At 62.8% G+C, this 115,343-nt stretch carries 101 protein-coding genes (2 of these 101 cut by a window edge); 42 read left to right on the top strand and 59 right to left on the bottom strand.

Features of this window, described 5'->3' with window-relative positions; translation table 11 throughout:
- On the bottom strand, positions 1-1,443 hold the 5' portion of the coding sequence (locus tag IVB07_RS29035; RefSeq protein WP_018454968.1) for an isocitrate lyase. It extends 189 nt beyond the left edge of the window; the window shows 1,443 of its 1,632 coding nt (coding positions 1-1,443); the start codon lies at positions 1,441-1,443; the stop codon falls past the left edge of the window.
- Positions 1,444-1,665: 222 nt separating this feature from the next.
- Between IVB07_RS29035 and IVB07_RS29040 the strand changes: the two genes are divergently transcribed.
- A complete protein-coding gene (locus IVB07_RS29040) occupies positions 1,666-3,111 on the top strand; it encodes a short-chain fatty acyl-CoA regulator family protein (protein WP_018454969.1) in 1,446 nt (481 codons plus the stop codon).
- A gap of 138 nt (positions 3,112-3,249) precedes the next feature.
- Here the strand turns inward: IVB07_RS29040 and IVB07_RS29045 are convergent, their stop codons facing one another.
- The gene (locus tag IVB07_RS29045) at positions 3,250-3,543 is read right to left on the bottom strand and encodes an antibiotic biosynthesis monooxygenase (protein WP_007607017.1); all 294 of its coding nucleotides are present in this window, start codon (positions 3,541-3,543) and stop codon (positions 3,250-3,252) included.
- A gap of 229 nt (positions 3,544-3,772) precedes the next feature.
- On the opposite strand from IVB07_RS29045, the gene IVB07_RS29050 reads away from it, so the two are divergent.
- Positions 3,773-4,579 carry a hypothetical protein gene (locus tag IVB07_RS29050; RefSeq protein WP_018454970.1) on the top strand — a complete coding sequence of 269 codons (807 nt, stop codon included), beginning with the start codon at positions 3,773-3,775 and terminating at the stop codon, positions 4,577-4,579.
- A 164-nt stretch (positions 4,580-4,743) separates the two neighbouring features.
- The gene (locus IVB07_RS29055; protein ID WP_018454971.1) at positions 4,744-5,085 is read left to right on the top strand and encodes a hypothetical protein; all 342 of its coding nucleotides are present in this window, start codon (positions 4,744-4,746) and stop codon (positions 5,083-5,085) included.
- A 194-nt stretch (positions 5,086-5,279) separates the two neighbouring features.
- Here the strand turns inward: IVB07_RS29055 and IVB07_RS29060 are convergent, their stop codons facing one another.
- Together IVB07_RS29060 and htpX are read right to left on the bottom strand one after the other, a co-directional pair.
- Positions 5,280-5,921 (bottom strand): tetratricopeptide repeat protein, encoded by a 642-nt coding sequence (locus IVB07_RS29060; RefSeq protein WP_026232851.1) that lies wholly within the window; start codon positions 5,919-5,921, stop codon positions 5,280-5,282.
- A gap of 134 nt (positions 5,922-6,055) precedes the next feature.
- Positions 6,056-6,988 carry a zinc metalloprotease HtpX gene (gene htpX, locus IVB07_RS29065; protein WP_026232852.1) on the bottom strand — a complete coding sequence of 311 codons (933 nt, stop codon included), beginning with the start codon at positions 6,986-6,988 and terminating at the stop codon, positions 6,056-6,058.
- Between the two features lie 186 nt (positions 6,989-7,174).
- Here htpX and IVB07_RS29070 point away from each other — a divergent pair, with 186 nt between their 5' ends.
- The 3 genes from IVB07_RS29070 (at position 7,175) to IVB07_RS29080 (ending at position 10,520) form a co-directional block, all read left to right on the top strand.
- Positions 7,175-8,476: a lytic murein transglycosylase gene (locus IVB07_RS29070; RefSeq protein WP_247363617.1), complete on the top strand. Its 1,302-nt coding sequence runs from the start codon at positions 7,175-7,177 to the stop codon at positions 8,474-8,476.
- A 256-nt stretch (positions 8,477-8,732) separates the two neighbouring features.
- Entirely contained in the window at positions 8,733-9,236 is a 504-nt protein-coding gene (locus tag IVB07_RS29075) for a DUF1993 domain-containing protein (RefSeq protein ID WP_018454975.1), read from the top strand.
- A gap of 183 nt (positions 9,237-9,419) precedes the next feature.
- Positions 9,420-10,520 (top strand): alkene reductase, encoded by a 1,101-nt coding sequence (locus IVB07_RS29080; protein WP_247766787.1) that lies wholly within the window; start codon positions 9,420-9,422, stop codon positions 10,518-10,520.
- Positions 10,521-10,708: 188 nt separating this feature from the next.
- Here IVB07_RS29080 and IVB07_RS29085 read toward each other — a convergent pair whose 3' ends face one another.
- From IVB07_RS29085 to glpD, 7 genes are all read right to left on the bottom strand, one after another.
- Positions 10,709-12,451, bottom strand: a complete 1,743-nt coding sequence (locus IVB07_RS29085) for an ABC transporter substrate-binding protein (RefSeq protein WP_039799251.1) — start codon at positions 12,449-12,451, stop codon at positions 10,709-10,711.
- Positions 12,452-12,578: 127 nt separating this feature from the next.
- Positions 12,579-12,908 carry a DUF2160 domain-containing protein gene (locus IVB07_RS29090; protein ID WP_018454978.1) on the bottom strand — a complete coding sequence of 110 codons (330 nt, stop codon included), beginning with the start codon at positions 12,906-12,908 and terminating at the stop codon, positions 12,579-12,581.
- An 11-nt stretch (positions 12,909-12,919) separates the two neighbouring features.
- On the bottom strand, positions 12,920-13,726 hold the full coding sequence (locus IVB07_RS29095; RefSeq protein WP_018454979.1) for a carbohydrate ABC transporter permease: 807 nt from the start codon (positions 13,724-13,726) through the stop codon (positions 12,920-12,922).
- Entirely contained in the window at positions 13,726-14,628 is a 903-nt protein-coding gene (locus IVB07_RS29100) for a sugar ABC transporter permease (protein WP_018454980.1), read from the bottom strand. The genes IVB07_RS29095 and IVB07_RS29100 overlap by 1 nt, the downstream gene beginning before the upstream one ends.
- Positions 14,628-15,713 (bottom strand): ABC transporter ATP-binding protein, encoded by a 1,086-nt coding sequence (locus IVB07_RS29105; RefSeq protein WP_247363618.1) that lies wholly within the window; start codon positions 15,711-15,713, stop codon positions 14,628-14,630. The genes IVB07_RS29100 and IVB07_RS29105 overlap by 1 nt, the downstream gene beginning before the upstream one ends.
- A gap of 12 nt (positions 15,714-15,725) precedes the next feature.
- Positions 15,726-16,865: an ABC transporter ATP-binding protein gene (locus IVB07_RS29110; protein WP_018454982.1), complete on the bottom strand. Its 1,140-nt coding sequence runs from the start codon at positions 16,863-16,865 to the stop codon at positions 15,726-15,728.
- The gene (glpD, locus tag IVB07_RS29115) at positions 16,862-18,412 is read right to left on the bottom strand and encodes a glycerol-3-phosphate dehydrogenase (protein ID WP_085361305.1); all 1,551 of its coding nucleotides are present in this window, start codon (positions 18,410-18,412) and stop codon (positions 16,862-16,864) included. The genes IVB07_RS29110 and glpD overlap by 4 nt, the downstream gene beginning before the upstream one ends.
- 229 nt (positions 18,413-18,641) lie before the next feature.
- Here glpD and IVB07_RS29120 point away from each other — a divergent pair, with 229 nt between their 5' ends.
- Positions 18,642-18,920 carry a type II toxin-antitoxin system Phd/YefM family antitoxin gene (locus IVB07_RS29120; RefSeq protein ID WP_018454984.1) on the top strand — a complete coding sequence of 93 codons (279 nt, stop codon included), beginning with the start codon at positions 18,642-18,644 and terminating at the stop codon, positions 18,918-18,920.
- The gene (locus IVB07_RS29125) at positions 18,917-19,342 is read left to right on the top strand and encodes a type II toxin-antitoxin system VapC family toxin (RefSeq protein ID WP_018454985.1); all 426 of its coding nucleotides are present in this window, start codon (positions 18,917-18,919) and stop codon (positions 19,340-19,342) included. The genes IVB07_RS29120 and IVB07_RS29125 overlap by 4 nt, the downstream gene beginning before the upstream one ends.
- A 2-nt stretch (positions 19,343-19,344) precedes the next feature.
- Here the strand turns inward: IVB07_RS29125 and IVB07_RS29130 are convergent, their stop codons facing one another.
- Positions 19,345-20,187 carry a DeoR/GlpR family DNA-binding transcription regulator gene (locus IVB07_RS29130; RefSeq protein WP_018454986.1) on the bottom strand — a complete coding sequence of 281 codons (843 nt, stop codon included), beginning with the start codon at positions 20,185-20,187 and terminating at the stop codon, positions 19,345-19,347.
- Positions 20,188-20,278: 91 nt separating this feature from the next.
- Positions 20,279-20,953, bottom strand: a complete 675-nt coding sequence (locus tag IVB07_RS29135; RefSeq protein WP_018454987.1) for an HAD-IA family hydrolase — start codon at positions 20,951-20,953, stop codon at positions 20,279-20,281.
- A gap of 154 nt (positions 20,954-21,107) precedes the next feature.
- Between IVB07_RS29135 and IVB07_RS29140 the strand changes: the two genes are divergently transcribed.
- Positions 21,108-21,584, top strand: coding sequence for a nuclear transport factor 2 family protein (locus tag IVB07_RS29140; protein WP_026232853.1), 477 nt, complete (start codon positions 21,108-21,110; stop codon positions 21,582-21,584).
- A 230-nt stretch (positions 21,585-21,814) separates the two neighbouring features.
- On the opposite strand, the gene IVB07_RS29145 is transcribed toward IVB07_RS29140, so the two are convergent.
- From IVB07_RS29145 to IVB07_RS29205, 13 genes are all read right to left on the bottom strand, one after another.
- On the bottom strand, positions 21,815-22,006 hold the full coding sequence (locus IVB07_RS29145; RefSeq protein ID WP_018454989.1) for a hypothetical protein: 192 nt from the start codon (positions 22,004-22,006) through the stop codon (positions 21,815-21,817).
- 222 nt (positions 22,007-22,228) lie between these two features.
- Positions 22,229-22,639: an acyl-CoA thioesterase gene (locus IVB07_RS29150; RefSeq protein ID WP_018454990.1), complete on the bottom strand. Its 411-nt coding sequence runs from the start codon at positions 22,637-22,639 to the stop codon at positions 22,229-22,231.
- A 36-nt stretch (positions 22,640-22,675) separates the two neighbouring features.
- Positions 22,676-24,772, bottom strand: coding sequence for a 3-hydroxyacyl-CoA dehydrogenase NAD-binding domain-containing protein (locus IVB07_RS29155; RefSeq protein ID WP_247299594.1), 2,097 nt, complete (start codon positions 24,770-24,772; stop codon positions 22,676-22,678).
- 2 nt (positions 24,773-24,774) lie between these two features.
- On the bottom strand, positions 24,775-26,058 hold the full coding sequence (locus IVB07_RS29160) for an acetyl-CoA C-acetyltransferase (protein ID WP_018454992.1): 1,284 nt from the start codon (positions 26,056-26,058) through the stop codon (positions 24,775-24,777).
- On the bottom strand, positions 26,058-28,325 hold the full coding sequence (locus tag IVB07_RS29165; protein WP_247766788.1) for an acyl-CoA dehydrogenase: 2,268 nt from the start codon (positions 28,323-28,325) through the stop codon (positions 26,058-26,060). The genes IVB07_RS29160 and IVB07_RS29165 overlap by 1 nt, the downstream gene beginning before the upstream one ends.
- 176 nt (positions 28,326-28,501) lie before the next feature.
- The gene (locus IVB07_RS29170; RefSeq protein ID WP_026232855.1) at positions 28,502-29,125 is read right to left on the bottom strand and encodes a flavin reductase family protein; all 624 of its coding nucleotides are present in this window, start codon (positions 29,123-29,125) and stop codon (positions 28,502-28,504) included.
- A gap of 178 nt (positions 29,126-29,303) precedes the next feature.
- On the bottom strand, positions 29,304-29,903 hold the full coding sequence (locus IVB07_RS29175) for a TetR/AcrR family transcriptional regulator (RefSeq protein ID WP_247363620.1): 600 nt from the start codon (positions 29,901-29,903) through the stop codon (positions 29,304-29,306).
- Between the two features lie 34 nt (positions 29,904-29,937).
- Complete coding sequence (locus tag IVB07_RS29180; RefSeq protein WP_018454996.1) at positions 29,938-33,075, bottom strand: efflux RND transporter permease subunit; 3,138 nt, start codon at positions 33,073-33,075, stop codon at positions 29,938-29,940.
- Between the two features lie 179 nt (positions 33,076-33,254).
- The gene (locus IVB07_RS29185) at positions 33,255-34,361 is read right to left on the bottom strand and encodes an efflux RND transporter periplasmic adaptor subunit (RefSeq protein WP_085361298.1); all 1,107 of its coding nucleotides are present in this window, start codon (positions 34,359-34,361) and stop codon (positions 33,255-33,257) included.
- Positions 34,362-34,577: 216 nt separating this feature from the next.
- The gene (locus tag IVB07_RS29190; protein ID WP_018454998.1) at positions 34,578-35,909 is read right to left on the bottom strand and encodes an MFS transporter; all 1,332 of its coding nucleotides are present in this window, start codon (positions 35,907-35,909) and stop codon (positions 34,578-34,580) included.
- Positions 35,910-36,054: 145 nt separating this feature from the next.
- The gene (locus IVB07_RS29195; protein WP_018454999.1) at positions 36,055-37,218 is read right to left on the bottom strand and encodes a crosslink repair DNA glycosylase YcaQ family protein; all 1,164 of its coding nucleotides are present in this window, start codon (positions 37,216-37,218) and stop codon (positions 36,055-36,057) included.
- Positions 37,219-37,326: 108 nt separating this feature from the next.
- The gene (locus IVB07_RS29200; RefSeq protein WP_007595197.1) at positions 37,327-37,575 is read right to left on the bottom strand and encodes a hypothetical protein; all 249 of its coding nucleotides are present in this window, start codon (positions 37,573-37,575) and stop codon (positions 37,327-37,329) included.
- 119 nt (positions 37,576-37,694) lie between these two features.
- Positions 37,695-37,940 (bottom strand): hypothetical protein, encoded by a 246-nt coding sequence (locus IVB07_RS29205; protein WP_018455000.1) that lies wholly within the window; start codon positions 37,938-37,940, stop codon positions 37,695-37,697.
- 513 nt (positions 37,941-38,453) lie between these two features.
- Here IVB07_RS29205 and IVB07_RS29210 point away from each other — a divergent pair.
- Positions 38,454-39,095, top strand: coding sequence for an OmpA family protein (locus tag IVB07_RS29210; RefSeq protein WP_018455001.1), 642 nt, complete (start codon positions 38,454-38,456; stop codon positions 39,093-39,095).
- 57 nt (positions 39,096-39,152) lie between these two features.
- Here IVB07_RS29210 and IVB07_RS29215 read toward each other — a convergent pair whose 3' ends face one another.
- A complete protein-coding gene (locus IVB07_RS29215) occupies positions 39,153-40,583 on the bottom strand; it encodes a phospholipid carrier-dependent glycosyltransferase (protein WP_085352672.1) in 1,431 nt (476 codons plus the stop codon).
- 51 nt (positions 40,584-40,634) lie between these two features.
- On the opposite strand from IVB07_RS29215, the gene IVB07_RS29220 reads away from it, so the two are divergent.
- Both IVB07_RS29220 and IVB07_RS29225 read left to right on the top strand, forming a co-directional pair.
- Positions 40,635-41,336, top strand: coding sequence for a FecR family protein (locus IVB07_RS29220; RefSeq protein WP_018455003.1), 702 nt, complete (start codon positions 40,635-40,637; stop codon positions 41,334-41,336).
- A 2-nt stretch (positions 41,337-41,338) separates the two neighbouring features.
- Positions 41,339-42,508, top strand: coding sequence for a hypothetical protein (locus tag IVB07_RS29225; RefSeq protein ID WP_085384930.1), 1,170 nt, complete (start codon positions 41,339-41,341; stop codon positions 42,506-42,508).
- Positions 42,509-42,663: 155 nt separating this feature from the next.
- Here IVB07_RS29225 and IVB07_RS29230 read toward each other — a convergent pair whose 3' ends face one another.
- The 3 genes from IVB07_RS29230 to IVB07_RS29240 all read right to left on the bottom strand — a co-directional run bounded on the left by IVB07_RS29230 (position 42,664) and on the right by IVB07_RS29240 (position 44,267).
- Complete coding sequence (locus tag IVB07_RS29230; protein ID WP_018455005.1) at positions 42,664-43,152, bottom strand: VOC family protein; 489 nt, start codon at positions 43,150-43,152, stop codon at positions 42,664-42,666.
- Between the two features lie 42 nt (positions 43,153-43,194).
- Complete coding sequence (locus tag IVB07_RS29235; RefSeq protein ID WP_026232857.1) at positions 43,195-43,623, bottom strand: VOC family protein; 429 nt, start codon at positions 43,621-43,623, stop codon at positions 43,195-43,197.
- A gap of 131 nt (positions 43,624-43,754) precedes the next feature.
- On the bottom strand, positions 43,755-44,267 hold the full coding sequence (locus IVB07_RS29240) for a cupin domain-containing protein (protein WP_018455007.1): 513 nt from the start codon (positions 44,265-44,267) through the stop codon (positions 43,755-43,757).
- Between the two features lie 128 nt (positions 44,268-44,395).
- Here IVB07_RS29240 and IVB07_RS29245 point away from each other — a divergent pair, with 128 nt between their 5' ends.
- Positions 44,396-44,614 (top strand): CsbD family protein, encoded by a 219-nt coding sequence (locus tag IVB07_RS29245; RefSeq protein ID WP_007606928.1) that lies wholly within the window; start codon positions 44,396-44,398, stop codon positions 44,612-44,614.
- A 58-nt stretch (positions 44,615-44,672) separates the two neighbouring features.
- Here the strand turns inward: IVB07_RS29245 and IVB07_RS29250 are convergent, their stop codons facing one another.
- The 5 genes from IVB07_RS29250 to ggt all read right to left on the bottom strand — a co-directional run bounded on the left by IVB07_RS29250 (position 44,673) and on the right by ggt (position 50,883).
- On the bottom strand, positions 44,673-45,137 hold the full coding sequence (locus IVB07_RS29250; protein ID WP_026232858.1) for an FKBP-type peptidyl-prolyl cis-trans isomerase: 465 nt from the start codon (positions 45,135-45,137) through the stop codon (positions 44,673-44,675).
- Between the two features lie 60 nt (positions 45,138-45,197).
- Entirely contained in the window at positions 45,198-47,489 is a 2,292-nt protein-coding gene (locus IVB07_RS29255) for a xanthine dehydrogenase family protein molybdopterin-binding subunit (protein ID WP_018455010.1), read from the bottom strand.
- Between the two features lie 2 nt (positions 47,490-47,491).
- On the bottom strand, positions 47,492-48,508 hold the full coding sequence (locus IVB07_RS29260; protein ID WP_026232859.1) for a xanthine dehydrogenase family protein subunit M: 1,017 nt from the start codon (positions 48,506-48,508) through the stop codon (positions 47,492-47,494).
- A 4-nt stretch (positions 48,509-48,512) separates the two neighbouring features.
- A complete protein-coding gene (locus IVB07_RS29265) occupies positions 48,513-49,127 on the bottom strand; it encodes a 2Fe-2S iron-sulfur cluster-binding protein (protein WP_026232860.1) in 615 nt (204 codons plus the stop codon).
- Between the two features lie 169 nt (positions 49,128-49,296).
- Positions 49,297-50,883 (bottom strand): gamma-glutamyltransferase, encoded by a 1,587-nt coding sequence (gene ggt, locus IVB07_RS29270; RefSeq protein ID WP_247363622.1) that lies wholly within the window; start codon positions 50,881-50,883, stop codon positions 49,297-49,299.
- 184 nt (positions 50,884-51,067) lie between these two features.
- Between ggt and IVB07_RS29275 the strand changes: the two genes are divergently transcribed.
- Both IVB07_RS29275 and IVB07_RS29280 read left to right on the top strand, forming a co-directional pair.
- Positions 51,068-51,850 carry a rhodanese-related sulfurtransferase gene (locus tag IVB07_RS29275; protein WP_018455015.1) on the top strand — a complete coding sequence of 261 codons (783 nt, stop codon included), beginning with the start codon at positions 51,068-51,070 and terminating at the stop codon, positions 51,848-51,850.
- Positions 51,840-52,058, top strand: a complete 219-nt coding sequence (locus IVB07_RS29280; RefSeq protein WP_007606917.1) for a SlyX family protein — start codon at positions 51,840-51,842, stop codon at positions 52,056-52,058. Before IVB07_RS29275 ends, IVB07_RS29280 begins: the two co-directional genes overlap by 11 nt.
- 6 nt (positions 52,059-52,064) lie before the next feature.
- On the opposite strand, the gene IVB07_RS29285 is transcribed toward IVB07_RS29280, so the two are convergent.
- Positions 52,065-53,969: a diguanylate cyclase gene (locus tag IVB07_RS29285; protein WP_247766789.1), complete on the bottom strand. Its 1,905-nt coding sequence runs from the start codon at positions 53,967-53,969 to the stop codon at positions 52,065-52,067.
- Positions 53,970-54,140: 171 nt separating this feature from the next.
- The gene (locus tag IVB07_RS29290) at positions 54,141-54,356 is read right to left on the bottom strand and encodes a hypothetical protein (protein ID WP_007595236.1); all 216 of its coding nucleotides are present in this window, start codon (positions 54,354-54,356) and stop codon (positions 54,141-54,143) included.
- 110 nt (positions 54,357-54,466) lie between these two features.
- Between IVB07_RS29290 and hemE the strand changes: the two genes are divergently transcribed.
- Complete coding sequence (gene hemE / locus IVB07_RS29295; RefSeq protein WP_247363626.1) at positions 54,467-55,501, top strand: uroporphyrinogen decarboxylase; 1,035 nt, start codon at positions 54,467-54,469, stop codon at positions 55,499-55,501.
- Between the two features lie 203 nt (positions 55,502-55,704).
- Here hemE and hemC read toward each other — a convergent pair whose 3' ends face one another.
- The 3 genes from hemC to IVB07_RS29310 are packed head-to-tail and all read right to left on the bottom strand — an operon-like array spanning position 55,705 to position 58,978.
- Entirely contained in the window at positions 55,705-56,685 is a 981-nt protein-coding gene (gene hemC / locus IVB07_RS29300) for a hydroxymethylbilane synthase (RefSeq protein WP_018455018.1), read from the bottom strand.
- A 25-nt stretch (positions 56,686-56,710) separates the two neighbouring features.
- Positions 56,711-58,336, bottom strand: a complete 1,626-nt coding sequence (locus tag IVB07_RS29305) for a choline dehydrogenase (RefSeq protein ID WP_018455019.1) — start codon at positions 58,334-58,336, stop codon at positions 56,711-56,713.
- Positions 58,337-58,387: 51 nt separating this feature from the next.
- Positions 58,388-58,978, bottom strand: a complete 591-nt coding sequence (locus IVB07_RS29310) for a TetR/AcrR family transcriptional regulator (RefSeq protein ID WP_018455020.1) — start codon at positions 58,976-58,978, stop codon at positions 58,388-58,390.
- Between the two features lie 100 nt (positions 58,979-59,078).
- On the opposite strand from IVB07_RS29310, the gene IVB07_RS29315 reads away from it, so the two are divergent.
- The gene (locus IVB07_RS29315; protein ID WP_018455021.1) at positions 59,079-59,444 is read left to right on the top strand and encodes a nuclear transport factor 2 family protein; all 366 of its coding nucleotides are present in this window, start codon (positions 59,079-59,081) and stop codon (positions 59,442-59,444) included.
- A gap of 344 nt (positions 59,445-59,788) precedes the next feature.
- A complete protein-coding gene (locus tag IVB07_RS29320; protein WP_018455022.1) occupies positions 59,789-61,750 on the top strand; it encodes an EAL domain-containing protein in 1,962 nt (653 codons plus the stop codon).
- Between the two features lie 145 nt (positions 61,751-61,895).
- Here IVB07_RS29320 and IVB07_RS29325 read toward each other — a convergent pair whose 3' ends face one another.
- The 4 genes from IVB07_RS29325 to pgm form a co-directional block, all read right to left on the bottom strand.
- Positions 61,896-62,876: a PDR/VanB family oxidoreductase gene (locus IVB07_RS29325; protein ID WP_085349959.1), complete on the bottom strand. Its 981-nt coding sequence runs from the start codon at positions 62,874-62,876 to the stop codon at positions 61,896-61,898.
- An 11-nt stretch (positions 62,877-62,887) separates the two neighbouring features.
- On the bottom strand, positions 62,888-63,640 hold the full coding sequence (locus tag IVB07_RS29330) for a GntR family transcriptional regulator (RefSeq protein ID WP_007595257.1): 753 nt from the start codon (positions 63,638-63,640) through the stop codon (positions 62,888-62,890).
- 6 nt (positions 63,641-63,646) lie between these two features.
- Positions 63,647-64,696 carry an aromatic ring-hydroxylating dioxygenase subunit alpha gene (locus IVB07_RS29335; RefSeq protein WP_026232861.1) on the bottom strand — a complete coding sequence of 350 codons (1,050 nt, stop codon included), beginning with the start codon at positions 64,694-64,696 and terminating at the stop codon, positions 63,647-63,649.
- Positions 64,697-64,978: 282 nt separating this feature from the next.
- Entirely contained in the window at positions 64,979-66,625 is a 1,647-nt protein-coding gene (pgm, locus tag IVB07_RS29340) for a phosphoglucomutase (alpha-D-glucose-1,6-bisphosphate-dependent) (protein WP_018455025.1), read from the bottom strand.
- Positions 66,626-66,766: 141 nt separating this feature from the next.
- On the opposite strand from pgm, the gene IVB07_RS29345 reads away from it, so the two are divergent.
- On the top strand, positions 66,767-67,909 hold the full coding sequence (locus IVB07_RS29345) for an alpha/beta hydrolase (protein WP_085357448.1): 1,143 nt from the start codon (positions 66,767-66,769) through the stop codon (positions 67,907-67,909).
- 85 nt (positions 67,910-67,994) lie between these two features.
- Complete coding sequence (locus IVB07_RS29350) at positions 67,995-68,813, top strand: transglycosylase SLT domain-containing protein (RefSeq protein WP_039799270.1); 819 nt, start codon at positions 67,995-67,997, stop codon at positions 68,811-68,813.
- 233 nt (positions 68,814-69,046) lie between these two features.
- Here the strand turns inward: IVB07_RS29350 and IVB07_RS29355 are convergent, their stop codons facing one another.
- Positions 69,047-69,859 (bottom strand): response regulator transcription factor, encoded by an 813-nt coding sequence (locus IVB07_RS29355; RefSeq protein ID WP_018455028.1) that lies wholly within the window; start codon positions 69,857-69,859, stop codon positions 69,047-69,049.
- Between the two features lie 246 nt (positions 69,860-70,105).
- Between IVB07_RS29355 and IVB07_RS29360 the strand changes: the two genes are divergently transcribed.
- Positions 70,106-70,954: an MBL fold metallo-hydrolase gene (locus tag IVB07_RS29360; protein WP_018455029.1), complete on the top strand. Its 849-nt coding sequence runs from the start codon at positions 70,106-70,108 to the stop codon at positions 70,952-70,954.
- A gap of 30 nt (positions 70,955-70,984) precedes the next feature.
- On the opposite strand, the gene IVB07_RS29365 is transcribed toward IVB07_RS29360, so the two are convergent.
- From IVB07_RS29365 to IVB07_RS29375, 3 genes are all read right to left on the bottom strand, one after another.
- Positions 70,985-71,875 carry an aldose 1-epimerase family protein gene (locus tag IVB07_RS29365; RefSeq protein WP_085349964.1) on the bottom strand — a complete coding sequence of 297 codons (891 nt, stop codon included), beginning with the start codon at positions 71,873-71,875 and terminating at the stop codon, positions 70,985-70,987.
- 74 nt (positions 71,876-71,949) lie between these two features.
- A complete protein-coding gene (locus tag IVB07_RS29370) occupies positions 71,950-73,362 on the bottom strand; it encodes a mannose-1-phosphate guanylyltransferase/mannose-6-phosphate isomerase (RefSeq protein WP_247363630.1) in 1,413 nt (470 codons plus the stop codon).
- Positions 73,363-73,386: 24 nt separating this feature from the next.
- A complete protein-coding gene (locus IVB07_RS29375) occupies positions 73,387-74,394 on the bottom strand; it encodes an NAD-dependent epimerase (protein ID WP_026233673.1) in 1,008 nt (335 codons plus the stop codon).
- A 383-nt stretch (positions 74,395-74,777) separates the two neighbouring features.
- On the opposite strand from IVB07_RS29375, the gene IVB07_RS29380 reads away from it, so the two are divergent.
- The 7 genes from IVB07_RS29380 (at position 74,778) to IVB07_RS29410 (ending at position 87,042) form a co-directional block, all read left to right on the top strand.
- The gene (locus IVB07_RS29380) at positions 74,778-75,863 is read left to right on the top strand and encodes a glycosyltransferase family 1 protein (RefSeq protein WP_085349966.1); all 1,086 of its coding nucleotides are present in this window, start codon (positions 74,778-74,780) and stop codon (positions 75,861-75,863) included.
- Positions 75,864-76,025: 162 nt separating this feature from the next.
- On the top strand, positions 76,026-77,207 hold the full coding sequence (locus IVB07_RS29385) for a glycosyltransferase (protein WP_210350951.1): 1,182 nt from the start codon (positions 76,026-76,028) through the stop codon (positions 77,205-77,207).
- A 34-nt stretch (positions 77,208-77,241) separates the two neighbouring features.
- The gene (locus tag IVB07_RS29390; RefSeq protein WP_247366993.1) at positions 77,242-78,588 is read left to right on the top strand and encodes a glycoside hydrolase family 5 protein; all 1,347 of its coding nucleotides are present in this window, start codon (positions 77,242-77,244) and stop codon (positions 78,586-78,588) included.
- 27 nt (positions 78,589-78,615) lie between these two features.
- Positions 78,616-79,890 (top strand): glycosyltransferase family 4 protein, encoded by a 1,275-nt coding sequence (locus IVB07_RS29395; RefSeq protein ID WP_018458846.1) that lies wholly within the window; start codon positions 78,616-78,618, stop codon positions 79,888-79,890.
- A 242-nt stretch (positions 79,891-80,132) separates the two neighbouring features.
- Complete coding sequence (locus IVB07_RS29400; RefSeq protein ID WP_338014085.1) at positions 80,133-81,278, top strand: hypothetical protein; 1,146 nt, start codon at positions 80,133-80,135, stop codon at positions 81,276-81,278.
- A gap of 479 nt (positions 81,279-81,757) precedes the next feature.
- Positions 81,758-85,669 carry a hypothetical protein gene (locus IVB07_RS29405; protein WP_018458848.1) on the top strand — a complete coding sequence of 1,304 codons (3,912 nt, stop codon included), beginning with the start codon at positions 81,758-81,760 and terminating at the stop codon, positions 85,667-85,669.
- A gap of 215 nt (positions 85,670-85,884) precedes the next feature.
- Complete coding sequence (locus IVB07_RS29410; protein ID WP_018458849.1) at positions 85,885-87,042, top strand: acyltransferase; 1,158 nt, start codon at positions 85,885-85,887, stop codon at positions 87,040-87,042.
- 16 nt (positions 87,043-87,058) lie between these two features.
- Here IVB07_RS29410 and IVB07_RS29415 read toward each other — a convergent pair whose 3' ends face one another.
- Both IVB07_RS29415 and IVB07_RS29420 read right to left on the bottom strand, forming a co-directional pair.
- Positions 87,059-88,420, bottom strand: coding sequence for a polysaccharide pyruvyl transferase family protein (locus tag IVB07_RS29415; RefSeq protein ID WP_240543968.1), 1,362 nt, complete (start codon positions 88,418-88,420; stop codon positions 87,059-87,061).
- A 19-nt stretch (positions 88,421-88,439) separates the two neighbouring features.
- Complete coding sequence (locus IVB07_RS29420) at positions 88,440-89,897, bottom strand: lipopolysaccharide biosynthesis protein (protein WP_018458851.1); 1,458 nt, start codon at positions 89,895-89,897, stop codon at positions 88,440-88,442.
- 247 nt (positions 89,898-90,144) lie between these two features.
- On the opposite strand from IVB07_RS29420, the gene IVB07_RS29425 reads away from it, so the two are divergent.
- The gene (locus IVB07_RS29425; protein ID WP_247371314.1) at positions 90,145-91,290 is read left to right on the top strand and encodes a glycosyltransferase family 4 protein; all 1,146 of its coding nucleotides are present in this window, start codon (positions 90,145-90,147) and stop codon (positions 91,288-91,290) included.
- 22 nt (positions 91,291-91,312) lie between these two features.
- Here IVB07_RS29425 and IVB07_RS29430 read toward each other — a convergent pair whose 3' ends face one another.
- The 4 genes from IVB07_RS29430 to IVB07_RS29445 are packed head-to-tail and all read right to left on the bottom strand — an operon-like array spanning position 91,313 to position 96,081.
- Positions 91,313-92,407, bottom strand: coding sequence for an acyltransferase (locus IVB07_RS29430; protein ID WP_018458854.1), 1,095 nt, complete (start codon positions 92,405-92,407; stop codon positions 91,313-91,315).
- The gene (locus IVB07_RS29435) at positions 92,404-93,510 is read right to left on the bottom strand and encodes an acyltransferase (RefSeq protein ID WP_018458855.1); all 1,107 of its coding nucleotides are present in this window, start codon (positions 93,508-93,510) and stop codon (positions 92,404-92,406) included. Before IVB07_RS29435 ends, IVB07_RS29430 begins: the two co-directional genes overlap by 4 nt.
- 8 nt (positions 93,511-93,518) lie before the next feature.
- Entirely contained in the window at positions 93,519-94,862 is a 1,344-nt protein-coding gene (locus tag IVB07_RS29440; protein ID WP_018458856.1) for a hypothetical protein, read from the bottom strand.
- Positions 94,863-94,869: 7 nt separating this feature from the next.
- Positions 94,870-96,081: an acyltransferase gene (locus IVB07_RS29445; protein WP_240543140.1), complete on the bottom strand. Its 1,212-nt coding sequence runs from the start codon at positions 96,079-96,081 to the stop codon at positions 94,870-94,872.
- A gap of 281 nt (positions 96,082-96,362) precedes the next feature.
- On the opposite strand from IVB07_RS29445, the gene IVB07_RS29450 reads away from it, so the two are divergent.
- The 4 genes from IVB07_RS29450 to IVB07_RS29465 all read left to right on the top strand — a co-directional run bounded on the left by IVB07_RS29450 (position 96,363) and on the right by IVB07_RS29465 (position 100,306).
- Positions 96,363-96,572 (top strand): hypothetical protein, encoded by a 210-nt coding sequence (locus IVB07_RS29450; RefSeq protein WP_157643072.1) that lies wholly within the window; start codon positions 96,363-96,365, stop codon positions 96,570-96,572.
- Between the two features lie 87 nt (positions 96,573-96,659).
- Positions 96,660-97,220 (top strand): hypothetical protein, encoded by a 561-nt coding sequence (locus tag IVB07_RS29455; protein WP_240550517.1) that lies wholly within the window; start codon positions 96,660-96,662, stop codon positions 97,218-97,220.
- 28 nt (positions 97,221-97,248) lie between these two features.
- Complete coding sequence (locus tag IVB07_RS29460; protein WP_018458860.1) at positions 97,249-99,480, top strand: AAA family ATPase; 2,232 nt, start codon at positions 97,249-97,251, stop codon at positions 99,478-99,480.
- Positions 99,481-100,012: 532 nt separating this feature from the next.
- Positions 100,013-100,306, top strand: a complete 294-nt coding sequence (locus IVB07_RS29465; protein ID WP_018458861.1) for a hypothetical protein — start codon at positions 100,013-100,015, stop codon at positions 100,304-100,306.
- A 37-nt stretch (positions 100,307-100,343) separates the two neighbouring features.
- Here IVB07_RS29465 and IVB07_RS29470 read toward each other — a convergent pair whose 3' ends face one another.
- Entirely contained in the window at positions 100,344-101,774 is a 1,431-nt protein-coding gene (locus IVB07_RS29470; protein WP_018458862.1) for an undecaprenyl-phosphate glucose phosphotransferase, read from the bottom strand.
- 592 nt (positions 101,775-102,366) lie between these two features.
- Between IVB07_RS29470 and IVB07_RS29475 the strand changes: the two genes are divergently transcribed.
- Positions 102,367-103,104: a metallophosphoesterase family protein gene (locus IVB07_RS29475; protein ID WP_026233678.1), complete on the top strand. Its 738-nt coding sequence runs from the start codon at positions 102,367-102,369 to the stop codon at positions 103,102-103,104.
- Between the two features lie 102 nt (positions 103,105-103,206).
- Here the strand turns inward: IVB07_RS29475 and IVB07_RS29480 are convergent, their stop codons facing one another.
- On the bottom strand, positions 103,207-103,470 hold the full coding sequence (locus IVB07_RS29480) for a hypothetical protein (protein WP_018458864.1): 264 nt from the start codon (positions 103,468-103,470) through the stop codon (positions 103,207-103,209).
- Between the two features lie 941 nt (positions 103,471-104,411).
- Here IVB07_RS29480 and IVB07_RS29485 point away from each other — a divergent pair.
- Complete coding sequence (locus IVB07_RS29485) at positions 104,412-104,795, top strand: hypothetical protein (RefSeq protein ID WP_143273163.1); 384 nt, start codon at positions 104,412-104,414, stop codon at positions 104,793-104,795.
- 179 nt (positions 104,796-104,974) lie between these two features.
- Here the strand turns inward: IVB07_RS29485 and IVB07_RS29490 are convergent, their stop codons facing one another.
- Positions 104,975-105,190, bottom strand: coding sequence for a hypothetical protein (locus IVB07_RS29490; protein WP_018458866.1), 216 nt, complete (start codon positions 105,188-105,190; stop codon positions 104,975-104,977).
- Between the two features lie 973 nt (positions 105,191-106,163).
- Between IVB07_RS29490 and IVB07_RS29495 the strand changes: the two genes are divergently transcribed.
- Both IVB07_RS29495 and IVB07_RS29500 read left to right on the top strand, forming a co-directional pair.
- Entirely contained in the window at positions 106,164-107,513 is a 1,350-nt protein-coding gene (locus IVB07_RS29495; RefSeq protein WP_247766790.1) for an IS701 family transposase, read from the top strand.
- A 531-nt stretch (positions 107,514-108,044) separates the two neighbouring features.
- A complete protein-coding gene (locus IVB07_RS29500; RefSeq protein ID WP_204514099.1) occupies positions 108,045-108,878 on the top strand; it encodes a Crp/Fnr family transcriptional regulator in 834 nt (277 codons plus the stop codon).
- A 114-nt stretch (positions 108,879-108,992) separates the two neighbouring features.
- Here IVB07_RS29500 and IVB07_RS29505 read toward each other — a convergent pair whose 3' ends face one another.
- Together IVB07_RS29505 and IVB07_RS29510 are read right to left on the bottom strand one after the other, a co-directional pair.
- On the bottom strand, positions 108,993-109,424 hold the full coding sequence (locus tag IVB07_RS29505; protein ID WP_018460247.1) for a hypothetical protein: 432 nt from the start codon (positions 109,422-109,424) through the stop codon (positions 108,993-108,995).
- Between the two features lie 233 nt (positions 109,425-109,657).
- Positions 109,658-109,927: a cyclase gene (locus IVB07_RS29510; RefSeq protein WP_026233982.1), complete on the bottom strand. Its 270-nt coding sequence runs from the start codon at positions 109,925-109,927 to the stop codon at positions 109,658-109,660.
- 606 nt (positions 109,928-110,533) lie between these two features.
- Between IVB07_RS29510 and IVB07_RS29515 the strand changes: the two genes are divergently transcribed.
- The 5 genes from IVB07_RS29515 to IVB07_RS29535 form a co-directional block, all read left to right on the top strand.
- Positions 110,534-110,941, top strand: coding sequence for a hypothetical protein (locus IVB07_RS29515; RefSeq protein WP_085349974.1), 408 nt, complete (start codon positions 110,534-110,536; stop codon positions 110,939-110,941).
- A 455-nt stretch (positions 110,942-111,396) separates the two neighbouring features.
- Positions 111,397-112,272, top strand: coding sequence for a tyrosine-type recombinase/integrase (locus IVB07_RS29520; protein WP_247390111.1), 876 nt, complete (start codon positions 111,397-111,399; stop codon positions 112,270-112,272).
- A 12-nt stretch (positions 112,273-112,284) separates the two neighbouring features.
- Positions 112,285-113,484: an IS91 family transposase gene (locus IVB07_RS29525; RefSeq protein WP_085357181.1), complete on the top strand. Its 1,200-nt coding sequence runs from the start codon at positions 112,285-112,287 to the stop codon at positions 113,482-113,484.
- A gap of 829 nt (positions 113,485-114,313) precedes the next feature.
- Positions 114,314-114,751: a hypothetical protein gene (locus IVB07_RS29530; RefSeq protein WP_247363643.1), complete on the top strand. Its 438-nt coding sequence runs from the start codon at positions 114,314-114,316 to the stop codon at positions 114,749-114,751.
- Positions 114,752-114,847: 96 nt separating this feature from the next.
- On the top strand, positions 114,848-115,343 hold the start of the coding sequence (locus IVB07_RS29535) for an OpgC domain-containing protein (RefSeq protein ID WP_247363645.1). It continues 1,052 nt past the right edge of the window; 496 of the gene's 1,548 nt are visible here — the first part of the coding sequence; its start codon is at positions 114,848-114,850; the stop codon falls past the right edge of the window.

The following is a 115,343-nucleotide window of genomic DNA, read 5'->3' on the forward strand; positions in this document are numbered from 1 at the left end:
ATATTCCTTCGCCAGATTGTCCGTCGATAGCGCCGCCGTGTGATAGGTCGGCAACGTGATCAGGTGGTGGAAGATGCCGGCACGCTTGGCCGAATCCGCCTGGAAGGTACGGATGCGCTCGTCGGCTTCCTTCCCCAGCGGCGTATCGTCGTATTCCGGCTTCATCAGCTCGGCACGATTGTACTTGCTGACGTCCTTCCCGGCTTCCTTCATGGCGTCGTAGACCTGCCAACGGAAGTTGAGGGTCCAGTTGAACGAGGGCGAGTTGTTGTAGGCCAGCTTCGCGTTCGGAACCACCTTGCGGATCCGGTCGACCATCTTGGCGATCTGCTCGATATGCGGCTTCTCGGTTTCGATCCAGAGCAGGTCGGCGCCGTTCTGCAGCGAGGTGATGCAATCCAGCACGCAGCGGTCTTCGCCGGTGCCCGGGCGGAACTGATAGAGATTGGAGGGCAGGCGCTTCGGACGCATCATCTTGCCGTTACGGTTGATGATGACGTCGCCGTTGCGGGCGTTCTCCGCGGTCACTTCCTCGCAATCCAGGAAGCTGTTGTACTGGTCGCCGAGGTCGCCGGGCTTGTGGCTGACCGCGATCTGCTGGGTCAGGCCGGCACCGAGCGAGTCGGTGCGGGTCACGACGATGCCGTCTTCAACGCCGAGTTCGAGGAAGGCGTGACGGCAGGCCCGGATCTTGGCCAGGAACACCTCGTGCGGCACGGTGACCTTGCCGTCCTGGTGGCCGCACTGCTTTTCGTCCGAGACCTGGTTCTCGATCTGGAGCGCGCAGGCACCCGCCTCGATCATCTTCTTGGCGAGCAGATAGGTGGCCTCCGCATTGCCGAAGCCGGCGTCGATGTCGGCGATGACGGGCACGACATGGGTCTGGAAGTTATCGATCTTCTCGATCAGCTCCTTCTCTCTGGTCTTGTCGCCTTCCTTGCGGGCCTTATCGAGGTTGCGGAAGATATCGTTCAGCTCGCGCGAATCGGCCTGACGCAGGAAGGTGTAGAGCTCTTCGATCAGCGCCGGCACCGAGGTCTTCTCGTGCATCGACTGGTCCGGCAGCGGGCCGAACTCGGAGCGCAGCGCCGCGATCATCCAGCCGGACAGGTACAGATAGGTGCGATCGGTCTTGCCAAAGTGCTTCTTGACCGAGATCAGCTTCTGCTGGGCGATGAAGCCGTGCCAGCAGCCCAACGACTGCGTGTACTTGGTGGGGTCGCCGTCGTAGGCGGCCATGTCGGCCCGCATCAGCGCCGCGGTGTAGCGAGCGACGTCGAGGCCGGTCTTGAAGCGATTCTGCAGGCGCATGCGGGCGACGGCCTCGGCCGACACCCCGTTCCAGGTCGGCTGGGTCTCAAGGAGCGACCGGGCCGCCTCGACCTCACTCTGATACGAGGCAGGGGCCTGGAAGGTGCTGATGCCGCGGGGCTGGTAATTCATGTGCCTGATCCTTTCACGACGATGGCACCGCCATCGACATTCTTGACAATGCATTGCGAGATGCGTGTCAGAAGCTAAACGCGAGAAAGCCTAGCTCGTATAGTAGTCTTGTATTTGAATGGTGATGTCATGTAACATAGGTGATTGTAATAAATGTCACTTTGTAAAACTTGTAAAGAATATAGGTCAGTAAGACTGCCTTACGACTTTGGAGACCTGAGAATGCCCGCCGGATCCGGTAAGAAGCTCTTCGTCGGCCCGCGCTTCCGGCGGATCCGGCAGCAATTGGGGCTGTCGCAGACTCAGATCGCCGAGGGGCTCGGGATCTCGCCGAGCTATGTCAACTTGATCGAGCGCAACCAGCGTCCGGTGACTGCGCAGATCCTGCTACGGCTGGCCGAAACCTACGACCTCGACCTGCGCGACCTCGCGACCGCCGACGAGGACCGCTTCTTCGCCGAACTCAACGAGATCTTCTCCGACCCGCTGTTCCGCCAGATCGACGTTCCCAAGCAGGAACTGCGCGATCTGGCCGAGCTTTGCCCCGGCGTCACCCATGCGCTGCAACGGCTCTATGCCGCCTATACCGAGGCCCGCCAGGGCGAGACGCTGGCCGCGGCGCAAATGGCCGACCGCGACGTCGGCACCCGCTATGAGGCCAATCCGGTCGAGCGCGTCCGCGAGCTGATCGAGGCCAACCGCAACTACTTTCCGGAACTCGAGCAGGCCGCGGAGACTCTGCGCGACGGACTGAACGTGCCGGCCGAAGAGCTTTATGCGGCACTGGCGGCACGGCTGCGCGAAAAGCATTCGATCCAGACCCGCATCATGCCGGTGGACGTGATGCGCGAGACGCTGAGGCGCTTCGACCGCCATCGGCGCCAGCTCCTGATCTCCGAACTGGTCGACCCGCCCGGCCGCGCGTTCCAGCTCGCCTTTCAGCTCGGCCTCGTTGAATGCGCGCAGCATCTGGAGACCATCATCGGCCGCGCCGGCGCGCTCGACGACACACCGCGCCGCCTATTCCGGATCACGCTCGGCAACTACTTTGCGGCCGCGGTGATGATGCCCTACCCGGCCTTCCTGGCCGCGGCAGAAGCGTTGAACTACGACATCCATCTGCTGGCGCAGCGCTTCAATTCCGGCTTCGAGCAGGTCTGCCATCGGCTCACCACCCTGCAGCGGCCGAACGCGCGCGGCATCCCGTTCTTTCTCTTGCGCGTCGACAATGCAGGCAATGTCTCGAAGCGATTTTCGTCGGGCACGTTCCCGTTCTCGAAATTCGGCGGCACGTGTCCGTTGTGGAACGTGCACTCGACCTTCGACACGCCTGACCGCCTGCTGAAGCAGGTGATCGAGCTGCCGGACGGCACGCGCTATTTCTCGATCGCGCAGATGGTGCGCCGCCCCGTCGCGCCGCACCCGCTGCCACAGCCGCGCTTCGCCATTGGCCTCGGCTGCGAGATCCGTCACGCCGCGCGCCTCGTCTACGCTGCCGGCATCGATCTGGAGAAAACGGAGGGCACGCCGATCGGCGTCAACTGCCGTCTCTGCGAGCGCGAAAACTGCGCCCAGCGCGCCGAGCCGCCGATCACGCGCACCCTGATCCTGGACGAGACGACGCGGCGGGTGTCGAGCTTTGCATTCTCGAATGCGAGGGAGCTGTAAAGCACACCGCTGTCATGCCCCGCGAAGGCGGGGCATCCAGTACGCCGCGGCCTATCGGTTCAATCCCTGCCGTCTCGGAGTACTGGACGCCCGGTCAAGCCGGGCGATGACAGTTGAATGTGCGGCTGCACCCAATCCCTACGCCAGCGTATGCACGATCACCGGCCCGGCGGCGGCGCGGGCGTCGCCTGCAAGCAGCGCGCCCAGATCCTTCTCGATCCAGGCGATCGCACGCCTGTTCGCCTCCTCCGCCTGCTCGAATTTGTCGAAGATCGAAATCGCCGTGACCGTGTCGTCACCGGCATAGACGACGTAATAGGCGCGGAAGCCGTCGACGTCGCTGATGATCGGAACGGCGCCTTCCTTGATACGGCGCGCCAGCTCTTCGGCGCTCCCGCTTTTTGCCTTGGCCTGACGGATGGCGGCATACATGGCATCCTCGCTTCCGGCTATCTGGTTTGAGGGCTTGGTGCCCGGACCGCATGCTACGCCGAAGCGCGCGGGCAATCCACGCTTGGTTAACTCGGCGCTAATTCAGTTCCGCGATCCGCAACGATCGATTAAGCACGCCTCAACATCGCTGCCTTAGTCTCGCCCCACTCACTTTTCGCAAACAACGGCGGCTTATTCTGCCGCGTGAAGTGACATCAGGGGGTTCATCATGCGCATTGCGTTGCTGCTGACCGCGACCATTGTCGGCGCGCTCTTTGCCAATCCATCCCATGCCGGACCGCTGGATCCGTCCTCCGGCGCAGCGCAGGCGTTACCGCCGGGCTTCCAGAGCTACCGCGGCTACATGTTCGACCTGTCGGAGAATTCCGACCGCAAGGATGTCGACAAGCTCACCGACAATGTGAAGAGCCAGATCGACGTGGTCGAGGCTGCCGGCCTCTCGCCGCGCGTGCTGCGCTTCTTCCGCACCGTCCCGATCATCGCCAGCGAGCTGGCCTGCCTCGACGAAGGCGCCGCGACCGCGTGCTACGGCCGGGTCACGCCTGACATCCAGCGCACCGCTCCCCGCACGCTGACGGTCTGGGACCCCAACAAGCAGCGCTGGAGCAATCCGAACGCCGTCGACCTCGCGGTCGATTCCGGCCTCGGCGTGATCATGCTGCGGCCGGATATGATGCGTTACGAAAAGGAAGCGGTGCTGCTGCACGAGCTCCTGCACGCCTACCATGCGCGGCTGTTGCCGGACGGCTACGCCAACAAAGGCGTGATCGGCTATTACGCCTACGCCAAGTCCAAGGATCTCCTGCCCAAGGAGTCCTATGCGCTGAAGAATCACATGGAATTCTTTGCGGTGACCGCCAGCATCTTCCTGGCCGGGAAGAGCGAATTCCACGACCCGAAGTCGCGCGAGGCGCTCAAGGAGAAGTTGCCGGACTATTACAAGTATCTGGTGGGGGTGTTCGGCTTCGACCCCGATCCGGCAGCTGCGAGCGGCCCGGTCGCCTCGCTGAAGTAAGACAGACAGCGCAAAACCAAGGCAGAGAGCCGCGCGCACAGCGCGGCTTTTTTGTTTTGGTCACCGGAAGCTGCGGATGACGCGCGGCCGGGAATTGCCAAGGTGGGGCCCGATCTGCATAGTCCCGCCCGCATCGATACCGTTTTCGAAGAGGATAGAACAACATGGCGGACGCCGACCTGGATGTCGTGATCCGGCAACTGGCCAGACAGCTGCATACGGGCCTGATGACCCGCGCCAAGGAGCGCCGGGATCGATTCAACGGCCTTGCGGCCAAGGCCAAGGGCAAGGAGACCGGCGACCGCTTCAAGATGATGGCCAAGGCCACCATGGAGCAGGCCGTTGCCGCCGCCAAGCGCCTGCAGATGTCCGCCGACAACGTCGCCGACAGCTACGCGCGGTCGATGCGGATCGCCGCCAGCACACCGGTCGCGGTGAAGGTGGAGAAGAAGGCGCCCAAGGAAAAGCCGGTGAAGAAGGCGAAGAAGGCCAAAACCAAGAAGTAGGAGCGCACTTTCTTCCTTCTCCCCTTGTGGGAGAAGGTGGCGTGAAGCGCCGGACGAGGGGTGGTTTCCGCGAATTCAACTGCAGCAGACTCACGCGCGGAGAGATACCCCTCACCCGTCTCGCCGCTTCGCGGCGAGCCACCCTCTCCCACAAGGGGAGAGGGTTGCAGCGGCGCACGCAGCTCTAGATATCTCTACCGCCCTGGCGCGGCGAGCCGGGTCGGCTCGGCGCTCGCGAGTTCAGCGAGTTTTGCGCGTGCCGCGTCGCGGGTGCGGGCATCCTTGCCGGCGGGCAGCGCCAGCGCGGCTTCGAAATCGGCGCGCGCTTCATTCGCCTGGCCACGCGCCAGGAAGGCGAGGCCGCGATCGAGCCGAGGCTGCGCATCGGAGGGGTCGAGGCGGACCGCGGTGTTGTAGCTCAGGATCGCGCGATCGAGATCGCCGGCGGCCGCGAGCGCGAGACCGCGCTGGTGATAGGGCGCGGCGTGCCTGGGATCATGCGCGATCGCCTCGTCGTAATCCTCGATGGCAAGTTCGAGGTCGCCGTTCTGCCGGCGCGCCAGCGCCCGATCGCGATAGAGCGAGGCACGGTTGGGATTGAGATGGATGGCCTCGTCGAAATCCGCGATCGCCCGCCGCCAGTCGCCGTGGCGCAACGCGATCCGTCCGCGCCCCTCATAGGCGAACGCGATCAGCGAGCCGCGCAGCGGCGAGAAGCCGATCACCGCCGAACAGATGTCGGGCTCGTCCTCGTCTCCGCAATTGACGACGGTGTGCGTGGACAGGCCAATCAGCACGCCCACGACGATCAACAATGGTACTGCAGCTTTGGTCATCTTCGACGGTGGCAGGCAGAGGGCCGGCCACGCATCCCCTTTCGCAGGAACTGTCACGGCAGGGTGTTAACACCGGCCGGGACCGTCCTGTGTGCGACAGGTCACAAAGCGTGCAAATTAGAGCCGCTGCTGCGTCAGCCCCAAGGCCCGCGCGAGGAGGAGCGGCCCCACGGGCTCCGCGGCGGATAGTTCTCATTGGCGCCGACCGACGGCGACGCCTGCGCACCAAGCTCGGCTGCGAGCTGCTGAAGCGCCGCGATGCGATTTTGCGTCGAGGGATGGGTGGCAAACAGATTGTCCACGCCGTGGCCCGACAGCGGATTGATGATGAACATGTGCGCGGTGGCTGGATTTCGTTCCGCCTCGAAATTCGGGACCTGATGCGCCGCGCTTTCGATCTTCACCAGCGCCGATGCCAGCCACATCGGCTGACCGGCGATGCGTGCGCCGAGATTGTCCGCGGCGTATTCGCGGGTGCGGCTGATCGCCATCTGCACCAGCATGGCGCCGATCGGGGCGAGGATCATCATCAGGATCGAGCCGACGATGCCCGGGCCGTTGTTGTCGCGGTTGCCGCCGAAGAACATGCCGAACTGCGCCAGCATCGAGATCGCACCGGCAATGGTCGCGGTCACAGTCATCAGCAGCGTGTCGTGGTGCTTGATATGAGCGAGCTCGTGCGCGATCACGCCCGCAAGCTCCTCGCGGCTGAGCTGGTGCATCAACCCGGTGGTGACCGCAACCGCGGCATTCTCGGGATTGCGCCCGGTGGCAAACGCGTTGGGCTGCGGCTCGTCCATCAGGAACACGCGCGGCATCGGCAAGCCGGCGCGGGCCGCTAGCTCGGCCACGAGCCCGACCAGCTCCGGTGCGCTGCTGCGGTCGACCTCATGGGCGCCATACATGGACAGCACCATCCGGTCGGAGTTCCAGTAGGTGAAGAGATTGGTCGCCGCGGCAATGACGAGCGCAATCATGGCGCCGCCGGCACCGCCGATCAGATAGCCGACGCCCATGAACAGGGCGGTGAGGCCTGCGAGCAGCATTGCGGTACGAAGATAATTCATGGCCGTCTCCCGAGGCCGGCCGTAGCCGCTGGAGGCGTTGCGGGCCGGCGAGCATGAGGTAGGGATGACCCCGGCCCGCCCGCAAGGTTTCAAGGTGCGTCGCGGAGCCGCGGCACTGGTTTGAGGTCAATCGTTCCATTAAGCTTGGCCGAGAATCCAAGCGTCTCCTCCCCTTGCGGAAACCTCATGCTCCAGACCCGATTTGCGATCGCGGCCGCCGCCCTGCTCACGCTCGCCCTTCCCGCCTCTGCCCAGTTCGCGCCGCCGCCGGCAAAGCCCGCGGCTCCCAGGGCCACTGGGCCCTCGCCGCGCGCGGCGTCGTGCCATAACGGGGCGAACTTCGATCGCTTCCTGGTCGACGTGAAACAGCAGGCCGTTGCCGCCGGCGTGTCGCAGCGGACGATCGCGGCGGCCTCGCCTTACCTCGTCTACGACCAGGGCATCGTCAATCGCGACCGCGGCCAGCGCGTGTTCGGCCAGCTCTTCACCGAATTTGCCGGCCGCATGGCCGCGCCCTATCGCATGCAGAACGGCCAGCAACATATCAAGCAACATGCGGCCGCGTTCGCACGCGCGGAAAAGGAATACGGTGTGCCGCCGGCAGTGATCGCCGCGTTCTGGGGACTGGAGAGCGATTTCGGCGTCAACATGGGTAATCTGCCGACACTGAAATCGCTGGTGTCGCTGGCCTATGATTGCCGCCGCTCGGAGATGTTCGTGAACGAGACCATCGCCGCGCTGAAGATCATCGACCGGGGCGACCTGCAACCGGGCGAGATGGTCGGCTCCTGGGCCGGCGAGCTCGGTCAGACCCAGTTCCTGCCCGTGCATTACGTCAACTACGCCGTCGACTATGACGGCGACGGCCGACGCGATCTCCTCCGCAGCGAGGACGACGTGATCGGCTCGACCGCGAACTACATCGCCAACGGCTTGAAGTGGCGGCGCGGCGAGCCGTGGCTGGAGGAGATCAAGGTGCCGCAGAACCTGCCGTGGGATCAGACCGACCTCACGGTGCAGCTGCCGCGCTCAAAATGGGCGCAGCTCGGGGTTACCTATCCCGACGGCCGGCCGCTGCCGAACGACAATCTCGCGGCCTCCGTGCTGCTGCCGATGGGACGCTTCGGTCCGGCCTTCATGGCATACCCGAATTTCGCGGCCTACACCGAGTGGAATAACTCGCTGATCTATTCGACCACCGCGGGCTATCTCGCCACCCGCATCGCGGGCGCGGCTCCGATGCGAAAGCCGTCCACACCGGTCGCGCAGCTGCCATTCAACGAGCTCAAGCAATTGCAGCAGCTTCTGGTCCAGGCTGGCTTCAATGTCGGCAAGGTCGACGGCGTGCTGGGCCAGCAAAGCCGCGCCGCGGTGAAGGCGATGCAGATCAAATACGGTCTGCCGGCCGATTCCTGGCCTTCGGCCGAACTGCTCGCTCGCATGCGTGGGGGCACGGCACAGGCGCAGCCAGTGGGGACGATCCGGTAAGCACCAGGATCGCTGTCATGCCCCGCGAAAGCGGGGCATCCAGTACGCTGCGGCCTTCAATCACAGCTGCTCGGAGTACTGGATCGCCCGGTCAACCGGGCGATGACACGAGGGTATGACGCCGATAGCACCACAGCCCGCTCGGTAGAATTTTCGCACTGCACAAGCCCCTCCGGCGATTGTATTTTTCCATGACGTTCCCATGTGAGTAGCTCAGGTTTCTCCTGAGATTTCCCACTTTTGAAGCGAGCATCACATGTCCTTCCACGACGCCGTCGTTCCTGCCTATTTGCAAATGTTGAACAGCCTGATCGGCCTGCTCACGAAAGCCGAAGCGCATTGTGCGGCCAAGAAGGTCGACCCCAGCGTCCTGCTGGGCTCCCGCCTGTTTCCGGACATGCTGCCGCTCTCGAAGCAGATCCAGCTGGTCAGCGATTTCGCAGCCAAAGGTTGCGCCCGGCTGACCCATAGCGACGTGCCCTCCACACCGGACACCGAGACCAGCTTTGCGGAGTTGAAGCAGCGCCTGGCGAAGACCATCGACTACGTGAAATCGTTCAAGCCCGAGCAGTTCGAGGGCGCCGACACCAAGGACGTCACCTTCCCGGCCGGCCCCGACAAGTCCATCACCATGAAGGGCCAGCAATTCCTGAGCGCGTTCTCGCTGCCGAACTTCTATTTCCACGCCGCAACCGCCCACGGCCTTCTGCGCCACGCCGGCGTCGAGATCGGCAAGCGCGATTTCCTCGGCGCGAACTGAAAGGCGATTATTCAGACGGCCGCGGCGGGAGATCCAATCTGCTGCTGCGGCTGAAATTGCACATGCTTTATGCTGCGCGGCTCGGCTGCGCATCTCGCCTGCAGTTTCTGTATGGCTCCTCCCTTGCGCTGATTGCCGCAATGCACAAGTGTTCCGGATCTCTCACCGCCTGGAAGCATTCTCATGAGCCGTTCGACCAAATTGTTTGAGACCTACAAGCTCGGCCCGATCACGCTGGCGAACCGTTTCGTGATGGCGCCGCTGACGCGCAACCGCGCCGTTCCCGGCACCTTCGTACCGGGCGCGCTCGCCGCTGACTATTACGCCCAGCGTGCCTCGGCGGGGCTTCTGATTACCGAAGCGAGCCAGGTCTCACAGCAGGGCCAAGGCTACCAGGACACCCCCGGCATCTACTCAAAGGACCAGGTCGCCGGCTGGCGCACGGTCACCGATCAGGTGCATCAGCGCGGCGGCAAGGTCTTCATCCAGCTCTGGCATGTCGGCCGCATCTCGCATGTCGACCTTCAGGCCAATGGCGCAGCCCCGGTGGCGCCGAGCGCGATCCGCGCCAAGGGCAAGACTTTCGTCAACGGCACTTTCGCCGACGTCTCCGAGCCCCGTGCGCTCGAGCTCTCCGAAATTCCAGGCATCATCGACGATTTCAGGCGCGCCACGAAGAATGCGCTCGAATCCGGCTTCGATGGCGTCGAGATCCACGGCGCCAACGGCTATCTGCTCGAGCAATTCGCCAAGGACGGCACCAACAAGCGTACCGACGCCTATGGCGGCTCGATCGAGAACCGCGCGCGGCTGATGCTCGAGGTCTCCAGGGCCGTCGTCGCCGAGGCCGGCGCTGATCGCACCGGCATCCGCATCTCGCCGGTGACGCCGGCCAACGACATCTCGGATTCGAACCCGCAAGCCTTGTACGACCATATCGTCGACGGCCTCGCCGCGCTCAAGCTCGTCTATTTCCATGTCGTCGAAGGCGCCACCGGCGGTTCGCGCGACATCGCGCCGTTCGACTATGCGGGCCTGCGCAAGCGCTTCCCCGGCGCCTACATCGCCAACAACGGCTATGATTTCGACCTCGCTGCCAAGGTGCTCGAGGCGAACGCGGCCGATCTCATCGCCTTCGGCAAGCCGTTCATCTCCAATCCCGATCTGGTCGAGCGGCTGAAGCAGGGCGCGGCGCTGAACGACTGGGACAAGAACACGTTCTACGGCGGCGGCGCGAAGGGATACACGGACTATCCGACGCTGGCGGCTGAGCCGGCGGAATAAGGCGTCGTTGTCGCTCCATCCTCCGTCATTGCGAGGAGCGAAGCGACGAAGCAATCCAGACTACCTCCGTGGAAAGACTCTGGATTGCTTCGCTTCGCTCGCAATGACGTGTGGAAGCAAAATCCACGACAATAAAAAGAAAAAAGGCCGGGATTGCTCCCGGCCTTTCGTCGTTATGCTGATGTGCCTTACTGCAGCGAAGCGCGCTTCGGGGGCTGTGCCGGCCACGACTTGATCAGAGTGTCGTAGTCGACCGTCTCACCCTTCGGCTTCTCGTTGGCGAGCTTGCGCTGCGGGGCAATCGTGCCGTCCTTCTGGGCCTTGGCGAACCAGAACTCGGCCGACTCCTTCTTGTGCAGCTTCGGACCGCAGGCGCCCTGCACGCCCGACTTCTCCAGACGCTCCATGACGGAGTCCTGGGCCGCGGCAAGCGAGTCCATCGCGGCCTGCGGCGTCTTGGCACCGGACGACGCATCGCCGATGTTCTGCCACCACAGCTGCGCCAGCTTCGGATAGTCGGGCACGTTGTTGCCGGTCGGGGTCCACTGCACGCGCGCGGGCGAGCGGTAGAACTCGATCAGGCCGCCGAGCTTCGGCGCACGCTCGGTGAACGACTTGTCCCAGATGTCGGATTCACGGATGAACGTGAGACCGACATGGCTCTTCTTCAGCGACACCGTCTTGGAGACGATGAACTGGAGATAGAGCCAGGCCGCCTTGCGGCGATCCGGGGGAGTCGATTTGAGCAGCGTCGCCGAACCCGCATCCTGGTAGCCGAGCTTCATGCCTTCCTTCCAGTACGAACCGTGCGGCGACGGAGCCATACGCCACTTCGGCGTACCGTCCGCGTTCATCACGGCGATGCCCGGCTTCACCATGTCGGCGGTGAAGGCGGTGTACCAGAACATCTGCTGGGCGATGTTGCCCTGCGCCGGCACCGGACCCGACTCGGAGAAGGTCATGCCCTGGGCCTGCGGCGGAGCATACTTCTTCATCCACTCGAGGTACTTGGTGATCGAGTAGACCGCGGCCGGACCGTTGGTGTCGCCGCCACGCTCGACCGAGGAGCCGACCGGACGGCAGCCTTCCATGCGGATGCCCCATTCGTCGACCGGCAGACCGTTCGGGATGCCCTTGTCGCCGTTACCGGCCATCGACAGCCAGGCGTCGGTGAAACGCCAGCCGAGCGACGGGTCCTTCTTGCCATAGTCCATATGGCCATAGACCTTGACGCCGTTGATCTCCTTGATGTCGTTGGTGAAGAACTCGGCGATGTCTTCGTAGGCTGACCAGTTCACGGGCACGCCGAGCTCGTAGCCATACTTGGCCTTGAACTTGGCCTTGTAGTCGGCGTTGGTGAACCAGTCGTAGCGGAACCAGTAAAGGTTCGCGAACTGCTGGTCGGGCAGCTGATAGAGCTTGCCGTCCGGCGCCGTGCCGAACGACTTGCCGATGAAGTCGTTGACGTCGAGCATGGGGTCGGTGACGTCCTTGCCCTCGCCGGTCATATAGTCCGACAGCGCGATGGTCTGGCCGTAGCGGAAGTGGGTGCCGATCAGATCGGAATCGTTGATCCAGCCGTCGTACACGTTCTTGCCGGACTGCATCTGGGTCTGCAGCTTCTCGACGACGTCACCTTCCTGGATGATGTCGTGCTTGAGCTTGATGCCGGTGAGCTCGGAGAACGCCTTGGCCAGCGTCTGCGACTCATATTCGTGGGTCGTGATGGTTTCGGAGACCACGTTGATCTCCATTCCCTTGAAGGGCTCGGCGGCCTTGGCGAACCACTCCAGCTCCTTCTTCTGGTCTTCCTTCGACAGCGTCGAGGGCTGGAATTCCGCGATCCACTTCTGGATCGCGGCGTCGTCGGCGGCGCGCACCGGCGCCGAGACGGCCAGCGACACCGCGACGATGGCGGCGACGCTGGACATCGTCAGAAAGCTATTCTTGGTCAATGGACGTTCCCTTCTCCTAAACTGCCGCATGTTATTCCTCCGTTGCAGCGACAAACTTTTTACAGGCCCGGGTTGGTCCCGGATCTGGCCGTTCCTTCGCGGGCTAGACCGTGCGGAAAATGAGTACGGCCGTGGCCAGCGAAATTCCTGATGCGATCCAAAGGCGCGAAATTTCAACTCCGTCCTCGCCGATCGGCAGCGTGGCGAGGGGGTCGGTGCCGGCGAAGGCGATCCACAGCAAGTGGATGACCGCCGCCGTGATCAGGGAGATGAACAGGCGGTCGCCGCGCGTGGTCGGGATGCGCAGCACGCCGACGCGCTCGGCTTCGGGATAAGCCACCCCGAGCCAGGTCATCACAGCCAGCGTGCAGGCGAGCGCGACAAAAAAGATCGCCGTCGGCGGCGTCCAGGCCATCCATGCAATCCATTCCATTTGATGCCTCCCTAGACCCGACCGAGCGCGAAACCGCTCGCGATATAATTGCGGACGAACCAGATCACGAGTGCGCCCGGGATGATCGTCAGCACGCCGGCTGCCGCCAGCAGGCCCCAGTCCATGCCCGCAGCCGACACCGTGCGCGTCATGATCGCCGCGATCGGCTTGGCCGAGACCGAGGTCAGCGTGCGCGCGAGCAGCAGCTCGACCCAGGAGAACATGAAGCAGAAGAAGGCGGCGACGCCGATGCCGCTCGCAATCAGCGGCACCAGGATCTTGATGAAGAAGCGCGGGAAGGAATAGCCGTCGAGGAAGGCGGTCTCGTCGATCTCGCGCGGCACGCCGGAGACGAAGCCTTCCAGGATCCACACCGCCAGCGGGACGTTGAAGATGCAGTGCGCGAGCGCGACCGCCCAGGGCGTATCGAACAGCCCGATCGCCGAATAGAGATTGAAGAACGGCAGGGCATAGACCGCGGCCGGCGCCATGCGGTTCGAGAGCAGCCAGAAGAACAGATGCTTGTCGCCGAGGAAACGGTAGCGCGAGAACGCGTAGGCCGCCGGCAGCGCCACCGAGATCGAGATGATGGTGTTGAGGACGACATATTCCAACGAGTTGATATAGCCGGAATACCAGCTCTCATCGGTGAAGATGCGCTTGTAGTGCTGGAGCGTCGGCGCGTGCGGCCACAGCGTCATCGTCGAGACGATCTCGGCGTTGGTCTTGAAGCTCATGTTGACGAGCCAGTAGATCGGCAACAGCAGGAAGATCAAAAACAGCGCCATGATGAGGCGACGGCCGGGGATCGAGTGCATCACACGGCTCCTTCCTGCGGCTTCCGATCGCTGCCGGCGTTGGTCATGACGGTGTAGAAGATCCAGCAGACGATCAGGATGATGAGGTTGTAGACCAGCGACAGCGCGGCGGCCTTGCCGAGGTCGAACTGGCCGAGCGCGATCTTGACCAGCTCGATCGACACGAAAGTCGTCGAATTGCCGGGCCCCCCACCAGTCACCACGAACGGTTCGGTGTAGATCATGAAACTGTCCATGAAGCGCAGCAGCACCGCGATCAGCAGCACGCGGTTCATCTTCGGCAGCTGGATCGCCTTGAACACGGCCCAACGCGAGGCGCCATCGATCTGCGCCGCCTGGTAATAAGCCTCCGGGATCGACTTAAGTCCGGCATAGCACAGCAGCGCGACCAGGCTGGTCCAGTGCCAGACGTCCATCACGATGACCGTGACCCAGGCGTCGATGTCGTTGGAGACGTAATTATAATCGATGCCGGTCGCATTGAGGACATAGCCGAGCAGGCCGATGTCGGGACGGCCAAAGATCTGCCAGATCGTGCCGACCACGTTCCACGGGATCAGCAGCGGCAACGCGAGGATGACGAGGCAGGCCGCAACCGTCCAGCCCTGGCGCGGCATCGAGAGCGCGACGACGATGCCGAGCGGCACCTCGATCGCGAGGATCACCAGCGAGAAGAACAGATTGCGGCCGAGCGAAGCCAGGAAGCGGCCGCCGAGGTCGGTCGAAGGATCGAGCAATTCCTTGAACCAGCCGACACCGTTCCAGAAGAACTGGTTGTTGCCGAAGGTGTCCTGCATCGAATAGTTCACCACCGTCATCAACGGCAGCACTGCCGAGAAGGCGACGACCAGGAACACCGGCAGCACCAGGAACCAGGCTTTTTGGTTGATAGTCTTGTCCATCAGGCGGCTCCCTCCACCAGAAGGCTGTCGGCATAGACGTGGACGTGCGACGGATCGAATTTCAGGCCGGCCGTGCCGTCCGGGCTGGTGAAGCCGGCCGGCGCGCGCGCCGCGAGCTTGGCGTCACCGAGCCGCGCGCGCGCGAAGCGGATGCGGCCGAGGTCGTCGACGCGTTCGATCTTCGCACTGAGCAGGCCGGGCGCCGGCGCGACGGCCTCAACGAATTCCGGACGGACGCCGATCTCGATCTTCGCGCCAGCAGGCAGCTTGTCGTAGCTGCGGTTGAGCGCGATCACATGACCGCCGATCTTGGCCTCACGGCCCCTCACCTCGGCCGACAGGATGTTCATGCCGGGCGAGCCGATGAAATAGCCGACGAACGTGTGCGCCGGCTTGTCGAACAACTCGGCCGGCGTGCCGCTCTGCACCACGCGGCCGTCATGCATGACCACCACGGTGTCGGCGAAGGTCAGCGCCTCGGTCTGGTCGTGGGTGACGTAGATCATCGTCAGGTCGAGCTCGCGATGCAGCGCCTTCAACTTGGAGCGGAGCTGCCATTTCAGCTCGGGGTCGATCACGGTGAGCGGCTCGTCGAACAGCACGGCGGCAACGTCGGAGCGTACCAGGCCGCGGCCGAGCGAGATCTTCTGCTTGGCATCGGCCGTGAGCCGCGTCGCCTTGCGGTTCAGATAGGGCTCGAGGTCGAGCAAGCGGCCGATCTCGGCGACCCGCTTGTCGATCTCAGCCTTCGGCACGCCGCGGTTCTTCAGAGGGAACGCCAAATTTTGCCCCACCGTCATGGTGTCGTAGATCACCGGAAACTGGAACACCTGGGCGATGTTGCGCTTCTGGGTTGACAGCGGTGTGATGTCCTCGCCGTCGAACAGGATTTTCCCCCGCGACGGCGTGATGATGCCGGAGATGACGTTGAGCAGCGTGGTCTTGCCGCAGCCGGACGGCCCGAGCAGCGCATAGGCGCCGCCCTGCCGCCAGGTCATGGTGACAGGCTTGAGAGCAAAGCTGTCCTGCGGGGCATCATTGCCGCCGTAGGAGTGGGCGAGATCGACGAGGTCAATGCGGGCCATGTCGCATCCCCCTCAGGCTTTTTTCTTTGACGCGTTTTCTTCACGCGAACCGCTCGGCACTTCGCTTGAAAACGCTATGGGACCGGGTGCCGCGACCAGCCGGTCGGCAGCATCGAAAACGAACACGTCGTTGGGATCGAGCACGGCATCGAGCGTCTGGCCGGGCTCGAATTCGTGCACGCCGTGCAGCACCGCCACCCAGTTCGATCCGTCGCGGGTCAGATGCACGAAACTCTCCGAACCGGTGATCTCGGTCACCGTTACCGTCGCATGGAAGGCGTGGCGGTCAGTCTCGCCATTGGCAAGTGCGAGCTGATGGGCGCGAAATCCGACGCGATAGGCGCCGTCCGCGAGCGAGGAATAGAGACCGGACGCCGGCGCGGCAATGCCGCCCGCATATTGCACGGAACCGTTCTTCTTCTCGATGCCTACGAGATTCAGCGGCGGATCGGAGAACACCTGCGCGACCCGCAAGGTCTGCGGATGACGGTAGACCTTTGGAGTCTCGCCGATCTGGAGCGCCTCTCCCTGCCACATGCACACCGTGTTGCCGCCGAGCAGCAGCGCCTCGGTCGGCTCGGTGGTGGCATAGACGAAGATCGCGCCGGAGGCCTCGAAGATGCGCGGCAGCTCGGTGCGCAGTTCCTCGCGCAGCTTGTAGTCGAGATTGGCGAGCGGCTCGTCGAGCAGCACGAGGTCGGCGCCCTTCACCAGCGCGCGCGCCATCGCAGTTCGCTGCTGCTGGCCGCCGGAAAGCTGGAGCGGCGTGCGCTTCAGGAACGGCTCGAGCCGGAGCAGCCGGGCGGCTTCCGCAACGCGCGCCTCGATTTCGGCGCGCGGCTTGCCCTGCACGCGCAAAGGCGAAGCGATGTTCTCGTAGACCGACAGCGAGGGGTAGTTGATGAACTGCTGATAGACCATGGCGACCGAGCGCTGGCGCACGTCGACCCCGGTGACGTCCTTGCCGTTGACCAGCAGCTTGCCCGATGTCGGTTTGTCCAGGCCAGCGAGCAGCCGCATGATCGAGGTCTTGCCCGACAGCGTCGGCCCGAGCAGCACGTTGAGCGTGCCGCTCTCGAGCGTCAGCGAGACGTCGCGGATGTGTGGGACCCCGTCGACAGTCCGGGTCACGTGATCGAGTGTCACCGTCATGAGCGTCCTCCGGCTTCCAGCAGGGGACTTTGCTGCACGGCGTGGGTCCTGATCCAGTCGTCCAGCGCCGCGATCTCGTCGGCACTTAGTCGCAGGCCGAGCTTGGAACGGCGCCAGACGATATCTTCGGCGGTGACGGCCCATTCGTTGGCGATGAGATAGCGGACTTCGCGCTCGGTCAGCGTCGCACCGAAGGCCTGGCCGAGATCGACCGCCGATTTCGCATCCCCAAGCAGCTTGATCGCCCTCGTGCCATAGGCGCGCGCCAGGCGCCGCGCATGCTCGTGGCTGAGGAAAGGATAGCCGCGCTGAAGCTCGGCGATCAGGCCGTCGACATCGGACACGCCCATGTCGCCGCCGGGCAGCGGCCATTTGCCGGTCCAGCCTTCGCGTGCTTTCGCACTGCGAAGATAGGGCGCGAGCCGCTCCAGCGCCTCCTCGGCGAGACGGCGATAGGTCGTGATCTTGCCGCCATAGATCGACAGCAGCGGCACGCCGCCGGGCGTGTCGAGTTCGAACACATAGTCGCGCGTCGCGGCCTTGGCTTCGCTGGCCCCGTCGTCATAGAGCGGACGTACGCCGGAGTAGGTCCAAACCACGTCATCGGGCGTGACAGGCTTGGCCAGATATTCGCTCGCCGCCGTGCAGAGATACTGGATCTCTTCGGCCGTCGCCTTCACCTTGGCGGGATCGCCGTCATAGTCGCGGTCGGTGGTGCCGATCAGCGTAAAATCGTCCTGATAGGGAATGACGAAGATGATGCGGCCATCTGCATTCTGGAACATGTAGGCGCGGTCGTGGTCGTAGAGTTTTTTCACGACGATGTGCGAGCCCTGCACCAGGCGCACCTTGGCTTTCGCGTTGACGCCGGCGCCGCGGCCGAGCACATCCTCGACCCAGGGCCCGCCGGCATTGACAACCGCACGGGCCTGGATCGACGAGCGCGCGCCTGTCAGCGTGTCGATCATGCTGACGGTCCAGATGCCGTCTGACTGTTTGATATCCGTCGCGCGAGTGCGGGTGCGGATCTCGGCGCCCTTGTCGGCGGCATCGCGTGCGTTGAGCACGACGAGACGGGCGTCGTCGACGAAGCAGTCGGAATATTCGAACGCGCGGCCGTAGCGGTTCGGGATCAGCGGGCGGCCGACCTCGTCGCGTCGGAGGTCAACCGAGCGCGTCGCCGGCAACAGATGACGGCCACCGATGTGGTCATAGAGAAAGAGGCCGAGGCGCAGCAGCCAGGCTGGCCGCAGGCCCGCATGGTGCGGCAAAACGAAACGCAGGGGGCGAATGATGTGCGGCGCGATGCCCCAGAGAATCTCGCGCTCGATCAGCGCCTCGCGAACCAGCCGGAACTCGTAATATTCGAGATAGCGCAGGCCGCCATGCACCAGCTTGGTCGACCAGGACGACGTCCCGCTCGCCAGATCGTTCATTTCGCACAGGAAAACCGTGTTGCCGCGGCCCACCGCGTCGCGCGCGATGCCGCAGCCGTTAACACCGCCTCCGATAATGGCGAGGTCGAAAATACGATCCAACAGACGCATCCCCCGGCGACCGCCCGTTCAATCGAGCGGTTACTTTCGCTTTTGATTAGATCACACCAGAAAACGAAAGCAAGATGAAAGAGGAGAGAAACGAAGTGAAAGCGGAACTTTTAAGCGGGCACACGGGGGCGAAATAGGCAGTTCAGGAGGGATTTGAGCGGCATTATTGCTCTTGAAAAGTCGTCGATGACCCTTATTAGTAAGAATAGTCATATTGGTCGTTGTTTGCATGACGGAACACACTGCACCAGATTCACCAGCGACGGACTCGTGGACGCTTGCCAACGCCAAGGCCCGGCTCTCCGAGGTGATCGATCGTGCCCAAGCCGGCCCGCAAATCATCACCCGACACGGCAAGCCCAACGCGGTGATCGTTTCCGTCGAGGAATGGGCGCGCAAGACGGCGCGCAAAGGTACCTTGGCCGAATTCCTGCTGGCTTCGCCGCTGCGCAGCGGCGACCTCGAGCTTGAACGCGTTCACGACGCGCCGCACGACGAGCTGCCGTGAATCTACTGCTCGACACCAACGTGTTGTCGGAGGTCCAGAGGCCCGCCCCTTCGCCGAAAGTCTTGTCATGGCTTGATACGATCGACGAGGATCGTGCGTTCATCAGCGCGGCATCGATCGCCGAGCTTCGTCGCGGCATCGCGTTGCTGGAGGACGGCCGTCGCCGTGCAGCACTGGCCGCCTGGCTTGCCCGCGATCTGCCGGAGCGTTTTGCCGGGCGCACACTGCCGATCGACCACGCGGTCGCGGAACGCTGGGGTGACCTGATGGCTCAGAGTCGCAGAAGCGGTCTCGCATTGTCTGTCATGGACGGCTTCTTTGCCGCGACCGCGCTGGCAAACAACCTCATGCTCGTCACGCGCAATGTGAAGGATTTTGCGGTATTCGGCGTGCCGCTGCTGAACCCGTGGGACAACCCATAGTCCTACCTCAGCCGCACCACCGGCGCGGCCTCGGGCGCTTCTTGTGCCTCGGCCTGAGCCTCATCGACGTCCGCCCCCTTCGGCATCGCGGCCATCACCTCGATGCCCTTGCCGTGGCAGATGGTGGCGAGGCGCTCTGGCAATTCCTGGTCGGTGACGAAGGTCTGGATCTGGCTGATATGCGCGATGCGGACCGGCGCGCTGCGCCGGAGCTTGGTGGAATCAGCGACCAGCATGACGCTGCGGGCGTTGGCGATGATGGCCTGCGCCACCTGCACCTCGCGATAGTCGAAGTCGAGCAGCGCGCCCTCCTCGTCGATCGCGGACGCTCCGATGATGGCATAGTCGACCTTGAACTGGCCGATCAGCTGCGTCGCGGTCGAGCCGACCACCGCGCCGTCGGCGCGCCGCACCGTGCCGCCGGCGACCACCACCTCGATGCGGGGATGACGATAGAGCAGCATGGCGACGTTCAGATTGTTGGTGATAACGAGGAGGTCCTCGTGCGAGGTCAGCGCGCTCGCGACCTCCTCGGTCGTGGTGCCGATGTTGATGAAGAGCGAGCAGCCGTTCGGGATCAGCGAGGCGGCCGCGGCTCCAATCGCCTTCTTCTCGTCGGCGGCGACGAAGCGCCGCGCCTCGTAGGCGAGGTTTTCGACGCCGGATGCGATGATGGCGCCGCCATGAATGCGGGTCAGCGAGCGCCGCTCACAGAGGTCGTTGAGATCCTTGCGGATGGTCTGCGCCGAGACCTCGAACCGGCGCGCCAGCTCCTCGACCATGACGCGGCCCGAGGCTCGCGCGATGTTGAGGATTTCGGCTTGGCGATGGGTCAGTCCGGTCACGGCGATGGCCTCAAGTCAGGAAGCTGCATGGTGCGGCGGTTCGCGCGCTCGGTCAATGCGCGCGCCGATCACGGTTAACGGACCAAGGTCCTCACCACGCCATTGCGGCGGCGAGACGCGCCAGCAGCTCCGGATCGTCGAAGGCGCTGGCGGAGGCGATGGCCCCGGCGGCGACGAGATCAGCATGGCTGAGGCTGGTCCGGATACCGATGGTCGGAATGCCGGCCGCTGCGGCCGATTGCACGCCGGTGCGGGAGTCCTCGAACGCGATCGAGGCCATGGCGCTGGCGCCGGCAAAGCGCAACCCTTCCTGATAAGGCAGCGGATGCGGCTTGCCGTGCAACAGCTCGGCACCGATCACGAGCGCCTTGAAGCGGTGCGTGATGCCGAGGCCGGACAGCAGCAGCTCCGCATTGAGCCGCGGGGCATTGGTCACGGCAACCATGGGAATACCGGCCGCATCCGCCCTGTCGAGCAGCGCCATCAGGCCCGGCAGCGGCTCGATCTGCCCGGCAACAAGCGTGCGGAAGACTTCCTCCTTCTCATCGAGGATCAAGGCACGCCGTTCGGGCGCCTCGTCGGGCAGAAAACGCTCGCCGATCGATACATTCGCGAAGCCTTGCAGCTCTCTGGAGAAGCGCGCGTGATCGAAGACGTGGCCGCGAGGGCCGAGCACCAGATTGAACGCCTTCAAGTGCAGCGGATCGGTGTTGGCGAGCGTACCGTCGATGTCGAACAGCAACGCCCTGCCGATAGCCTCGATCATGTCCGTACTTTCCCGAATATATGACGCATCAATACGAAAGCCGTATCAATACAGCGTCAATCGCGCAATGACGCACGTGCATGACCAATACGCGACCCTCGACAAAGTCGCGTGCGACTGCAACACTCCATGCAAGACCAAAAAGGAGGAAACGATGACGATCAACCGACGCGATCTCGCTCTCTCGACTCTTGCCGTCCCAGCTCTTGCCGTCTCCACTCTTGCAGTTTCAGCGCTCACGACACCGGTGCTGGCGGCCTCGGCCGACGAGGAAGCCGTGGCGAAGAAGGTCGAGGCGTTCCGTCTCGCCCAGATCGCGGCCGATCCCAAGGCGCTCGGCGCACTCTGCGCCGAAGAGGTGAGCTACAGCCATTCCAGCGGCAAGGTCGAGGACAAGGCGACCTTCATCGCCAACGCCACCGACGGCAAATCCAAATTCCTGTCGATCGAGTACAAGGACCCGACCATCAAGGTCGTCGGCCCCGCCGCGATCGTGCGCTTCCACTGGGTGGCGGAACAAGAGATGGCGGCTGATGGGAAAAAAGTGCCGACCAACCTTCACATCCTGATGAACTGGCAGAAGCAGGGCGACGACTGGAAGCTGCTCTCACGGGCGGCGACGAAGTTGTGAACAACGGCTCTTCCCCTCTCCGTTGCGGGAGAGGGTGGCTTCGCGAAGCGAAGTCGGGTGAGGGGTTTCTGTCCGACAACGAATCCTCTCGCATTGGAATTCGCGGAGACGACCCCTCATCCGGCGCTACGCGCCACCTTCTCCAACAAGGCGAGAAGGGAAGGCAGAGTTCGCGGCAAAAGATTCCCACCTCTCGGGCCACACGCGGCCCGGAATGACCCGCGGGAGGACTAAGCCGCTTCCTTCACATCACCGTTAACCAGCTTGCGCGCGGCGCGCTCGGCTTCGCGGGCGTTGCGGAAGAGCTGGCCTTCGAGACGGTTGAAGCGGCTGGACGAGGCGAAAAAGCAGTAGCCTCCCTGGGAACGAACGACGATACCTGCGGTCTGCGAATCGACTTCGATGATGTAGCTGTCCGGCATGGTCCGTGGATTCCTCAGTGCGGGCAAACAACGGCAGTTCTGCCCAAAGGTTCCTGGGCATTTTGACGCCGTTTCCACCCCGGATCGACACGCGACGGAGTACGCCGGGACCTCATCCGTTTTATGACTGGTTCTTGGCAAAGCCGCGGCGGCGGGACTCAGTCGCGCCGCGTTTGGTGTTGCCGCACGCATCAGACAGATGAGGCGCAACGCCGCGTGCGATTACGTCGCGATCGCGGTGTCGGTCGGGCGAACCGGCTGCGGGCGGCCGTGCTCGTCGATCGAGACGTAGGTGAAGTTGCCGTCGGTGACGAGGAACGGTTGCTGCTCGCCGCGGCGCAGCGCCCATGCTTCCAGATGCACGGTGATGGAGGTGCGCCCGACGCGAACGAGGTGGGCGTGGACCGAAACGAGATCGCCGACATAGACGGCCTTGCGGAAATTCATCGCCTCGATGGCGACGGTCACGGTGCGCGACTTCGCGACCTTTGACGCAAACACGCCGCCGCCGACGTCCATCTGGCTGAGCAGCCAGCCGCCGAAGATGTCACCGTTGGCGTTGGTGTCGGCAGGCATCGCCAGCGTGCGAATGCAGAGATCGCCGCCCGGCCCGGCATCGGCTTGCTCGTTCATGCCGCTCTCACTTGAAGATTGCTCACTTGAAATTGCTCACTTGAAATTGTCCCAGCCCGGATCCGGCGCAAAGCGCTCGCCGAATCTTCCGGCCAGCGCGCGCAAGGTGGATACGACATGATCGACGCCACGCGTGCGCGCATAATTCAACGGGCCGCCACGGAACGGTGCATAACCGGTGCCGAAGATCATGGCGCCGTCGACCATGTCGGCATCATCCACGATACCCTCGCGAAGCGCCGCGACGCAGACGTTGGACATCGGCAGCACCAGGCGGTCGATCATCTGGTCGGTGACGCGCGGACCGGTCTCGGGCAACGGCGCCTTCTCGGCCTTGCCGTCACGCCAGACGTAAAAGCCCTTGCCGGTCTTGCGGCCGAGTTCGCCCTTGGCGACCTTCTCGCGCAGCCAGGCCGGCGTCGGCGGCAGCAGATCGCCGAACTTGGTGCGCAGCATGTCGCCGACATCGAGACAAATGTCGAGCCCGACCTGGTCGGCCAGTTCGATCGGCCCCATCGGCATGCCGAACTGCTCCGCGGCGGCGTCGATCAGGCGCTGGTCGATCTTCTCGTCCAGCATCACCATCGCTTCCAGCATGTAAGGCGTCAGCGCGCGGTTGACGAGGAAGCCCGGCGAGCTCTTCACCGGCAACGGCAGCCGATCGATCGCGCCGACGAAGGCGAGTGCCTCCTTCAGCACCTGCGTATCGTTACCGTCATGGCTGACGACTTCGACCAGTTGCAACCGCGACACCGGGTTGAAGAAGTGGAGACCGACCAGCCGCTCCGGCCGCGCCAGCGTGGTGCGCAAATCCTGCAGCGGAATGCTCGACGTGTTGGTCGCGAGGATCGCGCCCGGCTTCATTCGCGGCTCGAGGCCGGCATAGACCTTCTGCTTGAGCTCGAGCTTCTCCGGGACCGCCTCGATGATGAGATCGGCGTTGCGGACGCCCTCCCCATCCATGTCAGGCATGAGGCGATCGAGCGCGTCGCGCACCTCGGTCGGCTTGCGGATGATCTTGCCGTAGAGCTCGGCGGCGCGCTTGACTGCGCCCGCGATCGGCTCCGCCTTCATGTCGGCGAGCGAGACGCGCACCCCCTGCCCCGCGCACCAGGCCGCGATGTCGCCGCCCATGGCGCCCGCGCCGATGACGTGGGCATGCCTGATCGTGTTGCCGGAGCCTGCCGCTTTCTTCATCTGCTCGCGCAGGAAGAACACGCGGATCAAATTCTGCGCGGTCGGCGTCACCATCAGCTTGGCGAACGAGGCCTGCTCTGCCCCGAGCATCGCGGCCTTGCTGCCGCCATGGGTCTCCCAGAGATCGATCAAGGCATAGGGCGCCGGATAATGCTCGCGGGACGCGGCCTTCGCCGCCTCCGATCGCATCCGTTTGGCCAGCAGCCCGCGCACCGGGCCGAAATTCGCCGCACGCGTCAGAAAACCCGGCCGCGCCCTCTTGAGGCGGCCGAACAGCGCATCCTTGACGGCATTGCGAACGTGGCGCTCCTGCGTCACGGTGTCGACGAGGCCGAGCGATCTGGCGCGGCGGGCATCGATGGTGCGGCCGGTCAGCATCAGGGCCATCGATTGTGTCGGATTGACCAGCGCAGTGAAACGCGCGGTGCCGCCGAGACCGGGATGTAGCCCCAGCATCACCTCAGGGAAACCGAAGCGCGCGCCGTCGATCGCGATGCGCGATTGGCAGGCGAGCGCGACTTCGAGCCCGCCGCCGAGGCAGAAGCCGTGGATCACCGCGACCGTCGGCAGCTTCAGCGCTTCAAGATGATCGACCACCGCATGGGCGGCGCGGATCCGCGTCTCCACCATCCCGGCGTCACTGGCGCCGCGAAATTCGTTGACGTCGGCGCCCGCGATGAAGCCGGACGGCTTTGCGGAGCGGATCACGAGGCCGGCAGGGCGCTCGGTCTCGATCGCCGCCAGCACGGCGTCGAACTCCTCCATCACCTCCGAGGACAGCGTGTTGGCGCTGGCGTCAGTGCGGTCAAACAGCAGCCAGGCGACACCGTCGGCGTCGCGCGTCAGCTTGAAGTGCTTGTAGGGACGATCGGCGGCGGGCTTGGGCCCGAGCTCCAGCACGCGGTCGCCGAGCGCGGTCATGATCCTGGAATCCATGGTCATACCGCCTCGATCAGCATGGCGCCGCCGAGCCCGCCGCCGATGCATTCGGTGGCAACGCCGCGCCGCGTGCCGAGCCGCTTCATGGTGTTGACGAGATGCAGCACGATGCGATTGCCGGACGTGCCGACGGGATGCCCGAGCGAGATAGCGCCGCCATCGACGTTGAGTTTGTCGCGGTCGACCTCGCCGGCAGCGCCGTCCAGTCCCAAAATCTCGCGGCAGAACTTGTCGTCATTCCAGGCGGCGAGGCAGCCGAGCACTTGGGTGGCGAACGCCTCGTTGAGCTCCCAGGTCTCGACGTCCTGGATGGTGAGATCATTGCGCTTCAGTAACGGCGTCGCCGACATCACAGGACCGAGACCCATGATGCTTGGATCGAGTGCGGCCCAGTTGCTGTCGACGATGACGGCCTTCGGCGTCAGCTTGTGCCTGGCGACCGCTTCGTCGGACGCCAGGATCACCCAGGACGCGCCATCGGTGATCTGCGAGGAATTGCCGGCGGTGACCTGGCCCCAGGGACGCTCGAACACGGGCCGGAGTTTTGCGAGCCTCTCGGCCGTCGAGTCCGGACGCACGCCATCATCATGGTCGAAGAATTTTCCGTCGCGGGAGAACGCGGTTTCGACTTCGCCCTTGAGAAAACCTTCCGCCTGCGCATGCGCGAGCCGGCGATGGCTCTCGGCGGCATAGGCATCGGACTGCGCACGGGTGATGCCGAAGAGATGGCCGACGACTTCGGCCGTCTGGCCCATGTTGAGATCGGTAATAGGATCGGTCAGCCCGCGCTCGAGGCCGATGATCGGTTTGAGATAGCGCGGCCGCAGCTTGAAGGCCGCGGCAAGCTTCGCGGCGACGCCCTTGGCGGTGGCGAGGCCGGCGAACCAGCGCACGCCGGAATTGGGCCAGACCAGCGGCGCGTGGCTCAAGGCCTCGGTGCCGCCGGCCAGGATCATGTCGGCATGGCCCTCGCGGATGTAGCGGTACGCGGTGTCGATCGACTGCATGCCGGATCCGCAATTGATCTGAACGGTGAAGGCGACCATGTCCTCGCCCATGCCGAGCCGGAGCGCGGCGACGCGAGCCGGGTTCATTTCGTCCGCGATCACGTTGACGCAGCCGAGGATGACCTGGTCGAAGGTATCAGGCGAAAACGGCTGACGCGCCAGCAGTGGCCGGCCGCATTGCACGGCGAGATCGACCGGCGTGAACGGCCCCGGCCCCGAACGCGCCTTCAAAAACGGCGTCCGACTGCCGTCGACGATGAAAACCGGTCGTGCCATCAGCTCGCCGCCCTTTGTTCACCGAGTTCCTGGAAGAACTGATGCACGTCGCCGGTTTTCTTGTAAATCGGCGACAGCGCCTCCGGCGCAAAATCGTCGACCTCGATCACCTTTGTAACGGCTTCGCGGGCCGCGGCCAGCTGCTCGCCCTCCGCCTGCGTGATCACACCCTTGGCCACCGCATCCTTCCAGTCGCTCAGATGAGCCGCGCGCATGCGCCTGGCGATGGCGTCCGCACCTGCGATCAGGTTGAACGCGCGCTCCAGCCGGGCGAAGCCGCCATCGTCGTCGACATAAGCGAGATCGGGCGTGAGGCGGTCGCGCGCGGCCGACGGCTCCAGCACGAGGCTCGCGCATTGATGCACGACCCGGTCGGAGGGACCCAGCACGCGGGCGCCGAAGGGCTGGACCACGAATTTGAGGATGCCTGCGACGAAGCGGTTCGGCAGATTGGCGAGAATCTCGGCAAGCCGGTTCTCGATGGTCCGAAAGCCCGTCGCCATGCACCATTCGAGCGCGGCAAAATCCTCCTTCTGCCGGCCCTCGTCCTGCCAGCGCTTCAGCGCGGCAGAGAGCAGATACAGCTCGGACAGGATGTCGCCGAAGCGCGCCGACAGCATCTCTTTGCGCTTGAGCGCGCCGCCGAGCGTCAACAGCGCCATATCGGCGCAGAGGGCAAAAGCCGCCGAGTAGCGCGAGAGCTGACGATAGAATGGCCTGGCGTCACCCGCATCGGGTGCAAGCGCGAAGACACCAAAGCTCCAGCTCCGGCCGAACGCGCGCAAGAGTGTCTCGAAGCTGTGGCCGACATGTTTCCAGAACACCTTGTCGAAGGCGGTGAGCCCGCGCTCGCGATCGGCATCGGCAAGCGCATTCATCTCGTCGAGCAGATAGGGATGGGCGCGGATGGCGCCCTGTCCGAACACGATGAGATTGCGGGTGAGGATATTGGCGCCCTCGACGGTGATGCCGACCGGAACGGCGCGGTGGAGATTGCCGAGATAGTTTTGCGGACCGTCGATCACGGCCTTGCCGCCATGGATGTCCATAGCGTCGTCGACCGCGGTGCGCATCCGCTCGGTCGCGTGCAGCTTCATGATGCCCGAGATGACGGCGGGATGGATCCCGGCATTCAGTGCCGCGCAGGTCAGCCGTCGCGCCGCGTCGAGCTGATAGGCAGTGGCGACAATGCGGGCGAGCGGCTCCTCGACGCCCTCGAATTTGGAGATGGAGATGCCGAACTGCTCGCGGATGCGGGCATAGGCGCCGGTGGTGCGGGCGGCATAGGCGGCGCCGGCGGCGGAGAGCGACGGCAACGAGATGCCGCGGCCGGCGGCGAGCGCCGTCATCAGCATCTTCCAGCCCTGCCCCAGCCGCGCCTGGCCGCCGATGACGTAGTCGAGCGGAATGAAAACGTCGCGGCCCCAGTTCGGACCGTTCTGGAAGACCTGCATCGAGGGCAAATGGCGTTTGCCGATTTCGACGCCGGGAAGATTGGTCGGGATCAGCGCCACGCTGATGCCGAGCTCTTCCTGGTCGCCGACGAGATAATCGGGATCATAGGCCTTGAAGGCGAGGCCAAGCAGCGTCGCGACGGGGCCGAGCGTGATGTAGCGCTTGTGCCAGTTGAGCTTCAGGCCCAGCACCTCCTGGCCCTCGAAGGTGCCTTTGCAGATGATGCCGGTGTCGACCATCGAGGCGGCATCAGAGCCGGCCTCGGGGCTGGTGAGGCCGAAGCAGGGAATGTCGCGGCCATCGGCAAGACGCGGCAGCCAGCGCTGCTGCTGCTCCTTCGTGCCGAAGTGCATCAGGAGCTCGCCGGGGCCCAACGAGTTCGGCACCATCACCGTCACCGCGGCGGCGATCGAGCGGGTCGATATCTTGCGCACCACTTCCGAATGCGCATAGGGCGAGAAGCCGAGGCCGCCGAACTCCTTCGGAATGATCATGCCGAAGAATTTTTCGCGCTTGACGAAGTGCCAGACATCGGGCGGCAGGTCGCGCCATTCCGAAAAGATCTTCCACTCGTCGAGCATGGCGCAAAGCTCGTCGACCGGGCCGTTGAGGAAGGCCCGCTCCTCTTCGGTCAGCGTTGCCTGCGGGACCTTCAGCAGCTTCGACCAATCGGGGTTGCCGGTGAAGAGATCGGCGTCCCACCAGACGTCGCCGGCCTCCAGCGCCTCGCGCTCGGTGTCCGACATCGCCGGCAGCACGCCGCGCGCCCAGGAGAAAATCGGCTTGGTCAGGGTGTCGCGGCGGAAGCTCATGGCGGACCTCATGCATCGGCGCGGTGATCGGGCATTTTAGCGGAAAGTGGCCGGCGGCGGTGAAGACTTCGCCTGCGGAAAGACGCGAATTGACGCGGCCGGGCAGCCGCCCAGGGGCCATAACGGCCGAGGCGTGGTGGCAGTTCCGGGAGGGGATAGCTTCGCGGTCGGCCGGTCTAATCCGGCCGCACCATCTCGAACATGTTTTCCGGCTTGATTTCGAAATAATCCCCGCTGCGGCCGGCGCGTACGATCGGGCGGGCGGCGGCGGTCTGGTAGACGCCGTCCTTGATCATGGCCTTGTCGATGTGGACGGCAACGACCTCGCCGAGCGTCAGCCAGGCATTGGCTTCCTTGCCGTCGGCGCCCTTGAGGCGGACGATATCGGACACCTTGCATTCGAAGGCGACGGGACTCTCGCCGACGCGCGGCACGTTGACGAGCCTGCCGGGCACGGCGGTGAGGCCCGCAACTTTGAACTCGTCGACCTCAGGGCCAACATGCGCCGCAGTCGCGTTCATGTGCCTGGCCAGGTCCATGGTGGCGAGGTTCCAGACGAACTCGCCGGTCTGCTGGATGTTTTCGACCGTGTCCTTCCAGTTGGTGGAGGAGAAGCCGATGATCGGGGGGACGTAGCAGAAAGCGTTGAAGAAGCTGTAGGGCGCGAGGTTGACGTGGCCGTTGGTGTCGCGCGACGAAATCCAGCCGATCGGCCGCGGCGCGACGATGGCGTTGAAGGGATCGTGCTTGAGGCCGTGGCCCTTGGCGGGCTCGTAGAAGTGCAGGTCTTTGTCGGTCACGCGCTGTTTCCTTCTCGTCATTGCGAGCGCAGCGAAGCAATCCAAAATCCCTCCGCAGAGACAGTCTGGATTGCTTCGCAAAGCTCGCAATGACGGAGTTTGTTGATCCGTCCTTGCCCGCCATCAGCCGTCATTCCGTGGCGGTCGGCCTGCTTATAGGAGGAAATCCGCCGCCGCGTCAGTGGCGCGGGGACAATCCCGCGATGACGAAATCGATCATCTGGTCGATGGTCGGGCCCGGCTTGGTAGCGCACTGGGCGATCATCTGGGGGTGGAAAAAGCGCATCATCGCGGTGCAGGCGCACAGCGCAGCCAGTTGCAGGTCCGGCGCCTCGAACTCGCCGGAAGCCACGCCTTGCGTGATCATCTGGCCGATGACCCCGGCAATGCACTCCATGTGGTTGACGCAGACGTCCCAGTCCTCCTGCATCGCGATCTCGACCATCTCGTGCAGCTTATTGTCGCCGACATAGCGCTCGGTGTTCATGCGATTGATGGTGGTGAGCAGCTCACGGAATCGCGGCAGTACCGGACCGGGCCTGGCCACGATCCGCTGCGCTTCCAGCTCGACCTCGCCCATTAGCGAACGGGCCACCGCCTGATGGATCGCCTTCTTCGATTCGAAGAAGCGATAGACGTTGGCGGGGCTCATCTTGAGCTCCTTGGCGATGTCGCCGACCGTGGTCTTGAGATAGCCGATCTGGCGGAACAGCCTCTCGGCCACGTCGAGAATGCGTTCCCGGGTGTCGCCTTCGATATGTTCCGAAACCAGTGTCATCTGTCAGACTCGTCAATCAGCAGTTCATCTTCACTTATTCAGCCGCCTCAGCAAGCGGAATTGCGTTCTGGTCATCGCTCCCATGCTGCGGCGCGGCAGGCTGCTCGGGCGTGCCCGCCTCATCCAGGCTCTTGCGGAACCAGAGGGCGTAGAGGCCCGGCAGGTACAGCAGCGTCAGGAAGGTCGCGACGAACAAGCCACCCATGATGGTGATCGCCATCGGCCCCCAGAATGCCGAGCGCGACAGCGGGATCATGGCGAGGATGGCGGCAAGCGCCGTCAGCACCACCGGACGGGCGCGGCGGACGGTGGCCTCCACGATCGCCTCGCGGCGGGTCAGGCCGTGCGAGACGTCGGTCTCGATCTGATCCACCAGGATCACGGCGTTACGCATGATCATGCCGGCGAGCGCGATCAGGCCGAGCAGCGCCACGAAGCCGAACGGGGCGTTGGCGATGTTGAGCCCGAACGAGGCGCCGACGATGCCGAGCGGCGCAGTCAGAAACACCAGGATCAGGCGCGAGAAGCTCTGCAGCTGGAACATCAGCAGCGTCAGCATCACCATGACCATCAGCGGGAAGAGAATGAAGATCGAGGCGTTGCCCTTGGCGGATTCCTCGAACGCGCCGCCCGCCTCGATGCGGTAGGCCGGCTCCAGGTTGTCCTTGATTGCCTTCAGCTTCGGCGCGATCTGGCCGGTGACGTCGGGCGCCTGCACGCCGTCGACGACGTCGGAGCGCACGGTGATCGCCATGTCGCGGTTACGCCGCCACATGATCGGTTCCTCGTGCGCATACTCGATCTTGGCGATCTGCTGCAGCGGCACGGCCACGCCGTTGCGCGAGGTGATGGTGAGATCGCCGACGGCGCCGAGGTCGAGCCGCTCGGACGAGACGGCGCGCGCGACCACGCCGACCTTTTCGATGCCGTCGCGCACGGTCGTCACCTGCGAGCCCGAGATCAGCATCGACAGCGCCTGCGACACGTCCTGCGGGGTCAGGCCCATGGCGCGTGCGCGATCCTGGTCGACGACGAGCTTGAGGTAAGGCGACTGCTCGTTCCAATCGAGCTGGACGTCCTTGACGCTCTTGTTCTGCCGCATGACGTCGCGGACTTGGTAGGCGATCTCGCGCACCTTGTTGGCGTCGGGTCCGATGACGCGAAACTGCACGGGAAAACCAACCGGGGGACCGAAATTGAAGCGGTCGACGCGCACGCGGGCCTCGTTGAGCGCGCCGTCGGCAACGGCGTGTTCAAGCTTGGCCTTGATGCGCTCGCGCGCCTCGACCCCCTTTGCGACGATGACGATTTCGGCAAAAGCCTCGTTCGGAAGCTGCGGATTGAGGCCGAGCCAGAAGCGCGGCGAGCCCTGTCCGACATAGGCCGTGTAGGTCTCGATGTCCTTGTCGTCCTTGAGCATGGTCTCGGCCTTCTTCACCGCCTTTTCGGTGACGTTGAAGGCGGTGCCCTCGGGCAGGCGAAGCTGGAGGAACAGCTCGGGACGCTCGGACAGCGGGAAGAACTGCTGCTGGACGTGGCCGAAACCGACGATCGAGGCGATGAAGACGCCGACGGTCGCGACCACCACGGTGATGCGGTGGTCGACGCACCACTGCACGATGGCGCGCAGGCCCCGATACATGCGGGTCTCGTAGACCGCGTGCGGATCGTGATTGTGGTGCACCTTGATGTTGGGCAGCAGCATGACGCCGATATAGGGCGTGAAGATCACCGCCACGAACCAGGACGCGACCAGCGCGATCGCCACGATCCAGAAGATGCTGCCGGCATATTCGCCGACCGCGGAATTGGCAAAGCCGATGGGGAGGAAGCCAGCGGCCGTGACCAGCGTTCCCGTGAGCATCGGAAACGCAGTGGATTCCCAGGCAAAGGACGCCGCACGCATGCGGTCCCAGCCCTGCTCCATCTTCACCACCATCATCTCGACGGCGATGATGGCGTCATCCACCAGCAGGCCGAGCGCGATGATCAGCGCACCGAGCGTGATGCGGTGCAGGTCGAGCGACATCGTGTTCATGACGACGAAGACGATGCCGAGCACCAGGGGCACCGACAATGCGACCACGATGCCGGTGCGCCAGCCAAGCGCCAGGAACGACACGAACAGCACGATGACGAGGGCTTCCATGAAAGAGTGTACGAACTCGCCGACCGCGTGCTCGACCACCTTGGGCTGGTCGGCGATCAGTTTGACGTCGACGCCCTGCGGCACCGCCTTCATGAATTCAGCCGTCGCCTTCTCGACCTCCTTGCCGAGATCGAGGATGTTGGCGCCCTTGGCGGTGACGACGCCGATGCCGATCGCGGCCTTGCCTTCCTGGCGCACGACGAAACTCGGCGGGTCGACATAGCCATGGGTGACGGTGGCGATGTCGCCGAGGCGGAACACGCGACCGTTGCTCTCGACCGGGGTTTCGGCGACGGCCTTGGCGCCGTCGAGCGCACCGGTGACGCGCAGCGGCACGCGCTGCGACGAGGTCTCGACCGTGCCGGCCGGCGTCACGTTGTTCTGCTTGGCGAGCGAATCGAACAGCGCCTGCGGCGTGATGCCGAGCGTGGCGAGCTTGGCATGGCTGAACTCGACGAAGATGCGCTCATCCTGGTTGCCGTAAACGTCGACCTTGGTCACGCCCGGCACCTTCAGAAGGCGCTGACGGAAACCTTCCGAGACCTTCTTGAGCTGGGCGTAGTCGGCGCCGTCGCCCGTCATCATGTAGAGGATGGAATCGACGTCGGAGAACTCGTCGTTGACGACGGGCCCGAGAATCCCTGCGGGCAGCTGGCCCTGCACGTCGACCAGCTTCTTGCGCAGCAGATAAAAGAGATACGGCACGTCCTTCGGCGGCGTAGAATCGCGGAAGGTCACCTGGAGCGCAGTGAATCCGGGCTTGGAATAGGTCTGCACCTTCTCGAAGTAGGGCAGCTCCTGGATCTTCTTCTCGATGGGATCGGCGACCTGCGCCTGCATTTCCTGCGCTGTCGCGCCCGGCCACAGCACGGAGACGTTGACCACCTTCACCGTGAAGAACGGATCCTCGGCGCGACCGAGCTTCTGATAGGAGAAGAATCCGGCGACGCCGAGTATGAGCATCAGGAACAGGATCAGCGTCGGATGGCTGACGGCCCAGGCCGAAAGATTGAAGCGCTTCATCGCACTCTCCAAAGATGATCCGGTTGCAAAAAACCACAGCCACTCTGTTGAACGCGTCGTCGCGAGGCAGCGAAGCAATCCAGGGGGCTGGGCAGGTTCTGGATCGCTTCGCCGCTTCAGCCCCAGCATTTGCGCTTGGGCCGAAACTCACCTCACACGACGTAACTCGTAAAAGAGACTTAAAAGGACAGTGACGACACGACCCGTACCTTCTGGCCGGGATCGAGCTTCTGAACGCCGAGGGCGACGATCTTGGCGCCCTCTTCGACACCACCGGTGATGACGACGTCGTTGCTCTCGTAGGACTTCACCACGACCGGCTTCAGCGTGACCGCGCCGTTGTCGTCGACGACGTAGAAGGACGGCTTGCCGCCTTCGTTGAACAGCGCCGACAGCGGCAGCCGCGCGACGCGTTCGGTGGCGGCGTCCGACAGCGTCAGCGTCGCGGTCATGCCGAGCGAGACCTTGTCGTCGGCCTCGGGCAGCGAAAACTTGGCAAGATAGGTGCGCGTGGCGGGATCCGCGGTGGGCGCGATCTCGCGCAGCTTGGCCGTGTACTTTTTGCCCGGCTCCGACCAAAGAGTGACGCTGGCGGCGCCCGATTTGGCACGTCCGACCAGCGTCTCAGGGATCGCGACGACCGCTTCCTTTTCGGCAAAGCGGGCGACACGGATCGAGGTCTGGCCTGCGGCAACCACCTGGCCAGGCTCGATCAGCGTTGCGGTGACGACGCCACGGGCGTCGGCGTTGAGCGTCGCGTAGGAAAGGGAATTGTTGGTCAGTTCGACCGAGCGCTCGGCCCGGTTCAGGCGGGCGCGGGCCTCGTCGGCAGCGGCGCGGCTCGAATCCAGCTGCGCGTCGGTGGTCCAGCCCTTGGCCTTCAAATCCTTGGCGCGCTGCTCGGCCGCGGCGGCCTGGGCCAGCACGCCGGTCGCAGCGGTCTGTTCGGCGACGGCTTGCTCGGCCTGGAGCTTCAGATCGACCTCATCGAGGACCGCGAGCGGCTGACCGATCTCGACGGTCTGGCCAACTTCGACCAGACGCTTGGCGACCTTGCCCGCGACCCGAAAGCCCAGATCGCTCTCGATCCGCGGCCTGATCGTGCCGACGAAGCTGCGCTCGGGCTTTTCGGCATCGTAGTGGGCGGTGGCGACCAAGACCGGCCGCGGCGGGTCGGCCTTTTCAGCGACGGTGTCATTGCACCCAGCGAGGGCGGCAGCCATCAGCGCCAGCGAAACACCGGCCAAAAGCCTCGAATAGCTGGACAAAACGGATCGGACGAACATCGGAGGACACTCCCTCGGCTGCAATGAGAGGAATGTCGACTAATCACTGATGAAAGTCAATAATCGTCAGTCATCAGGAAAGCGTGATCGTTAAGAGGTGGTAACCTCCCCGCTGCCCTTGGCGGAAAGCCCGGACTGTTGGAAGAGAGCGTCGCGCCGCGGCCCAGAGGGACCGCACGGAATGGGCCTGGCTTTCGCCAGGGCGACATTTCGAGGCTACCGCCCCTGTTCGGCGAACTCGTGCTTGCTGTCGTGGCCACCGATGAAGACCAGGATGCCGGCGATCAGCGGCAGCACCGCGAGCACGAGCAGTCCGGTCGAGGTCTGCCCGGTGGCTTCCTTGACCCAGCCGATCAGATACGGTCCGCCGAACCCGGCGAGATTGCCGATCGAGTTGATCAGAGCGATGGCGCCGGCCGCCGCCGTGCCGGAGAGCCAGGCCGTCGGCAGGGTCCAGAACACGCCGAAGCAGCAGAACACGCCGATCGCGGCAACCGTCAGCACGATCATCGTCAGGGTGGGGTCGGTGAGATAGCTGGAGACGCCGAGAGCGACGGCGGTGAGCAGCAACGGCGCGCCGACATGCATCACGCGCTCGCGCGTGGCATCGGAATGCCGCGCCCACAGGATCATTGCGATGGTGCCGAACAGATACGGAATCGCGGTGACGAAGCCGGTCTGGGCGTTGGTGAGGCCGAACGCCTTGACGATCTGCGGCAGCCAGAACTGCATGCCATAGAGCGCGCCGACGAAGCCGAAATAGACGAGGCTCAGCATGATCACCTTAGGTGAGGTCAGCGCCTCGCCGAGCGACATATGCTTCACCGCCTGCTTGGCCGCGATCTCGGCATCGAGCTTGGTCTTGAGCCAGGCCTTCTGCTCGGCCGAGAGCCAATCCGCCTTCTCTGGCCTGTCGGTGAGATAGAACCAGGTGACGATGCCGAGCAGCACGGAGGGAATGCCCTCAATGATGAACAGCCACTGCCAGCCCTTCAGGCCCATGGCCCCGTCGAGGCCGAGCAGCAGGCCAGAGACCGGCGCGCCGATCACGGTGGAGACCGGAACGGCGATGGCGAAGGCCGCGAGGAAGCGGGCGCGATATTCGGCCGGATACCAATAAGTGAGATAGAGGATGATGCCGGGGAAGAAGCCGGCTTCGGCGACGCCGAGCAGGAAGCGCAGCACGTAGAAGCTCGTGACCCCGCTCGTGAGCGCCATCAGCGCCGAGATGATGCCCCAGGTCACCATGATGCGGGCGATCCAGCGGCTGGCGCCGAACTTCTCCAGCGCCAGATTGCTCGGCACCTCGAAGATGAAATAGCCGATGAAGAAGATGCCGGCGCCCCAGGAGAAGATCAGCGGCGTGAATTTCAGCTCGGCATTCATGGTCAGCGCGGCGAAGCCGAGATTGACGCGGTCGAGATAGGAGAAGAAATAGGCCAGCACCAGGAACGGGATCAGACGCCAGGAGATGGCGCGGATCGTCGAGGTCTCGATTTCCGACTTGGCTGCGCCGGTCGAACCGGCATAGGTCGTGGTCTGGCTCATGGCTTCCCCCGGGTTGTTGCTTTTATGGGCTGATCCGGGGTTTTGAGCATCGCCGCGAAAGAGTCAATGGAGCAAGCAATGCAAGGGGCGCAGCCGGCCACCACGTTGCGCTACGACAGAGCTCGGTGATCCCCGCCGCGCACAACTACTCTGCCAATTGAAACTTCGCAAAGCGATCGAGCTCCTCCTCGATCTTCCGTTTGAGCTCCTTGCGCCCCGCGGTCTTCTTCCCCTCGCCGACCCAGGTCCATTTCTGCATCAGCAGCTTCTTCGCCTGCCGGTCGGTCTTCAGATCGAGCGCGGCGACGATCTCGTCGCCGACCAGCACGGGCAGCGCGAAATAGCCGAGCTTGCGTTTGGCCTTCGGCACATAGGCCTCGAACAAATGGTTGTAACCGAAAATGAGATTGGTGCGCTTGCGCTGGATGATCAGCGGATCGAACGGCGACAGGATATGGACCAGATCCGGCGGCGCGCACTCGCCCGGCTCGAGCGCAGCCGGCACTGCCCAGTGCTCCTGCTTGCCGGCACCGTCGATGGCGACAGGCACGAGCTCGCCACGGCGGACGCGCGAGCCGATCAGGGCAGCCACCGCCGGCTTGCGCGGCGCGTTGAGATGGCAGACCGAATCGAGGCTCACGACACCTTGCGATCGCAGCGCGCGATCGAGCAGATAGACCGTGATGTCCTTTGCCGACGCCGGCTTCGGCAGCTTGTCCCAGCCGAAATGGCGCGTCATCAGCTCATAAGTCTTGAGCATGCCCTGGCGCTCGCTGACGGTCACGGCACCCATGTAGAAGGCGAGCTGCAATGCCCGCTTCGAGGGTTTTCGGCTTTGCCAGAGATGCTCCTTCTCGGTGAGCACGTCGTCCTCGATGTCGCGGATCGTCAGCGGGCCGGCGCGCACCAGCCGCATCACCTTGCGCATGTCGGCAGGTTTCACCGAGGCGAACCATTTGTGCCCCTCGCGGCGGTGCTCGCACATCGCCGGCAGGAAGAAGCGGAAGTCGCCGGCCGGCACGTAAGACAGCGCATGCGTCCAATATTCAAAGACGCTCTTGTCGACGCTCTGGGCATGGCGCAGGTCGGCGCGCCGGTAGGACGGAATCCGGCTGAACAGGATGTGATGATGGCAGCGCTCGATCACGTTGATGGTGTCGATCTGCACATAGCCGAGATGGGCGACCGCGTCGGAGACGGCTTGCGCGCCGTCACCGAACGGCGCGCGCTCGTCCAGCCGCTGGGCATGAAGCCAGATTTGCCGGGCCTGTGTCGTGGTGAGTGGAATCGGTTTGGGCGCGCGGGACATTGCGGAATGCAGTGTAGCGGGATTCGCATCCAGCCAAGAAGCCGATCCAGGAGCGGACAAGGAAAAACCGCGCCGCCATCTGCTGACAGCGCGGTCGGAAGGCGCTTGCTACTTCATCGACATGGCCTTCTGCGCCTTCATGTAATGCATGCAGGCGCTTTTCATCTTGCCGTTGCTCATGTCGGTGTTGGCCATGGCCATTTCCTTGTTCATGGCCGTCTTGGCCGGCGTATCCGCCGTGCCGCCCATCATGGCGGCGGACTTCATCATATTGTCGCTGGTGCACGCCATCATCGCGGCAGATGCAGGGGAAACGGCGAACGCGACCAAAGCTGCAGCTGTGAGCAAGATTTTCATCGAAAAGTCTCCTCCGCAAAACGAAACCGGCGTCATGTCGGCCTTCGCAATACGTATTCTCCCGCGAAGACGTTTCGTGGAGAAGACAATTTCTTGCTGCGGTGCGAAGACGGCAGGACTCAGCGGCCGGCTTTCGGGGCTTTGGACCGGTCGCCGACGCTGCCTGTTGCGACATCGGGTTCGCACGAGGCCTTGCCGCGCTCCTCCGCCTGGCAGCGATAGACGTTGCCGGTGAGACGATCGACCAGCCACATGTTCTCGTCGGTCGGCGCTTGAAGCCCGACATAGCGGGAGGTCAGCCCCGTGATTAGTGTCGACAGCAAGATCGCCACCGCGATCATCGCCGCCCCGATATAGATGGGCATGGAGCTCAGGGACACGGTCCGATCCGGCGGGCCATTGCGATAAAACTGGTAATCACTTGGCCTCGGCACTGGGTGGAACTCAGCTCCCTTCGTTTGCGCTTGTTGGAGGCTGTGCCCTGCTAGGCGTCCATCTGGCCGAAAAATTGTTCACAGACAGGCCAACACGCGACGGCTTTGCGACAATCGGTGAGCATGGGTTTCCTTGAGTGAACCGGCCCCCGCCGCCCGAGCGGCACCTCGGCGCGGCGGTCCTCAGTGATGCGGATCACGACAGGACTGCGACGGCTCGAACCATCGCCGGAGAGGTGTGCGACCACTTCTCTTCCCGCGCTGGCGCCCCTCCTCGGAGCGGACCGCGGGTCGGCTCTCTATGAACCGAAACCGCTTGAAATACGCTGCCGTGGTCCAGGACGGCCCCGTTTCCACCGTGACCAAGATCACACCAGGGCTTTTGAACCTGCCCTATGCTCGCAGCATCAAATAGCCATCAGGCGTCACAACGAGGATACGACAATGACCCGTTTCAATAACTCTTTTGCACTCAAGGCGGTGACCCTCTCGGCAATTCTGTCGATGACAGCCGGCTTGGCTATGGCCGGCGACGGCAATGTCTCTACCAACCAGATCCTGGATGCACTGAAGCCGAAGCCCGTGACCCGGGGTCTGTCCGCAGGTCCGCAGGTTGATCCGGCGGTCCAGGCCAAGGAATCGACGTTCCTGAACACCGTGCGCAACCGCTCGACGCGGTCGCTGTCGACGGGCGAGCGCGAGCAGATTGCCGAGCTCGCCGCGACCAAGCCGAAGATCGATCTGGAGATCCAGTTCGACTACAACTCGGCCGACATCGCCAAGACGTCGGTGCCGTCGGTACAGGCGCTCGGCAAGGCGCTGTCCGATCCCTCGTTGAAGGGCTCGACCTTCGTGGTCGCCGGCCACACCGATGCGGTCGGCACCGAGGCCTACAATCAGGGGCTCTCCGAGCGGCGGGCCGACACCATCAAGAAATACCTGGTGCTGAACTACGGTCTCACCGGCACCGATCTCGTCACCGTCGGCTACGGCAAGACCAAGCTGAAGGACGCCGCCAACGGCGCCGACCCGATCAACCGCCGCGTCCAGGTCGTGAACATGGACACCAAGACCGCGTCGAAGTGATTCCGAAATTGTCGCCCATCAAGACGCCGCCTGCCGTTCTCCCGGCGGGCGGCGATTTCATATCCAGCTTTGGAAGAGCATCAGCCGATTGAAGGTCTGCATCGATGTGCCGACGAAGGCCGCCGAGATCGGCAGCATGGCGGCAAAGCCGATCGCGACGACCCCGACATAGGCCCACAACAGCCAGCCCGGTAGACCGTCCCGCCGCAGCACGTAGACCAGCGCGAGCGACGCCACGGTCGCAGCCGGCAGATAGTAATAGATGAAGGCGAGCGTACGCGGCAGCAACGCCCAGGCGAGCCAGGACCCGAAATAGAAGACCGCGATCAGGAACGCATCCCGGCGACGCGCGACGACGAAATCGCGCAGCACGACGGCGAGCGCGAGCAGCGTCGGCCACAGCACCAGGGGGTTACCGAGAAAGACGATCGCGGAGACATTGTCGTCCACGGTCTTGTCGAACAGGAACCACACCGGGCGCGCGAGCAGCGGCCATGACGGCCAGGCGCTCATATAAGTGTGGCCGGCGATGGCAGTGGTGGTGTTGTCCGCGAAGATCCGGCGCTGCGCCTCGACCAGATCCGGCAGCGACACGCCGTAGAGTGGGACGAAGGCCGCAAGATATGTCATCGCGGGCAGGACAGTGAAGCAGAGCACGACGTGATGTAATCTGAAGTCGGGCCAGAGATCAGGCCGGTACCAATCCCCCGGCTTCGCGTCGGCAAACAGGGTGTGCCAGCCCTGCATCAGGCGGATCACCGCGACGATGACGATGCAGATTCCGAGCGGAAACAGGCCGCTCCATTTGCAGGCGGCCGCACAGCCGAACAGGCTGCCGGCAGCCGCGAATAATGCATGGGGACGATCCTTTCGAAAGCCATGCATGAAGGCGGCAATCGCGAGCAGGCCGAAGCCGAGTGCAAAAATGTCGAGCATCGCGACGCGCGCCTGCACGTACAGCATCTGGTTGCAGGCGGCGATCAGCGCGGCGGCGATCGCAGGCCCTTGCGCGGCGAACAGCGCGAGGCCGCACAGATAGATCGCGACGATCGCGAGCGCGCCGAACAATGTCGCGGGATAGCGCCAGCCCAGCGCGCTGTCGCCAAAGGCCGCGATCGATAGCGCGATCAGCTCTTTCGCCAAAGGTGGATGCATCGGATTGAGCATCGATTGCGACACCGCTGGTGCCAGCATCTGCCGCGCCGCCGGCACGTAGTGCACTTCGTCGAAGACGAACTTCTCCGGCGTCGTCAGGCCAATCAGCAGGGCAAGATGCGCGACCAGGAAAATCGCGACAGCAATCACTGCGCTCCGCGACACCTTCGGAACCGCAGGCAAGTCAAGTCGCGTTTGTGGGGATGTCTTGCGTGGCAATTTTGCGTCACCGCGGAGAATAATAGAGATCGCGGTTTTCATTGAACGCATTCTGCCGCAACTGTCACTAAGCATAACGCAGGTCTCGCGCTGCTTGTGATAATTCCGCCACATCGCAAGCGCGCGTGATCCGGTACGATCAGGGACACATCGATCGGTTGCGAAATGAATTTGCGTTTCTGGCTTTTCTCCACGCTGTTGTCGACCCTCTTGTGCGCGGCCCCTTGCGCCCAAGCCCAGACGCGCGTCGGTGAAGCCGTCTTGATCCAGAATGAAGTCGTTCGCGTGGCCTCGACCACGACGCCGATCAGCGTCGGCGACAGCATGCTGCGGGACGAGACCGTGCGCACCGGCGCCGGCAGCGCGGCTCGCTTCGTGATGGCCGACAGCACCAATCTGTCGCTCGGTCCGAGCGCCACGCTCAAGCTCGACCGCACCGTCTTCAACGACGAGCACAGCTATCGCGACGTCGCGATCCGCATGACGACCGGCGCATTCCGTTTCGTCACGGGACATTCCGAGAAGACCGCCTACAAGATCACGACCCCGCTCGCGACCATCGGCGTGCGCGGTACCACTCTCGATATCCTGTCCCAGCGCGGCCGCTCGGTCGTCGTGCTGCAGGACGGTGCCGCCAGCGTCTGCACGACGAGCCAGCAATGCGTGCAGCTCACCCAGCCCGGCGACACCGCAATCATCACCTCGACCGGCGGCAAGATCTCCATCAGTAAGACCAATACGCCGCCCTGGACCTTTGCCGCGACCTGCGCCGCGAGCGCGGGACTGTGCGCGGTCAGCCAATATGCGGAGGCCTCGCCGACCGTCACGCCCGCCATCCATGACGACGGCATGCTGTGCGGACGCTGAAGATGGCGAATCTCACCAGCCTCAGGCGCTTCATCCTGGCGAGCGTGCTGACCGCCGTGGCTGCGTTTGCGTTTGTCGCGTTCCATGCCCGTCCGGCGGCAGCCGCCGCGATTTGCGAGTCCGAGTGCGGAGGGTCGACGCCCACCCCGGCGCCGAGCTATTCCCCCTCGCCCACGCCGACCTACAGCCCCTCGCCCTCGCCCAGCCCCACCCCGTCATCGTCGCCGAGCCCTTATCCGTCATCCTCGCCGAGCCCGACGCCGACACCGACACCAACCGGCGCGGATTCAAGCGGCAGCTCGATCGGCGGCCTTGCCAATCAGCGCTTCAACCAGATGATCACCAACCGGGTGCTTGGCACGGTGCTGCTCGGGGTCAACGAGCAGATCAATTGCAGCAACTGCGTCAGCGCGTTCGGCTCCGCAGGCTCGTTCTCGGCCGGAATCCACGGCCGCAAGGAGCTGACCAACAATCTGTCGCTGCTCGCCGGCATCGCCTACACGCAGTACAGCGAGGGCGGCTACAACATCACAAGCGCTCCCATCGCCGCGTTCGCGCTGCGCTATGATTTCACCGACTGGGGCTCGTCGCGCCCGTTCTTCGACGTCGGCACGATCCTGACGCCGTGGGAGAAGGCGCGCTACACCCGCAGCTACAACACCAGCCTCGGCCCGGTGAACGTCACGAGTTCGACCAACGCCGCGAACTACGCCGTTTATGGCCGCGCCGGCTGGATGAGCCGCGTGTCGCCCCGCGACGAGGTCGCCGCCTCGATCGAGGTCTGGCAGCTCTGGCAGCGTGTCTCGGGCTATACCGACAGCGCAGTGGCGTTCAATCCGTTCGACGCCAGCATCGCGACCGGCACCGACCGCACCAGCCTGGTCAAGATCGGCGGCCAGTGGACGCATCTCTACGGCAGCAGTATCGAGGCCAACATCAATGGTGGCTGGGTGCAGTCATTCGCCAGCCATAGCGGCATCGTCGCCACCGTGACCGGTGACGGCATGGTGGTGCCGACCATGGGTAACCAGGGCTGGTTCGAATATGGCGGCCGGCTCGGCTTCCGCGTGCAGAAGGGCTGGATCGTCGACCTGTTCGCCAACGGCACGCTCGGCCCGCAGCCGGTGGGTAACACCATCCATGGCGGCGTGGGGCTGCGGATCAATTATTAGCGGCAGGCCTTCGCTCATATTCCGCTGTCATGCCCCGGCTCGACCGGGGCATCCAGTACGCCGCGGCCTATCGATTGACCAACGACCGTCTCGGCGTACTGGATGGCCCGGTCAAGCCGGGCGATGACAGTGAGGATGTGGCAAGGGGACGCCCTTCACGCCGCCGACTTGCCATCGAACGCCCGCCGCAGCGCCTCCACGTCCAGTTTCACCATCTTCATCATGGCCTGCATCGCGCGTGCGGCAGCCGCCTTGTCGGGGCTGGAGAGGAATTCGAACATCACCTTCGGCACCACCTGCCAGGCCACGCCCCAGCGATCCCTGAGCCAGCCGCACTGCTCTTCCTTGCCGCCATGGGCCAGGAACGCATTCCAGACGCTGTCGACCTGGGCCTGATCGTCGCAATGGATCATCAGCGAGATCGCGTGGGTGTATTCCATTTTCATGCCGCCGTTGAGCGCGACCAAAGGCTGTCCCGCCACCGAGAATTCGACGACGAGCACGGAGCCTTCCTTGCCGGACGGGCCATCTGAAACGTTGCGCTGAACATGCGTGATCGCCGAATTCGGCACGAGCGAGACGTAGAACTTCGCGGCTTCCTCGGCATCGCCGTTGAACCACATGCAGGGAACGACCTTGGACATCTTGAATGCTCCTCTTCGGTTTCTTGCTGTTGTGGGGTTAGATCAGGCGTTCGCCATGTCGGACTGCGCCGCGAAGGCTGCCATGTCCATCCAGTTCACGCCCCACATGTGGCCGTCCGGATCCTCGAAGCTGCGGCCGTACATGAAGCTGTATTCGTCCTTCGGGCTGGGATCGGCCACCCCGCCTGCAGCCGCGGCCTTGCTGACGATATCGTCGACCTCGGTCCGGCTATCGGCGGACAGGCAGAATAGCGCCTGGTTTGAGGTCTTTGCATCCGAGATCGGCTTCGGCGTGAACTGCCGGAATTTCTCGTGGGTCGTCAGCATCGCGTAGATGGTCTCGGAAAAGACCATGCAGCTCGCTGTTTCGTCGCTGAATTGCGGGTTCCTGGTCGCACCGACCGCCTCGTAAAAGGCAGTGGCGCGCTTGAGGTCGGTCACGGGCAGATTGAGGAAAATCATCCTGGGCATCGGAGCTCCTTGGGCGGGGTTCTGCCCAAGGACGGACAGCCAAGCGGCGATCCGACACGGCTTCCGGATCTTTTTTGGAGCCCTGCCCGCGAGGTTCTGTCACACAGAACCCGCTGGCTTTCAGGCGATCCTCACTTCTTCTCGTTCGGATCGCGGTGAATGGGATCGACCCACAGGACGGTCGCTGGCTTCTCGACCGGCTCGATATCGAGGTTGATCGCCACCGCCTCGCCGTCGCTGCGCACCAGCACGCATTCCAGCACCTCGTCCGCGCTGGCGTTGATCTCCTGATGGGGCACGTAGGGCGGCACGAAAATGAAGTCACCGGGGCCGGCCTCTGCGGTGAATTGCAGGCTCTCGCCCCAGCGCATCCGCGCCTTGCCCTTCACCACATAGATCACGCTTTCGAGATGGCCGTGGTGATGCGCGCCGGTCTTGGCGTCGGGCTTGATGCTGACCGTGCCCGCCCACAATTTCTGCGCACCGACGCGCGCGAAATTGATCGCGGCCGCGCGGTCCATGCCCGCCGTCGACGGAACGTTGGTATCGAGCTGGTTGCCGGGAATGACGCGCACGCCGTCATGTTTCCAGCGATCGTGGTGATCGTGGTCATGGTGGGAATGCGAATGGTCATGGCCGGTCATGGGACTTGCTTTCTATTGGTTCCGTGTGCGGCAAACTAACCCAAAGCCGCGACATCGAGCCATAACAAAATCGGAACCCTCATAACCGTCGAACGTTGTCTTGGCGAGCAAACCGCAGGAGAGTTTTCATGGGTAGCACGACCGACAAGATCAAGGGCACCGCAAACGAGGCAATGGGCAAGGCCAAGCAGGGCGTCGGTGAAGCCACTGGATCCGAGCGCCTGAAGGGTGAAGGTGCAGTCCAGGAAGTGAAGGGCAAGGGCCAGCAGGCCATGGGCGACGCCAAGGACGCCGCGAAGGACGCGGTTGATCGCGCAGCCGCTGCGGCCAAGCGCGCGACGGAGTAACGGCGTCGCACTGAATGCGAAAAGACCGGCCGAGAGGCCGGTCTTTTTGTTTGCGGGCTTACTTCACCCCGAGCAATTCCACGTCGAACATCAGCGTCGCGTTCGGCGGGATCACGCCGCCTGCGCCCCGGGCGCCATAGCCGAGCTGCGGCGGAATGATCAGCGTGCGCTTGCCGCCGACCTTCATGGAGGCAACACCCTCGTCCCAGCCGGCGATGACGCGGCCCTTGCCGATCGGGAATTCGAAAGGCTCGTTGCGATCCACTGACGAGTCGAATTTCTTGCCCTTCTGGCCGTTCTCGTAGAGCCAGCCGGTGTAGTGCATCACGCAGATCTGGCCCGGCTTGGGCGAAGCTCCGGTGCCGGCGACGCTATCGGTAATCTGCAAACCTGAAGCTGTTGTCATGGTCTTCCCTGCGGTCTGGGCCGAGGCCGTGGTGGAAACGAAATCGGACACGCCGGCGATCACGGTGATCGCGAGTGCCGACATGATGGCGAGGAGCATGCGCTGTAAACGCTGCATAAGAGACCTTCCGTTTGAGGCGCAAGGTGTCTAGCGCAACGCTGACGCCGTTTCCACCCCTCACACCTCGATATTTTCGAGCCGCACGGGCAGCTTGCGGATGCGCTGGCCCGTGGCGTGATAGATCGCATTGCAGATCGCCGCATTGGTGCCGACATTGGCGAGCTCGCCAAGGCCTTTCACGCCGGCCGGGTTGATACGGTCGTCCTGCTCGGAGAGCAGGATCACTTCGACACCGGGCACGTCGGCATTCACGGGGACGAGATAGTCGGCGAGATTATCGTTGACGTAGCGTGCATTGCGCTCGTCGATCTCGGTGGCCTCCAGCAGCGCCGAGGACATGCCCCAGATCAGGCCGCCCATGAGCTGGCTGCGCGCCGTGCGCGGATTCATGATGCGGCCCGCCGCAAACGCTCCCACCAGCCGGGGGCAGCGGATTTCATGGGTAAAGCGGTTGACGCGGACCTCGACGAACTCAGCACCGAAGGCATAGGCGATCTTGTCTTTCATCTGATGGCCACCGACGAGCCGCGCGTGCCCGCTGTGCATGGCCGTGAAGGAATCCAGCGGCGCGCCTTCGGGCTTCCACTCGCCGTATTCCTCGACGATGCCGACGCCGAGCGCGTCGAAGGCCTTCTCGAGATCGAGTGGACGATCGCTCTGCGCCGCCTGCGTGCTCGGCGCCTGGCTGATGCCGACAGTCTCCTTGGCCTTGTCGGCGAGGCTGTCGCTCGGCATCACGGCCTTGAACAGCCTTTGGCGAATGCGGTCGCAAACCATCATCACCGCCGAGCAGGTGCTGGCAGTCGAGTTCGAACCGCCGGCAACGGGCGCCGGCGGCAGATCGCTGTCACCCAGGAAGACCGCGACCTTCTCCAGGGGCACGCCGAGCCGCTCGGCCGCGGTCTGGGCGATGACGGTATACGCACCGGTGCCGATCTCGTGACCGGCGATCTCGACCCGGGTACGGCCGTCGCGCTGGAGGCGGACGCGCGCGGCAGACGGCGCCATCTGCGTCGGATAGCAGGTGGCAGCACAGCCATAGCCGACCAGCCAGTCGCCGTCCGACATCGATTTCGGCTGCGGCGAGCGCTGCGACCAGCCGAACGCCTTCGCGGCCTCGTCGAAGCACGCCATCAAGGACCGCGATGTATAGGGCTTGCCGCCGATCGGCTCGACGGTGGTGTCGTTGATGCGGCGGAGCTCGACGGGGTCCATGTTCAGCTTCACAGCGAGCTCGTCCATCGCGCTCTCCAGCGCGAAGAGATACGGCACCTCCGGCGGCGAGCGCATGAAGCCGGGCGTATTGCGGTCGGCGCGCACGATCGACACCAGACTTGCGACGTTCGGGCAGGCATAGAGCCGCGTCGTCGTCTTGGTGCCGCCGACGCAATAGGCATCCGGACGCGACGAAACCTCCGCGCCGTCGTGCCTCAAAGCCACCAGCTTGCCGTCCCGACCCGCACCAAGCCTGATCTCATGGCGCGTCTCGGCGCGGTAGGTGGCGATGGTGAAACCCTGGTCGCGGGTTGGCACCAGCTTGATCGGCCGGTTCAGGCGTTTGGCAATGCCGGCGATGATGGCAGTGCGGGACGTCATCGAACCGCGCGAACCAAAGCCGCCGCCGACATAGGGATTGACGACACGGACCTTGTCGGCGTCGATACCGAGCTGCTCGGCGACGCCGTTCTTCAGGCCGTAGACGTACTGGCTGCCCTCGTAGACGACGAGCTCGTCGCCCATCCAGGCGCAGCTCGTCGTAAACAGCTCCATCGGATTGTGGTGCTGGGTCGGCGTTTCATAAGAGGCGGTGAGCTTGACCTCGGCCGCGTCGAACGCCTTGGCGAAATCGCCGACCTCCGGGTCTTCCTTGAACTGTGCGTTCTGCCCCTTTGCCGCTGCCGTGGTGGTCCCCGGCGAGTCGAAGCTCGCACTCGGCGCCGCGGCCGTGTAGCTGACCTTGACGCGATTGGCGGCCTCGCGCGCCGCCTCGTAACTCTCGGCGATGACGACGGCGATGATCTGGCCGTCATGGGCGATGTCGGCCGATTTCAGCGGCTGGATCGTGGTGCCGGCATAGCCGCCATTGCTGAACAGTTTCGATTCCTTCAGCTTCGGAGCGTTCTCGTGCGTGACGATGTCGATCACGCCGCGGACCCGCCTGGCATCGTCGAGATCGAAACTGTCGATGCGGCCCTTGGCGATGGCGCTGGTGACCAGGAATGCGTAAGCTGGATTGTCGAGCGGCATGTCGGACGCATATGTCGCCCGGCCCGTGACCTTTGCGGCCGCGTCATAGCGCGGCACCGGCTTGCCCATGTTCGCTTTCGGCTCGGGAGCTGCAGCGGTCATGATCAGATCTCCATCGTTACGGCCTGCTGGAGCGCGCGCGCCACCACGCGCTTGCCGAGCGCGATCTTGAAGCTGTTGTGCTGGCGGCCCCTGGCGTCGGCAAACGCGGCATCGGCCACACGCTGCGCCAGACCGTCGTCGAATTTCTGTCCCTTCAGCAGCGCCTCCGCCTCGCGCGCCCGCCACGGCACGGTGGCGACGCCGCCGAGCGCGACACGCGCGTCCCTGATCGTGCCATCCTGCACGTCGAGCGCGACCGCAGCCGACGACAGCGCGAACTCGTAGGACTGCCGGTCGCGCGCCTTGAGATACACCGAGCGCGGCCAGCGGCCGGGAACGGAGAACGCAGAGATCAGCTCACCGGGCCGAAGCGTGGTCTCGATGTCGGGCGTCCTGCCGGGTGCCTTGTGCAAATCCGCAAACGGCAGGTTGCGCGTTCCGGACCTGCCGGTAATCTCGACCATCGCATCGAGCGCGATCAGCGCCTGCGCAAAATCGCCGGGATAGGTCGCGATGCACTGATCGGACGTACCGAGCACCGCATGCATGCGATTGACGCCGTCCATGGCGGCACAGCCCGAACCAGGATTGCGCTTGTTGCAATTCTCATAGGAAACGTCGCGGAAATAGCTGCAACGCGTTCGCTGCATCACGTTACCGCCGAGCGTCGCCATGTTGCGCAGCTGGGCGCTGGCGGCGAGCTTCAGGGAATTCGCGATCACCGGATAGTGGCGCTGGATCTCGGCATGCGCGGCCACGTCGGACATCTTCGCGAGCGCGCCGAGCCGCAAGCCGTCACTGCCGGGCTCGATCGCCGACCAGCCCCGCGCCAGCGGATTGATATCGACGATCGCGGCGGGCCGCATCACGTCCAGCTTCATCAGGTCGATCAGCGTGGTGCCACCAGCGAGCGGCTGTGCTGTAGCCTTCGTCAGCGGATTGTTCGCAGTTGCGGCAGCACTGAGCGCCTGCACCGCCATGTCGGGGTCTGTTGCCCTTTGATACGAAAACGGTCGCATGCGCCTAGCCTTTCATGATCTCGGGCGCGGCCTGCTTCACGGCGGCGACGATGTTGGGATAGGCGGCGCAGCGGCAGATGTTGCCGCTCATGTATTCGCGGATGTCGGCCTCGCTGCCCGCATGCCGCTCCTTGACGCAGGCAACGGCGGACATGATCTGGCCCGGCGTACAATAGCCGCATTGAAACGCATCGTTGTCGACGAAGGCCTGCTGCATCGGATGCAAATGATCGTCGGTGGCAAGGCCCTCGATCGTGGTGATCTCCTGCCCCTCGGCCGCGAGCGCGAGCGTCAGGCACGACACCACGCGCCGGTCGTCGATCAGTACCGTGCAGGCACCACATTGGCCGTGGTCGCAGCCCTTTTTGCTGCCGGTGAGCTTGAGATGCTCCCGCAGCGCGTCGAGCACCGTCGTGCGGGCGTCGATGCGCAGGCGCTTGTCCTTGCCGTTGACCCGCAGCGTGACATCGACAGGAAGCGCCGGATCCTGGGCGGCCGACACGCTCGCATCCTGCGCGGCCGCACGCGCCGTCATGGGGACCAGCGCGCTGCCGGCAACGCCGGCCATGAAGGCGCGCCGATCGAATTCGGACGGTCCGGAACCTGATTTTTCGGACATGGAGGGCCTCCGCCGCTTCGAGCAAGAGCAGCGCACGCCTGCACCGCTCATCGGCCCTTAACCTGAAGCAATGAGCTCCGTTCCGAACGAGAAAGGGCGACGCAGCAAATGCCGCGTCGCCCTTCGTCAACTTTTCCTGATCTCGCGCGGGGAACTCCGTGCGCGGTGGTCAGTATCCAAGCGCGCAACCGTCTTTGCGCGGATCGGAACCGCCGGTGAGCGTGCCCTTGTCCCAGTCGATCCAGATCGCCTGCGCGCCGCCGAGCGGACCGACGACGCTGGTGGTCTTGTGGCCGAGCTTCTTCAGGCCTTCGACAATGGCGGCCGGCACGCTGTCCTCGAGCTGGTACTGACCTTCATAATGCAGGCCGCGCGGCATATCGATCGCCTCCTGCACGTCGCAGCCATAATCGAGAATGTTGGTCACCACATGGGTCTGGCCAGCCGGCTGATATTGTCCGCCCATCACCGCGAACGGCATCACGGAACGGCCGCCCTTGGTGAGCAGGCTTGGCATGATCGTGTGCAGTGGACGCTTGTCGCCGGCGATGCAATTCGGGTGGCCGGGCTGGATGCGGAAGCCGCCGGCGCGGTTCTGGAGCAAAATGCCGGTCTTGTTCGAGACGATCGCCGAGCCGAAGGAATGCGCAACCGAGTTGATGAAGGAGCAGACGTTGCGGTCCTTGTCCACGACGGTGATGTAGATGGTCGACGGGTTCATCGGCGGCGCGACGTTCGGCAGGTCGAGCATGCCGTCCATGCGGATCTTGTCGATGTGCTCGTTGCAGTATTCCTTGGCGAGGATCCTGGCGACCTCGATCTGCATATGCTCGGGATCGGCGACATGCAGCTCGCGATGCATGTAGGCGATGCGCGCGGCCTCGGCTTCGAGGTGGAAGCGCTCGATGCTGAGCGGCGCGTATTTCGTCAGGTCGAAACGCGACAGGATGTTCAGCATCAGCAGCATGGTGAGGCCGGGTCCGTTCGGCGGGCACTGCCAGACGTCATAGCCCTTGTACATGGTCCCGATCGGCGTCGTCGTCTCAGTGGTGTGCGCGGCGAAATCGTCGAGCGTGTGCAGGCCGCCGATCCCGCGCAGGGTCTCCACCATGTCTTCCGCGATCGGGCCCTTGTAGAAGGCGTCGCGGCCGTCCTTGGCGATCGCCCGCAGCGTCTTGCCGAGCTCGGCCTGGCGGATGACGTCGCCGGCCACCGGCGGCTTGCCGTGCGGCAGCAGATACCGCTCCGTGTTGGTGCCGGCCTTCAGCTTCTCGAACTGGTTCTTCCAGTCGAAGGCGATGCGGGGGGCGACGACGTAGCCTTCCTCGGCCGCCTTGATCGCGGGCTGAAGCAGCCGGTCGAAGCCGAACTTGCCGTGATCGCGCAAGACGGTTGCAAAGGCGTCGATCACGCCGGGGATCGAGACCGCATGCGCCGAGGTCAGCGGCACGGAGTTGATCTTGCGCTCGAGATACCAATCGGCGTTCGCCGCCTTCGGGGCGCGGCCGGAGCCGTTATAGGCGATGATCTTGCCCTCGCCGCGCGGCTGGATCAGCGCAAAGCAGTCGCCGCCGATGCCGGTCGATTGCGGCTCGATCACGCCGAGAATGGCCGAACCCGCGACAGCCGCGTCCACCGCCGTGCCGCCCTCGCGCAGCACCTCGATCGCGGCAAGCGACGCCTGCGGATGCGAGGTCGCCACCATCGCGTTGGTGGCGTGGACCGTGGACCTGCCGGGGAAATGGAAGTTTCTCATCGAATTCTGCTCTCATTGGGCGTCTGGTGCGGATGGCGCGCCATCTCGGAAAAACCGGGCCTACATGACACATTCCGGCCGGCCGGGGCAATGCTGGCATGCCAGGGAAATGGCTGCCATCCGCCGGGAATAGAGCTGCTCGATGCGGGTTTTCCGGGCGAGCCCCGCCTGCTAAACGGGCGCCATGATTTACAAGGTCGCCGCCTTCTACCAATTCGCCGCGCTGCCCGATTACCGCGAGCTGCGCGAGCCACTGCGCGCGTTCTGCGCCGGCCTGGAGCTAAAGGGCAGCGTGCTGCTCGCGCAGGAGGGCATCAACGGCACGGTCGCGGGCGCGGGCGAGGCCATCGACGCGCTCACCCAAGAGCTCGCTCACGGCGACATGTTCGGCGGCAGGTTGAACAATCTCGAATTGAAGTTCTCGACCGCCGAGACGATGCCATTCGGCCGGCTCAAGGTGCGGTTGAAGAAGGAGATCGTCACGCTCGGCGACGAAAGCGCCGACCCGACGCGGCAGGTCGGCACCTATGTCGATGCGGCCGAATGGAACGCGCTCATCGAAGCGCCGGATACGCTGGTGCTCGACACCAGGAACGCCTTCGAGGTGGCGATGGGGACGTTCGAGGGCGCGCTCGACCCCGGCATCAGGAGCTTTGGCCAGTTCAAAGATTTTGCGGCCGAGCAGCTCGATCCCGCCAGACACCGCAGAATCGCGATGTTCTGCACCGGCGGCATCCGCTGCGAGAAGGCGAGCGCACACCTGCTCGCGCGCGGCTTTGCCGAGGTCTATCACCTCAAGGGCGGCATTCTCAAATATCTGGAAGAGGTGCCGGAGGCTCAGAGTCGCTGGCGCGGCGAATGCTTCGTGTTCGATGAGCGTGTCGCGCTCGGCCACGGTTTGCAACAACTTGGTTTGCAAGAATTTGGATTGCGCGAACGGGACAAGGACGCGGCACGTGACGAATGAGATCAAGACGCTCGGCGAGCGCATCGACACGCTGGAGACCCGCCTCGCCTATCAGGACGACGCGATTGAGACGCTGAACCAGACCATCACCGCGCAGTGGAAGCAGATCGACGCGCTGACGCGGAGAATCGCAGAGCTCGGCGAGCGGCTGCAGGAGGCCGAGGCGAATGCGCCGGGAGCCGCCAATGAGCGTCCGCCGCATTATTGAGCGGGCTTACTGACCGGACGCCTTGAGAAGAAGGTTACTCACCTCGCCCGACATCATCAGCCGGTTGCGCCCGGCCTCCTTGGCGGCATAGAGCGCCTGGTCGGCGGCCTCGACCAGCGAGGTGACGCCGGCCGTGCGCTCCAGCGCCGGCCGGCACGCAGCACCGCCGAGCGAAGCGGTGACGCAGCCAGCCACATGGTTGCTGGTGTGGACCAGGCCCGCATCACGGATCGCCCGTCGAATCCGGTCGCCGATCAGGGCGCAGCCCGCAGCGTCGGTGTTCGGCAACAACATGGCGAACTCCTCGCCGCCGTAACGCGCCGCAAGATCGCCGGAACGCTGCGCCTCAGCAGCGATGATCTGGGCCACCTGCCGGAGGCAGGCATCGCCCGCGGGATGGCCGTAGTCGTCGTTGTAAGACTTGAAGTGGTCGACGTCGATCATCAGCAAAGAGAGGCTGGAGCGCTCGCGATAGGCACGCGCCCACTCCTCCTTCAATCGTTCATCGAAGCGGCGGCGATTGGCAAGCCCGGTGAGGCTGTCTTCGATCGCGAGCGTTTCGAGCCGGGTCTCGAGCTTCTTCTGCTCGGTGATGTCGCGCGAGATCGCGACCACGCCGTCGACGCGGCCATTCTCCTTGCGGGTCACCCGCATGGTCGATTCGAGCCAGACTTCCGAGTTCTGCCGGTGCACATTGCGATAGGTGACCCGCGCCTCCTCCGCATCGCCGCGCTTCATGGCGTCGACGAGGGCCTGGACCTGCGGCCGGTCGTCCGGGTGAATGCCGGCCAGCGCGAGGGTACCGATCAGTTGATTGGCGCGCCAGCCAACGACGCCGATCGATGACGGCGAGACATAGCGCAGCCGCTCGTCGAGCCCGATACGGGTCACCATGTCACTGGAGCCTTCGGCAAGCAGCCGGAAATGCGCTTCCTTCTCGACCAGCGCGGCCGCCATACTCTGGCCCCGTTGCAGCTGCCGCACCAACACCGCACCGATGATCGCGATCAGCATGACCAGCGCGAGCACGTAGAGCATGCGGGAGATCGCCGCAGCACGCCAGGGCGCCAGCAATTCGGCCTTGTCGACGGTGGCGAGCAGGACCAGCGGATAACGGCCGGAGCGCTTGAAGAAGCTGACCCGGTCGGCACCGTCGAGCGGCGACTTGAAATGGTAGGCGCCGCCCGGCCGCTGCAAGGCGGTATCGCGGAACAGCGGCGTATCGGCAACGCTGCGACCGACGAACCTGTCGTTGCTGGGGTTACGCGCGATGATCAGGCCGTCGCCGTGCGTCAGCGCCACCGAGCTGTTGCGGCCGATCTCGAACTGTTCGTAGAAATGCGAGAGATATCCCGAGCTGATGGTCGCGAGCACCACGCCGCCGAAGCTGCCGTCCAGCTTGTTGAAACGGCGCGACAGGGTGACGACCCACTCGCCGTCGAGCAGGCTCTTCACGGGGCGGCCGACATGGGGTTCCCGTTTCGGCGAGAGCTGGTGATAGCGGAAGAACGCGTCGTCATTGAGCGTCGAGCCGATCGTGCCAGGCGAGGTCAACCAGTTGCCGCGCTCGTCGATGATGGCGAGGCTATGGATGCGCTCTATCGCCTTCTTTCGCGCCTCCAGCAGGTTTCGGAGCTTGGCGATCGTGGCCGGCTCACTGCCGTCCATCTCCAGCCGGCTGCCGACGCCGACGACGCCTGAATCCAGGAGATCGAGGCTGTCCTCGGCATGTTGCGTCAGCGAGCGCGCAACGTTCGCCATTTCTGCCTCGGCGCCCTTGAGCACCGCGTCGCGGGCCGCCCATTCCCGCCAGCCGCTGACGCCGAGGATGGCCACGCAGGTCAGCGCGACGAACGCAGCCGCCCGCAGCGGCAGGCGGCTCCATCCGGCTCTTTGGGTCACAGCACTCATGCAGCAGAATTCTCCGATGCCCGGAAACTCTGCTGCTTCTGTTATTGAACTCTGAAACACCGGGAGAAATATGCAGTGATGTCCCCGGCTTTCCGTAGTCGTACGGACGCCGGAATCAGCGCATCGCTAACAAGGCATTAGCAAACCTATCGGAATCCGGCGCTCTCCGCCTTAGCTGAAGATCGCCTTAACCTTGTCCCAGAGCGAGGGATTGTCGGCCTCCGCATCGGCCTTCGAGGGCGTCGGCTGGGCGGCGCTCACGGGGTCGGACGCCGGGAAGGTATCTTTCAGACCGGCGTCGAGCTTGGCGTGGCGGTCGGCGGCGAGCGCTTCGTGCAGATCGTCGGCGTGCTTGTCATGCGGCGCGGGGTTGAATGTCTCAGCCATGGTCTCGTCCTCCGTTGGCTGGTCAACGCGGCCCAATTGCGCTTGGTTCCCCTGTTCCGCTTCGGGCCGTGGCGGTGTATCAGGAGCCCTAACCATCTTCAGGACCGTTCGTGCCCCAGTCTGCGACCAAACCATTCATCGACGTCCTCTCCGGCCCGCGGCAGGTCGTTCCGCCGATCTGGATGATGCGGCAGGCCGGCCGTTACTTGCCCGAATATCGCGAGGTGCGCGCCAAGGCCGGCGGCTTTCTCGATCTCTGCTTCAACCCGGAGCTTGCCGCCGAGGTGACGCTGCAACCGATCCGGAGGTTCGGCTTCGATGCGGCGATCATCTTCTCCGACATCCTGGTGATCCCCTATGCGCTCGGACGTTCCGTGCGCGTCGAGGTCGGCGAGGGTCCGCGGCTCGAACCGCTGGATGATCCCGCCAAGGTCGCAACACTGGCGAAGCACGCCGATTTCGGCAAGCTCGCGCCGGTGTTCGAGGCCCTCAAGATCGTGCGCAGCGCGCTCGATCCCAAGATCGCGCTGATCGGCTTCTGCGGCGCTCCGTGGACGGTGGCGACCTACATGGTCGCCGGCCAGGGTACGCCCGACCAGGCCCCGGCGCGGATGATGGCCTACCGGCATCCGGAGGCGTTCGCCGAGATCATCGACGTGCTGGTCGAGAACTCGATCGAATATCTGCTGGCGCAGCTTGCGGCCGGCGCCAGCGCCTTGCAGATCTTCGACACCTGGGCCGGCGTGCTGCCACCCTCCGAGTTCGCGCGATGGTCGATCGAGCCGACCCGGCGCATCGTCGAAGGCGTGCGCGCCAAGGTGCCGGACGCCAAGATCATCGGCTTTCCGCGCGGTGCCGGTGCGCAACTGCCCGGGTTCGTCGAGGCGACCGGCGTCAACGCCGTCAGCATCGACTGGACCGCGGAGCCGGCCTTCATCCGCGAGCGCGTGCAGAGCAAGGTTGCGGTTCAGGGCAATCTCGATCCGCTGGTGCTGATCACAGGCGGCGCCGCGCTCGACCGCGCGATCGACGATACGCTGGCGAATTTCGCGCAAGGGCGGTTCATCTTCAATCTCGGCCACGGCATCCAGCCGGAGACGCCGATCGCCCATGTCGAGCAGATGCTGAAGCGGGTTCGGGGCTGATTTATTTTGCGCCTGGGGAGCGGAAAAACAAAAAAACGCGAAAACAACTCCATGCACAGTAGAGAGGCCACGCCCGATCAATGACTTAGGGCGGACTGAAATCAGGTGCGCCGTCATCGCATCAGAGCGCGCCAACATTTGACCCGTCGGGCAAAACAGGCGCATGATGCCATCATCCCACCGACCCCCGCCTCGCGGCCGACTTAGCGCGGCCGGCTGCGCTCGATGATCTCCGCGGCGCCCTTGGCCAGCAGATCCAGTCCCACCGCACGGCCGAGTTCGCGTGGGCGATTGGCGGGGCCCGAACGCAAGGCTTCGATGATGGTGTTGCCGGAGAGATCGAGCACGGACGCGGTGAGCGACATCTGATCACCCGCAATGGTCGAAAAGCCCGCCACCGGCGAATTGCAATGGCCGTTCAGCACCCACAGCACCTCGCGCTCTGCATCGGCGCAGGCGTGGGCAGCGGGATCGTCGATCGATGCGAGGACGCGACGCGTCTGCCAGTCCTGCGCGGCGCATTCGACGGCGACGATGCCCTGCCCCGCTGCCGGCAGCATCTCGGCTGCGGTAAACTCGTAGGCGATGCGCTGTGAAAGGCCGACGCGGTCGAGGCCGGACCGCGCCATGATGAGCGCATCCGCAGGCCCCACCGCGCCGCCATCCGGCAGGCGCTGCTTCTCGCCATTGTCGAGTTTTCGCACGCGCGTGTCCGCGGCGCCGCGGAAGTGGATGATCTCCACGTCCGGAAACAACCGCCGCGCATAGGCGGCGCGGCGGACGGCGTTGGTGCCGATCTTGAAACCCTTGCCACGAGATTGGCGCAACGCCTCCAGCGTCACGCCGTCACGCAGCACCAGCGCGTCGTTGGGAGGATCGCGCGAGAGCGTGGCGCCGATCACGAGGCCGGGCGTGTCTTCGTTGCCGGGCATGTCCTTCAGCGAATGCATCGCCGCGTGGAGTTCGCCCGACAGCACCGCGGCGCGGATCTGCGCCACGAAGGCACCGCCCTTGCCGCCATGGGGCAACAGCTTACTGGTCTGGTCGAGATCGCCCGTGGTGTCGAACTTGACGATCTCGACGTCGAGATCGGGCATGGCGGCGGTCAGGCGGCGCGCGATCTCTTCCGTCTGTGCCAGCGCCATCGCGCTCTTGCGTGTGCCGATCTTGAATCGCGTAGCCAAGCCCAAATCCTCTCAAGACGCGAGTTTACCGCGCATCCTCCAATATCATGTCGGAGGCCTTTTCGGCGATCATGATGATCGGCGCGTTGGTGTTCCCCGACACGAGATCGGGCATGATCGAACCGTCGACGATTCGGAGGTCTTCGAGGCCCCTCACCTTCAGCCGCTGATCGACCACCGCGAGCGCATCATTGCCCATACGACAGGTCGAGGTTGGATGGTAGATGGTGCTGCCCCGCTCACGGCAATAGTCCAGCAGCTCGGCATCCGTGGACACCTTCGCTCCGGGATCGTACTCGTCGACCACGAACGGCTTCAGCGCCGGTGCATGCAATATCTTGCGCAGGATCTTCAGGCCTTCCACGTTGGTGGTGCGGTCGGTCTCGGTCGACATGTAGTTGATGCGGATCTCCGGCGGCACTGTCGGGTCGGCGCTCTTGATGCGCAAGGACCCGCGGCTTTCGGGACGGAGCTGGCACACCGACGCCGTGAAGCCGGAGAAATCGTGCAGCTTCTCGCCCATCTTGTCGGTCGAGAACGGCAGGAAGTGGACCTGGATGTCGGGCGAGGCCAGCCGCGGACTGGTCTTGAAGAACGCGCCCGCCGTGCCGGCCGCGATCGTCAGCCAGCCTTTGCGGAACAGCGCATAGCGCGCGCCAGCCATGGTGCGGCGGAGCGGATGATTGACGGTGTCGTTCAGCGTGATCTTCTGCGAGCAGCGCATCACGATGCGGACCTGCATGTGGTCCTGGAGATCGTGCCCGACGCCCGGCGCGTCCAGCACGACGTCGATGCCGTGCTTGCGCAGGAGGTCGGCGGGTCCGACGCCGGAGAGCTGGAGCAGCTGCGGCGAGTTGTAGGCGCCGCTCGACAGCACGACCTCCTTGCGCGCACGGGCGCGGCGCAATGTGGCGCCCTGACGGTATTCAACGCCGATCGCGCGGCGGCCCTCGAACAGCACGCGCTGGCCAAGCGCGCCAGTTTCGATCTTGAGATTGCGACGGGCCTTGGCGGGGCCGAGATAGGCCACCGCCGTCGAGGCGCGGCGGCCGTTGCGCGTCGTGGTCTGGAACAGGCCGACGCCTTCCTGGGTGGCGCCGTTGAAATCAGGATTGTAGGGCAGACCGGTCTCGACCGCGGCATCGATGAAGGCCTTCGACAGCGGGTCGGTCACCACCATGTTGGAGACCGGCAGCGGGCCGCCGCTGCCGTGGTATTGATCGGCGCCGCGCGACTGGTTCTCGGCCTTCTTGAAATAGGGCAGCACGTCGTCATAGCCCCAGCCGGCGTTGCCGCGCTGACGCCATCTGTCGTAATCCTCGTGCTGACCGCGGACATAGAGCAGGCCGTTGATCGAGCTCGATCCGCCCAGCGTCTTGCCGCGCGGCTGGAACACCTGACGGCCCTTCAGCTCAGGCTCCGGTTCGGTCTGGTACATCCAGTTGACGGTCTTTTCCTTGAACAGCTTGCCGTAGCCGAGCGGCACGTGGATCCAGATGTTGGAATCCTTCGGGCCTGCCTCGAGCAGCAGCACGCTGTGCTTGCCGTTGGCCGACAGCCGGTTGGCGAGCACACAGCCGGCAGAGCCGGCACCGACGATGATGTAGTCGAATTCAGGGTCGGAGGGTGTCAGGGAGGAAGTTGCGTTCATGCGCTACTGTTCTTTTTGTTGACGGGCGTTTCCAATCATCACTTAGCACGATCATGCAGCCACGCGCAGCGCCTCGACCAGCGACCTGAACGCACGGGCATATTCCGCACCCGCCCTTGCGATATCGGCGCGTCCGGCGCAGGCGACGGCGGCCTCCGTTACCGCGCCGAGCAGCAGCCGGGCCAGCGGCTCGACCGGCTGCCGCGCGATCAGGCCGGCCTCCATCGCCGCCGCAATCGCGCGCGGCAGCTTGCCGCCGAAATGTTTGGCGTCGATCTCGCGCCAGCGCTCCCAGCCGAGCACGGCCGGGCCGTCGCGCAGGATGATCTGGCCGGTCGGGCCCTTCGCGGTCGCGGCGAAATAATGCTGGGTGCCGGCGACCATCGCGGCAAGCACGTCCTTCTCGGCACGGGCCGTGCTGTCGATTTCGGCGACGAGGTCGCGCGAGACCTCATTGAACACCGCTTCGAACACCGCCTCCTTGGTCTTGAAGTGATGATACACCGCGCCCTTGGCGACGTGGGCGGCTTCGGCGATCTCGTCCATCGTCGTCGCGACAAAGCCTTGCGTCCCGAACAGGCGGCGCGCCGCCGTCAGGATCGCCTCCGATGTCGCAGCCCGCCGCTCCGCCTGTTTCGCCATGGGTCTGCTGTAGTCGAAATGGACGAGGACAGCCAGTTGACTTTTCGACCGTCGGTCGGTATTTACCGACCAACAGTCGGTTTTATTCGTGAGGTGCACCATGCCGAGCCGTGATGTCGTCGAAGCTTTTGCCAAACGATTGGAGGACGGGGATTTCGTCGGGGCGATCCTCGACTACTACACGCCGGACGCCGCCACCTATGAAAACCAGGGCGATCCCGTGGTCGGACGCGACAAGCTCGCCGCCAAGGAGCGCGGCGTGCTGGCAGCCTTCAAGGAGGTCAAGGCGGTGCGCATTGGGCCGAGCCTGATCGAAGGGGATCATGTCGCGACGCGCTGGAGATTCAGCTTCACCAATGCCGAAGGCATCATCCGAACGTTGGATGAGATCGCATGGCAGACCTGGCGGGGCGATCAGTTGATCGAAGAGCGGTTCTATTACGATCCGAAGCAGTTGGGGCGGTGATGCCTGAAGCACAACTGTCATCGCCCGGCTTGACCGGGCGATCCAGTACTCCGAGACAGGCGTGATTGATCCGATAGGCCGCGGCGTACTGGATGCCCCGCCCCAGTGCGCAAGTGCGCACAAGGCGAGGCATGACAGCGGAATTGGTAGCGAACATAGCCTCCCGTCACAGCCGTAACGCGAGGCGCCGCATTTGTATCGATTTGTTATCGATACAATATCGCGAACACGCAGAAGTGGTCAGAGCAATCGTCGCAAGTTTGGATAATTCATAGTTCGTCAAAGGTTTGCAGCGAATTCTCCTGACCGGGCCGGACAAGCGGCCCATGCTGCTAGGCTCTGGAATGCGGACTCAAACGACCAGCTATTTCGCGCGGCTGTTCGCCGGCGATCTGTCGGCCTTTGGCGGTCCCGTAACCGACGAAGCCGTCGCCGGCCATATCCGCGCCGAACAGATGTCGCTGGTGCTCGGCTATTCGGTCGGCATCATGCTGGCCAATGCCTGCAACGCCGGGGTACTCGTCGTCGCGCTGTGGCATTCGCCGGACTTGAAGCTGGCCTTGATCTGGGCCGCCATCGTGGCGGGCGCCGCGATCGCGTTCGGCCTGCAATCCCATGCCGCGCGCCGCATCACCAAACCGCAATTCGTCTCGCGCCGGGCCATGCATCGGCTGGTGCGCAATGCTTTCATCCTCGGCGCCGCCTGGGGCACCGTTCCGGTCGCATTCTTCGTCAATGCCTCAACGGGCGGGCAGCTCGTCATCACCTGCCTTTGCTCGGGGATGCTGGCGGGGGGCGCGCTGGCCTTCGCCACCATCCCGATCGCCGCGATCGCATTCACGGCCCCGATCTTCGCTGGCATCGCGATCTGCCTCGGCAGGAATGGCGATCCGGCGTTTCTGCTGATCGCTTTCCTGGTGGTCGTCTACGGATCAGTGCTGCTGCGCAGCGTGTTCGTCAATTCGATCGCGTTCGCACGGCGCGTGATGCGGCAGATCGAGGCCGAGCGTACGGTGCGGCAGGACTCGCTGACCCATCTGCCCAATCGCGTCGCGTTCAACGAAACGCTCGATGCAGCCTTGAAGCGGCTCGCTCTGTCCGGCGAGGAATTCGCGGTGCTTCTGCTCGATCTCGATCGTTTCAAGGAGGTCAACGACAAGTTCGGCCATCCCGCCGGCGACGAGTTTCTGGTCCAGATCGCGAGCCGCCTGCAACGCTGCACCCGCGCGGCCGAGCATGTCGCACGCATCGGCGGCGACGAGTTCGCGCTGGTGATGGCCAATCGGGCGCGGCCGGAGGATGCGCTCGAGATCGCCGAGCGCTTCGTCGCGGCCTTCGACGAACCGTTCCAGATCGAGGGTCGCCAGATCGTCGGCGCGACCAGCGTCGGCATCGTGCTGGCGCCGCGCGACGGCAGCACGCAACTCGACATCATGAAGAACGCCGACACCGCGCTCTACCGCGCCAAGAAGGCCGGACCCGGCACGGTGTGTTTCTTCGAGGAAGCCGACGACCGCTCGTCACGCGACCGCAAGGCGCTGCAATCGGATCTGGAAGGCGCCGTCGCCAGGAACGAGCTGTTCCTGGTGTTCCAGCCGTTCCTCGACCTCGACGGCAACCGCATCACCGGCTTCGAGGCACTGCTGCGCTGGCAGCATCCCCAGCGCGGACTGGTGCCGCCGAGCGAATTCATACCGATCGCCGAGCAAACCGGCTTGATCCACGAGATCGGCGAATGGGTCGTCCGCCGCGCCTGCGCGACGGTTGCCGAGTGGCCCGAAGAGATCAGGGTCGCCGTAAATTTCTCGGCCGCGCAGTTTCACAACAACGGCCTCCTCCAGATCATCGTGCAGGCGCTCGCGGACGCGAAGATCGCCCCGCACCGGCTCGAGATCGAGATCACGGAATCGATGCTGCTGTCGAAATACGCCTCGGCCGCGTCGGTCCTGAACGCGCTGCTGGAGCTCGGCGTCACCGTGGCGCTCGACGATTTCGGCACCGGCTTCTCCTCGCTGACTTACCTGCGCAAGCTGCCGTTCAGCCGCATCAAGATCGACCAGTCCTTCATCCGCGACATGCTGGTGCAGCCCGACTGCGCCGCGATCGTGAAATCGGTGATTGGGCTCGCGCGCGACCTGCGCATCGGCGTGGTCGCCGAAGGCGTCGAGACCGCCGACCAGCTCGAATATCTGCGCCAGATCGGTTGCGACGAGGTGCAGGGTTATCTCATCAGCCGGCCGGTGTCGGCGGATGGCGTTCTGGCGCTGCTTGATCCGAAGAAGTTGCGGGCGACCTACGCGGCGTAGCCACCAAAGCATTCACGGCGTCACGGCCGGGCCTGTCCATCCACACCTACGACATCGCACGAAGAACGTGGATGCCCGGGCCTTCGCCTCGCCGAAGCGGCTCCGACCGCGCAGGCGGGACAAGCCCGGGCATGACGACCTCACCTCAGACCGGATCCGCCCGCAGCAGCGTGTCCACCGTGATGGTGCCCCGCGCGCGGGAAACGCAGGCGCAGATCTTCTGGTTGCTTTGCTTCTGATGGTCGCTGAAGAAGACGTCGCGATGGTCGATCTCGCCGTCGATCGCGACCACGTCGATGGCGCAGAGGCCGCATTCGCCCCGCTTGCAATCGTACATCACGTCGTGGCCGCTGGCGTTGAGCACGTCCAGCATCGAGCGCTCGCGCGGGATCTCCAGCTCGACATCGGAGCCCTTCAGGCGCACGCGAAATGTCTCAGTCGGCAGCGTGCCGCTGGAGCCGAAAGTCTCGTAGCGGAGATCGGGAAGCGGATGGCCGGCGCCGATCCAGGCGTGGCGCGCGGCATCCAGCATGCGCATCGGGCCGCAGAACAGCGCCAGCGTGTCTTTGGGCACCGAGGCGAACAGGGCGTCGAGATCGAGCCGCTTGCCCTCATCGCTGGCGTGAACGACCAGGCGATCACCCAGCGTTGCGGCGAGATCGTCGAGATAGGCGGCCTCGGTGCGCGAGCGCACCGCGTAATGCAGCGTGACATCGGTGCCGCGCCGGGCCAGCGCCTGCGCGGCACCGAGGATCGGGGTGATGCCGATGCCGCCGGCGATCAGGCAGTAGTTTTGGCGTGCCCAATCGACGGCGAGCAGCGAGGCGGGCGTCGTGATGTCGAGCCGCGCGCCCGGCCGTAACGACCACATATAGCGCGAGCCGCCACGCGAGTCCTCGGCGCGGCGCACGGCGATCCTTAGACCCTGGGACGAGGCTTCCCCGACCAGCGAATAGGACCGCGTCTCGGGCTGCCCGTCGATGGTAACGCTGATATTGATGTGGCTGCCGACCGGATAGGCCGTGCCGTCGAACTGGTCGGGCCGGATCAGGAATTCGCGGATGCCGGGTGCGAGATCGCGCATCGAGACGAGCGTCGCCGGAATCCAGGTTTCGATGAAGCGCATGGTGACTGCCCTCAATCGGTTGCGGACTTGATCAGCGCAAGCGCCGGCAAGAGGTCGAGATGGGTCCGGTTGCGCAGTGCGAGCCGCAAATTGCGCACCGCGAGCCGCGCATGCTCGCGCATGACCGCTTCGGCGCGGGCGCCTTCGCGGTTCTCGATGGCGTCGATCACGACGCGGTGGTGCTCCTGCCCGATGATCAGGATTTGCTGTGCCTCGGGCAGCGCCGACTGCGCCATCACGAAACCGCTCGGCGACGCAAACGGCAGCGACGAGGCGCGGTCGATCTGCCGGATCAGCGGCGGGCTACGCGACAATTCGGTGAGCAGGGCGTGGAAGCGCGCGTTCAGCGTGACATAGGACGAGAACGCATCGACCGAGATCGGCACCTGGCGCAACAACTCGTCGATCGCGGCGAGGCACTCCTTCAGCGGCTCGAGCTCGCGCGCGGAGACGCCGCGCTCGGCGGCAAAGCGCGCGGCGAGCCCTTCCAGCGTGCCGCGAAGCTCGATGGAATCGGAGATGTCGCGCTCGGAGAACGCCTTCACCATGAAGCCGCCGGAGGGAATCGCCTCCAAGAGGCCCTCCTCCTCCAGCCGCACCAGCGCCATGCGCACCGGGGTGCGCGAGGCGCCGGTGGTCTCCACCGCCTGGAGCTCGGAGATGCGCTCGCCCGGGCGCAACGAGCCCGACAGGAGCTGGTCGCGCAGCGCGAGCTGCGCCTTCACGGTCTGCGAGACGGAGCGGTCGACCTCGCGCTCGGCCATGTCGGCTTACTCCGCGGCCTGAAGATGCTGCGGCGGATTTTCCTTTGCCACCATCTTGTCGATCAGCTTGCGCGTCCACATCGCGCCGGCGTCGATGTTGAGATTGTAGAAGATGCGATCCGGGTTCTCGTCCATCGCGCGCTGCTGCGCCTCGAGGATCAGCTCGTCCTCGTGGAAAATGCCGGAGACGCCGTCCCGGATCTCGGTGGTGATGCGCTGCTCACCGAGCTGATAATTGCGCACGAAGGCCCAGAAATAGTGGCAGGTCTTCTCGGTCTCGGGCGTGATGGTGTTGAGCACGAAGCCGTTGACGCCCTGCGAGCGGTCGCCTTCCGGCGCGCCGGTGCCGGTCGGGGCCACGCCGACGTCGATGGCAATGGTGCAGGGCGCTTCGAAACGGATGATCTGCCAGCGGTCGACGAGGCCGGACTTGCCGAGTTGTTTCGCCCAGAACGGCGGCGCCTCGATGCCGCGCATCCAGCGCGTCACCGTGACCGTCTTTTCGCCATGGGTGACGTCGAACGGCGCCTCCGCGACCGCCTCGTTGCCGATGGAAGAGCCGTGCACGAAGGTCTCGTGGGTGAGGTCCATGAGGTTGTCGAGCACGAGGCGATAGTCGCAATTGACGTGGATGGTCTTGCCGTCGCCGGCCCAGGCGGGGTCGTGATTCCAGTGCAGGTCGGGCACCAGCGCAGGATCCGCCAGCGCGGGATCGCCCATCCAGAGCCAGATGTAGCGATGACGCTCGACCACCGGATAGGCGCGCACGCAGGCCGACGGGTTGATGGTCTCTTGCGAGGGCATGAAGGTGCAGCGCCCTTGCGCGTTGTACTTCAGGCCGTGATAGCCGCAGACGACGGTGTCGCCTTCGAGCCTACCCTTGGACAGCGGCACCAGGCGGTGCCAGCAGGCATCCTCCAGCGCAGCCACCGAACCATCGGCCTTGCGGTACATCACGACGTGCTTGCCGCAGATCGTCCGCGGCAGCAGTGCCGGCTTCACATCGGCGTCCCAGGCGGCGGCATACCAGGCGTTCATCGGGAAGGGTTTTGTCACCGGTTCACTCCCAAGGCTTGTGGATACGTTATGTATACAATAGCGATTCCGTTCAAGGGCGGATGGGAGCGTATTATAATACCTTTATCTCGCATCGTGTATACAAATCTGTTCCGCTGTCATTCCCCGCGAAAGCGGGGAATCCAGTACTCCGCGGCGGTTGTTGGTTTACTCAACTGGCGCCACGGCGTACTGGATCACCCGCTTTCGCGGGTGATGACACCTGTTGATGCGGCGAGTCCCCCCCGGGGGAGCAGTGGCAGCGGCGCTTTGGCTCGACGACTACGCCCCGAACACCTTCGCCAACCCTGTCTGAGCCTCCTGCTGAATCGCCTTCAGGTGCTCGGGGCTGCGAAAACTCTCCGCGTAGATCTTGTAGACGTCCTCGGTGCCTGACGGCCTTGCGGCGAACCAGCCGAAATCGGTCTCGACCTTGATGCCGCCGAACGGCTGGCCGTTGCCGGACGCCTTGCTCAGGGTGGCGCGGACGGGATCGCCGGCGAGATCCTTCAGGCCGAACTGCTCGGGCGTGACGGACTTCAGGATGTTCTTCTGCGGCGTGGTGGCGGCGACGTCGATGCGCGCGTAATGGGGCACGCCGAACTCGACGGTGAGATCGTTGAAGAGCTGGCTCGGATCGCGGCCGGTCTTTGCCATGATCTCGGCCGCGAGCAGGCCGAGGATGATGCCGTCCTTGTCGGTGGTCCACACCGTGCCGTCGCGACGCAGGAACGAGGCGCCTGCACTCTCCTCGCCGCCGAAGCCGAAGCCGCCCGTGAGCAGGCCGTCGACGAACCATTTGAAGCCGACCGGGGTCTCGACCAGCTTGCGGCCGAGTTTTTTCGCGACGCGGTCGATGATCGAGCTCGACACCACCGTCTTGCCGATCGCGGCGCCCTTGCCCCAGTTCGGGCGGTGCGCGAACAGATAGAAGATCGCGGTCGCGAGATAATGGTTCGGATTCATCAGGCCGCCGGTGCGCGTCACGATGCCGTGGCGGTCGGCGTCGGTGTCGTTGGCGAAGGCGACGTCGAAGCGGTCGCGCATCGCGATCAGGCTCGCCATCGCGTAAGGCGAGGAACAGTCCATGCGGATCTTGCCGTCCCAGTCCACCGTCATAAAACGGAACGTCGGGTCGATCGCCTCGTTCACCACGGTTGCCTTCAGGCCGTAGCGCTCGATGATCGGATGCCAGTAATGCACGGCGGCGCCGCCGAGCGGATCGATGCCGATATTCACGCCGGCGGATTTGACCAGGTCGAGATCGACCACGTTGCCGAGATCGGCGACATAGGGTGTGACGAAGTCATAGGCGTGGACGTTCGCGGCTTTGCGTGCCCTGGCGTAGTCGATGCGGTTCACGCCTTTGAGGCCGTCGGCGAGATAGGCATTGGCGCGCTTCTCGATCACGGAGGTCGCGTCGGTGTCGGCCGGTCCACCATGCGGCGGATTGTATTTGTAGCCGCCGTCCTCGGGCGGATTGTGCGAAGGCGTGACGACGACGCCGTCGGCAAGGCCGGAGGTGCGGCCCTTGTTGTAGGTCAGGATCGCATGCGAGATCACCGGCGTCGGCGTGTAGCCGCCGTCCTTGTCGATCATGATGTCGACGCCGTTGGCCGCGAACACCTCGACGGCGCTGACCAGCGCCGGCTCGGCCAGCGCATGGGTGTCGATGCCGATAAAGAGCGGACCGGTCAGCCCCTTTTCACGTCGGTAATCACAGATTGCCTGCGTCGTCGCGAGGATATGGCCCTCGTTGAAGCTGGTTTTGAACGAGGTGCCGCGATGGCCGGAGGTGCCGAACGCCACCCGCTGCGCGGGATCGGCGACATCAGGCTTGCCGGCGAAATAGGCCGTCACCAGCCGCGGAACGTTGGTGAGCGCGTCCGGCGAGGCCTGCTTGCCCGCCGCGGGATGAACATCAGCCACTGGATATACCTCGTCCTGTCGTAGAATTGCGCGATACCATAGCATCGGCCAAGCCCCCGCCAAGAGCACAACACCCGCGATGGGGCGGCCGTTCCTGGGATCATGCTATGGTCTTTTGATCGGGGCTTTTCGAGTCGGGGCATGACGCTGTTTCAGAGGCTCTTGGTTGTTCTGATGGCCTGGTTTGCGACGGCTGGCATCGTGCCCGATGCAATGGCCGCGGAGTTCTACACCGAGGACTTGCGTATCCCGATGGCCGAGGCCGGACCGCAGGGCCTGGAGGCGTTCCTGGTCCGGCCAGCCGGGACCAAGCGCTATCCGCTCGCGCTGCTCAGCCACGGCTCGCCGCGCAGTTTCGACGATCGCGCGACGATGTCCGCGCACAAATATTACGGCATCGCTCTCGAATATGCCCGGCGCGGTTTCGCCGCGCTGATCGTGATGCGGCGCGGCTACGGCACCTCGCCCGGCGGGCGCGTCGACAGCGTCGGCGGCTGCGCCAATGCCGCTTATCTGCCGGCGGCGGCGGTCGCGGTGGCGGATTTGCGCGCGGCGATCGAGGCGATGGTGCGCAGGGCCGACGTCACCACCTCGGGCATGATCGCGGCCGGCCATTCCGCCGGCGGGTTCGCCACTGTCGCCTTGACCGCGCAGGCGCCAGCGGGTCTCGCCGCCGCGATCAGCTTTGCCGGCGGGCGCGGCTCGCGCGACGATGACGACGTCTGCAATCCGAACGGGCTGGTGCAGGCCTTCGCCACGTTCGGCAAAACCTCCCGCGCGCCGATGCTGTGGGTCTACGCCGCCAACGATTCGTACTTCGGTCCCGACCTCGCGCGCCGCCTCCATGACGGATTTCGCGCCAGCGGCGGCAACGCGAAATTCGTCGCAGCGCCGCCTTACGGCGACGATGGCCACTATCTCTATTCGGTGGTGAGCCGTCCGCAATGGACGCCCTATCTCGACGCCTTCCTGCGCGAGCGAGGTCTCGGCCACGACGTCCTGAGCCCGCCCGATCCGCTGCCGCCGCCGGGCCAGCTCAGCGAGGCCGCGCGGGCCGAGTTCGCGCGCTATCTCGCCAGCACGATGCCGCACAAGGCTTTTGCGGTGTCGCCGAACGGCGGTTACGGCTGGCGTACGGGGCGCGCGACCGCCGACGACGCCCAGCGCGATTCACTTGGCGCCTGCACAAAATGGTCACCCACCTGCACACTCTATGCGGTCGACGACAAATTGGCCGGGGCTGCGCCAAGCACATCAACCGACCAGAGCTCGCGGTCGCGATAGCTTCATTGCGCCGCTGGCCGGTCGCGCCGTCCGAGCCAGGCCGCCAGAAAATCGGTTGTTAACTCGAAAGATATAATACATGTCCATGCTGCGGGATCGAACACACATCAATGCCCGCGCGGCGTGGACACACGTTGCGATCGCTGTGCTTTGGTTGGCATCCACCTCCGTGCACGCTCAGGGCAGCGCTCTGAACGCCGCGGAACCGGCGTTGGCGGCTGGCGGTCACGATGCAGATCTCGGCGCTGGAGAGACGCCGGCCTCGCGGGCGGCGATTCGAAAAATTATCGAAAGAGAAACGGCCAGGACCGATCTGCCCGCCGACATCGCGGAGGCCGTCGTCTTCGTTGAAAGCGGATACAATCCGGGCACCATTGGCGCCGTCGGCGAGATCGGCCTCATGCAAATTCGACCCGAAACGGCAGCGATGCTCGGATTTCGGGGACATAACGCAGAGCTCGCAGAGCCCGATATCAACATCCACTATGGCGTTCTCTATCTGAGCCGCGCATGGCGCCTGGCAGGCGGGGACCTTTGCCGCGCCCTGATGAAATATCGAGCCGGTCATGACGAGGAGTCCATGACGCCGCGCTCCCAGGTCTACTGTAATCGCGCCCGCAATCGTCTTGTCGCCATGAACTCGACGAATGTGGGAAACCAGGCTGCCGCCGTCCCAGATGTGGCACCGGCGCCAACTCCGGCGCCCACCGTCTCGAAGTCGGCGCACAATCAGAAATCAGCGCACAATCAAAACAGACCGGCACAGCCGAAGGACGTTTACGCACGTTACGGTCAAGGCACGGCGGTCGCGAGCAGGGCATACTGGGCAGCACAGGAAGCCCGGGTCCGCATCATCAAGGCTCGCGTCGAAGCCAAGTGGAAACGGGTCGCATCACGCCAATAGAATTAGAGTCGCCTGCCTTGAGACGAGCAGCGATTGGACGAACGACATTTTTGAAACCGGACTTTGAAACCGAACCTGAATAGAGATCATGCACAATAGTTTGAGAGTTTTGTTTGCAATCTTCGCGACCGGCGCCGTGGCGCTGTCGGCCTTTCTCGCCATTCGGTTCCTGGTCGGCTTCAGTGGCTGAACCCGACGGCTCAGCCGGCACCGTTTCGTGCTGCGCCCGGCTTCTAGAGCCGCTCGCTCAGCGCGAGCTTGTAGCCGACGCCGGTGACCGTGGTGATGACGGGCGTGCCGCTGCCGACGAGCTTGCGGCGCAGCCTCGCCACCAAGGCATCGACGGTGCGGATGTCGACCTCGGCCTGGCGATTGCTGACGACCTCGATCAGATAGTCGCGGCTAAGCGGCCTGCCGTCGGCACCGACGAGCGCCGCGAGCAGGTCGAATTCGGCGCGCGTCAGCGCCACCGGCTTGCCGTCGCTGCCGAGCAGCTCGCGCCGCGTCAGGTCGATGATCCAGTCGCCGAAGGCGATCGAATTGTGGTTGCGCGCCGCCTTGCGGTCGATCGAGCGCCGCCGCAGCACGCTTCGCGCGCGCGCGAGCAGATCGCGCAGATCGATCGGCTTGGTGACGTAGTGGTCGCCCGCGACCTCGAGGCCGAGGATGCGATCGACGTCGGTGTCGCGGCGGGTCACGAAGATGATGCCCGCGTTGCTGGTCGCCTGGATCTCCTTGGCGAGATCGAAACCGTCGCCGTCGGGCAGCTGCACGTCGAGGAAGACGAGATCGGTCCGCGTCCGCAGCGCCTGGCGGCATTCCGCGCAGGAGCCGGCGCCGACCACGTCGAAATTGTTCTCGCTGAAATAGCCGACCAGCATCGTCCGCGTCACCGGATCGTCCTCGACGACGATCAGCCGCTCGCGGCCAGCGACACGCAATTCCTGAACTGCGGAATCAGCCACGATGTTGGATGTCCTGTGTGCTTGCGAACTGGCCTGGATGCTCAGGTCGCCGAGCGCGCCGTCCTGTGAACGTACATTCACGACTGTTCGAGCCCCCTCGAATTGCCTGCTGCAACACTAGGCGCGTTATCGCGCCCAAACAACATTGGTCACGATCTGGCCGAATTAAGTATGAATTGGCCCACACTTCTCGTCCCGCGCATCGTGTTCGGGGGCCCCGCACAAGCGGTTGTTGTGGGGGCTGACGGCCGTCCCACGGACGCTTGCCTCGCCAAACGCTTCAAATCTACTGTAACGCCCGAAAAGTCTGCCCCAGGAGGTGGCGCCATGGAAGTCATCCTGCTCGGCACCGGCGGCCCGCGCCCGGACCCGCGCCGCATGGCGACGACAACGCTGATCAGGCTCGGCGGAGAAAATATCCTGATCGACGCAGGCCGCGGCGTCATGGTGCAGCTCAGCAAGGCCGGCGTGCCGCTCGGCTCGATCAACACGGTCTTTCTCACCCATCACCATTTCGACCACATCGGCGACCTCTACGACGTGATGCTCAATTCATGGCTGCACGGGCGCAAGGACGATCTGCGCATCTATGGACCGCCGGATACCGAACGGCTCGTCAATACGCTGGTCACGCAGGTCTACGACAAGGACATCGCCTGGCGCGATCAGGGCGAGCCGAGCTTCGGCGGCTGGAAACCTGTCGTCGCGACCGACATTATACCGGGCCCCGTTCTCGACACCGGGCGCTGGAAGATCAGTGCCGAACTCGTCTCGCATGGCGACGGCCTCGACATGTCGCCGGCCTTCCTCGCACGCTGGACGTGCCTCGGCTACCGCTTCGAGGCCGAAGGCAAGGTCATCGCAATTTCCGGCGATACGGTGCCGTGCCCCGGTCTCGAACGACTGGCTGAGGGGGCCGATCTGCTGGTCCAGTGCTGCTTTCTCGCCACGCCGGAGATCGACAACGAGCACCTGCGCCGGCTTGCGAAATTCACGATCGCCTGCGGCGATACAGTCGGCAAGGTCGCGGCCAAGGCCGGCGTCAAGAAGCTCGCGCTGACTCATCACCGGCCTCGCACCGATGATTCCATGCTGAATGCGCTGCTCGCGGATGTCAGGCGGGACTACGCGGGTCCTGTCGTGCTCGGCGAGGACCTCACGCGGATCGAGGTCTGAGAACTCGAGATGCGCGAAGGCCGTCCGGCCTCAGGACGATCCAACCTCAACCCGAAATGACAATTGCTCTTCCGTCCCGGGCGCGATGTGCATCAGGCCCGCCTTGTCAGTGAATTCGCCGTCGAAGCCGGCGGGACTGGCATAGCCGCGCCAAGGCTCGATGCAGAGGAACGGCGCGCCCGACGGTTTCGACCAGACGCCAAGCTCGCGAAAGCCGCGCCATGACATTTTCAACCACGGCCCGGTGGACGCGCCCTGCTCCGCGGCATAGCGGACCGAAGTGCTCGCAATCCGATCGAAGATGATTGCGTCGTCGACGAACAGGGATTCTGACAGGGGCAACACGGAGCCTTGGACCGGGCTCGGCTCCGTTGCCGGACGCAGCAAGCCGCCGTCGAGACGGCGGACGGGGGATGGCTCTGCGTTCGCGAAGCTCAGCGCGTAACTCTCCTTCGCCAGTCCTGGTTGCAGCGGCCAGTTGAAAGCGGGATGGCCGCCGAGCGAGGCCGGCAACATCTCCTTGCCGGTGTTCGCGACCACGAGTGAAAGATCGAGACCGGATTCGTCGAGCGCATAGGTTGCCGTCAGGCGGAACGCAAAGGGGTAGAGCGCGCGCGTCGTCTCGCTGTCTTCGAGCACCAGGATACAGCGACTTTCGCCACGTTCCATCCACGCAAAGCGGCTGTCACGCGCGAAGCCGTGCTGGGTCATCCGGTAGGTCCTGCCCCGGTGCCGCAATTCGTCATTGGCGAGACGCCCGACGATCGGAAACAACAGCGGCGCATGGCGCGGCCAGGCCGCCCCCGCCTGCCAAACGAACTCGATGCCGGCATCGCTCGCCAGCGAACACATCTCCGCGCCTTGCGCCTTGATGGTCGCGGCGAGCCCGCCGCAGCGGATTGTGTGCGTGTCGTCGGTCATAACAGCCTGCTCCGATCATCGCAATTCGCAGGACAATTTCTAAATGTTCGCGGAATGTTGGAGCGACATTCTGCTCAAGAGCGCTGATAGTCGTCTTCAATCCGGATGATGTCGTCTTCCCCGAGATAGCTTCCCGTCTGGACCTCGATCAGCTCCAGCATGATTTTACCGGGGTTCTCCATCCGGTGCACCGCGCCCATCGGGATGTAGATCGACTCGTTCTCGTGCACGCTTTTGACGGTGTCGTTGACGGTGACGCGGGCGGTGCCGCGGACCACGATCCAGTGCTCGGCGCGATGATGGTGTTTCTGCAGCGACAGACGCCCGCCCGGCTTCACCACGATGCGCTTGACCTGGTGGCGCTCGCCATTGTCGACCGACTGGTAGCTGCCCCAGGGCCGATGCACCTTGAGGTGCTCCTCGGTGACCTTCGGTGCGACCGCCTTGAGTTTCGTGACCAGCCGCTTCAGCCCGTTGGCATCCTTCTGACGCGAGACCAGCACTGCGTCCGCGGTCGCGACCACGATGAGATCGTCGACGCCTTCGAGTGCGACCAGCGCGGCATCGGTGGTGACGTTGCAGTTGCGGCTATCTTCGAACACGGCGGCGCCGTGCGCGGCATTGCCTTGCGCGTCCTTGTCCGACAATTCCCACACCGCGTGCCAGGAGCCGACGTCGGACCAGCCGCACGACACCGGCACGACCGCTGCGCGCGCGGTCTTCTCCATCACCGCATAGTCGATCGAGATCGCCTTGGCCGCGCCGAACGCCTCGGGCTCCAGCGTCACGAAGCCGAGATCGCGACCGGCATTGGTCACGGCATTGGAGATGGTCTCCACGCTCGCCGCATCGACCTTGCGGTATTCGTCGAGCAATACGCTGGCCGGGAACATGAAGTTGCCGCTGTTCCAGAGATAGCCGGAATTGACATAGTCGGCTGCCTTCACCGCATCCGGCTTCTCGACAAAGCGCGCGACCGCGTGCACCTCGCCGGAGATGACCTCGCCCGGGCTGATATAGCCGTATTCGGTCGCCGGCCGCTCCGGATTGACGCCGAAGGTGACGATGCGCCCGGCGCTCGCGGCGGTGAGGCCCTGGCGGCACGCCGCGACGAACGCGGCATTGTCCTGCACCACGTGGTCGGCGGCGAGCGCGAGCACGATCGCCTCACTCGAGCGGTTCTGCGCGAACACCGCGCCGGCGGCGATCGCAGGACCGGAATCGCGCCGCATCGGCTCGAGGATCACGTCGGCCTCGATGCCGATTTCGGCGAGCTGCTCCAGCACCATGAAACGGTAGGAAGCATTGGTGATGACGATCGGGCGATCGAACAGCGAGGCCTCCGAGACGCGGAGCAGCGTGTCCTGGAAGGTCGAGCGCGTGCCGAACAGCGGCAGGAACTGCTTGGGGCGCACCTCGCGCGAAGCCGGCCACAGCCGCGTTCCGGCACCGCCGCACATGATCAGGGGGATAATTTTTTGGGACACGTGTGAGCTACTCAAGAGAGGGGTTTATACGCGGTGATAATTTCGGTACCATTCGACAAAGCGGCCCAAGCCATCCGCCAGCGGCGTCGAGGGCGTGAAGCCGACGTCGCGTTGCAGGGCCGAAATGTCGGCGCGCGTCTCGAGGACGTCGCCTGCCTGCATCGGCAAAAGCGTGCGGATCGCGGGCTTGCCGATGATCTTCTCCAGTGTCTCGACGAACTCGATCAAATCGACCGAGCAATTGTTGCCGATGTTATAGACGCGATACGGCGCATAGCTCGACGAGTTTTCCGGCTGCTCGGCGTTCCACGCGGGATTCGGCGTCGCGGGACGATCAAGGGTGCGGATCACGCCCTCGACGATGTCGTCGACATAGGTGAAATCGCGCCACATATTTCCATTATTGAAAAGCTTGATCGGCTCACCCGCAAAGATCGCGCGCGTGAAGAGCCAGGCGGCCATGTCGGGCCGGCCCCATGGACCATAGACAGTGAAGAAGCGAAGTCCGGTCACCGGCAGCTTGTGAACATGTGCGAACGTGTGCGCCATCAGCTCGTTGGCCTTCTTGCTCGCGGCATAGAGGCTGACCGGATGATTGACCGAATGCTCGGTCGAATACGGCAAGGTGCGATTGGCGCCATACACGGAGCTCGACGAGGCGTAGACGAGATGCGCCAGGCCGTGGCGCCGGCCCGCTTCGAGCACGGTGACGAAGCCATCACAATTGGCGCGGATGCTGGTGATGGGATCGTCGATCGATGCGCGCACGCCGGGCTGCGCCGCAAGGTGCACTACGCGGTCGGGCGAGACCTCGTCGAACACACGCGTCACCGCAGCGAAGTCTGCAAGATCGATCTCGTGGAATGTGAAAGCCTCATGCTTGAGCGTCTCGAGGCGAGCGCGCTTGAGCGCGGGATCATAGTAAGGGGTCACTGCGTCGATGCCGACAACTCGTTCCCCGCGCGCAAGCAAGCGCTCACAGACATGCATGCCGATGAAGCCGGCAGCGCCGGTAACCACCACGGGGGCCAAAATAAACTCCGTTGTCCGTCCTCATATACCGCATTGCCAGACTGAACCGGTAGAGGCAAGGGTTCAGCATTGGAGAACAGCCCCCTAGCATCGGCAAGCTTAATGCCGGGCGCTTCGGATGTCAGCCTTCCCCAAGTTAACCAGACGGGAGCGCCCTCTGCCTGCCGACGCAACATCAGGCGCGCGTCCATAAAAGGCTCCCGGCTGCCCGGGAAGACTTTCAACAAGTGTTCCCGGGGAGCACCGAACGAACAGCGCGATCACGCGGCCGATGCCGTCATAATTCCGTGCCTTCGGGCTGCTTCTTTCCGTGCTCACATTTGGTTCGAAAGCACACATCGCGACCCACGCGTTGTGGCATCGACAACCCGAACGGCACAAAATTGAAGCTTTTCATCAACGGCCGCTTTCTCTCGCAAAAGCTGACCGGCGTTCAGCGTTATGCCGCCGAACTGGTCAAAGCGATCGATGCCCTGCTTGCGTCCGACCAATCGCCCGCTGCCCTCAGAGGAGCCGAGTGGCAATTGCTCGTGCCGAGCGAGACGAGCGAAGCGATCAATCTCGCCCACATCAAGGTACGCAAGATAGGACGGCTGAGCGGACATGCCTGGGATCAGATTGAACTTGCGCGCGCCGCCGCTGGAGGTCGCCTGATCAGTCTGGCCAATGCCGGACCTGTGTTTCATGGCGATCATATCGTCGTCATCCACGACGCACAGGTCTTCCGCCGGCCCGATTTCTTCAATTGGCGCTATTTGGCCGTCCACCGCACGATGGGCCGCCTGCTTGCACGGCGGGCCACGATCGCGACCGTATCGGCCTTTTCTCGCAATGAATTGGCTGCAATGCTTGGCCTTTCGAAAACGGACATTCCGATATTCCCCAACAGCGCGGAGCATTTCGCGTCCACAACGCCTGATCACGGTATTCTCGAACGATTAGGGCTTCAGCCGGGAAAATATTTTCTCTTTGTCGGCTCCAGAACCAAGAACAAGAATCTCGCCGTTGCAATCGAGGCGGCGCGGCTGCTCGAACGAAAGGACGTTCCCCTCGTCATTGTCGGCGGAGATAACAGCAAGGTATTTCAAGACAATCTGGGCGAGAGCGAATCGGGCCTGCTTCTGGCAGGACGCATGGCGGATGGCGAGATTGCAGCTCTGTATGCGCACGCTCTGGCGTTTGTCTTTCCCTCTCTATACGAGGGCTTCGGTGTACCGCCACTTGAAGCCATGATCTTCGGCTGTCCGGTCATAGCCTCGACGGCTGACGCGGTGATGGAAACGTGCGGCGAAGCAGCTGCTTATTTTTGCGCCAACGATGCTCAAGCGCTGCAACAGCTTATGCTCGAAAGGTTGGCAATCGGCGCAATCTCTGATCAGGAGCGCCGAAAGCAACAAGATCGTCTTGCATTATATTCGTGGCAAGACTCGGCGCGAGCACTGTTGGATTTTCTCGCGTCGCGCGCATAGCGGCGACAACGGCCGCCATCCAACGAGTTCCGTGTGTACGTTCGACTTCGAAGCAAGAGAGCTTCGACATCGCGGCGCAACAACACCACACCGCTGCCCAAATCTCGCTATGGATTGGATGGATTGTGATCGCATCCGTTGATGCTCAATTAAGGATGCGCCATGTCGATCTTCCCAACTCAATCTTCCGCAAGGCAGGCGGTGAAGGTGCTGCATGTCGCGGAAACCATCCGGGGTGGGATAGCGAGCTACCTGAACGAATTGCATCCGCAGCAGCAAGCGAGCTTCGGCGCGGAGAACGTGCACTATGTTGTGCCATCGGATCATCGCCACGACCTCGTCGGAATCGATGACAGCCAGATCACGACCTTCGACAGATCGGGCCGCAGCATCGCCGGACTATTTCAGATGCTGCGGGCGAGCATGCAGGCGCTCGACGCCTTCAAACCCGACGTAATGCATCTCCATTCGTCGTTTGCCGGACTCGTTCTCAGGCCCGCGTTGGCGGCTCGTTCCGAAGGTCCTCGCGTCGTCTATTGCCCGCATGGCTGGGCGTTCTCGCGAGAGACCGGCCGCCTGAGCCATCTGGCGGCAAAAGCTGCAGAGACTCTTCTGGCCCGCACGTCGGATCGTATCATCTGCATTTCCGGCGATGAATTCAATGAAGCGGTCCGGGCGGGAATTCCGACCGACCGTCTGACCCTGGTGCACAATGGCATCTCCAAGAGCCGCCCACTGCCGTACGGCGCTGCGACAGATTGGACTTCAAAGAAGGCCAAGGTCCTTTTCATTGGCCGTCTTGATCGACAAAAGGGCTTCGACCTCCTGATCGAGGCCGCACGATCCCTCGAAGATGTCCTGGATGTTCGCATTGTCGGCGCCTCCGTGGTCAACAAGTTCGACGGAGCTGCGGTTCCCGCCAACGTCTCGCTGCTAGGCTGGCTGGATCGTCAGCAGATCGAGGCTCAGCTGGAGGCGGCCGATCTCGTCGTCATCCCGTCACGATGGGAGGCCTTCGGCCTCGTCGCTCTGGAAGCGATGCGCGCGGCCAAGCCCATCCTGGCCTTCCACAGCGGAGCGCTGCCTGAAATCGTCGTTGACGGCGTCACCGGCGTGCTTTGCGAACCTGTTGCGGTTCAACCTCTCATCGACGGCTTCCGACGGATGCTCGATCTGGATCTCAAGGTCCTGGGGCAACGCGGCTACGATCGCTTCAAGCAGTTTTATGACGTCCAGAAGACACACCGCCAATTGCATCAGGTCTATGTCGAACTCCTCGACGACAACAAGAGCGGAGTCGAGCAGAACGTGGCACTGCAATCGGACCTCTCGAAGCCTTTTTGAGGTGAGTTGCGGCAGGCGAGAAATGATGACGGGTATGATCCAGGCGATGGCAGGCCACCGCACCTTGGGTCGCAACAGGCTGCTCTGGATCGCGAGCCTCATCGCGTCTGTTTCTCTGTCTGTCCCGGCATGCGCTCAACAGGCTCAGACGCTTGAAAGCAGATTCCTGTTGGGTATCGGCACCCATCAGGGACTGGGAGGGCCGGTCAGTTCGCGAGGCTACGTGCCCTCCGTGAACGTCAGCCAGATCAAGCAACTGGGCTTTAACGCCTTCCGCGACGATTTTCCCTGGTCTGATTTCGAATTGCCGGGACGTCGGATGGGCTTCACGCCGCGGTTGGGCAGGCTCGACGCGCAGGTTCAGTCCGGCATCGCCCGGCCGCTCCTCATCCTTGCATTCGGCCATCACCTCGTGCCGAACTCATCGCCTCCGACGACGGACGAAGCCCGGCAGCGGTTCGCGGACTATGCGGCAGCGGCCGCGCGATCGGTCGCGCCGCAGCGCCCGATCTTCGAACTCTGGAACGAGTGGAATCTGGCAGCCAAGAAGGACCCTTCATTCTCAGCCGACAACTACCTGGCCCTCGCGAAGGTAGCACGGCCCGCGGTCAAGCAGGCGGTGCCGAATGCACCTTTCGTCGTCGGCGCGATCGGCGACGATCCCGGTTGGACGTGGACGGAGAAGATGCTGCAAACCGGCATCCTTCAATACGCCGATGGCGCCTCGATTCATCTCTACAATTTCTGCATGGCGCCGGCGAAGCGCAATTCGGCCGAGATTATCGACCGGCTCACGGCGTTCCATCGACTGGTCGGCCAAGCGAGCGGCAATCCCGACTTCCCCATTTACGTGACCGAGACTGGCTGGACCACGGCTGCGAACAAATGTGGTGTCAGCGAGCAGGCTCAGGCCGATAACACGGCACAGCTCATCCTGTGGGCCTCGACAGCGGCGCGCTGGCTCAAGGGGATGTGGATCTATGAGCTCAAAAATAGTGGTCAGAATCCAGCCGAGCTGGAGGACAATTTTGGCCTCTACGGTTTCGACAATTCGCCCAAACCCGTAGCCTGCGCGGCGCGTGGCGCCTGGGCATTCGTCCGTTCCACTCTAACCGCCGAACGAAGAAGCCTTGCCAACGGGGTGATGTCGATCGGAGCATCCTCGACCACCGGCGGCAAGATCGCGGTCTGGTCCGAGGATCCGGATCGACGCTACGAGGTCCGGATCAGAGGCGATCTGCCGGGGGCGACTTTCGCGGCCCCCTGCGATGCAACTGCAAGGCCAGCCTCCGGGATCTGGCTGCCGGTTTCGAGCACGCCGGTGCTGATCGCCGCCAATAATGACGCCATTCCCGCACTGGATATACGGCCGGCACGGTAATCGGATCGGCACAAAGAGGTTGACGCGATGAAGATCCTTTTGACATCCACGCTTTATCCGACCCCGCAGGCACCAAAGATCGTCGGCGGAGCAGAGATCTTCGCGCGGAGATTTGCCGAGGGCCTGGCTCAGCGCGGCGACGAGGTCGAGGTGGTGCGCGCCGCATCCGCACCCGAGCAGGGCCGTGAATTATGCAACGGTATCAACGTCTATTCCGCACCGGTGCAAAACGTCTATGCGCCGTTCACGGAGCAAAAGAACGTCGTGAAACGAAGCATCTGGCATGCGATCGACGATTGGCAGATCCAGGCCCCGATGATCGCGGAGCGCATTCGCGCTTTCAAGCCGGACGTTCTGCATTCCAATAATTTATCGGGCCTGACCACGGCGATCTGGCGGGTAGCCGCCAAGCTCGGAGTTCCGGTCCTGCATACGCTTCATGATTATTATTTGACGTGTCCACGCTGTTCCCGCTTCGACAAGGGCCGCTCCTGCGAACACACCTGTACGAGCTGTGGGATCCTGACGTACCACCGCAAACGGGCGACGCATTGGCTCGATGCCGTGGTCGGCGTCAGCGAGCGCGTCCTCTCCATTCACACCGATATGGGCATGTTTGCCGAGACGCCAATCCGCACCGTCATCCGCAATGCCTCGACCGAGCCGCCGCGCTCACCCTACCCGCGGCCTGTCTGCACGACGGAAGTGACATTCGGCTTCATCGGACGGATCACCGAGGAGAAGGGCATCGACAATCTCATGCGAGCGCTGGCCATGCTGCCGCCCGATCGGATCCGGATGATGATTGCCGGCCGCTTGGGCGATCAGGAACAACAGCGCCTGAGAGCACTGGCGCCGCATGCACGGGTCGAGTTCATGGGATTCGTGTCTCCCGATGAATTCTACAGGCAAGTCGACGTCGTGGTCGCTCCGTCCATCTGGCACGATCCGGGCCCGCTCGTCGTCGCCGATGCCAAGGCGGCGGGCAGACCGCTGCTCGGTACGCACTTTGGCGGCATGCCGGAGGCGATCGAGCATGGCGTAACCGGGTGGTTGACCGAAGCAGATCCACAATCCCTGGCCACGAGCATGCGCGAAATCGCCGCGGACCCGCACAAGATCGACGAGATCAGCCGTCGGCTTATCGCCGACACGAACAAGTGGATCTTTTCCGACGTATTGTCGTCGTACAAGAACCTGTATGAACAACTGCGTCAGCGACGGATGTCGTCCGTGCGCCCGGCAATAGCCGGGGTACCACAAGCGCATGCGGTGGCAAAGAGTAGCTTCATTCCGAGATGACACGTCTCTTCGCGATCGCCGGCTACGTTTACCAAAGCGCAGCAGCGATCATCCTGATCTTTGTGATCAGTCACCTGCTGCCTGCCGCCGACTACACCAATTATTCTCTCGCAATGGCCTCGAGCCAGTTGCTCTGCGTCCTCATGTTCGAGTGGCTGCAGCTCGCGGGGCTGCGCTTTCTTGCGGCCGCCAAGGAGAGCGAGGCGGCTCGACTGAGATCGTCGCTCTTTGCGGCGGCCCTCATGAGCGCCGGCGCGCTCGTTGCGGTCGGGAGCTGCGCCTCCTTGGTCAGCGGCCTCACGCCACGGCTGGTCGTCCTCGGCCTGAGCGTGGCCGTTCTTCAGGGCTCGACCGATTTGTACTTCTTGTCGGTACGACTGTCGAACCGGCTGGGGACCGCCTCCTGCCTTCTTGCCTTGCGTGCGACGGCTCTTTTGGGCGGGGCCGTCTCGGGCGGAATGATCTCAGGCACGGCCGAAGCAACGCTGCTCGGCATCGCATTGGGTCACCTGCTTGGGCTCCTTGCCGGTCTCATCGCATATCGCACGCCGCTGGATCGCGTGTCGCTGCGAACAATGCTGGCTGACTGGAAGGACTTCTCGCGTTACGGCATGCTTGCAGCCGGCGCGTCCGTGATCCATTTGTCCGTGCCGGTTCTGCTTCGTATCATCGTCGTCGGGCGACTCGGCGCCACAGGAGCCGGTGCAGGATTTTCCATTGCGCTCGACCTGCTGCAACGTCCCTTCTGGGTCCTCAATGCGGCGATCCACACCGTGAGTTATCCTGAAGTGGTCAATGATTTCGAGCACGGGAGCGCCACGAAGTCGAGACAATCGGCGCGGCACATGTTCGAGTTCATGATCTGCACAACCCTCGTCCTGCTGGGCGGGCTTGTCGCCTTCATTCCGGACGCGGCCCGCATCCTGGTCCCGCGGGAGAGCGTCGAGGGCTTCCTGGCGACAGGGCCGGCGGTCGCTGCTTTCTACTTCCTCCATACCCACCTGCAGGCGACGATCGCGGTCGTTCCCCACCTGGAAAAGCTCGCGACCAGGCTCGCCCTCGTTGCTGCCGGGCAGCTGGCAATGGTTGCGGCGTTCTCCCTGGTTGCCGTCTGGGCCGGCCTGTCACCCCAAGCGGCAGTCACCTGCGCCTCGATCGCCACGCTCGCGGCGATCTTGGCCGGGCTTGGCCCTACCCTCAGGTTCGATGCGTTCCCGCGCTGGCCCTTGGTGCTTCAGGCGCTCGCAGCCGCCATTCTGATCGGATCGCTCAGTCATGCGCCGAGCGAACCGGCGGCGTGGCTTGCTGGAAAGATCGTCATCGCCGCAATCGTCACGGCTGCGGTCGGCTGGCGCGGAAACTTTCTCCTCCTGGCCCGCCCGAGCTGATCTGTCGACCGGTCTCTTGCAAACCTTCTTTGGAGCTAGATGCGCCCTTGACGCTCTGCCCGCGTCCGCGAAGTTCCTACCGTGGAACTCTCTACTTCGCTTCAAAATGCGGCGAAGTGACTGACAACCAGTACGAGAATATTGAGTGACTTGCTCGTGCCGGCAAAATCTACCAGCGCATCGGGTCGGCCTGACAGCTTCACAGCTCCGCGCCCCAAGTCACATGCATCATTGAAGCGCGACATGCGCATAGATTCAGCAGTGAAACCTTGCGAATTCTTGGAAGCGCCATGTTGAGGTCATGCTGCGTCGGCACGACATCGTTATTGTCTTGAATCAGAGTCGAGCTGTTCCTGCGAGGAACTGCTGATCGCTCTCGATTTGTAGCTCCGATTTTTATCTGAAATTCACACTCGATCGAGAAGGTTGAACGCAAATCCCTGCGAGCAATTTCGTTCGCGTAGAAACTCGAGTGTGAAATGTCGTCAGATCAAACCGTCCTCTCCGCAAGCGGCTTCATCAACTCCATCGGCGTCAACACGCATGCCGGCTTCGGGTGGACCGACTACAATAACCTCGCATTGATGGTCGATGACCTGAAGTATCTTGGCGTCACCCATTTGCGCGACGCGATGGGAACCAGCCCCGCCGCACAACCGGTCGTTGAAGGGCTGGCGGCTGCCGGCTACAAATTCGACTTCCTGGTGTCGTCCGCCCTGCCCCAGCTGGGCACCGCCGGCCTCCAGAAGTATATCGTGTCGCTCGAGAAGTTCGTGGCGAGCCATCCAGGCAGCATCAGCGCCATCGAGGGGCTCAACGAGGCCAATCACCAGCCCTTCAGCTACAATGGCAGCTCGAGCCTTAGCGCCGCGGCCCAGTTCCAAAGCGCGCTCTATCAGGCGGTCAAGGCAGACGGCACGCTTTCCAGCATTCCCGTCATCAATTTGTCGCTCGCCTACAACGATCCCCAAGGCTACAGCCAGCTCGGCAACATGTCGGGCTCGGTCGATTTCGCCAATGCGCATGCCTATGTCAGCACCAGCTTGACGACCAGCAGCTCACTTGCTGCCACCTTGAGCGCCGTCTCGACCGCCGCGCCGGGAAAGCCCATCGTGATTACGGAGACCGGCTACACCACCCAAGCCAACACCCAATATCTCGGTGTCGACGAGACGGTGCAGGCCAAGTCGATCTTGAACACCCTGGTGGATGCCTACAAGGCTGGCGTGAGTGCGACCTATCTCTACGAGATGTTCGATCGCGACTCGTCCGCCAGCAACACCAATCCTGAAGCCAACTTCGGTTTATTCAACTCCGACGGAACGCCGAAGCTCGCCGCGACGGCAATTCACAACCTGACGAGCATTCTGGCCGATGACGGCAAGGGCGGCCTGCAGCCGACTAATCCATTGAACTACACCCTCAGCAACATGCCGGCCTCGGGCAACAGCATGGTGCTCGGCAAGAGCAATGGCGCCTACGAGCTTGTCGTTTGGGCGGAGCCGAAGCTCTGGAATGATGCGGCCGATGCCGAGATCTCCAATCCGACCCAGACGGTCACGGTGAACCTGGGCGGCGTGCATCATTCGGTCAAGGTGTACGACACGCTGACCGGGACCACCGCGATCGCGAGCTACACGGACGTCAGCACCATTACGATTCCGGTCAGCGATCACCCGCTGATCATCGAGATCGACGCGCCTGCGACCACCCCGATTCCGCCGGACACCCGAACCAGTGTCAGCGGTACGGCTGCCGAGATCGTGCCGCAACTGTCCGACCTGAGCACGTCGACGGCGCTTCAAGCCATTACGCTCACCGACTCGCATGTCCTGCCCGTCGCTTCGAAGGCGACGATGGACTATATGATCGCGCATTACGGCAATGCGCTGTCCAAGATCCAGGGCGGCCATTCCTTCTCGATCACGAACTCGGCCGCGACCTGGAGCAGCACGAAAACCTATGATGCCAGCGGCAACCTCCTGTCGAAAGCGGACACCGGCCTGAACGCAAGCGGACTGCCCACTTCGACCACGATCGTCTACACCGACGGGTCCAAAGACGCGATCGGCTACACCGGCGGCGTAAAGACCACCTCCGTCCATTTCGCTACCGACGGAACCAAGACCACCGACACCTACAACACCACCGGCACGCTTCTCAGCGAAGTCGTGCAAAAACCGGACGGCTATTATTCGACGGCCATCTACACCAACGGCGTGAAGACCACGGTCTACGTCAAGAACGCCGACCACACCCAGGACAACTATACCTACAACATCAAGGGGCAGAGCTACACGAGCCAAGTCCAGCACCTGGATTCAACCGGCAAGGTCACGTCCGTGGTCCGCAGCCATGCGGACGGCTCGCTCGATTCGACACAGGTCTACAACAGCGACGGCAGTCGCGTGATCACCACCTATAGCGCCACGGGGGTCAAGCTGGTCGAGACCGACTACCATGCCGATCGCAGCAAGGACGTCTGGACCTACAACATCAAGGGCCAGAACTACGCGACCGAGCACGACGTTTACGATACGACCGGCTTTCTCACGACCCTGACGCGCCTCCACACCGATGGCAGCCTGGCGTTCAAGCTGGTGCAAACGACCGACGGCACCAAGACGACCGATTGGTACAATGCCGCCGGCAGCCTCACCAGCGAAGTCGTCCAAAAGGCCAACGGTTTCAGCTCGACGACGCTCTACAGCAACGGCGTCAAAACCAACGCCTATGTCAAGAATGCCGACGGCAGCCAGGACAATTACGCCTATGGCATCACCGGCCAGAGCTACAGCACACTGATCCAGCACGTCGATCCCTCCGGCAAGGTCACGGCCGTGACCCGCAAGCATGCCGACGGCACGCTCGACTATACGCAGGTCATCAACAACGACGGTAGCAGCGTCGTCACCAACTATGACTCAGCGGGAAAGCGGACGAAGGAAACCGACTATAACGCCGATGGCAGCAAGGATATCTGGCTTCTCAACATAACCGGCCAGACCTACACGACCGAGCACGACATCTACGATGCGGCGGGCTTCCTCACCTCGCTCGTTCGCACGCACGCCGATGGCAGCCTGGCTTTCAAACTGCAGCAGGGCAGCGACGGCACCAAGGTCTCGGACTGGTACGACGCCAGCGGCATCCTCACCAGTGAGGTCCTGGAGAAGACGAGCGGCTACAGCGCAACGACGATCTACACCAACGGCGTCAAGACCGCGGCCTACATCACCAATGCGGACCAGAGCCACGACAATTACAGCTACAATATAACAGGTCAGAGCTATACCACGCAGTACCAGCACCTCGACCCCTCCGGTGTCACGACCGAAGTGGTCCGCACGCATGCCGACGGGTCGCTCGACTACAGCCAAGTCGTCAATAGCGACGGCAGCAGCGTGGTGAGCAACTACAATGCCTCCGGCGTCAAGATGACGGAGACCGATTACCACGCCAACGGTTCGAAGGACGTCTTCCAGTTCAATATCGTGGGCCAGACCTACACGACCGAGCACGACAGCTACGATCCGACCGGCTTCCTCACTAACATCGTGCGCACCCACGCCGATAGCAGCCTCGCCTTCACGCTTGTCCAGAGCTCAGACGGGACCAAAACCTCGGACTGGTACGACGCCAAGGGCGTTCTGACCAGCGAGGTGACGACGAAGATCGACGGCTATAGCTCCACGACCGCCTACACCAACGGCGTCAAGACTGCCGCGTACATTACCAACGCCGATGGCACGTCGGACAATTGGAGCTACAACATCAAGGGGCAGTCCTACACCACGCAGCATCAGCACCTCGATGCCTCCGGGCATATCGTCGAGCTTACCCGGACCCACGCCGATGGCACGCTGGACTATACCCAGGTCATCAACAACGACGGCAGCAAGCTGACCGGCATCTACGACGGCTCCGGTTCCAAGACCCAGGAGATCGCCAACAACGCCGACGGTTCGAAGGACGTGTTCCTGTTCAACTTCAACGGACAGGCCGGCACGACGCAGCACGAAAACTACAATTCAGCCAATGCACTCCAGTTCTTCGACGACACCAAAACCGACGGCACACACAACGTCACGGCGGTTGCGAGCGGCGTGACGATCCAGGGCGGGGCCGGCAACGACCTGTTCTCGGCGGCGCCGAGCTCGACCACAATCGTCTACGATCACGGCCAAGACCAGATCGTCAACTTCCAGGCCGGCGACGCCGCCACTCACGACGTGATCCAGATCTCGAAGCTCCTCGCCGCGGACTACGGCCATCTGCAAATCACGCAGTCGGGCGCGAACGCCCTGGTCACGCTTTCGGCCAGCGACTCGATCCTCCTGAAGAACGTCAACGTCGCCAGCCTGACGAGCCACGATTTCCTGTTCGTCTGACCACGGCGAATTGTCCGCAGGATCGCATCAATATCTCAGGCGCCGGGACCAGCTCAGGCAAGTCCCGGCGCCGTTCAATAATTAGGCGGTTGCCTTGTCGCGAGGCAGGAGCTGCATAACGGCTATTCGCCTGCCGTCGAACGCCGGCCCAGCGAACTTGCGTCACAATTGACCGCTAAGCAGACGGTAGCGTCAGGCAAGGAATTCGACACGCGATGGAAGCCAATGAAGCAAGACGGTTCGTCGTTCTCGACTTCTATCGTTTCGTTGCCGCTCTCGGCGTTTTCATTTTCCATCTGAAGACCATCGACAGCGGTATCGCGCCGATCTGGAACGGATCTTATGGCCTTTTCGTGGACATGTTCTTCATCTTGTCCGGGTTCGTGATCTCCTATTCCTATCCGTCTGACGCGCGTGGTCTCAAGGCATATTCCCGGTTCATGATCCGCCGCATTGCGCGGATCTATCCGCTGCATTTTCTGACTTTACTCGTGTTCGTATTGCTGATCGGGTTCGGTCTGGACCGATCGGCGAGGTCGACGCCGCTGGACTTCCTGTACAACCTCGTGCTGCTTCAGGCCTGGGGCGTTACCGATCATTTGAGCTTCAACTCTCCGTCCTGGTCGATCAGCGCGGAATTCTTCTGCTATCTGATCTTTCCCCTGCTTATGCTGCTTGCACGCAAGGTCCATCCGCTGGTGCTGGCCGCCATCGTCGCTGCGCTCTATCTGGTCCTGGCCCACGGCCATTTGCCGATCTGGCAAGAACGATCGCAGATGTATGGAGCCAATTATGACTACGGGATGCTCCGTGCGCTGCCGAGCTTCTTGAATGGAATCCTGCTCGCCATATTGTTCAGGTTGTCGCACCCGTATCGGCACAAGCCGGTCGTCTTCGCCGGCATCGCCCTGTTCGGGATCTCCGTGCTTGTCCTGAACATCTTCGCCAAGCCGGATCTGGCCATCATTCTGTTCTCCTGCGCGATCCTGCTCACCGCCGTCGGGGAGAGCGCTTTCGTGCAAATTCCGGGCAGCCGCCTCCTCGGGCGGCTCGGCAACACTTCATACTCGATCTACATGCTGCACGACGCCGTCCTCATCGCCGTATTCAAGCCGTTGTGGGCGTCGCTTGGTCTGCGTCCGGATCAATTTGGCCTCTTTGCTCTCGCGTGCTGCGCGATCCTGACCATCATCGCCGATCGCACCTATGCCTATTTCGAGAACCCGGCGCGGCGGCTGATCAATCGTGGGGCCGACATCGGATTTGGATCGCCGCGCAAAGTGCAATCGTCCGCCAAGACGCCTGCCACCAACAAGACGTCTGTCACCAAGACGTCCGTGCGTTTCGACGAGACGGAGCAGGCCGCCAACTGACGTCCGCCCGCTTCCCTCAGGCGACCTTACCGTCGGACACCGCGTCAACCGACATCAAACCATCGCCCCGCAGCGGAGCGATGTTGGCGCGCGACAGCTCCATGACTGCCGGCAGCATATTGCGGACCTGCGCGCCGGCCGTCTTGTAGGCGCCGAGGAACCTCAGCAGAAACTTCTCGAGATTGTCTCCCGCGAGCAGTTGCTCAGGTGAGAGAAGAAGCGATTCGCTCACACCGAAATGAGCGAACAGGCCCTGGAACTTGTCCTGGTATGTGATCGCCGCAACCGGCGTTCCCTGTCCGAGAGCCGCAATCGCAAGATGCATGCGGCCGGTGACGACGCCGTCCACCAGACCGACGACTGCCTTGATCTCGCTCGCTGACAGCACGTGCTCGACATGATGAACATGGTTGCCCAGCGCTGCGCTCAGGCGACCGGCCAGCGGTCGAAGGCAATTGTCGTCGGCGATCTCCGGACGATAGTCGTGCGCGAGCAACACCCAGCTCGCGTTATGCTCTCGAGACATGCGCTCGATTGCGCTCGCCGCGAGTTCGATCATTCGCCGTAACTTGGCCGGCTCGGATTTCCTGAACAACATCGGGTGGATATTGAAGACAAAGACGTCGCGTCCCTGCCTGCGCTGCTCCGCAATCGCGGCCGCAATCTGCTTCACAGCCGCGGTCTCCGCCTGTGGCACCAGCATGAATGCGGAATCAGCGACGAGGTGCGCACGATTCGGGGCGAACTCTTTGAAGCGCTGAAGAGATAGTGCATCGCGCAAATTCAAGACCACGCCGGGATCGAGCAGCCGAAACACCTCGCGCAATGCCTTGGCCGGACGGGAGTTGAAGCTGAATCCGAGCACGCTGACCTTGGCGCCGCACGCTGCCATGAGATCGGCGACGAGCAGCATGCGAGCGGCGTCCACGGGGGAATAGTAGCCGTCCAGCACGTCTGCCCCCAGAACCATTCCGAAATCCGGCCTGGTGAGAGAAAGCTCCTGCGCCACCGTCATATAGGAAAACGGCTGCCTCCAAAATTCGAGCGGCTTGAACCCCATTGCGCGCACTTCCGCGCTTGCCGCTTTGGTGGCGGTGACAATGTAGACCTCGATGTTCGGATGGGCCTGCTTCATCTCGCCGACGGCCGCCTCGATCATGGCCTCATCGCCGCGCGACTGATGAATGCTCCAGGGGTCGGACGGGAGCAGGACGAGCCGGCGCGGGTTGTTGCGCGGCGCGGCACTGCCGCCGATAGCCTTCCTGGCGATCTGCCACCTGCGCAACTCGAGCAGATCGACCGCAAAGGGCGTGTTCTTCGCGCTGTTGAGCCAGCCTCGGAGATGCTTGCGAACGGGTACCGGAATCAATTGCTTCACGACGTCTTCCTCGTCTTCATCAGGCGGTCGCACCACGCTTCACGACGAAAGCGATCAGGGAGAACAGCTGCTTTCGCCAGAACAGCAAGATGCTCATCAGATAGGTCGCCCCGAAACATGACGAGAGCAGTCCTATCCGCAAATAGGGATTCATGTCCGGGGTCGCTTCGCGGCATAGCGCAACTGCGCCATAAGCCAGAAGGATGGCGCAAAGACAGCCTGCGACGGGCCGCAGAAACTGGTTCCAGCTCAGGCCCAGCAGCCTGAGCGCCAGCGCGAACGTCACGGGCGTCACCACGAGCTGCGCGACAGCGAAGATGGTGGCCAGCTGACCAATGTCGTGCGACGGCAGCAGGAACATGGCGGGGACCACCGTGGCGAATTTGAGAATGTTCAGCAGGAAAACGTAGTTGGGCTTGCCCATGGCGCCAAAATAGGCGCTGTTCACGAACTGCACCGTCTGAATCGCGCCGATGAGCATCAGCGGCCTCATCACGGCTTCGCTGCCGGCCCATTTTGAGCCGAACAGCAGCAGGGAGAACTCCGGCGCGATCGCCGCCAGGAGCACAAAGACCGGAGAGCCAATCAATGCTCCGAGGCTCACGCTTCGCAGATAGGCGTCGGCAATACGGTGACGCTCATGCGCGATCTTGGACAGTGCGCTCAGCGCGACGTCCATGACCGCCTGTGTCAGCAACTGCATCAGGATAATGTAGACCCGCGCGCCCACCGTGTAGATGCCCAAGGCCGCGACGCCATAAAGCGACAGGATGATCATGTCGATCGTACGCACGATGGCGAAGTCCAGCAGCCTGTTCGACACGACGTGGATGCTGTAGCCGGAGAGTTCGCGCAAGCTCTTCAGATCGTAGCCGCGCATCGGGAGCCATCTGGGCTGGCTCCAGAGCCACAGGCCGCTGACCGCGCTCTGAACGACCACCTGGATCACGAGACTGAGGGCACCGAACCCGGCATAGGCACAGGCGATCCCGACCACTCCGGAGATCGCGGTCGCCACCATGGTCCTGAGCGCAAGCACACGAAAATCCATCTGGCGCTTGTAGAGCGCCTCCTGGAACAGCGTGGCGGTACCGATCGGAAGCGAGAGGCTCGCAGCCGTCAAGAGCGGCGCAAGTCCCTTCACGTCGAGCCAACGCTCGATATCGGTCGCCAGCAGGGCGATGAGAACGGCAAGGAGGACCGATGCCGCCAGTGAGCAGAAAAATGGCAGCGTCACGTCCGCAGGCTCGAGCGTGCGTCGCTGGATCAACGCGTCACCGAACCCGAATTCGGAAATGGAGCTCAGGAGCAGCAGGATGAAGCCAACCAGCGCGGCAAGACCGAAATCCGCAGGATTGAGCAGCCGCGCCAATATCAAGAACAGAACAAATGACAGCGCACGGCCGCCCCAGTTCTGCGCCAGCGACCACAACAACGCGACCACGACCTGATGTTGTTTGCCCGGAGTGACGTTCATCAAAAAATCGACCCAATTCCGACAGATCCAATCACAATCGCCCGCTAGACAAACAGGGAATCGATGACCGCGCGTGACGTCGCCCTTTTCCACTCCGTCCCGATGGCGGCAGCAATCGCGCAGCAGTACGACGACGTTATGGCAATCAGATGAGCACCATCTATCATCCGATTTAGCGTGGAAGTGAGTTCAAATCGTGGACTACACTCCAACCGGCTCAGCGATGTGATGCAAAATGGATGCCTTGATGAATTCGCCTACCACCGCCTTCAATCGCAACTCCAGGCGCTTGCGCGTGGCGATCTACGCGCCGCATTTTGCAGAATATTCCTACCGGCTCGCGTCGGGCTTGGCGCGCCATTGCGATGTTCGCCTCGTCCTCAACCGCAAGGATGCGAACCAGCAGTGGGAACTGGCCGATATCGCGGTGACGACACCCTTCAACACAAGGATCCGCGATTTGAGCCTGCGCCGCGCCGGCGCCATCGGCATTCCAGCTTCATTCATGGACATAATTTCGTTTCGTCCAGACGTGGTTCATTGTCACGAAGTTCCGGAAGTCTACACATCCAAGCTGATCCAGTTCCTGCGTCCGCTTGGAATCCCGCTGGTGCTGACCGTTCACGACGCAATTCCTCATTCGGAAGGCGGCTCGGGCACCTCTCCGCGCGAGGACGGCTGGCGCGCGCGCATGCGCGCGGCAGCGTCAGTCGTCACGACGCACGGCGAGAGCTGCATTGCAGATTTCCGCCATGCGACGCCGGACTTTAATGGAGAAATCGTCTCCAGCATGCACGGCGTGCTCATGGTGCCCCCGACGCGCGCCGCGGCCATCGAACCCGAATCTGCACGAATCCTGTTTTTTGGGCGGATGTGGGCTTACAAGGGGTTGGACATCTTCATCGATGCGATCGACCTGCTGGACCGGCGCGGCGTGGCGCACGAAGCGATCGTCGCGGGCCGCGGTCCCGAGATGACGCGGCTCGGCGCGCGCATGGAGGCCATGCCGACGGTCAAAACGATCGATGCCTATATCTCGCCCGAGGATACGGGACAATTATTTCAGTCTGCGACCGTGGTCGCCCTGCCCTATAAGGATGCGACGCAGAGCGGCGTGCTGGCGTCTGCTTACGGGAATTCCCGTCCCGTCGTCGCCAGCGCCACCGGTGGCATTCCTGACGTCGTGACAGACGGCGTGAACGGGCTTCTGGTCCCGCCTGGTAATGCTGCCGCCTTGGCCGATGCGCTCGAACGCGTCCTGACCTCGAAATCGCTTACCGCGACATTGACCGACGGTGCACGGCAGACAGCGGCGGGCCAGTTGAACTGGGATCGCATCGCCGATGGCCTGTTGCCATCCTACCGCAAGCTTGCCGGCCGTACCGTGAGCTGATCGTGACTTATATTGCGATCTTCTAGGCGGACTGTTCCATCTTGCTCAATGACCGAAAGAACATGCCGCGGACCGCGCCATCCAACAATCGTCTCAGCCTCACCTCGATCAGCTCGTAGGTGATCGCGCTTGCAACCAGCGACATCAACGATCCCAGCAGGATGAATGCTGCCCACAGCAGCCAGCGGTCGACACCGACAGCGACGAGCTTGAGCCCGATCACCTGTAACGGAAACAGGACGAACGGGTGCACGAGATAAAGGCTGTAACTTATCTTGCCGACATACTGCAGGGCCGGCGTGCTGAGCGCCCTGGCGAGACCGGAGTCCGGGGCCAGCACCATGGCGAACAGCAAAAGGCCCGGAATAAGACCTACGAACGGGTGAAACAGCACCAGGCTCGCGTACATGGCGACCCCGCACGTCAGGCCCGCCATCAAGCCAAGAGGTCCCGGAATGGAGATGCGCCAACCCGTGGCGCTGAGAAGCATGCCAATGCAGAAGAACGCCGTGATCGGGCAATGCAGGAGACAGGCCACGCCCAGCAAGATCAGGGGCGCCGCCAGCATTCTCCCTCCGATGCGCCACACCGAGAATGTCAGCCCGAACCAGATGTAGAACGCCCATTCGTAAGTCAAGGTCCAGGCATTCTGCTGAGCGATGGGCAAGCCGAGAGCGTCCTGCACGAAGAACAGATTGGCCGTGAAGATCGCGAGATAACCGGTCAGATCGATCCCGCGGAAGAATTTGTAGCCCACGATCGGGCCAATCACGAACAGCGCGAGATGCAGCACGACGAACACCGGCATGATGCGCAGGACACGGTCGAAGAAGAACCTTGGCAGCGAGCCGTGCCGCACCAGACTGGCCGGGATCAGGAAGCCGCTGATCATGAAAAACAGCTCGACACCGTGGCCGCCGACATTGATCACCGATTGCAGCCAGAGCCAGAGCGGCGGCAGGAAGCCCGGATCCGGAATGTCGTACACGCCTCCCTTTGGCATGTCGTAGAAATGATCCATCAGCACGCTCAGCGCCGCAATGCCACGAAGTCCCTGGACGGAGGGAACGAAAGATCCGTCGTATCCGGCATTCGGCTGGCGCGTTTTTTCGATCACTCAGCTGCCCCTTGCGCGCTGAGCGCCGGCTCGAGAACGACCGCCCTCCTGCGCTTCGACCGGAACCTCTGGCCGAACGATATGCTGGGCTTCTCGACGAACGCATATGTCGACCAGCTGACCAGAATTGACAATGCTGCGACCAGCGCGGCGAAAGCGGCCCATCCCAGCGGTCCATCACCGAGCCAGACGAGGCGATGGATCCAGACGATCACGAACGGCGACATCAAATAGACGGAATAGCTGATGGTTCCCACGAACGCCATCGAGCGCCAGGCCATCCTCTCACCGAACGCCGCAAACGCGATGAAGACGAGCGCTGCGCAGACATAAGCCGACCCGATCGAATAGCTGTAGAAGAAGTTCTCCTGATAGACGCCGCCGAACCGCCTCTCCGCCAGCGTGATGGCGAAGATCGCATAGAACACCGTACAAACGGCGACGTGCGGCCATCGCAGCTTTCCGCCGATGACGGTGTCGCGGATGACCTTGCCCAGGAACATCGCCGAAAGGTTCAGCCCAACCTCCATCAGCGACGACACCGTCCTGCTTTCGATCAGAAGTGCTGCGGCGGTCCCGACCAGCGCCGCAGCAATGACAATCGCAACTGCAGTAAAGCGCCGGTTCAGCAATCCCATCGCGAAAAGAATGGTGCATCCGACATAGAACAGGAGCTCGATCGCCAACGTCCAGTAGAAGATCCAGAGGTTCGGGATGTTCACGAAAGTCTGCAGCATCGTCACGTTCGCGATGACCTGCGACAACGGGTAGGCATTGGCCTCCAGCACCTGCATCGTGACGAGCCCGATCACCATCGACGTCCAGTACGCCGGGTAGAGCCGAAAGAAGCGGCTGATCGTGAAATCGCGCACAGGAGTAGCACTGTCCGGAAAACTGAACGGGATGACGAATCCGCTGACGAAGAAGAACAGCACGACTCCGAACCGGCCGAAGTTCATGTAGTAGCCGATCGCATCGTGGAAGACCCAGTAATACGCGCCGGTGGGGTGCTTCTGGACGATCACCTCGAACACGTGCTGGAACAGCACCGCCAACACGGCAATGCCGCGCAGCGTATCGATGAATGCAAGCCGTCTATGCATCGTTTGTCTCATCTGCTCCCACGCGCTGCCGTCCCTGGCATATCTACGCCGAGACCCTCCAATGAGCGGATCGGCCGCGGCAATTCTATCGGAACGGTATCGGCTGCCCGTGCGGAGGTCGCCCGCCGGGAGAATACTTCGCTGAAGCTCAATGCGATGATCAGGAGCCCTGATGCTGGACCGTAGTTCAGGACGGTGATGGTAAACAGGTTGACCACGAAGAGCAGCGTCAGCTTGTAGACGTCGGTCGCTCCGAAGTTGGCGCGGAACACCATCACCATGAATGCGACGAACGGAAGCCCGAACATCAGGTATGTTCCGATGTAGAAGTTGTCGACCGGTACCCAGTACGCCGCGAGCGGCGAGAAAAGCTTCTGCGGATAGTTGAAGCAACCCGCGCCGCAGCCGGTTACCAGACCGATCGGCATCAGCTGGCTCATGTAGACGAACGGCAGCTGCCAGCTGTTATTGATGCGGTCGAGAATGCTGAACAAGGTCGAGTGCGGCACTGCTGCGGTGCCCGATGCGACCACGATCATGAAGAACGGAACGAGGATCGCAGCGAACGACCACAACGCGATCGCGCGGATCGCGGGGAAACGCGACTTCTCCGGCAGCATTCGCACGATCACCAGCAGCACCAGGTACAGCACGAGAACGATCATGGTCGTCTTGCTGGTGGTCAGACGAATGACGTAAACCGCCAGGGAGCCGTACAGAAGGCACCAGAGCGTGCTCTTGCGGATCGACGTGATCGCAAACGACACGAGGATGAAGAATGCGGCCATGGTATTGTCGGCGGCAAAGCCCATCAGGCGCTGATCGTCACCGCCATAGGCCCACCATAGCCGGCCCGCCTCACGCACGGCGCCAAAGGATTCATATTTGTAGCCGACCCAGGGCATGAGGTAGAACTTGGTCAACAACACGCCGATGACGGAGAGATAGAAGGTCACGGCGATGATCGACAGCAGCTTTCGGTAGGAACCCAGGCTCGAATCGCAGAAACAGAATCCGACAAACACCGGCAGCATCATCTTGAAAGCCGAGATCGCGGCGGTCGCAGTGCCCATCATGAAGTAGCCGAGCACCAGCGACAGCATGATCTGCGCGAACACCAGGAGCGCCAGGGTGCTGCGATTGCGCAAAATGCAATGCACGAAGAACTGGGCCAGACACAGCAGCGCGACGCCGTCGGGCAGGTACCAGAGCGTGTCCAGATGAAAGATGCTGGTGTAGTAGCGGATCACGCCGCCGAAGGCGTCTCGGACCAGATAAACCCCGAGCGCGATCGCCTCGATGTTGAGGCTGACCAGCGTGATCTGCGGGCGCTGCAGCGCAAGGGCCGTCATGCTCGCCTCAATTCGTCAGCCGCGCCGATGGCGCCGGAGATGGCGAAAAATCGGGCCGGCTTCCAAGGGCATTCCGAAGCAGCTTACCGCCAAGACTCTCGATGTAGAGATAGCTGAAGTTCGAAACTACCAGCACAGCGGCCAGGGAGATCACGAGGTTCAGCGTCGCCGGCAGCCCCGTCCAGATCGAATCGAGCGCCGCGATCGGCCGTGGCCCAAGTGCCCGCACGAAGTACTCCGCGAAGAGCACCACGAGCGCATGCACCATATAGATGGAGTAGGATCTGCGCCCCAGCCACACCAGCGGCCGCGCCACCAGAATCTTCGGCACCAGCAACGCATCCGGAAACGCCAGCAGCGTGCCAAGGAAGGCTGCGAAAACAAGCGGCGCCAGGAAGGTGGTCGCCGGATTGGTCTCTGCGAGGCTGACCAGGACGATACTGGCAATCATGGCGATCAACTGCAGCCCTCCCTGCACGGCAGGGCTCGGCTTGCCTGGCAGCCGACGAACGATCCTGACGGTCAAGACACCGAGGAAGAAGCTCACAAAACAGCGAAGAATGCCGAAATCGGTCTGGAGTCCCAGACTCCTCTTGTCGAGCACGAAGACGATCACGACAAGACTTGCGACCGCGACGAGCCCGGAGACGGCGTAGAACCACGACAGCGAACGCATGCGCTGGGCCAGCAGGACGATCAGGCCGAACACCAGGTAGGTGTAGAATTCGACACTTATGCTCCAGCTCGGAGCGTTCCAGCTGAGATAGTCGATCAGTCCCATCGAATGCAGGAGAAAGACGTTGAGCAGGAAGGAATAGGCGTTGTTCACCTCGAAGGCGGCTGGCGCGGCAACCACGACGCCTGTGGCGACCAAGCCGATACGCAGGAGGCGGAACAGCAGGTTTGCGATCAGCATGACGATGTGAAGCGGATAGACCCGCGCCAAACGCCGCACCATGAATTCGCGCAGCGAGAAGCGTCCGAAGTCGCCCTCGACGTAGCTCAACGACATCACGATGCCACTGAGAACGAAGAACAAGTCGACCAATAGCCACGCGCTTCTGAAGAACGAGCAATTGATCCACGCATTGTGTGGGAATGCCGCGAGAAAGGTCGGCATCAGCAGGAGATGGTGGATCACCACAGATGTCGCGGCGATACCCCGGATGCTGTCGAGCGGCAGGACATGCGCTTTCTCACGATGAACCAACTCCGTCACATCGACATTCCGTAGCTGTTGCACCGCAGCAGTCTGTATCAGGTCTTTGCGTGCTTTCAATCGTCACGATTGAGGATTCGCGTATGACGCATGACGACCGGCGATAAATTCAACGCTCTCTGTCATTCGAACATGCGCGCGACAACTTTGCGCCATTTTTGCTGATCGAGGAGCATCGGGACGAACGAACTGACTCGCCGGCGAATGGTCGCGAGCATTTGCGAACAAAGTATGCGCGAAACCCGGCGGTGTTGCGATTTAGCCTGTACAGAAGATGTTTCTTGATCCAGGCGCTATCCAGCGCTGCTCGCTCGAACAATTTTCGTGTGTCAATTTCGCGACAAGATTTTTGCGACCGCCTCATAAATCTTCAAACTGCAAAAATCGCAGGCGCCATTGTGCCGATCTCGCAGGCATTGCAAATCGTACTTGCACAACCGACGAAAGGTAAGGCACTGATGTATCAATCGATGGGAAGCGCGACCGAATGAAACCCGCTTTTGCATCGCACAAAAATTGACACAGTTGGCTGCCACTCTTCGCGTGTACTGGTTTGCAGCAACGACGAAGGGACACGGATGAGCTGCGAAGTGACGCGTCGTACGAAGCCGAGATGGCTACCCATCATCTTGACGGGATTTGCTCTGATCGCATCGGGCGTCGGTCCGACCCGCGCTCAATGCGTTGGATTCTCGGACCGCGCCTCACAAACCGAACTCGACGCCTTCGTGAAGGCGCCGTCTTCGCTTCTGGAACGGCTACGCAACGACAAAGAGAAGCTGAGGGCTCGCCTTTCTTCATATATCGCGACCAATCCATCGGTGTTGCCGTCGGTGCAGACGCTCATTTCCGAATTGGCTTCCCCCGACCGCTCGACCATCGGCGCGGCGCTGCGGCTCGCAGAAGCGCTGTGCACGTCAACGAAACCGGACGCTGCGCGCAAGATTAGGGATTTCACGCAGCGAGTCGGTGACCTCGCCGTGCAGGCGGGCTATTCCGCGGCGGGAGAAGATGGCTCCAGCGCCCAATTGCAGCCGAGAGACAACAAGCCGACGCAGCCTCGGGGCGGAGCGCTGTTGGAAGGCGAATGGAAGACCAAACTGGCCAATCCATTCAAACCTGTTCCCCTCCCGAATTGATCCTGACCATTAAGGCAGCGAATTTCAGATGTATCAGCCTAGAGAACACTTCCAATCGGGACACCGGTTTGGCATCGAGTTTGGCGGCGCGGTCCTCAGCTTTGACCGTGTCACTGATGTCCTTCGTCGGCAATGGCCGCTGATCGCTGCGGCAGTTGGCGCTTCGCTGGCTCTGGTGATCGTCTATCTGGTTCTGGCAAAGCCGATGTATACGGCAAACGCCCGTATCATGATGGACACCCGGCAAACCCAGGTTCTGGACAAGGACAGCGGGACCAACAGCGCTCTGATCGACACCGGCTATGTCGACAGCCAGGTCGAAGTCATCAATTCTGACGATCTTATCCTTTCAATCGTTCGCCGCCTGCGGCTCACCGAGGATCCGGAATTCAACGGATCCAATCCAGGACTTCTCGCCGTCGTTACCGGCAAGATCATGTCAGTGTTCGAATCCGGCGAACCGCCCACGCAGGAGCGGATCGAACATGCCGTGGTGGAATCGATTCAAAAGAGTCTCAGGGTCGAGCGCGTCCTGACCACATACGTCTTGTCGCTCAATTATCGCGCACACAGCCCGGACAAGGCAGTCAAGATCGTAAATGCGATCGCCGATGCCTACATCGTGGGTGCACTGGAAGCAAAATACCAGTCCACTAAACGGGCGACCGAATGGCTCCAGCAGCGGAGCGTCGAGCTCAGCGAGCAGGCGACGGCCAGCGACCGCGCGGTGCAAACCTTCAAGGCAGAGCACAATATCGTCGGAACCAGCCGCGGCCTCATGTCCGAGCAGCAATTGTCGGACTTGAATACACAGCTGGTTCAGGCGCGGGCGGCCACGGCCGAAGCCAAGGCGCGCCTCGATCGGATCGAAGCGATTTCCGACCAAGACCTCGCCCAACCCACCGTGACGGACGCCCTTAACAACTCGGTCATTACGCGCCTGCGCGCCCAGTACCTCGATTTACAGGCCCAATATGCCGATTGGTCAAGGCGTTACGGCAAGACCCATCTTGCAGCGGTCAATTTGGCCAACAAGATGGAGGAACTGCGCAAGAATATCGCCGATGAGCTTCATCGGATTGGGGACGCTTATCGCAGCGACTACGAGATCGCAAAAAGCCGAGAGGCTTCTCTCGATAAGAACGTGAAAGAGCTGGTCGCCCAAGCGGGTCACACCGGCCAGGCAGAAGTCAAGCTGCGCGATCTCGAAAGCGCGGCCGACACCTATCGCAATCTCTACAACAACTTCCTGGAGAAGCTGCAAAGCGCCACCCAAAATCAGAGCTTCCCGCTCAGCGAGGCACGCCTGATCAGCACCGCGACCAAGCCTGATCGCAAAAGCTCGCCGCGGACGGTTTTGGCCCTGGTGGGAGGCTTGGTCGGCGGCCTCTGCCTCGGCTTCGGCGCCGCCTTTGCGCGCGAGCTCCTCAACGACGTCTTGCGGACCCCCGGAGAGGTCGAGGACGAACTCGGCGTGAAGTGTCTTGGCGTTCTCCCAGATATTCGCCCGCCGACAAAGACGCGCGCGTTGCTTTCGGCATCCGCGAAAGCCGACGAAGCGGGACTATCCCGCTATGTCGTCGATCATCCGTTCTCGCGGTTTGCGGAAACGTTGCGCAACATCAAGGTCTCAATCGACGTTGCGCGCATGACCCGAGAGATCAAGGTCATCGGCATTGTATCGTCGCTGCCAAAGGAAGGAAAAACGACAGTCGCGGCCAATTTCGCTCAGTTGATTGCCATGACAGGTCACCGCACCATCCTCATCGACGGCGACCTGCATACGCGCTCACTCACACGGGAACTCGCGCCGAACGCCAACAGCGGACTGGTCGAGGCCCTCAGTGATCCCACGGGCTTCAGCTATCACGTGCAACGAAGCAAGGAGACCGGTCTCGATTTCCTGCCGTCCATCGTTGCTTCGCGCATGGTCAATTCGGCCGACGTCATCGCATCGAGGCCAATGGCCGACCTGCTCGCGATGCTCCGGGAACACTACGAATATATCATTATCGATCTTGCGCCTGTGATGCCGGTGGCGGACTCAAAAGCGTTCAGCGTCCTCATCGATGCAATGGTCTATGTGATCGAATGGGGAGCAACCACGCGAGCTGCGCTTCAAGAATCAATTTCGGGGTCGGAGATCCTTCAGAAGAAGCTGCTGGGTGCTGTCCTCAATCGCGCCAACCCGAAGATGCTTGGACGCATCGAGGCGTATAAGGGTAAGCACCGCAACAGCTATTACGTCGAACATTCCTAGAGCGAGGGGCGCAGCAAGCCGCACAGTCCGCGGCTGCGCCCCTAGCGCAGGCCCCGACCTGCTGACGGCCGCCGCGGAGCCTTCCGAAGAGACTGCAGGGACCCACTTTTCGGTCCCATCGTCTGCAGGAGCCGACCGAAACGGGCCGTCGGAAATTCGCAGCCGTGGGGCGGGACGCCAGGCGGGGCGAAGATGCGTCAGCGGGGCTCTATTTGAGTTCCGGGGCCGCGACGACGTCGGAACCAACCCGCCAAGTGACCCCATCGTCGGGCTCCGATACGCGCCCGATCCCCGTATTCATCCGGAATCCACAAATGCCGATCTCTGCCATAGCCCAAGGCATGGATTGACGACGGCGATCCGGACGAAAGATAGTAGATAGTGACGTGTTGCCTGCACAAACCTGCCCCCGGCACGAAGGGCTGTTGATCGTGACCGCAACCTGGACTGCCGAATCTTTGAGCACCTTTCCTTCCGAGGTTCAGGGGGCTAACGTGCGCTCATACTCTTCGCATTTTTTCGGCAGGTTCGGATGGTGATTGCTCTTATTGTCCTGAGCATCTGGGTGTTGCTCAATATTCTTTTCGTGTTGATCGTGGTTCCCCCGCGTAAGGCCCGCCGGGGATCCCGACCGCTGGCGACCACTCTCGCGCCTGCCCCGCTCGATCCGAATCGCCGAGAGCTCGAGCATGACGAGCCTTTTTCGCTTCGTCACGTCGTTGCCTCAGTCGCCATGGGAGCGTTCTTCGTCCTTGTGCCGCCAATGCTTGCGCTGCGGGACGCCGTCCTTCGTCTCTTCAAGAAGACCCCCGGCAACGGAAGCTGACGGCCGATAAGTGCCGCCGCCACCTAGGCGGCTCCTACTAATAGGCCTCCTGGAACAGGACCGTCGAGGCCGTACGCGCCATGATCTTCAGATCCAGCCAGATACTCCAATTGCTGACGTACCAGACGTCATATTCCACCCTTTTTTCCATCAAGTCGATCGTCGGGGTTTCTCCCCGGAAGCCGTTGACCTGAGCCCAGCCTGTCAGGCCCGGCTTCATGTGGTGGCGGTAGACGTATTTGCTGATGAGTTCATCGTAGTAATTGTCATGGGCGAGCGCATGCGGGCGCGGCCCGACCAGGGACATGTCGCCGCGCAAGACATTCCAAAGCTGCGGCAACTCGTCGATGCTTGTCATGCGAAGGAAACGCCCGATCTTAGTGACCCGAGCATCCCGTTTGGTGGCCTGGGTAATCGTCTGGCCGTCCTCGCAGACCGTCATGGTCCGAAATTTCCATATCTCGAACGGCTTGCCGTTGAACCCTCGGCGCGACTGGCGGAAGATGGCAGCTCCCGGCGATCCGAGCTTGATCAGAACGGCGACTGTCAGCAGCAGCGGTGCAAGTATGACGAGCGCCAACAAGGCCACCCCTACATCAAGACAGCGCTTTTGGAAACGCTCGAAAACACTGAGCGGCGGCCGCTGAATCTCGACCGCTACGGTCCCGCTGACTGGCAGGAATGGGCGCGACACGAGGTCGGCGATTGAATCATCCGGCAGAAGGCGTACCGGTTGGGGCACCGCGCGCAGGAAGGGCCCGATCTTTCGGAGCATCGGCAATTCGTTCCAATCGATCGCTAGAAGATATTCATCGACGTCCGCCTGGCGCGATTGCCGAATAACATCGCGAATCTGTCGCTCCCAATGGCCGTCGCCGCTGTCGATCCCAAGCACGAAATGACGCATGACGTCGAAACCGTTTCTGCGCAAATCCTTGAAGCGGCTTGAGGTGAAATCGAGCGGCTTCAGGCTCAACAGGATCACCTTGCGATCGACCAAGCGGCTTCTGGCATAGTTTGTCGCGAGTACGAACTGCCAGACAAAGCGCAGACTGATCAATCCGGCGCCTCCGATTGCAGCAAAAATGATCACTGTGCCGCGAGACAGATTGTCCGTGGATTTGAGCAGAAATGCCGCCATAGCGAGGATCGTCAGCGACGCCAACCAGATGAAGACGGCCTTGCGCAGCTGCCAGACCAGATTCAGCAAGCGGTGCGTGGCGTAGACGTCCTGGGAATATGCGACCGCGACGAACACAACGCCGACAATCAATCCTGCCCCCATCGACGCGCCGTCGCCAGTGGAGGCAAGCGCAACATTGTAGAGCGCCGCCCCTGCACCATAACTGAGCAGGATCAGCAGCAGGTCGGCAGCGATGATGACGATCTGAAAAGGCCGCTGAAGAGCCGTGCCGCGCGTTGACGACAGTGCACCAGCGCCTTCAGAACCATAAGTTGCAACAGCCATTCGAACCTCTGCTATCGAGAATGCTTGACGCTGATCCGTGATGCTGAAGATCCGTCACTTCCCCGAACGCAAACTGTGAAGTGATCACAGCGATATTGTGGCGCTGCACGCGAAACTTTTGCGATGCATGAATGCATCGCGTTTTGTTGAGAGGTCATGGGCGCGGAAGACCTGCGTCACAGTGCTGACACACGATCGAAACTCGCTGCCCTATTTTGAATCAGGTTCCGCGTCGAATTCGCTGGGGCGCCTGCGTGAAGCGATAGCAGCTCATCTTTGATGCGCCTGTTGCCCACATTGAGTGACTCCGCAACCGATGTGATTCGATTAGTAGAAGTCCGATGAATTACGATCTAGAGCTGTATCCGCCCAGCTGTCTTCAGCGAGGCAGGCATCTTCCCGCTGCCGGGCGCGATGCAGCCCACGGCAGAGTTGCCTGATTTGCTCAGCGCGCGCCGACAAGCTAAGCAAGCGAATACCCTCCTTTCCTTCGGCGCAATCGGGCTGTCTGAGAGGCGACACCCTTCAATAAGGTCCGGCCGCGGACCGACTTGGCGAAACTGTCCCCACCACCTCACCGAGTGTGCGCGCCATGACATCTTTTGCCCAATCACACCCGCCGATTCATAGGCCGCAACTGCCGGATGGCGTCCGAATTTACGCGATCTCGGATATTCATGGCTGCTCGCATTTGCTGCAGCCCATGCTGCGGGTCATCGACGCCGACTTGGCCCACAGTCGGCCACGCTATGCGATCGAGGTGTTCATGGGCGACTATGTCGATCGCGGCCCGGACACGCGCGCCACGCTTGACCTCTTGGTCGAACGAAGCCGGCGGGGAAACTCGATTTTTCTCAAGGGAAACCACGAGGCATTTTTAGTGAGGGTTTTCGAAGACCCTTCGTTGTTTGAAGATTGGCTTCGCATCGGTGGCGCCCAGACACTCATGTCCTATGGACTCGCGCCGCCAGACCTGAAGCGCGACGACCCAGCGTCGATCATGCGCGATTTGATCCGCGCAATGCCGGGTGAGCATCTGGAGTTCCTGGACGAACTACGGCTTAGCTTTACCTGTGGAGATTTTTTCTTCGTCCACGCCGGCGTTCGCCCGGGTGTCCCCTTGGCCGAGCAAAGCGAAAGCGACCTGCTTTGGATTCGCGAAGAGTTCCTTCAGAGTGAGGAGCAGTTCGGCAAATATATCGTTCATGGTCACACGCCGGTGCGCACCGCCGAAGTTCTGGCAAACCGGGTCAACATCGATACGGGCGCCTACGCGACGGGCAATCTAACTCTCATGAGCATACAAGGCAGCCGGATGCTCGCGGTATGACTGCCCAGGATATGACTAGCCTGGGAATGTCTCCCGATTCGTCGGGAAGATTGTTCCTGAAGCCAATGGAATGCCTCGGCGGTCACGAGCTAAGAGCATCACCTAGTTGAGCACGAGTGGCATTTCCCCTCCAGCCCGCGTGTCGGCCATCCAGTTGCGCCAGGCCCGCTCATGCTTGGCGTAGAGCTCCAGCCATCGTTGTCCCGGCTTGTTCTGATCGAAGCGAAGGCCAGGGCCGAGGGGCGCGTCGGGCTTGTCCAACGTCTCGAACTCGATGGTTTCCGCGATCGTCAAACCGAAAAGGACACGCTGTCCTGTACCGTCCACGATGTACCGTCGCGGTGCGTCCCTCATCGGCTGGGTCATGTTCTGTGTCGCCTATGGTCGTGAGAACAAAGGTGTCGCTCGCACGCTGGACGAGGCCTAAAGGGCACGTCGGACGCGCCCGAATGCCGAGCTGGGAGTCGATCGGCCTGTTCTGCGCGAGGTACCGGAGGGTTCGTTCGTCGTCGTTCGTTGCGACCGCCGGGGACGCAGCGCATAGACCGACATGACGCCGGCGCAGAAGATCAAGGCGAAGACAAATGCAGAAGCCATAGGAGTCGTCCCTGAATAGTGCAGTGCTCATCAAGAGTGAGCAGTGTGTCGACATCATGATTCCTGATGATCTTGGTGGCTCTCCTGCTGCCAAAAGATTGCCCACGCGTGATCGTGTCCTGAGCAGCAGCATCTGAGTTGTCTGATAGCGCGATCTTTTGGCCGGACGCACCGACACGGATGGTCACCTTCAAATCTGTTCTGTCCCGTCCAGGTGGATTCGCGCACCTGAAGAGCTGGATTTCGCAGCCATTCTATGGAACGATGCGCTTGCAACCTTTTAGAGGCCGTCGCGTTATTTCTCGCCCATTTCGAGAGGGATTGATCCAATGAACTTCCGCACCCTTGCTCCATCCATTGCTCTTTCTGTTCTTGGCCTTGCTTTGATAACGACCGCAGCTTCAGCCGCGGAGCTCGCGCTTGCTCCTGCGCATCATCGGTCGGCCCACCTCCGAACCGGTTACGTGTTTTGGGATGATGTCTACCCGCCTGCGATCTATGGCCCCAACCTTCGCTCTGTCGAGGAAGTCGCCGCGCTCAAGGCGGAGGCCCGACCTGTGTCGCAACGCTGGTGGGGGTATTGGTACGCTCGGTGAACGGCACAGCGTTTAGCGACCAGCCGCGTTCACCCATGAATCGCCGCAACACCGGGCAGCCGGTGGCGGCGATTTTGTTTGAGCTTGCCTGGCCGATCCAACCATGATCACCGCATGGGCGGCAGCATGAGGCCCAAAACAGCGGCGGCAAGCCTATGTTTTTTCGCGGGATACTGGCTGCAAGCGCATGCTGCGGCCGCAGGTGAATGCGCCTTGCGGCCCGAGCGCTTCGTACTGCTTTCCGACACCGTGTATTGGGTTGTTTCAATCCCAGCCGGCACGGAATGCCTGCAAGGCCTGCGCGGCAGAACTCAGCTTCTGGATGAAGTTAAACTGGCAGAGGCGCCCAGTGCCGGTCATGTGACGATCGTCGGCCCGTCATTTCGCTACCAAGCCCCCTCACGTCCAGGGACTGACCGGTTTCGAATTGCGGTGTCAGGCGAAAACCGCAGGCAGCGCGGATCCTCGATCATCGCTGTGGAAGTGACCGTCAGATAGGGCCGTGCCGACTGGCGAGGAAGCGGAGCCGGAGCGCTGTCGCTGCACTGGACGGCTCGATGGAGAAATTGAGGCAGCCCCAGCCCGTGCCGCCTAAACTCAGTTCCGTCGCGGAAGGATCCTCACGGAAGGCTGCTGCCGATTGCCGGCAAGCTTTCGAGGTCCCGTCGGGAACGCTGCTACTTCGCCTGCGCACCCCGGTCCCAGGGCCGCTTGCCATCCGCGCCCCTGTCCCACGGCCGCGCGGTCGGGGCGTCCTTCTCCTGCGTGGCGGCCTGCGCACGATCGGCCTGAACCCGTTCGCGATCGGTTAATGGGGCCTTCGGGGCTAGCGGTTCGGGCTGCGCCAAGGCCGGCGTCGCGATGAGCAGCATCGCCAAAATCAATTTTTTCATCCCCGGCCTTAACACACTGGCCGCAGGCTGTCCGATCTATTCGGAGCCATAGCTCGAAGGAAAAGGCCCACAACGGTGGGCCTTTCGGTGAGAGCTGATGAATAGATCGCCCTATTTCTGATCTTCGTTGCTGGTGCCTGATCCGGGGCTTCCGATCGGCAAACCATTAGCTGAATGACCAACCCCGGAGTTACGCTCGGCTTGCGCGGCGGCCGGCGTCTTTCCGTTCGCGGTTGGGGGTTGGACGTTCGGATTGTTCTGGCTGGGGTTGGGGCTGCTCGTGTTCACGTTAGCGCCGGTGGTGGTGCCTTGAGTCCCTATGCCGGAAGGAGCCGAGGGGCCCGAGGTCGCGCTGCTCGACGAGGTGCCTGTCCCAGCACCAGAGCTTGCCGCCGAACCCGCGCCGCCGCCGGCTCCCCCACCCGAGCCGCCACCGCCGCCTTGGGGGAACGCTGTCGACGAGAATGCTATGCAGGCAAGGACAACGAACAGAGGTTTGCGGATCATGGATGCGTCTCCCTGCGCTTGAACAGCAATCACGACAGACGCAGGAAGTTCCTTCGCTGCCGCGGTCCGAATTCCCTGCGAACAGGGAATTTTACAGGGAAAGCGCGCCTGCGGTGAGGCCGCTATCCCATGAAAATGCGAACATTTGCCTCGAAATTCAGTGCATCCGGGGCGCGATCCGCCAAATCCGAACAGGGAATTTATCGCTAGCGAACAGGGAATTTGCGTGCATACGGCTGGACGAAACAGGCGATGTGCGGGCTACGGATCCGTGCCGCATGCCGTGGCGCGAATAGCGCAAGCATCGCCTGTGGATCACCGCCAGTGCAGGGGCGGCGTCTGCGCACGGCGAGGAATCCCGAACAGTCGCCGAATTTAACTGGCAGCAGGGCCCTCCTAGGCTAGCACTACTTTGGCAGATTGTTGATTTTGCCGCGATTTATAGGATTCCCGAATCAATTGTTCAATGATTCATGGGTGGTCGGCTCTTGGAGGGCTGACCATGCCGGGATGGGAAGACGAACTCGAACGCTGGCTGATGCCGTTCTTGGACCGGCTGGGTCATAAGACCCGACAGCGGATGTGTCCTCTACATGTTGCGGGATTGATCGGTCCTGGCGATCGCAAGAGCGTTCAGCCGATGGCGGAACGCCTTGCCACGAGCAACTACGACCAGTTGCACCATTTCATTGCGGACGGCGTCTGGAACGCGACGCCGCTAGAGACAGAGCTGCTCAACCAGGCGGACCGACTTGTCGGCGGCAGGGATGCGGTGCTGGTTATTGATGACACCTCACTGCCGAAAAAGGGTGAGCGATCGGTCGGTGTTGCGGCTCAATACGCGTCGGCTCTCGGTAAAACTGCAAATTGCCAAACGCTGGTGTCTTTAACGCTTGCGCGCGGGGAAGTGCCCGTGATGGTCGCGTTACGTCTCTTTCTGCCTGACAGCTGGACAAGCGACATGCCTCGCTTGAAGCGCGCTCGCGTGCCAGTCGAACACCGAACGCCGCGGTCCAAGCCGGAGATCGCTTTGGCCGAGATTGACCGCGCGATGGCAGCCAACATACGCTTTGGATGTGTGCTGGCGGATGCAGGATACGGCCTCAGCGCGCCGTTTCGACAAGGGCTAACAGAGCGCGGGCTGGCCTGGGCGGTCGGTATCCCTCGGCACCAGAAAGTGTATCCGGTCGATGTGAAGCTCATTTGGCCGATCACCAAAGCCCGTGGCAAACCACGAAAGCACCACGTGCCCGATATCTTATCGATTGCGGCAGAACAAATGCTGGCCAGCGCCAAATGGAAAACCGTGAGTTGGCGCAGCGGGACGAAAGGTCGGCTCAAAGCCCGATTTGCTGCTCTCCGTGTCCGCACCGCCGACGGCCCTCCGCAGCGGATATGGGATAAAGGTCAGCAGCATCTCCCAGGCGACGAAGCCTGGCTCATTGGCGAGCAACGTGCCTCCGGGGAGAAGAAATACTATCTCGCCAATCTTCCGGCGACGACGGATCTGCGCACGCTGGCCGCCACCATCAAGGCACGGTGGATTTGTGAGCAGGCGCATCAACAGTTGAAGGAGGAACTTGGACTTGATCACTTCGAAGGGCGATCATGGCAAGGTCTTCATCGCCACGCCCTTATGACAATGATTGCCTACGCCTTCCTGCAACATCGTCGCCTCGCAAACGCGGGGCGAAAAAAAAAGAATCAACGGGCCTCCGCCTCAACCGACTATGCCCGCCGTACGTCACGCCATCGTCGATCTCATCCTTCGGCCGCCGCCCCAGCAGTGCCCATATTGCCGAAAGCAAATCCTTGAAAAACAGCGGCGAAAACACATTCTGCCAAAGTAGTGCTAGGCTGTGTACTCATTAAGCAGCTGGCCGCGTTATGTCCGCACTTTCGGCAGACCTAAGCGTGCTGGCCTGGGGCCTCCTGACGGACAACGCCCGCATGTCCGTTGAGGGCAAAAGCGTCGCTCTGGCGGACGGCGGCAAATTTCCGGCTTTACCCCAATCGACCGACGGATAATTGCACCGTGTCAACGGAAGCGCCGGGCCAAAAGACGTGCACGCCCCACACCGCCGAAGACGTCAGCTAGGAAGCCAAGAGCAAGCGCTGCCGGAACCATCACCGGTTGATCATCCCGCAGGGCCCCGCTCGCCGAGTCGCACAACGGGCGTGAATAGTATGATGTATGCAAGATCCTGCTTGCGCGGCGAGACGCCGGCAGCGTCTCCGCAAATGTCCGTGCTTGATCTCGACTAATGGCTCTGTTTGGATAGTTGCCTTTCGGCAACTCATAATTCGGATAATCCTAGTGAATGAAATAGATGGACGCGGCCGTTCAGTGGGGGCTCTTTCACAAGAAAGCATCGGGACCGTCAACCGCACTGGCATCGGGAATCGGCTACTGGCAGCGCTGCCGCCAGCGGATCTCAGCTTGCTCACGCCCTACTTCCAGAAGATCTCGTTTGAGCCAGATGCGGTTCTGGTGCGCTCGGGCGATGAGATGGACCCGGTCTATTTTCCCCATAGCGGCGCAATCGCCTTCATGCTCGATATGCCGGACGGGCAAACGGTCGCAACCACCTTGATGGGACGGGAAGGCGCTTTGGCCTCTTTCTCCGTACTCGGCCCATCGCTTTCATCCGTGACCGCGATTGCACGCATCGCTGGCACAGCATCATTGATTTCCGCCGCCAAATTTCGGGATGCCTATGCGCAAAGCGCAGCCATCAGGAATGTCGTTCAGCTCCACGCCCGCGCGGTGTTATTGCAACTCCAGCACGTAGCCGCTTGCAACGCGCTGCACCGGGTGGATGGCCGCATGGCGCGGTGGCTTCTGCAGCTTCACGACCGCGTTCCCGATGACCTCCTTCCGGTGACGCAGGAGGCGCTTGCGCAATTGCTTGGGGTGCGGCGGACGACAGTGACTCTGACGATGAGCAAGCTGCGCGCGGCCGGCGCCGTCCCCTCCGACCGGCGCGGGTTTATCGAGATCGACCGGGTGCGGCTCGAGCGCGTTGTATGCGACTGCTATGCGCTCATGCAGCGCAAGATCGATCGGATGTATTGCCAGGAATTGTCGGCGCCCCAGCCTACCCGTGCGCCGTTCCGGGAAAGCGCCATCGTCTCGTCCGGCGGAGCGAGTGGTGAATCCAGAGCCGTTTCGCAGAAATAGAGACCATGCGATAGCCGCCTTCGGTCAGAAGCTGCCATTAGGTAGCAGGCCGGCGCAGGTCCGCAACGGGACATGAGCCGACTTCGCTCCAAGCAGCGATACTTGTCAGGCTCCTTAGCGGCCGTAGGGGAAGCAGCGGTGGCGATCGAGTGTGAGACCGAAATGCGCTCCTAGCGCAGCGATGGCCGCATCCTGCTCAGGATAAGGATCGGCATTGCATGCGGCAACGATGATGATCCGGAACCCGCCGCGATCCTTGCCACCCGGTGGCAGCATCGCTGTAGCCAGTGGATTACCCTCCCTGTCACGCAACGTGAGGAAAAGCGGCATCTCTCGCTGTACATGGGCCTCGAGGCCGATGTCGCGCTCGATCGCGTTGGGCTGCTCCGGACGCCAGGATTGGACTGCCTTCTCTCGCTCGCGGCAGAAATATTTCTCGACTGTGTGGCGCATCAGGCGCGACTCTTGCACCGCTTCACCTTCCGTTTCGATACGGAACCAGGTCTTACCCTTCGGCGTGTCGCAAACATACTGCATTTCGCCCATCCTGATCGCCGCAATTCTAGGGCGGCGGGCCCGCAAAGCCAGAATGTCATTCTCGTCGCGTTTCGATCTTTGCGTTTTTACACAGCCAGGGTCAATCGCGTCACTTTGGCCGCGTGCCGTTCTCTACCGGTCTACCCCTGTGAACGGATATCGTCAGACCGCTTCGGCATGTCTCAATGGGCCAACAGGCGACATGGTACCACCACAGCCGGCACTTGGCCGGGATCGATACTTCACGCCTTTTTGGTAAACCAAATCGTTGGAGCTTTCGCTACTCCCGCATTCTGCATGGCATTCTTCAATTCAGCACTCTCCGCGAAGGCTTGCGCAGCTTCAATCGTGGCAAACTCGTGAGTTACTGTGATGTCATTGGGATTTTCGACTGCTCGGTAGACAGCCTCGGCTGTTACGCCCTTCGTCTTCTGAACCGAAGCAAAATCGTCGTAAACTTTCCGCCAGGTCTTGTAGTCGGAAACCGTGTGTCTAACAAACATAGTCGTCATCAGATGTTCCTCCCAGACTGGTCGTAGCAATCTTTCCACGAACGCTTGAAACAGCACTTCCAGTAGCACCAGTATAATACCGGCCACCGCTGGGAGCTATTTCATTTCCGGGTTGCACTGATGGCATCGGACCCTTGCCCTTTGTCCGATAAAACTGAGGCGTGCTGCCACTTCGCTGATGGGCTAGCTCCGGGCGGTCTTGCGGGAGCAGCATCATCGCCTCCGCACTCGACGCCAATAGGTCGTGGCCGCGCACTTACTGCGACCCGCCACAGGACCAGTCAGTGACACTGACTTGCGTATTCAGTTGTCGCAGTGTGAAGTTGCTGACGCCGGGTCCGAACTTCAGGCCTAAGCAAACTGAGGCATTATGCCTCTTGGGCGAAACACCCATTTCTAGGGCGCGTCCGTTCTCGTAGAATGTGGTTGCCCTTGAAGCGGGATGTGCCGAAGTCACCGTTCGGGACGAACGAGCAGTACTAGCGCTGTCGGCAGGTACGCTAGCCTAAGAGACCGCCCCCTTTTCGGTTTCACACCACGATTTCACATTCCACACGCGCGCAGCTTTTGCGGCGGCTTGTTGCAAGTAACCCAGGGAGAAAAGCGATGAGCAAGATCGATCGAAGGTCTGCATTGACATTCGGGTTGGCAGCGGCATCGGCGGCCATGATAAAGCCCGCCGCCGCTCAAACGACGGGCTACAAGGACACAACTCCGTGGCCAGGTGTGGTGGTGCGTGAGTATGATGGCGAGACACCATCGCTGATCCCGGGTTTTAAGACCGTCTCAATGCGCGACATCATCATGCAGCCGGGATCGAAGACCATGGGGCCCCCGATGATGAATGCCATGGTCTGCCATATCACCGAAGGAGAGCTTCGGCTTGAGCAGGACGAAAAGACCTTTACCGGCAAGAAGAATTTTGTCTGGACCTGCAACAAGGACACAAAGGAGCAGGCGTTCAATGATGGGAACGTGGTCGCGATTATGCGGATCACCGACCTGAAGGCTTAAGGTGCGTTTCTTCGCAAAAAAAACGATTGTAGTTGCGAATGGCGCACGCGACGGCGCACCGATCGGGTCGGTTTGCCCTCTGACGTGACTTCCTGGTTGCGCCGAACTCTAGATATGTCGCTGCGCCAACCGACGCGAGACAAACGTCTAAGGGCTAGTTGGCGGACGATATGAAATCGACGAGCGCCCCGCCAATTGGTCGGGGCGTCTCAATTCAAGACTACTGCAACATGAAGAGAGAGAGAGAGGGAGAGGGAGAGGGAGGCCGATGTCTGAATTGGGGTCACAAGCGGTCCTCGCCGGCCTGCTCCCGACAGGTCGGCTATGGGCCAAAGGACTAAACCGCTCGCGCGGTAGGCACGACGGCCGGCAGCGCGGCTGAGAGGATAGCGCAACGAGGCGTCCTGTCTTGAGATGAGGGGTTCGCAACCTTCACCCAAGACAGGAGCATCCCCATGACCGACGAGGCCACGAGCCCGTTGCGGCGGCGCATGATCGAAGACATGACGATCCGCAAGTTCGCGCCGAAGACCCAACATGACTATGTGCAGAGGGTCAAGAACTTCGCGGTATTCCTCGGGCGATCGCCGGAAACGGCGAGTTTTGAGGACGTGCGGCGCTACCAGCTGCATCTGGCATCGAACGGCGTTGGCGTGCCGACTATCAACCAGACCGTCTCGACGCTGCGGTTCTTCTTCAAGGTTACGCTCAAGCGCAACGAGATCGTCGAGCACACCCACGTCATTCACGAGCCGCGCAAGCTGCCGGTGGTGCTGAGCCCGGAAGAAGTGGCGCGCCTGCTCGATGCGGCACCGGGGCTCAAGTACAAGGCGGCGCTCAGCGTAGCCTATGGCGCCGGCCTGCGGGCCAACGAGGTCGTCTCGCTCAAGATCTCCGACATCGACAGCAAGCGGATGATCATCCGGGTCGAACAGGGCAAGGGCGGCAAGGACCGTAACGTCATGCTCTCCCCACACCTGCTCGATCTGCTGCGCGCCTGGTGGAAGGCGGCACGGCCACAGGGCTGGCTCTTCCCTGGCCGCGATCCGGCCCAGCCGATGACCACGCGCCAGCTCAACCGCGCCTGCCACGCCGCTGCCCAGATGGCGGAGATCAACAAGCGGGTCTCGCTGCACACCTTGCGGCACAGCTTCGCCACTCATCTCTTGGAGCAGAACATCGACGTGCGCGTGATCCAGGTTCTGCTCGGTCACGCCAAGCTCGATACGACCGCGCTCTATACCCGCGTCGCCACCAAGACGATCAGCGAGGTCATGAGCCCGTTGGAGCACATCGCGATCAAGCTGAAGGAGGCCCGGCCGCCCGGCTGACGCGAGGCCGGCGTGTCTCGTCCGGCTCTGGAGGTTGCGGATATCTTCCGCGACCGTGGCCCGGCATGGCGGCAGGCCCATGCCGGCCGTGTCAGCCTCGACCAGTTGAAGGTGATGTCGGCGATCGAGAGCTGCCGCACGGCGGCGCTCGGCGGCCATGTCGCGCGCTGCGAGGACTGCGCCTACACGTCCATCGCCTACAACTCCTGCCGCAACCGGCACTGCCCGAAGTGCCAGGGCGCCGCGGCGAAGCAGTGGCTCGCCGATCGCCAAGCCGAGCTGCTGCCGGTGCCATATTATCACGTCGTGTTCACGCTGCCGGCCCGGATCGCCGACATCGCCTACCAGAACAGGGCCATCATCTACGATCTCCTGTTCAAGCTCTCGGCCGAGACGATGCTGACGATCGCCGCAGATCCGAAGCATCTCGGCGCCAGGATCGGTATCACGTCCGTGCTGCACACCTGGGGCTCGGCCATGACCCACCACCCGCATGTGCATATGATCGTGCCAGGCGGCGGCATCTCGCCCGACGGACAGCGCTGGGTGTCCTGCCGGCCGGGGTTCTTCCTGCCGGTGCGCGTGCTCTCACGCCTGTTTCGGCGGCTGTTCCTAGGTCGCCTCGCCGCCCTCCACCAGGCCGGGCGCCTGAGCTTCTTCGGCAACGACGCTCATCTCGCTGCAGCGCAGTCATTCGCCGCATTGCTTGCAGCGTCGCGCAAGACGGAATGGGTCGTCTATGCCAAGCGTCCGTTCGGCGGACCACAAGCCGTGCTGGCCTATCTGTCGCGCTATACTCACCGCGTCGCCATCGCCAACAGCCGCCTGATCGCCCTCGACCAGCACGATGTCACCTTCAGATGGAAGGATTATCGGGTCGAAGGCCGCGACCGGCAAAAGCGGATGACGCTCGCCACAGACGAGTTCATCCGCCGCTTCCTCATCCACGTGCTGCCAAAAGGCCTTCACCGCATCCGCCATTACGGCCTGCTCGCACGGGGCGTCTGCGCCGACAATGTCGCACGCGCGCGCGAACTGCTCGCCGTCAGCGATCGTGAGGATGAACCGACCGAGACCATCGTCGACAGCGGCAAGCCACCGTGTCCATGCTGCGGCGGCCGCATGATCGTCATCGAGGTTTTTGAGCGAGGTGCAATGCCGCACCGTCAATCGACCGCGCCAATCAGCGCCATCAGGATCGACACCTCATGACCGCGCATCGGCCATTCCGCAAAGCTGTTCGTCATGCCCGCCGCTCATCGACCGGCCACGGCGCAGCGCACCCGAACGCTCATCGGTCGTCGCCCATCCGTCGATCATTGATCGCGTTCGACAACGTCCACCGCCCATTCCATGATAGCGACAGCGTCGTGCCGCGCGCTGCACCGGTTCGAACTCCATCACCAAACTCGCCTGCAGCGCTCAAATCCCCATAGAGCCTGCCGCATCAGTCCTGCCCACCATGCGCGGTTTCCTCCCTTGGAGGCTTTCGGACGCCGGCCGCCCGAATGTGCCGCGCCGTCAATCATGCGGCCGGCATCCGAAACCCTTCACAGGAAGAGACATTTATCTCGCGCTGCGCGTCATGCGATCTGAGTCCGTCTCGCGCGCCGTTGCCCTTCTATGCCTCAGCGGTTGTGTGAAACCTCCGCGCGTTCATAAATCGTGAGTTGTGTTTGCCGTTGATCAGATCATGCTCTTCCAGTCGAGGTAAACGTGTGCCCGAATCGGACATCTAGTGCGCTGCCAGGCTCGCCGCTCGGCACGCAGTGACACGCAAGGTTCGAGCCGAGCTGACGCGGCTTTAAACGGTATCAGTCAGCCCCACCTTGACATCTTTTCGCGACAGGTCAGTGCCGCTGCTTGAACCCGCTGCCGCTGCTGCACTCCCCGCTGTGCCACTGCTCATCGAAAGGTAGGGCTCAGTTCCTGGGCGGTTGCAGCGATCAGCGCCGTTCACGACGTACCATATTTCGTTAGGTTTCTCGGGCCTCGCGACGCCGCGATGGCCGCAATGTCTCGATCTCTGGGAGGGAGAGACATGATGAAGCGATCGCCTATTCTCTCTCTGGTGGCTGTCGCGAGCTTCACCGTCCTATGGTTTGTTCTGGATGCCGATCTGCATTTTAGAAGGGCGGCTGCCACTGCAACAACAGCCATGCCACCCGAGGTCGTAGCTGCCGAGCCTTTCAGAACGGCCCACGCCGCTAACAAAAGGTCGATGAGGATACTTGCACTGGATCAGGCTAAGCATCTCGCTTTCTGGACGTCCGTTTTGAAGAATAGAAAGCAGGCCTGTGGAGCTGTTGTTCGGACCATGTATCAAGGCGGCACCGAATCTGGGGTCGATGCTTGGCGCATTGGCTGCCGGGACGGCAGCGAATATTCGATAACAATTAATCCGGACGCGCATGGCTCTGAGGCGGAGTTTCCGGTTTCGGTTTGCAGTGGAATCGCTTTCGCCGGAGGTGCTGAATAGCCCCGTCATTGAGCGTTCAGCACCTGCGAGATCGCCTCTTTATGCCAGCTGTTATCCGCTGTCCCGGCGCGTCCTCGCCAACATGCGAGGATGATCATGACGATTACCCGATCACGACGTGAAACGGTGGAGTTCGAGCACCCATTTCGGATCACAAGCTTCGAGCGGATACTACCGGCTGGCTCCTATGAAGTGATTACCGACGAAGAATTAATGGAAGGAATGGAAGGAATGGAAGGATTATCATTTCCGTCCTTTCGGTCCGTCGCCACCATGATGATGGTGCCTGCGCCGCCGCCGCGCAGCTCTTTCGTCGAGATGGTGGCGATCAGTTCGATCGATCTGTCCGATGCCCGGGAGCCGATGCGATCGTATCCCGTTAGTGACGCGCCGGCCCACCTCGACAAGCATCGGACTGCGCTGAACATTGACAGTCGCCGGATGCTGGCGGAGATCGAGCGAAACGCGTTGCGCGGACTGCATCCGCAGCCCGAACCCGAGTTGCTCGCGGCGCCTGCGATGCCATTGGCGGGCCCGCGGCCGGAGCCGAAAGGGCTAGGCCGCGACCTACGCATCGATGCTTGCCGCGGCC

It is taken from the genome of Bradyrhizobium sp. 172, assembly GCF_023101065.1.
GTDB lineage: Bacteria > Pseudomonadota > Alphaproteobacteria > Rhizobiales > Xanthobacteraceae > Bradyrhizobium > Bradyrhizobium canariense_D.

Excerpts from the sequence above, each read along its gene's own strand:
- IVB07_RS29230 (WP_018455005.1), bottom strand. The coding sequence starts at position 43,152 with ATGTCCAAGGTCGTTCCCTGCATGTGGTTCAACGGCGATGCCGAGGAA.
- IVB07_RS29145 (WP_018454989.1), bottom strand. The coding sequence starts at position 22,006 with ATGCCGGACAGCTACATCATCGAAGTCGATTCGCAGACCGCAGGTATC.
- IVB07_RS29085 (WP_039799251.1), bottom strand. The coding sequence starts at position 12,451 with ATGTCCAGCGTCGCCGCCATCGTCGCGGTGTCGCTGGCCGTCTCGGCG.
- IVB07_RS29350 (WP_039799270.1), top strand. The coding sequence starts at position 67,995 with ATGCTGCGGGATCGAACACACATCAATGCCCGCGCGGCGTGGACACAC.
- IVB07_RS29360 (WP_018455029.1), top strand. The coding sequence starts at position 70,106 with ATGGAAGTCATCCTGCTCGGCACCGGCGGCCCGCGCCCGGACCCGCGC.
- IVB07_RS29285 (WP_247766789.1), bottom strand. The coding sequence starts at position 53,969 with ATGAGTGCTGTGACCCAAAGAGCCGGATGGAGCCGCCTGCCGCTGCGG.
- IVB07_RS29220 (WP_018455003.1), top strand. The coding sequence starts at position 40,635 with ATGAATTTGCGTTTCTGGCTTTTCTCCACGCTGTTGTCGACCCTCTTG.
- IVB07_RS29460 (WP_018458860.1), top strand. The coding sequence starts at position 97,249 with ATGTATCAGCCTAGAGAACACTTCCAATCGGGACACCGGTTTGGCATC.
- IVB07_RS29530 (WP_247363643.1), top strand. The coding sequence starts at position 114,314 with ATGATGAAGCGATCGCCTATTCTCTCTCTGGTGGCTGTCGCGAGCTTC.
- IVB07_RS29200 (WP_007595197.1), bottom strand. The coding sequence starts at position 37,575 with ATGAAAATCTTGCTCACAGCTGCAGCTTTGGTCGCGTTCGCCGTTTCC.
- IVB07_RS29255 (WP_018455010.1), bottom strand. The coding sequence starts at position 47,489 with ATGACCGCTGCAGCTCCCGAGCCGAAAGCGAACATGGGCAAGCCGGTG.
- IVB07_RS29465 (WP_018458861.1), top strand. The coding sequence starts at position 100,013 with ATGGTGATTGCTCTTATTGTCCTGAGCATCTGGGTGTTGCTCAATATT.
- IVB07_RS29385 (WP_210350951.1), top strand. The coding sequence starts at position 76,026 with ATGTCGATCTTCCCAACTCAATCTTCCGCAAGGCAGGCGGTGAAGGTG.
- IVB07_RS29495 (WP_247766790.1), top strand. The coding sequence starts at position 106,164 with ATGATTCATGGGTGGTCGGCTCTTGGAGGGCTGACCATGCCGGGATGG.
- IVB07_RS29290 (WP_007595236.1), bottom strand. The coding sequence starts at position 54,356 with ATGGCTGAGACATTCAACCCCGCGCCGCATGACAAGCACGCCGACGAT.
- IVB07_RS29455 (WP_240550517.1), top strand. The coding sequence starts at position 96,660 with ATGAGCTGCGAAGTGACGCGTCGTACGAAGCCGAGATGGCTACCCATC.
- IVB07_RS29105 (WP_247363618.1), bottom strand. The coding sequence starts at position 15,713 with ATGGCCCGCATTGACCTCGTCGATCTCGCCCACTCCTACGGCGGCAAT.
- IVB07_RS29315 (WP_018455021.1), top strand. The coding sequence starts at position 59,079 with ATGCCGAGCCGTGATGTCGTCGAAGCTTTTGCCAAACGATTGGAGGAC.
- IVB07_RS29070 (WP_247363617.1), top strand. The coding sequence starts at position 7,175 with ATGCTCCAGACCCGATTTGCGATCGCGGCCGCCGCCCTGCTCACGCTC.
- IVB07_RS29100 (WP_018454980.1), bottom strand. The coding sequence starts at position 14,628 with ATGGACAAGACTATCAACCAAAAAGCCTGGTTCCTGGTGCTGCCGGTG.
- IVB07_RS29140 (WP_026232853.1), top strand. The coding sequence starts at position 21,108 with ATGACGATCAACCGACGCGATCTCGCTCTCTCGACTCTTGCCGTCCCA.
- IVB07_RS29265 (WP_026232860.1), bottom strand. The coding sequence starts at position 49,127 with ATGTCCGAAAAATCAGGTTCCGGACCGTCCGAATTCGATCGGCGCGCC.
- IVB07_RS29060 (WP_026232851.1), bottom strand. The coding sequence starts at position 5,921 with ATGACCAAAGCTGCAGTACCATTGTTGATCGTCGTGGGCGTGCTGATT.
- IVB07_RS29305 (WP_018455019.1), bottom strand. The coding sequence starts at position 58,336 with ATGAACGCAACTTCCTCCCTGACACCCTCCGACCCTGAATTCGACTAC.
- IVB07_RS29475 (WP_026233678.1), top strand. The coding sequence starts at position 102,367 with ATGACATCTTTTGCCCAATCACACCCGCCGATTCATAGGCCGCAACTG.
- IVB07_RS29440 (WP_018458856.1), bottom strand. The coding sequence starts at position 94,862 with ATGACGGCCCTTGCGCTGCAGCGCCCGCAGATCACGCTGGTCAGCCTC.
- IVB07_RS29180 (WP_018454996.1), bottom strand. The coding sequence starts at position 33,075 with ATGAAGCGCTTCAATCTTTCGGCCTGGGCCGTCAGCCATCCGACGCTG.
- IVB07_RS29215 (WP_085352672.1), bottom strand. The coding sequence starts at position 40,583 with ATGTGGCGGAATTATCACAAGCAGCGCGAGACCTGCGTTATGCTTAGT.
- IVB07_RS29275 (WP_018455015.1), top strand. The coding sequence starts at position 51,068 with ATGATTTACAAGGTCGCCGCCTTCTACCAATTCGCCGCGCTGCCCGAT.
- IVB07_RS29205 (WP_018455000.1), bottom strand. The coding sequence starts at position 37,940 with ATGCCCATCTATATCGGGGCGGCGATGATCGCGGTGGCGATCTTGCTG.
- IVB07_RS29110 (WP_018454982.1), bottom strand. The coding sequence starts at position 16,865 with ATGACGGTGACACTCGATCACGTGACCCGGACTGTCGACGGGGTCCCA.
- IVB07_RS29075 (WP_018454975.1), top strand. The coding sequence starts at position 8,733 with ATGTCCTTCCACGACGCCGTCGTTCCTGCCTATTTGCAAATGTTGAAC.
- IVB07_RS29160 (WP_018454992.1), bottom strand. The coding sequence starts at position 26,058 with ATGGCACGACCGGTTTTCATCGTCGACGGCAGTCGGACGCCGTTTTTG.
- IVB07_RS29175 (WP_247363620.1), bottom strand. The coding sequence starts at position 29,903 with ATGACACTGGTTTCGGAACATATCGAAGGCGACACCCGGGAACGCATT.
- IVB07_RS29520 (WP_247390111.1), top strand. The coding sequence starts at position 111,397 with ATGACCGACGAGGCCACGAGCCCGTTGCGGCGGCGCATGATCGAAGAC.
- IVB07_RS29135 (WP_018454987.1), bottom strand. The coding sequence starts at position 20,953 with ATGATCGAGGCTATCGGCAGGGCGTTGCTGTTCGACATCGACGGTACG.
- IVB07_RS29245 (WP_007606928.1), top strand. The coding sequence starts at position 44,396 with ATGGGTAGCACGACCGACAAGATCAAGGGCACCGCAAACGAGGCAATG.
- IVB07_RS29510 (WP_026233982.1), bottom strand. The coding sequence starts at position 109,927 with ATGACGACTATGTTTGTTAGACACACGGTTTCCGACTACAAGACCTGG.
- IVB07_RS29235 (WP_026232857.1), bottom strand. The coding sequence starts at position 43,623 with ATGCCCAGGATGATTTTCCTCAATCTGCCCGTGACCGACCTCAAGCGC.
- IVB07_RS29195 (WP_018454999.1), bottom strand. The coding sequence starts at position 37,218 with ATGTCCCGCGCGCCCAAACCGATTCCACTCACCACGACACAGGCCCGG.
- IVB07_RS29390 (WP_247366993.1), top strand. The coding sequence starts at position 77,242 with ATGATCCAGGCGATGGCAGGCCACCGCACCTTGGGTCGCAACAGGCTG.
- IVB07_RS29165 (WP_247766788.1), bottom strand. The coding sequence starts at position 28,325 with ATGAGCTTCCGCCGCGACACCCTGACCAAGCCGATTTTCTCCTGGGCG.
- IVB07_RS29395 (WP_018458846.1), top strand. The coding sequence starts at position 78,616 with ATGAAGATCCTTTTGACATCCACGCTTTATCCGACCCCGCAGGCACCA.
- IVB07_RS29050 (WP_018454970.1), top strand. The coding sequence starts at position 3,773 with ATGCGCATTGCGTTGCTGCTGACCGCGACCATTGTCGGCGCGCTCTTT.
- IVB07_RS29090 (WP_018454978.1), bottom strand. The coding sequence starts at position 12,908 with ATGGAATGGATTGCATGGATGGCCTGGACGCCGCCGACGGCGATCTTT.
- IVB07_RS29435 (WP_018458855.1), bottom strand. The coding sequence starts at position 93,510 with ATGCATAGACGGCTTGCATTCATCGATACGCTGCGCGGCATTGCCGTG.
- IVB07_RS29515 (WP_085349974.1), top strand. The coding sequence starts at position 110,534 with ATGAGCAAGATCGATCGAAGGTCTGCATTGACATTCGGGTTGGCAGCG.
- htpX (WP_026232852.1), bottom strand. The coding sequence starts at position 6,988 with ATGAATTATCTTCGTACCGCAATGCTGCTCGCAGGCCTCACCGCCCTG.
- IVB07_RS29055 (WP_018454971.1), top strand. The coding sequence starts at position 4,744 with ATGGCGGACGCCGACCTGGATGTCGTGATCCGGCAACTGGCCAGACAG.
- IVB07_RS29240 (WP_018455007.1), bottom strand. The coding sequence starts at position 44,267 with ATGACCGGCCATGACCATTCGCATTCCCACCATGACCACGATCACCAC.
- IVB07_RS29250 (WP_026232858.1), bottom strand. The coding sequence starts at position 45,137 with ATGCAGCGTTTACAGCGCATGCTCCTCGCCATCATGTCGGCACTCGCG.
- IVB07_RS29120 (WP_018454984.1), top strand. The coding sequence starts at position 18,642 with ATGACGGAACACACTGCACCAGATTCACCAGCGACGGACTCGTGGACG.
- IVB07_RS29310 (WP_018455020.1), bottom strand. The coding sequence starts at position 58,978 with ATGGCGAAACAGGCGGAGCGGCGGGCTGCGACATCGGAGGCGATCCTG.
- IVB07_RS29210 (WP_018455001.1), top strand. The coding sequence starts at position 38,454 with ATGACCCGTTTCAATAACTCTTTTGCACTCAAGGCGGTGACCCTCTCG.
- IVB07_RS29400 (WP_338014085.1), top strand. The coding sequence starts at position 80,133 with ATGAGCGCCGGCGCGCTCGTTGCGGTCGGGAGCTGCGCCTCCTTGGTC.
- IVB07_RS29365 (WP_085349964.1), bottom strand. The coding sequence starts at position 71,875 with ATGACCGACGACACGCACACAATCCGCTGCGGCGGGCTCGCCGCGACC.
- IVB07_RS29480 (WP_018458864.1), bottom strand. The coding sequence starts at position 103,470 with ATGACCCAGCCGATGAGGGACGCACCGCGACGGTACATCGTGGACGGT.
- IVB07_RS29405 (WP_018458848.1), top strand. The coding sequence starts at position 81,758 with ATGTCGTCAGATCAAACCGTCCTCTCCGCAAGCGGCTTCATCAACTCC.
- IVB07_RS29410 (WP_018458849.1), top strand. The coding sequence starts at position 85,885 with ATGGAAGCCAATGAAGCAAGACGGTTCGTCGTTCTCGACTTCTATCGT.
- IVB07_RS29155 (WP_247299594.1), bottom strand. The coding sequence starts at position 24,772 with ATGGATTCCAGGATCATGACCGCGCTCGGCGACCGCGTGCTGGAGCTC.
- IVB07_RS29225 (WP_085384930.1), top strand. The coding sequence starts at position 41,339 with ATGGCGAATCTCACCAGCCTCAGGCGCTTCATCCTGGCGAGCGTGCTG.
- IVB07_RS29425 (WP_247371314.1), top strand. The coding sequence starts at position 90,145 with ATGAATTCGCCTACCACCGCCTTCAATCGCAACTCCAGGCGCTTGCGC.
- IVB07_RS29490 (WP_018458866.1), bottom strand. The coding sequence starts at position 105,190 with ATGAAAAAATTGATTTTGGCGATGCTGCTCATCGCGACGCCGGCCTTG.
- IVB07_RS29330 (WP_007595257.1), bottom strand. The coding sequence starts at position 63,640 with ATGGCCGAGCGCGAGGTCGACCGCTCCGTCTCGCAGACCGTGAAGGCG.
- IVB07_RS29080 (WP_247766787.1), top strand. The coding sequence starts at position 9,420 with ATGAGCCGTTCGACCAAATTGTTTGAGACCTACAAGCTCGGCCCGATC.
- IVB07_RS29045 (WP_007607017.1), bottom strand. The coding sequence starts at position 3,543 with ATGTATGCCGCCATCCGTCAGGCCAAGGCAAAAAGCGGGAGCGCCGAA.
- IVB07_RS29095 (WP_018454979.1), bottom strand. The coding sequence starts at position 13,726 with ATGCACTCGATCCCCGGCCGTCGCCTCATCATGGCGCTGTTTTTGATC.
- IVB07_RS29345 (WP_085357448.1), top strand. The coding sequence starts at position 66,767 with ATGACGCTGTTTCAGAGGCTCTTGGTTGTTCTGATGGCCTGGTTTGCG.
- ggt (WP_247363622.1), bottom strand. The coding sequence starts at position 50,883 with ATGAGAAACTTCCATTTCCCCGGCAGGTCCACGGTCCACGCCACCAAC.
- IVB07_RS29150 (WP_018454990.1), bottom strand. The coding sequence starts at position 22,639 with ATGAACGAGCAAGCCGATGCCGGGCCGGGCGGCGATCTCTGCATTCGC.
- IVB07_RS29185 (WP_085361298.1), bottom strand. The coding sequence starts at position 34,361 with ATGTTCGTCCGATCCGTTTTGTCCAGCTATTCGAGGCTTTTGGCCGGT.
- IVB07_RS29505 (WP_018460247.1), bottom strand. The coding sequence starts at position 109,424 with ATGGGCGAAATGCAGTATGTTTGCGACACGCCGAAGGGTAAGACCTGG.
- IVB07_RS29325 (WP_085349959.1), bottom strand. The coding sequence starts at position 62,876 with ATGCGCTTCATCGAAACCTGGATTCCGGCGACGCTCGTCTCGATGCGC.
- IVB07_RS29260 (WP_026232859.1), bottom strand. The coding sequence starts at position 48,508 with ATGCGACCGTTTTCGTATCAAAGGGCAACAGACCCCGACATGGCGGTG.
- IVB07_RS29190 (WP_018454998.1), bottom strand. The coding sequence starts at position 35,909 with ATGAGCCAGACCACGACCTATGCCGGTTCGACCGGCGCAGCCAAGTCG.
- IVB07_RS29420 (WP_018458851.1), bottom strand. The coding sequence starts at position 89,897 with ATGAACGTCACTCCGGGCAAACAACATCAGGTCGTGGTCGCGTTGTTG.
- IVB07_RS29485 (WP_143273163.1), top strand. The coding sequence starts at position 104,412 with ATGGGCGGCAGCATGAGGCCCAAAACAGCGGCGGCAAGCCTATGTTTT.
- IVB07_RS29320 (WP_018455022.1), top strand. The coding sequence starts at position 59,789 with ATGCGGACTCAAACGACCAGCTATTTCGCGCGGCTGTTCGCCGGCGAT.
- glpD (WP_085361305.1), bottom strand. The coding sequence starts at position 18,412 with ATGCGTCTGTTGGATCGTATTTTCGACCTCGCCATTATCGGAGGCGGT.
- IVB07_RS29040 (WP_018454969.1), top strand. The coding sequence starts at position 1,666 with ATGCCCGCCGGATCCGGTAAGAAGCTCTTCGTCGGCCCGCGCTTCCGG.
- IVB07_RS29470 (WP_018458862.1), bottom strand. The coding sequence starts at position 101,774 with ATGGCTGTTGCAACTTATGGTTCTGAAGGCGCTGGTGCACTGTCGTCA.